94 protein-coding genes, 1 tRNA gene and 1 pseudogene (2 of these 96 only partly in view) are annotated in these 115,343 nt (G+C 73.4%); 34 read left to right on the top strand and 62 right to left on the bottom strand.

What is annotated here, in order from left to right; translation table 11 throughout:
- Positions 1-1,229: the 3' portion of an ATP-dependent helicase HrpB gene (hrpB, locus tag AC02VZ_RS03315; RefSeq protein WP_476474460.1), read on the top strand. The gene continues 1,324 nt to the left of window position 1, outside the view; only the last 1,229 of its 2,553 coding nucleotides appear in the window; its start codon lies off the left edge, out of view; it ends in the stop codon at positions 1,227-1,229.
- A 326-nt stretch (positions 1,230-1,555) separates the two neighbouring features.
- Here hrpB and AC02VZ_RS03310 read toward each other — a convergent pair whose 3' ends face one another.
- Positions 1,556-3,358 (bottom strand): lytic transglycosylase domain-containing protein, encoded by a 1,803-nt coding sequence (locus AC02VZ_RS03310; protein WP_476474459.1) that lies wholly within the window; start codon positions 3,356-3,358, stop codon positions 1,556-1,558.
- A gap of 340 nt (positions 3,359-3,698) precedes the next feature.
- On the opposite strand from AC02VZ_RS03310, the gene AC02VZ_RS03305 reads away from it, so the two are divergent.
- Positions 3,699-4,562, top strand: coding sequence for a DUF4184 family protein (locus tag AC02VZ_RS03305; RefSeq protein ID WP_432054022.1), 864 nt, complete (start codon positions 3,699-3,701; stop codon positions 4,560-4,562).
- On the opposite strand, the gene AC02VZ_RS03300 is transcribed toward AC02VZ_RS03305, so the two are convergent.
- Together AC02VZ_RS03300 and polA are read right to left on the bottom strand one after the other, a co-directional pair.
- The gene (locus AC02VZ_RS03300) at positions 4,477-4,905 is read right to left on the bottom strand and encodes a hypothetical protein (RefSeq protein WP_476474458.1); all 429 of its coding nucleotides are present in this window, start codon (positions 4,903-4,905) and stop codon (positions 4,477-4,479) included. The genes AC02VZ_RS03305 and AC02VZ_RS03300 overlap by 86 nt on opposite strands.
- A gap of 718 nt (positions 4,906-5,623) precedes the next feature.
- Positions 5,624-8,350 carry a DNA polymerase I gene (gene polA, locus AC02VZ_RS03295; protein ID WP_476474457.1) on the bottom strand — a complete coding sequence of 909 codons (2,727 nt, stop codon included), beginning with the start codon at positions 8,348-8,350 and terminating at the stop codon, positions 5,624-5,626.
- Between the two features lie 516 nt (positions 8,351-8,866).
- On the opposite strand from polA, the gene AC02VZ_RS03290 reads away from it, so the two are divergent.
- From AC02VZ_RS03290 to AC02VZ_RS03250, 9 genes are all read left to right on the top strand, one after another.
- Positions 8,867-11,146, top strand: a complete 2,280-nt coding sequence (locus AC02VZ_RS03290) for an FdhF/YdeP family oxidoreductase (protein ID WP_432054025.1) — start codon at positions 8,867-8,869, stop codon at positions 11,144-11,146.
- 98 nt (positions 11,147-11,244) lie between these two features.
- Positions 11,245-11,736 (top strand): PaaI family thioesterase, encoded by a 492-nt coding sequence (locus tag AC02VZ_RS03285; RefSeq protein ID WP_476474456.1) that lies wholly within the window; start codon positions 11,245-11,247, stop codon positions 11,734-11,736.
- 680 nt (positions 11,737-12,416) lie between these two features.
- The gene (locus tag AC02VZ_RS03280; protein ID WP_432054027.1) at positions 12,417-12,653 is read left to right on the top strand and encodes a hypothetical protein; all 237 of its coding nucleotides are present in this window, start codon (positions 12,417-12,419) and stop codon (positions 12,651-12,653) included.
- Positions 12,653-13,279: a Tat pathway signal sequence domain protein gene (locus tag AC02VZ_RS03275; protein WP_476474455.1), complete on the top strand. Its 627-nt coding sequence runs from the start codon at positions 12,653-12,655 to the stop codon at positions 13,277-13,279. The genes AC02VZ_RS03280 and AC02VZ_RS03275 overlap by 1 nt, the downstream gene beginning before the upstream one ends.
- Before the next feature lie 295 nt (positions 13,280-13,574).
- Entirely contained in the window at positions 13,575-14,807 is a 1,233-nt protein-coding gene (locus AC02VZ_RS03270) for a branched-chain amino acid ABC transporter substrate-binding protein (RefSeq protein WP_476474454.1), read from the top strand.
- A 109-nt stretch (positions 14,808-14,916) separates the two neighbouring features.
- Positions 14,917-15,849, top strand: a complete 933-nt coding sequence (locus tag AC02VZ_RS03265; protein ID WP_432054030.1) for a branched-chain amino acid ABC transporter permease — start codon at positions 14,917-14,919, stop codon at positions 15,847-15,849.
- A 5-nt stretch (positions 15,850-15,854) separates the two neighbouring features.
- Positions 15,855-17,681, top strand: coding sequence for a branched-chain amino acid ABC transporter permease (locus AC02VZ_RS03260; RefSeq protein ID WP_432054031.1), 1,827 nt, complete (start codon positions 15,855-15,857; stop codon positions 17,679-17,681).
- 5 nt (positions 17,682-17,686) lie between these two features.
- Positions 17,687-18,595 carry an ABC transporter ATP-binding protein gene (locus AC02VZ_RS03255; protein ID WP_432054032.1) on the top strand — a complete coding sequence of 303 codons (909 nt, stop codon included), beginning with the start codon at positions 17,687-17,689 and terminating at the stop codon, positions 18,593-18,595.
- On the top strand, positions 18,592-19,308 hold the full coding sequence (locus AC02VZ_RS03250) for an ABC transporter ATP-binding protein (protein WP_432054033.1): 717 nt from the start codon (positions 18,592-18,594) through the stop codon (positions 19,306-19,308). Before AC02VZ_RS03255 ends, AC02VZ_RS03250 begins: the two co-directional genes overlap by 4 nt.
- A 78-nt stretch (positions 19,309-19,386) precedes the next feature.
- On the opposite strand, the gene AC02VZ_RS03245 is transcribed toward AC02VZ_RS03250, so the two are convergent.
- Entirely contained in the window at positions 19,387-20,043 is a 657-nt protein-coding gene (locus AC02VZ_RS03245) for an ANTAR domain-containing response regulator (RefSeq protein WP_432054034.1), read from the bottom strand.
- A gap of 105 nt (positions 20,044-20,148) precedes the next feature.
- On the opposite strand from AC02VZ_RS03245, the gene AC02VZ_RS03240 reads away from it, so the two are divergent.
- Positions 20,149-20,221 (top strand) — tRNA-Leu (locus AC02VZ_RS03240).
- 144 nt (positions 20,222-20,365) lie between these two features.
- On the opposite strand, the gene pyk is transcribed toward AC02VZ_RS03240, so the two are convergent.
- The 5 genes from pyk to AC02VZ_RS03215 form a co-directional block, all read right to left on the bottom strand.
- Positions 20,366-21,802, bottom strand: coding sequence for a pyruvate kinase (gene pyk / locus AC02VZ_RS03235; protein WP_432054035.1), 1,437 nt, complete (start codon positions 21,800-21,802; stop codon positions 20,366-20,368).
- A gap of 175 nt (positions 21,803-21,977) precedes the next feature.
- Complete coding sequence (locus AC02VZ_RS03230) at positions 21,978-22,697, bottom strand: SIMPL domain-containing protein (RefSeq protein ID WP_432054036.1); 720 nt, start codon at positions 22,695-22,697, stop codon at positions 21,978-21,980.
- Between the two features lie 138 nt (positions 22,698-22,835).
- Entirely contained in the window at positions 22,836-25,340 is a 2,505-nt protein-coding gene (gene pepN, locus AC02VZ_RS03225; protein WP_432054079.1) for an aminopeptidase N, read from the bottom strand.
- A gap of 47 nt (positions 25,341-25,387) precedes the next feature.
- On the bottom strand, positions 25,388-25,933 hold the full coding sequence (locus tag AC02VZ_RS03220; RefSeq protein ID WP_476474453.1) for a response regulator: 546 nt from the start codon (positions 25,931-25,933) through the stop codon (positions 25,388-25,390).
- Positions 25,934-26,158: 225 nt separating this feature from the next.
- Entirely contained in the window at positions 26,159-26,509 is a 351-nt protein-coding gene (locus tag AC02VZ_RS03215) for a chorismate mutase (protein ID WP_432054038.1), read from the bottom strand.
- A gap of 170 nt (positions 26,510-26,679) precedes the next feature.
- Between AC02VZ_RS03215 and AC02VZ_RS03210 the strand changes: the two genes are divergently transcribed.
- Positions 26,680-27,579 carry a hypothetical protein gene (locus tag AC02VZ_RS03210; RefSeq protein ID WP_432054039.1) on the top strand — a complete coding sequence of 300 codons (900 nt, stop codon included), beginning with the start codon at positions 26,680-26,682 and terminating at the stop codon, positions 27,577-27,579.
- A gap of 72 nt (positions 27,580-27,651) precedes the next feature.
- Positions 27,652-28,455 carry a chitosanase gene (locus tag AC02VZ_RS03205; protein WP_432054040.1) on the top strand — a complete coding sequence of 268 codons (804 nt, stop codon included), beginning with the start codon at positions 27,652-27,654 and terminating at the stop codon, positions 28,453-28,455.
- Between the two features lie 133 nt (positions 28,456-28,588).
- On the opposite strand, the gene AC02VZ_RS03200 is transcribed toward AC02VZ_RS03205, so the two are convergent.
- The 14 genes from AC02VZ_RS03200 to hisI all read right to left on the bottom strand — a co-directional run bounded on the left by AC02VZ_RS03200 (position 28,589) and on the right by hisI (position 45,270).
- Positions 28,589-30,052 carry a glutamate synthase subunit beta gene (locus AC02VZ_RS03200; RefSeq protein ID WP_432054041.1) on the bottom strand — a complete coding sequence of 488 codons (1,464 nt, stop codon included), beginning with the start codon at positions 30,050-30,052 and terminating at the stop codon, positions 28,589-28,591.
- Positions 30,045-34,649: a glutamate synthase large subunit gene (gene gltB, locus AC02VZ_RS03195; RefSeq protein WP_432054042.1), complete on the bottom strand. Its 4,605-nt coding sequence runs from the start codon at positions 34,647-34,649 to the stop codon at positions 30,045-30,047. Before gltB ends, AC02VZ_RS03200 begins: the two co-directional genes overlap by 8 nt.
- A 447-nt stretch (positions 34,650-35,096) precedes the next feature.
- Positions 35,097-35,828 carry a VIT1/CCC1 transporter family protein gene (locus AC02VZ_RS03190; RefSeq protein ID WP_432054043.1) on the bottom strand — a complete coding sequence of 244 codons (732 nt, stop codon included), beginning with the start codon at positions 35,826-35,828 and terminating at the stop codon, positions 35,097-35,099.
- A gap of 353 nt (positions 35,829-36,181) precedes the next feature.
- On the bottom strand, positions 36,182-37,267 hold the full coding sequence (gene lgt, locus AC02VZ_RS03185; protein WP_476474452.1) for a prolipoprotein diacylglyceryl transferase: 1,086 nt from the start codon (positions 37,265-37,267) through the stop codon (positions 36,182-36,184).
- 109 nt (positions 37,268-37,376) lie between these two features.
- The gene (locus AC02VZ_RS03180) at positions 37,377-38,156 is read right to left on the bottom strand and encodes a thioredoxin domain-containing protein (protein WP_432054045.1); all 780 of its coding nucleotides are present in this window, start codon (positions 38,154-38,156) and stop codon (positions 37,377-37,379) included.
- A 115-nt stretch (positions 38,157-38,271) separates the two neighbouring features.
- Positions 38,272-39,087, bottom strand: coding sequence for a tryptophan synthase subunit alpha (gene trpA, locus AC02VZ_RS03175; RefSeq protein ID WP_432054046.1), 816 nt, complete (start codon positions 39,085-39,087; stop codon positions 38,272-38,274).
- Positions 39,084-40,370 carry a tryptophan synthase subunit beta gene (gene trpB, locus AC02VZ_RS03170; RefSeq protein WP_476474451.1) on the bottom strand — a complete coding sequence of 429 codons (1,287 nt, stop codon included), beginning with the start codon at positions 40,368-40,370 and terminating at the stop codon, positions 39,084-39,086. Before trpB ends, trpA begins: the two co-directional genes overlap by 4 nt.
- Before the next feature lie 95 nt (positions 40,371-40,465).
- Positions 40,466-40,663, bottom strand: coding sequence for a tryptophan biosynthesis modulator TrpM (gene trpM / locus AC02VZ_RS03165; protein WP_432054048.1), 198 nt, complete (start codon positions 40,661-40,663; stop codon positions 40,466-40,468).
- A 19-nt stretch (positions 40,664-40,682) separates the two neighbouring features.
- Entirely contained in the window at positions 40,683-41,492 is an 810-nt protein-coding gene (gene trpC, locus AC02VZ_RS03160; RefSeq protein ID WP_362088999.1) for an indole-3-glycerol phosphate synthase TrpC, read from the bottom strand.
- A 179-nt stretch (positions 41,493-41,671) separates the two neighbouring features.
- On the bottom strand, positions 41,672-42,097 hold the full coding sequence (locus AC02VZ_RS03155; protein ID WP_432054050.1) for a DUF2752 domain-containing protein: 426 nt from the start codon (positions 42,095-42,097) through the stop codon (positions 41,672-41,674).
- Between the two features lie 97 nt (positions 42,098-42,194).
- Positions 42,195-42,446, bottom strand: a complete 252-nt coding sequence (locus tag AC02VZ_RS03150; protein WP_432054051.1) for an HGxxPAAW family protein — start codon at positions 42,444-42,446, stop codon at positions 42,195-42,197.
- A gap of 186 nt (positions 42,447-42,632) precedes the next feature.
- Entirely contained in the window at positions 42,633-43,274 is a 642-nt protein-coding gene (locus tag AC02VZ_RS03145) for a TIGR02234 family membrane protein (protein WP_476474450.1), read from the bottom strand.
- Positions 43,275-43,315: 41 nt separating this feature from the next.
- Positions 43,316-44,818, bottom strand: coding sequence for an anthranilate synthase component I (locus tag AC02VZ_RS03140; RefSeq protein WP_476474449.1), 1,503 nt, complete (start codon positions 44,816-44,818; stop codon positions 43,316-43,318).
- Between the two features lie 11 nt (positions 44,819-44,829).
- Complete coding sequence (gene hisI / locus AC02VZ_RS03135) at positions 44,830-45,270, bottom strand: phosphoribosyl-AMP cyclohydrolase (protein WP_432054054.1); 441 nt, start codon at positions 45,268-45,270, stop codon at positions 44,830-44,832.
- Positions 45,271-45,430: 160 nt separating this feature from the next.
- Between hisI and AC02VZ_RS03130 the strand changes: the two genes are divergently transcribed.
- A complete protein-coding gene (locus tag AC02VZ_RS03130) occupies positions 45,431-46,066 on the top strand; it encodes a TIGR03085 family metal-binding protein (RefSeq protein ID WP_432054055.1) in 636 nt (211 codons plus the stop codon).
- A gap of 173 nt (positions 46,067-46,239) precedes the next feature.
- Here the strand turns inward: AC02VZ_RS03130 and hisF are convergent, their stop codons facing one another.
- The 8 genes from hisF to hisD are packed head-to-tail and all read right to left on the bottom strand — an operon-like array spanning position 46,240 to position 52,011.
- Positions 46,240-47,007, bottom strand: coding sequence for an imidazole glycerol phosphate synthase subunit HisF (gene hisF / locus AC02VZ_RS03125; RefSeq protein ID WP_476474448.1), 768 nt, complete (start codon positions 47,005-47,007; stop codon positions 46,240-46,242).
- Positions 47,004-47,408, bottom strand: coding sequence for a Rid family hydrolase (locus AC02VZ_RS03120; protein ID WP_476474447.1), 405 nt, complete (start codon positions 47,406-47,408; stop codon positions 47,004-47,006). Before AC02VZ_RS03120 ends, hisF begins: the two co-directional genes overlap by 4 nt.
- Positions 47,405-48,139 (bottom strand): bifunctional 1-(5-phosphoribosyl)-5-((5-phosphoribosylamino)methylideneamino)imidazole-4-carboxamide isomerase/phosphoribosylanthranilate isomerase PriA, encoded by a 735-nt coding sequence (gene priA, locus AC02VZ_RS03115; RefSeq protein ID WP_432054058.1) that lies wholly within the window; start codon positions 48,137-48,139, stop codon positions 47,405-47,407. The genes AC02VZ_RS03120 and priA overlap by 4 nt, the downstream gene beginning before the upstream one ends.
- 4 nt (positions 48,140-48,143) lie before the next feature.
- A complete protein-coding gene (gene hisH, locus AC02VZ_RS03110; RefSeq protein WP_432054059.1) occupies positions 48,144-48,785 on the bottom strand; it encodes an imidazole glycerol phosphate synthase subunit HisH in 642 nt (213 codons plus the stop codon).
- A gap of 1 nt (position 48,786) precedes the next feature.
- Positions 48,787-48,945 (bottom strand): hypothetical protein, encoded by a 159-nt coding sequence (locus AC02VZ_RS03105; protein WP_432054060.1) that lies wholly within the window; start codon positions 48,943-48,945, stop codon positions 48,787-48,789.
- Positions 48,942-49,535 carry an imidazoleglycerol-phosphate dehydratase HisB gene (hisB, locus tag AC02VZ_RS03100; protein ID WP_362089011.1) on the bottom strand — a complete coding sequence of 198 codons (594 nt, stop codon included), beginning with the start codon at positions 49,533-49,535 and terminating at the stop codon, positions 48,942-48,944. The genes AC02VZ_RS03105 and hisB overlap by 4 nt, the downstream gene beginning before the upstream one ends.
- Entirely contained in the window at positions 49,532-50,674 is a 1,143-nt protein-coding gene (locus AC02VZ_RS03095) for a histidinol-phosphate transaminase (protein WP_432054061.1), read from the bottom strand. The genes hisB and AC02VZ_RS03095 overlap by 4 nt, the downstream gene beginning before the upstream one ends.
- A complete protein-coding gene (gene hisD / locus AC02VZ_RS03090) occupies positions 50,671-52,011 on the bottom strand; it encodes a histidinol dehydrogenase (RefSeq protein ID WP_476474446.1) in 1,341 nt (446 codons plus the stop codon). Before hisD ends, AC02VZ_RS03095 begins: the two co-directional genes overlap by 4 nt.
- 193 nt (positions 52,012-52,204) lie before the next feature.
- On the opposite strand from hisD, the gene AC02VZ_RS03085 reads away from it, so the two are divergent.
- The 4 genes from AC02VZ_RS03085 to ybaK all read left to right on the top strand — a co-directional run bounded on the left by AC02VZ_RS03085 (position 52,205) and on the right by ybaK (position 56,590).
- Positions 52,205-53,782, top strand: a complete 1,578-nt coding sequence (locus AC02VZ_RS03085) for an oxidoreductase (protein ID WP_476474445.1) — start codon at positions 52,205-52,207, stop codon at positions 53,780-53,782.
- A gap of 310 nt (positions 53,783-54,092) precedes the next feature.
- A complete protein-coding gene (locus tag AC02VZ_RS03080; RefSeq protein WP_476474444.1) occupies positions 54,093-55,190 on the top strand; it encodes a hypothetical protein in 1,098 nt (365 codons plus the stop codon).
- A gap of 11 nt (positions 55,191-55,201) precedes the next feature.
- The gene (locus AC02VZ_RS03075; protein WP_432054065.1) at positions 55,202-55,942 is read left to right on the top strand and encodes an LON peptidase substrate-binding domain-containing protein; all 741 of its coding nucleotides are present in this window, start codon (positions 55,202-55,204) and stop codon (positions 55,940-55,942) included.
- Positions 55,943-56,089: 147 nt separating this feature from the next.
- The gene (gene ybaK / locus AC02VZ_RS03070; RefSeq protein WP_476474443.1) at positions 56,090-56,590 is read left to right on the top strand and encodes a Cys-tRNA(Pro) deacylase; all 501 of its coding nucleotides are present in this window, start codon (positions 56,090-56,092) and stop codon (positions 56,588-56,590) included.
- 495 nt (positions 56,591-57,085) lie between these two features.
- On the opposite strand, the gene AC02VZ_RS03065 is transcribed toward ybaK, so the two are convergent.
- The 4 genes from AC02VZ_RS03065 to AC02VZ_RS03050 form a co-directional block, all read right to left on the bottom strand.
- Positions 57,086-57,805: an AAA family ATPase gene (locus tag AC02VZ_RS03065; RefSeq protein ID WP_476474442.1), complete on the bottom strand. Its 720-nt coding sequence runs from the start codon at positions 57,803-57,805 to the stop codon at positions 57,086-57,088.
- 34 nt (positions 57,806-57,839) lie between these two features.
- Positions 57,840-58,661 carry an ABC transporter permease gene (locus tag AC02VZ_RS03060; RefSeq protein ID WP_362089019.1) on the bottom strand — a complete coding sequence of 274 codons (822 nt, stop codon included), beginning with the start codon at positions 58,659-58,661 and terminating at the stop codon, positions 57,840-57,842.
- A gap of 86 nt (positions 58,662-58,747) precedes the next feature.
- Positions 58,748-59,722, bottom strand: coding sequence for an ABC transporter ATP-binding protein (locus AC02VZ_RS03055; RefSeq protein WP_432054080.1), 975 nt, complete (start codon positions 59,720-59,722; stop codon positions 58,748-58,750).
- Positions 59,723-59,942: 220 nt separating this feature from the next.
- Entirely contained in the window at positions 59,943-61,166 is a 1,224-nt protein-coding gene (locus AC02VZ_RS03050; protein ID WP_432054068.1) for an NYN domain-containing protein, read from the bottom strand.
- 226 nt (positions 61,167-61,392) lie between these two features.
- Here AC02VZ_RS03050 and AC02VZ_RS03045 point away from each other — a divergent pair, with 226 nt between their 5' ends.
- On the top strand, positions 61,393-61,560 hold the full coding sequence (locus AC02VZ_RS03045) for a hypothetical protein (RefSeq protein WP_362089021.1): 168 nt from the start codon (positions 61,393-61,395) through the stop codon (positions 61,558-61,560).
- 247 nt (positions 61,561-61,807) lie between these two features.
- Here the strand turns inward: AC02VZ_RS03045 and dnaE are convergent, their stop codons facing one another.
- Positions 61,808-65,347 carry a DNA polymerase III subunit alpha gene (gene dnaE, locus AC02VZ_RS03040; protein WP_476474441.1) on the bottom strand — a complete coding sequence of 1,180 codons (3,540 nt, stop codon included), beginning with the start codon at positions 65,345-65,347 and terminating at the stop codon, positions 61,808-61,810.
- 206 nt (positions 65,348-65,553) lie between these two features.
- Between dnaE and AC02VZ_RS03035 the strand changes: the two genes are divergently transcribed.
- The 4 genes from AC02VZ_RS03035 to AC02VZ_RS03020 all read left to right on the top strand — a co-directional run bounded on the left by AC02VZ_RS03035 (position 65,554) and on the right by AC02VZ_RS03020 (position 70,455).
- Positions 65,554-66,903, top strand: coding sequence for a DUF2252 domain-containing protein (locus AC02VZ_RS03035; protein ID WP_476474440.1), 1,350 nt, complete (start codon positions 65,554-65,556; stop codon positions 66,901-66,903).
- Between the two features lie 66 nt (positions 66,904-66,969).
- On the top strand, positions 66,970-67,677 hold the full coding sequence (locus tag AC02VZ_RS03030; RefSeq protein WP_476474539.1) for a hypothetical protein: 708 nt from the start codon (positions 66,970-66,972) through the stop codon (positions 67,675-67,677).
- Positions 67,678-67,774: 97 nt separating this feature from the next.
- The gene (locus AC02VZ_RS03025; protein WP_432054072.1) at positions 67,775-68,623 is read left to right on the top strand and encodes a thioredoxin domain-containing protein; all 849 of its coding nucleotides are present in this window, start codon (positions 67,775-67,777) and stop codon (positions 68,621-68,623) included.
- A gap of 146 nt (positions 68,624-68,769) precedes the next feature.
- Positions 68,770-70,455 (top strand): alkaline phosphatase D family protein, encoded by a 1,686-nt coding sequence (locus tag AC02VZ_RS03020; RefSeq protein WP_432055197.1) that lies wholly within the window; start codon positions 68,770-68,772, stop codon positions 70,453-70,455.
- Positions 70,456-70,485: 30 nt separating this feature from the next.
- Here AC02VZ_RS03020 and AC02VZ_RS03015 read toward each other — a convergent pair whose 3' ends face one another.
- On the bottom strand, positions 70,486-71,070 hold the full coding sequence (locus AC02VZ_RS03015) for a dienelactone hydrolase family protein (protein WP_432055198.1): 585 nt from the start codon (positions 71,068-71,070) through the stop codon (positions 70,486-70,488).
- A 97-nt stretch (positions 71,071-71,167) separates the two neighbouring features.
- Between AC02VZ_RS03015 and AC02VZ_RS03010 the strand changes: the two genes are divergently transcribed.
- Positions 71,168-72,289, top strand: coding sequence for a mechanosensitive ion channel family protein (locus AC02VZ_RS03010; RefSeq protein WP_476474439.1), 1,122 nt, complete (start codon positions 71,168-71,170; stop codon positions 72,287-72,289).
- 42 nt (positions 72,290-72,331) lie between these two features.
- Here AC02VZ_RS03010 and AC02VZ_RS03005 read toward each other — a convergent pair whose 3' ends face one another.
- The 6 genes from AC02VZ_RS03005 to AC02VZ_RS02980 all read right to left on the bottom strand — a co-directional run bounded on the left by AC02VZ_RS03005 (position 72,332) and on the right by AC02VZ_RS02980 (position 78,612).
- Complete coding sequence (locus tag AC02VZ_RS03005) at positions 72,332-73,072, bottom strand: SDR family NAD(P)-dependent oxidoreductase (protein ID WP_476474438.1); 741 nt, start codon at positions 73,070-73,072, stop codon at positions 72,332-72,334.
- A 71-nt stretch (positions 73,073-73,143) separates the two neighbouring features.
- Positions 73,144-74,730 (bottom strand): Na+/H+ antiporter, encoded by a 1,587-nt coding sequence (locus AC02VZ_RS03000; RefSeq protein WP_476474437.1) that lies wholly within the window; start codon positions 74,728-74,730, stop codon positions 73,144-73,146.
- Positions 74,731-74,837: 107 nt separating this feature from the next.
- Positions 74,838-75,314: a GNAT family N-acetyltransferase gene (locus AC02VZ_RS02995; RefSeq protein ID WP_476474436.1), complete on the bottom strand. Its 477-nt coding sequence runs from the start codon at positions 75,312-75,314 to the stop codon at positions 74,838-74,840.
- Positions 75,311-76,255, bottom strand: a complete 945-nt coding sequence (locus tag AC02VZ_RS02990; protein ID WP_432055203.1) for an RluA family pseudouridine synthase — start codon at positions 76,253-76,255, stop codon at positions 75,311-75,313. The genes AC02VZ_RS02995 and AC02VZ_RS02990 overlap by 4 nt, the downstream gene beginning before the upstream one ends.
- 43 nt (positions 76,256-76,298) lie before the next feature.
- Positions 76,299-76,955: a signal peptidase II gene (lspA, locus tag AC02VZ_RS02985; protein ID WP_432055204.1), complete on the bottom strand. Its 657-nt coding sequence runs from the start codon at positions 76,953-76,955 to the stop codon at positions 76,299-76,301.
- 166 nt (positions 76,956-77,121) lie between these two features.
- Entirely contained in the window at positions 77,122-78,612 is a 1,491-nt protein-coding gene (locus tag AC02VZ_RS02980) for a TraR/DksA family transcriptional regulator (RefSeq protein WP_476474435.1), read from the bottom strand.
- A 584-nt stretch (positions 78,613-79,196) separates the two neighbouring features.
- On the opposite strand from AC02VZ_RS02980, the gene ileS reads away from it, so the two are divergent.
- Positions 79,197-82,373, top strand: a complete 3,177-nt coding sequence (ileS, locus tag AC02VZ_RS02975) for an isoleucine--tRNA ligase (protein ID WP_476474434.1) — start codon at positions 79,197-79,199, stop codon at positions 82,371-82,373.
- A 388-nt stretch (positions 82,374-82,761) separates the two neighbouring features.
- Here the strand turns inward: ileS and AC02VZ_RS02970 are convergent, their stop codons facing one another.
- The 16 genes from AC02VZ_RS02970 to rsmH form a co-directional block, all read right to left on the bottom strand.
- Positions 82,762-83,901 (bottom strand): DivIVA domain-containing protein, encoded by a 1,140-nt coding sequence (locus AC02VZ_RS02970; protein WP_476474433.1) that lies wholly within the window; start codon positions 83,899-83,901, stop codon positions 82,762-82,764.
- A gap of 52 nt (positions 83,902-83,953) precedes the next feature.
- Positions 83,954-84,244: a YggT family protein gene (locus tag AC02VZ_RS02965; protein ID WP_362089036.1), complete on the bottom strand. Its 291-nt coding sequence runs from the start codon at positions 84,242-84,244 to the stop codon at positions 83,954-83,956.
- A gap of 49 nt (positions 84,245-84,293) precedes the next feature.
- Positions 84,294-84,935, bottom strand: coding sequence for a cell division protein SepF (locus AC02VZ_RS02960; protein WP_362089037.1), 642 nt, complete (start codon positions 84,933-84,935; stop codon positions 84,294-84,296).
- Between the two features lie 130 nt (positions 84,936-85,065).
- Positions 85,066-85,785, bottom strand: a complete 720-nt coding sequence (locus tag AC02VZ_RS02955; RefSeq protein ID WP_432055208.1) for a YggS family pyridoxal phosphate-dependent enzyme — start codon at positions 85,783-85,785, stop codon at positions 85,066-85,068.
- 6 nt (positions 85,786-85,791) lie between these two features.
- The gene (gene pgeF / locus AC02VZ_RS02950; protein ID WP_476474432.1) at positions 85,792-86,520 is read right to left on the bottom strand and encodes a peptidoglycan editing factor PgeF; all 729 of its coding nucleotides are present in this window, start codon (positions 86,518-86,520) and stop codon (positions 85,792-85,794) included.
- Positions 86,517-87,713: a cell division protein FtsZ gene (ftsZ, locus tag AC02VZ_RS02945; protein WP_432055210.1), complete on the bottom strand. Its 1,197-nt coding sequence runs from the start codon at positions 87,711-87,713 to the stop codon at positions 86,517-86,519. The genes pgeF and ftsZ overlap by 4 nt, the downstream gene beginning before the upstream one ends.
- A gap of 280 nt (positions 87,714-87,993) precedes the next feature.
- The gene (locus AC02VZ_RS02940; protein ID WP_432055211.1) at positions 87,994-88,788 is read right to left on the bottom strand and encodes a cell division protein FtsQ/DivIB; all 795 of its coding nucleotides are present in this window, start codon (positions 88,786-88,788) and stop codon (positions 87,994-87,996) included.
- A gap of 25 nt (positions 88,789-88,813) precedes the next feature.
- The gene (gene murG / locus AC02VZ_RS02935; RefSeq protein ID WP_432055212.1) at positions 88,814-89,908 is read right to left on the bottom strand and encodes an undecaprenyldiphospho-muramoylpentapeptide beta-N-acetylglucosaminyltransferase; all 1,095 of its coding nucleotides are present in this window, start codon (positions 89,906-89,908) and stop codon (positions 88,814-88,816) included.
- Positions 89,909-89,914: 6 nt separating this feature from the next.
- The gene (gene ftsW / locus AC02VZ_RS02930) at positions 89,915-91,267 is read right to left on the bottom strand and encodes a putative lipid II flippase FtsW (RefSeq protein WP_432055213.1); all 1,353 of its coding nucleotides are present in this window, start codon (positions 91,265-91,267) and stop codon (positions 89,915-89,917) included.
- Between the two features lie 185 nt (positions 91,268-91,452).
- Complete coding sequence (gene murD / locus AC02VZ_RS02925) at positions 91,453-92,895, bottom strand: UDP-N-acetylmuramoyl-L-alanine--D-glutamate ligase (RefSeq protein WP_432055214.1); 1,443 nt, start codon at positions 92,893-92,895, stop codon at positions 91,453-91,455.
- A complete protein-coding gene (gene mraY, locus AC02VZ_RS02920) occupies positions 92,877-93,968 on the bottom strand; it encodes a phospho-N-acetylmuramoyl-pentapeptide-transferase (RefSeq protein WP_432055301.1) in 1,092 nt (363 codons plus the stop codon). Before mraY ends, murD begins: the two co-directional genes overlap by 19 nt.
- Positions 93,968-95,389, bottom strand: coding sequence for a UDP-N-acetylmuramoyl-tripeptide--D-alanyl-D-alanine ligase (locus AC02VZ_RS02915; protein WP_432055215.1), 1,422 nt, complete (start codon positions 95,387-95,389; stop codon positions 93,968-93,970). Before AC02VZ_RS02915 ends, mraY begins: the two co-directional genes overlap by 1 nt.
- Before the next feature lie 4 nt (positions 95,390-95,393).
- A complete protein-coding gene (locus AC02VZ_RS02910) occupies positions 95,394-96,914 on the bottom strand; it encodes a UDP-N-acetylmuramoyl-L-alanyl-D-glutamate--2,6-diaminopimelate ligase (RefSeq protein ID WP_432055216.1) in 1,521 nt (506 codons plus the stop codon).
- 325 nt (positions 96,915-97,239) lie between these two features.
- On the bottom strand, positions 97,240-99,198 hold the full coding sequence (locus AC02VZ_RS02905; RefSeq protein WP_432055217.1) for a peptidoglycan D,D-transpeptidase FtsI family protein: 1,959 nt from the start codon (positions 99,196-99,198) through the stop codon (positions 97,240-97,242).
- 5 nt (positions 99,199-99,203) lie between these two features.
- Entirely contained in the window at positions 99,204-99,707 is a 504-nt protein-coding gene (gene ftsL, locus AC02VZ_RS02900; protein WP_476474431.1) for a cell division protein FtsL, read from the bottom strand.
- Between the two features lie 58 nt (positions 99,708-99,765).
- Entirely contained in the window at positions 99,766-100,770 is a 1,005-nt protein-coding gene (rsmH, locus tag AC02VZ_RS02895) for a 16S rRNA (cytosine(1402)-N(4))-methyltransferase RsmH (RefSeq protein WP_432055219.1), read from the bottom strand.
- A gap of 425 nt (positions 100,771-101,195) precedes the next feature.
- Here rsmH and AC02VZ_RS02890 point away from each other — a divergent pair, with 425 nt between their 5' ends.
- The 4 genes from AC02VZ_RS02890 (at position 101,196) to AC02VZ_RS02875 (ending at position 106,807) form a co-directional block, all read left to right on the top strand.
- Positions 101,196-101,744: a beta-class carbonic anhydrase gene (locus tag AC02VZ_RS02890; protein WP_432055220.1), complete on the top strand. Its 549-nt coding sequence runs from the start codon at positions 101,196-101,198 to the stop codon at positions 101,742-101,744.
- 259 nt (positions 101,745-102,003) lie between these two features.
- On the top strand, positions 102,004-103,041 hold the full coding sequence (locus tag AC02VZ_RS02885) for an AAA family ATPase (RefSeq protein WP_432055221.1): 1,038 nt from the start codon (positions 102,004-102,006) through the stop codon (positions 103,039-103,041).
- Entirely contained in the window at positions 103,041-104,405 is a 1,365-nt protein-coding gene (locus tag AC02VZ_RS02880; protein ID WP_476474430.1) for a DUF58 domain-containing protein, read from the top strand. Before AC02VZ_RS02885 ends, AC02VZ_RS02880 begins: the two co-directional genes overlap by 1 nt.
- A complete protein-coding gene (locus AC02VZ_RS02875; RefSeq protein WP_476474429.1) occupies positions 104,405-106,807 on the top strand; it encodes a transglutaminase TgpA family protein in 2,403 nt (800 codons plus the stop codon). Before AC02VZ_RS02880 ends, AC02VZ_RS02875 begins: the two co-directional genes overlap by 1 nt.
- A gap of 877 nt (positions 106,808-107,684) precedes the next feature.
- Here AC02VZ_RS02875 and AC02VZ_RS02870 read toward each other — a convergent pair.
- The 3 genes from AC02VZ_RS02870 to AC02VZ_RS02860 form a co-directional block, all read right to left on the bottom strand.
- Positions 107,685-108,089 carry a DUF3040 domain-containing protein gene (locus AC02VZ_RS02870; protein WP_432055224.1) on the bottom strand — a complete coding sequence of 135 codons (405 nt, stop codon included), beginning with the start codon at positions 108,087-108,089 and terminating at the stop codon, positions 107,685-107,687.
- A gap of 291 nt (positions 108,090-108,380) precedes the next feature.
- Positions 108,381-109,298 (bottom strand): methyltransferase, encoded by a 918-nt coding sequence (locus AC02VZ_RS02865; RefSeq protein WP_432055225.1) that lies wholly within the window; start codon positions 109,296-109,298, stop codon positions 108,381-108,383.
- Between the two features lie 459 nt (positions 109,299-109,757).
- Positions 109,758-110,363: an SAV_6107 family HEPN domain-containing protein gene (locus AC02VZ_RS02860; RefSeq protein ID WP_432055226.1), complete on the bottom strand. Its 606-nt coding sequence runs from the start codon at positions 110,361-110,363 to the stop codon at positions 109,758-109,760.
- Positions 110,364-110,530: 167 nt separating this feature from the next.
- Between AC02VZ_RS02860 and AC02VZ_RS02855 the strand changes: the two are divergent.
- The 4 genes and pseudogenes from AC02VZ_RS02855 to AC02VZ_RS02840 form a co-directional block, all read left to right on the top strand.
- Positions 110,531-111,212, top strand: a pseudogene (locus tag AC02VZ_RS02855) (ATP-binding cassette domain-containing protein); the annotation flags it as partial.
- Positions 111,213-111,674: 462 nt separating this feature from the next.
- A complete protein-coding gene (locus AC02VZ_RS02850) occupies positions 111,675-113,759 on the top strand; it encodes a YhgE/Pip family protein (RefSeq protein ID WP_476474428.1) in 2,085 nt (694 codons plus the stop codon).
- Positions 113,760-113,794: 35 nt separating this feature from the next.
- On the top strand, positions 113,795-114,424 hold the full coding sequence (locus AC02VZ_RS02845) for a TetR/AcrR family transcriptional regulator (protein WP_432055228.1): 630 nt from the start codon (positions 113,795-113,797) through the stop codon (positions 114,422-114,424).
- A gap of 487 nt (positions 114,425-114,911) precedes the next feature.
- Positions 114,912-115,343, top strand: partial view of a phytoene desaturase family protein gene (locus AC02VZ_RS02840; protein ID WP_432055229.1) — the 5' end (the start) only. It continues 1,086 nt past the right edge of the window; 432 of the gene's 1,518 nt are visible here — the first part of the coding sequence; it begins with the start codon at positions 114,912-114,914; its stop codon lies off the right edge, out of view.

The following is a 115,343-nucleotide window of genomic DNA, read 5'->3' as shown; positions in this document are numbered from 1 at the left end:
CGGCACCCGTGGTGGGCGCCGAGCCGGCCGCCGAGGTGGTGGCCCTGCTGAGCGAGGAGGCGCCGCGCGAGTACGGCGACGACCTGGCCGCCGCCCTGCGGACCGCCCGGCGCGACGGCGACGGCTACGCGGCGCGCTGGCGGGCCGAGGTGCGGCGGCTGCGGTCGTCCGCCGGGGAGGTGGGCGAGGTGCCCGGCGGGGACGCGCCCGCGGTCCGGGGCGACGGGCGGGACCCCGGTGCGGGGCTGTTGACGGGGCCGGACGCCCACGCCGGGCTCGTGGCCGCGCTGGCCTTCCCGGAACGGGTCGCCCGGGCGGACGGCGGTTCGTATCTGATGGTGTCCGGGACGCGTGCCGAGGCGGGGGACGGCAGCGCGCTGCGCGGCGCTCCCTGGATCGCGGTCGCGGTGGCCGACCGGCCGGCGGGCCGCGGGCACGCGCGCGTGCGGCTGGGCGCGGCCGTCGACGAGGCCGTGGCACGGTACGCGGCGGGCGCGTTCGCGGAGTCGGCCGAGGAGGTCCGCTGGGCCCACGGGGATGTCGTCGCCCGGCGGGTCGAGCGGCTGGGAGCGGTCGAGCTGTCGGTGCGCCCGCTGCGGGACGCGGACCCCGGGCTGGTCCGGGCCGCGCTGCTGGACGGACTGCGGCGGGAGGGGACGGCGCTGCTGCGGTGGCCGCCGGGGGCGGTGACGCTGCGGCAGCGGCTGGCCTTCCTGCGTCGGCAGTGCGGTGAGCCCTGGCCCGACGTGGCCGAAGAGGCGCTGATCGCGCGGGCGGACGAGTGGCTGGAGCCGGAGCTGGGGCGGGCCCGGCGGCGGGCCGACCTGGCGCGGATCGACGCGGGACAGGCGCTCGGCCGGCTGCTGCCGTGGGCGTCCGGGGAGGCCGCCCGGCTGGACGAGCTGGCCCCCGAGCGGATCACCGTGCCGAGCGGGTCCGCGATCCGCGTCGACTACGCCGACCCCGGCCGGCCGGTGCTCGCCGTGAAGCTGCAGGAGATGTTCGGGCTGCGCGAGACGCCCCGGGTGGCCGGGGTTCCCCTGCTGGTGCACCTGCTGTCCCCGGCCGGGCGTCCGGCCGCCGTCACCGCCGACCTGGCCTCCTTCTGGCAGGACGGCTACCGGGGCGTGCGGGCGGAGCTGCGGGGCCGGTATCCGAAGCACCCGTGGCCGGAGGACCCCGCCACGGCGGAGCCGACCCGGCACACCAACGCCCGGCTCCGGCGGTGAACACGGCCAGGACGGCGATCCGGACGGCGGCCAGGGGGCCGGAGCCCTGGTCGGCGGCACTGGCCGGCGCGCGGGGCGGTGGCCGTACGGAACGGTGCCCGGGCGGCCGAGCGGTGTCCGACGGGACCGGAGCCGGACGCACGAGCGGTGGCCGATGAGCCGGCACCGGACGCACGGCCATGGACGACCCGCCAGGTTGTCGTCGTGGCCCCCGCCAACTGACGCGCCGGGCGCAGGACTTCACACACACACCCACACGAGCAGGGCGCCCCTGGACGACTCCCAGGGGCGCCCTGCTCGCGTTCGCGCCGGGGTGTGGCCCGGGCTCAGTCGTCCGCGGGCTCGGAGGGCGCCGGTGACGCCTCCGTCTCCTCCTCGCCGTCCGCGTCCTGCGCCACGGTCAGTTCGACGGTGAGCGTGGCACCGCCCGCGGTGGTGATGCGGAGCAGGAAGGTGCCGGTGGTGTCGTCCGCGAACAGGGGCGGCAGCTCCAGGAGGCCGTCGGGGCCGGTCTCCAGGCCGGTGAGGGTGCGCACCGGCTGGTCGTCGGCGCCCTTGAAGTACGGTCCCCGGTCGTTCTCGTCGGGTGCGTCGGCCGAGGTGACGAGCGTGGCGGTGGCGGCGACCCGGTCGGCGGCGGAGCCGTCGTGAGTGGCCTTCACCGTGACCCGGTGCTCGAACGCGCCGCCCGGTGTACAGGTCAGGGCCTCGTCGCCGACGCGGACGAGCCGGTCGGCGGTGCGTTCGGTGACGGTGGCCCGGAACGCGAGGGCCGGGACGGAACGGCCGACGACCGTGGCGCGGACCGTGAACGATCCGGCCTTCTCGCCTGCCTTCAGCCGGGGTGCCACGGCGACACCGGAGCCGTCGGTGACGACGGTGGCGACCTTCTCCCCGCCGTGGAACGTGGCGTCGGTGTCACCGGTCACGGTGAACCTGATCCGCACCTTGGCCACGGGCTTCCCCGCCTCGGTCTCCGCACGGGCGCTGACCCGCTGGGCGAACGCGTCGCCCGCCCGGGCGGTGAGTTCGGGGGTGCCGGCGTCCTTGAGGCGGTGCACCGTGTCGGTGGGCGTCTGCGGGGTGCCGGGCGGAGTGGTGGGCGGGGTGGTGGGCTCCCCGGTCGTGGGCGGCGGGGAGGGCCGGGTGGGCGGCTCGGTGGCGCCTCCACCGGGCTTGCCCGGTCCGGGGCTCGGCCGGCCGTCGGAGGGCCGTTCGGTCCGGGGCGGCTTCGGGGAGGTGGTGCCGGGCGCCGCGGTGCCGGGCGTGCGGGAGCCGGGGCGCGGGGTGCGGTCGTCGCTGCGGCCCTCGGGCAGGGGGCCGGTGCCGTCGGGGATCTCGTGGGTGCCCTTGCGGTAGAACTCCAGCCACGACAGGACGGTGTTCAGGTAGTCCGTCGACCGGTTGTAGCTGAGGATCGCCCGCTTGAGGTCCTTGCTGTCGGACAGGTCCCAGCCGAAGCGGCACAGGTAGTGGCCGGCCGCCAGCGCGGCGTCGTAGATGTTGTTGGGGTCCTCGACGCCGTCGCCGTTGCCGTCCCGGCCCGCCCACGCCCAGGTGGAGGGGATGAACTGCATGGGGCCGACGGCCTGGTCGTAGGTGCTGTTGCCGTCGTAGGCACCGCTGTCGGTGTCCCTGATGAGGGCGAAGCCGTTGCCGTCGAGTTGGGGGCCGAGGATCGGGGAGAGCGTGGTGCCGTCGGCGGTGACCTTGCCTCCGCGGGCCTGTCCGGACTCCACCTTGCCGATGGCGGCGAGCAGTTGCCAGGGCAGGTTGCAGCCGGGCTTCTTCTCGCGCAGCGCCGCCTCGGCCTTCTTGTAGGCGCCGAGGACGGTCGCCGGGATCCCGGCCTCACCGCCGCCCGCGCTCGGGCCGTCGCCGCCCGCGGAGGGGGACGGGTTGGGGCTGTTGAGCGGCGGCAGGTCCGTGTAGTAGGGCGAGTTGCCGGTCGCGCTGTCGGCTCCGTCGGCGGCGTCGGGGGTGGGCACGGCGTCCGAGGTGGCCTGCCGGCCGTGCTGGTCGACCGTCACCCCCGGCGCCTGGGACGCGGACAGAGCCGCCACCGCGACCGCGGCCACGGCCGTGGTGGTCGCTCCCTTGCGCAGCCTCCTGCCGAAATGCGCCGCCATACAGTGAACCCCTCCCCTGGACGCCGGGGCGTCCGTCGACCCGTGTCTCGTGCCCGTCCGGTGAGGGACGGCCGGCCCGCCCCACCGGTTGCGTGACGGGAGGGGAGGTGCCCCGGTCGTTCGCCGTCCACACCCGCCCGCCCCGCTCCGGCACGGCGACGTTCGCGACCCTACGGCAACTTCCTTGGACCGGACACCCGTTCCCGACCGACATTCACCGCTTCACCATGTTCACCGGCGGCGGACCGGCGTCCGGGCCGTACCGCATACTGAGTCGCGCCGGCACGGACGATCACCGGCCCGGCTCCCCGCCGGTCAAGGACCCACCCGAGGAGCCGAGTTGCCGTTCACGCTGAGCCACGCGGCGGCGGTCCTGCCCGCTCTCCGGGCGGACGGACGGGGTCGCGGCCCGCTGGTGCCGTCGGTGCTCGTCGCGGGCACCTTCGCGCCCGATCTGACCTACTACGCGGCGAGCGCGGTGTCCGGGGCCATGGAGTTCGGGGACGTGACGCACTCGTTCGCGGGGGTGTTCACCGTCGACGTGCTCCTCGCCTGGGCCCTGGTGGGGCTGTGGCTGCTGGTCCGCGAACCGCTGGTGGGCCTGCTGCCGAGGTCCCGGCAGGACCGGCCGGCCACCCTGCTGCGGTGCGGGGCGCCGCGCACGGCGGTGCGGCCGTCGACGGCGGCGCAGTGGTACCTGTCGGCCGTGCTGGGCGCGCTGACGCACGTGGTGTGGGACGCGTTCACGCATCTCGACCGGTGGGGGATGCGGGTCTTCCCGGTGCTCGGCGAGGAGATCGCGGGGTCGCCGGTGTACTGGTACCTCCAGTACGGGGGTTCGGCCGTGGCCGCGGTGGTGATCGTCTGGTTCGTGCTGCGGGCCCTGCGCCGCACGCCGTCCGGCGGCGGGGCGGCCGGAGTGCCACTGCTGTCCGCCCCCGACCGGTGGGCCGCCGCCGGTCTGATCGGCGGCTGCGTACTGGTGGGGGCGGTGCACCGGGCGGCACGGTGGTGGGCCCACTGGGGGCCGTCCGCGAAGCCCTGGGAGATCGTTCCGACGGTGTGCTTCGGGACGGGCGCGGGTCTGGCCGTGGCCCTGCCGCTGTTCGCGGTGGCGGTCAGGGTGTGGCGCCGCCCGGCTCCGGCCGTCCGGGCCCCTGGAACCCTCGGTACGGAGCCCCCGAGCCGTACCGCCGCACGCTGACGGGGTCGGCCGCGGCGACGAACACGGTGATGGTGCGGACGGGACGGGGCCGGGGCAGCAGGGTCAGGGCGAGGGTGAGGTAGCCGCGGGCCACCTCGGCCCACAGCCGCCACGGAAGCGGCCGCTCGGGCAGTACGGCGGTGACCGGCGCGGCGGCCCGGGAGATGCGCCGGCCGAGGCCGGTGGAGGCGCGCCGCAGCGCGGTGGCGAGGGTGACGGGGATGCGTGCGGTACTCGCGGAGGACGCGAACACGGGGACCGCCGGTCGCGCCTCGGGTCCGGGGCCGTCGGCGCCGGCCCGGGGCGGGGGTCCCGCTGTGCGGTGAAGCATGCGTATACCCATGCCCCGCATCCTGGCCGCAGCGTCCGTGCCGGGCCGTTCCGCGGGGGCCACGCGAGTGACACCCCGTACGGGGCCCTTGCGGGGGAACGGGCGGCGTGTACGGCAGGAGCGGGACGGGCGACCTGCCGGGGCGGGAGAGGGCCGTCCGCGACAGCAGCGGGAACGCGCGGCTCACCGCAGCTGCACGGACCGCCCGCGGCAGGCAGCAGGACGGGCCACAGGCGACTCACGACAGCCACACCGACCGCCCACGGAAGCGGGACAGGCACCTCACCACGGCACGCGCACCACCCGCGGCAGCAGGACGGGCGACCCGCCGGGCCGGGAGCGGGCCGCCCGCGGGTGGTGTCCGCCGCCTGGGCCGCAGGCGACCTGGATCCGACGCCGGGGGACGACACGGGCGCGGCCACGGCCGGGCCGAGCGCGACGTCCGGCGGATGCCGGAGGCCACGCGACGTCCGGCGGATGCCGGAGGCCGGATGCGGATGCCCGGCCCCGTCGCCCGGCGCACCGAACCGCCGCACCGGGCGTACCGGGCGTACCGGGCGCATGGCAACAGGCGAGTGCGGGCCGGCCCGGATCAGCAGGCCCGCAGCCTCGTCCCGGTCCGCGACAGGGACGCGGCCCCGACGTGCCCCCGTCCCGGCCCCGACGACCCCGTCCCCACCCGGCGTGGCCCCGTCCCGGCCCCGGACGGCGGGGGCTCGCACGCCCGCGGTCAGTGGGCCGCCGACTCCCAGTCCGGGCCGGCGCCGACGGAGACGCCCAGGGGGACCCGGAGCTGGACCGCGGCGCCCATCTCGCGGCGGACCAGTTCCTCGACCCGGTCCCGCTCCCCCGGCGCGATCTCCAGGACGATCTCGTCGTGGACCTGGAGCAGCATGCGGGACGTGAGGCGGTCCTCGCGCAGGGCGCGGTCCAGGTTCAGCATGGCGATCTTGACGATGTCCGCGGCCGTCCCCTGGATGGGGGCGTTGAGCGCCATGCGCTCGGCGGCCTCCCGCCGCTGGCGGTTGTCGCTGTTGAGGTCGGGCAGGTAGCGGCGGCGGCCGAAGAGCGTCGCCGTGTAGCCGGTGGCCCGGGCCTCGTCGACCACCCGGCGCAGATAGTCGCGGACCCCGCCGAAGCGCTCGAAGTAGGCGTCCATCAGGGCGCGGGCCTCGGCCGCCTCGATGTTCAGCTGCTGGGAGAGGCCGAAGGCCGACAGGCCGTACGCCAGGCCGTAGGACATGGCCTTGATCTTGCGGCGCATCTCCGCGTCGACCGCGGCCGGCTCGACGGAGAAGACCTGTGCGGCGGCGGTGGTGTGCAGGTCCTCGCCGGAGGTGAACGCCTCGATCAGGCCCGCGTCCTCGGAGAGGTGGGCCATCACGCGCAGTTCGATCTGGCTGTAGTCGGCCGTCATCAGCGACTCGTACCCCTCGCCGACGACGAAGCCGCGGCGGATGGCGCGCCCTTCGTCGGTGCGGACGGGGATGTTCTGCAGGTTCGGGTCGGTGGACGAGAGCCGGCCGGTGGCGGCGACGGTCTGGTTGAAGGTGGTGTGGATGCGGCCGTCGGCGGCGATCGTCTTGATCAGCCCCTCGACCGTCACCCGCAGCTTGGCCTGCTCACGGTGGCGGAGCATGATCACCGGCAGCTCGTTGTCCGTCTGGGTGGCGAGCCAGGCGAGGGCGTCGGCGTCGGTGGTGTAGCCGGTCTTGGTCCTCTTGGTCTTGGGCAGGGCCAGTTCGCCGAAGAGGACTTCCTGGAGCTGCTTGGGCGAGCCCAGGTTGAACTCGTGCCCGGCCGCCGCGTGCGCCTCCTTCACGGCCTGCTGCACGGCGCCCGCGAACATCTGCTCCATGGCCTCCAGGTGGGCGCGGTCGGCGGCGATGCCGTGCCGTTCCATCCGGGCGAGCAGGGCCGACGTGGGCAGTTCCATGTCCCGGAGCAGGTCGGCCGCGCCCACCTCGTCCAGGCGGGTGCGGAACGCCTCGCCGAGGTCCACCACCGCGCGGGCCTGCACCATGAGCGCCTCGGCCTCGGCGGCGTCGTCGGCGCCGAACGCCAGCTGGCCGTCGGCCGCCGCGGCCGGGGCCAGCTCGCGGTGGAGGTACTCCAGGGACAGCGCGTCCAGGTCGAAGGAGCGGCGGCCGGGCTTGACCAGGTAGGCGGCGAGCGCGGTGTCCATGGTGACGCCCTCGATGGTCCAGCCGTGCTCGGCGAAGACCCGCATGGCGCCCTTGGCGTTGTGGAACACCTTGGGCCGGTCCGCGTCGGCCAGCCAGGCGGCGAAGGCGCGCTCGTCGCCCTCGTCCAGCTCGGCCGGGTCGAACCAGGCGGCCGGTCCGTCGGCCGAGGCCAGCGCGACCTCCGCGACGGAGCCGGTGCCCAGCGCCCAAGTGTCGACGGTGGCGACGCCGAGCGGCGCGGTGCCGTGCTCGGTGAGCCAGCCGGCCAGCTCGCCGACGCCCAGCACGCTGCCGTCCAGCTCCACGCCCTCCGCGACGACCGGGGTGGCCTCGGCCTCCTCGGCGCCCGGGTCGACGGCGAACAGGCGCTCGCGCAGCGAGGGGTTGCGGATCTCCAGGGTGTCCAGGAGCATCGCGACGGCCTTGCGGTCGTACGGGATCCGCGCCAGGTCGGCGACGCCCTTGGGCAGCTCGACCTGCCGCTCCAGCTCGGTCAGGCGGCGGTTGAGCTTGACCGCCTCCAGGTGGTCGCGCAGGTTCTGCCCGGCCTTGCCCTTGACCTCGTCGACCCGCTCGACGAGCTGCGCGAAGGAACCGAACTGGTTGATCCACTTCGCGGCCGTCTTCTCCCCGACCCCGGGGATGCCGGGCAGGTTGTCGGAGGGGTCGCCGCGCAGCGCGGCGAAGTCCGGGTACTGGGCGGGCGTCAGCCCGTACTTCTCGACGACCTTCTCCGGGGTGAACCGGGTCAGCTCGGAGACGCCCTTGGTGGGGTACAGCACCGTGGTGTGCTCGGACACCAGCTGGAAGGAGTCCCGGTCGCCGGTGACGATCAGGACCTCGAAGCCCTCGGCCTCGGCCTGGGTGGCGAGCGTGGCGATGACGTCGTCGGCCTCGTAGCCCTCGACGGCGAAACGCTGGGCGTGCATCGCGTCGAGCAGCTCGCCGATCAGCTCGACCTGGCCCCGGAACTCGTCGGGGGTCTTGGAGCGGTTCGCCTTGTACTCGGTGAACTCCTCGGAGCGCCAGGTCTTGCGGGAGACGTCGAAGGCCACCGCGAAGTGCGTGGGCGCCTCGTCACGCAGGGTGTTGGCCAGCATCGAGGCGAAGCCGTAGATCGCGTTCGTCGGCTGGCCGGTCGCGGTGGTGAAGTTCTCCGCGGGCAGCGCGAAGAACGCGCGGTAGGCCAGCGAATGCCCGTCCATGAGCATCAGCCGGGGACGGTCGGCGCCGGAGGTCTGGTCGGTCTTCTTCGATGCTGTCTCTGCCACGCCCCCGATCCTGCCACGCCCCACCGACAGCCGGGCCCTCCCCGCCCCGCCACGGGCCCCGGCCCCCGTCACCACGGTCGCCGTACCCGCTCCGCACCCACTCCGCGGCCGACCACCGGATCCGGCCAGGGACCACCGCCTCCCCTCGGGCCGCCCCACCGGCCCACGGCCGGCCCGCCCACCGGTCGCCACCCGCCCGCGTCCCCCACAGAACGCACCGCACCGGCCCGCGTCACACCCGGGCGTCCCCGCCTCACCCCTCCCCCGCACGTCCCCACCCCCCGAACCGGCCCGCGACGGACCTCCCAGCGTCCTGCCGGCGTCCTGCGCCTCCCCCGGGAGCCCCGCCCGCCGCCCCGGCGCCCGACCGTCCACAGCCCACGCCGCCCCGGCGCCCGACCGTCCACAGCCCACGCCGCCCCGGGGCCCGCCCGTCCACAGCCTCCGCTGCTCCCGTCCGCGACGTGCGAGGATCGACAGTGGGACGTCTCACGTGTACGCGAAGGGGAGTGCGCGATGGCCACGAAACCGCCCACGGGCGATCCGGTTCAGGACGCGCCGCAGGTCGGCGAGCCCGAGCAAGCGGCGGCCGGGCTCCCCGCGATCGGGCACACGCTGCGCATGGCGCACCAGCAGATGGGCGTGCGGCGCACCGCCCTGACGCTGCTCAGCGTCAACCAGCAGGACGGCTTCGACTGCCCGGGCTGCGCCTGGCCCGATCCGAAGCACCCGCACCGGGCCGAGTTCTGCGAGAACGGCGCGAAGGCGGTGGCCGAGGAGGCCACGCTGCGCCGGGTCACCCCGGAGTTCTTCGCCGCGCACCCGGTGTCCGACCTGGCCGGGCGCAGCGGCTACTGGCTGGGCCAGCAGGGGCGGCTGACCCACCCCATGTACCTGCCCGAGGGCGGTGACCACTACGAGCCGGTCACCTGGGAGCGTGCCTTCGACATCGTCGCCGAGGAGATCGACGCCCTGTCCTCCCCCGACGAGGCCGTCTTCTACACCTCCGGCCGCACCAGCAACGAGGCGGCCTTCCTCTACCAGCTGTTCGCCCGCGAACTCGGCACCAACAACCTGCCCGACTGTTCCAACCTGTGCCACGAGTCGTCCGGCTCGGCCCTGTCCGAGACGATCGGCGTCGGCAAGGGCAGCGTGCTGCTGGAGGACCTGTACCGGGCCGATCTGATCATCGTGGCCGGCCAGAACCCGGGCACCAACCACCCGCGCATGCTCTCCGCCCTGGAGAAGGCCAAGGCGAACGGCGCGCGGATCATCAGCGTCAACCCGCTGCCCGAGGCCGGACTGGAGCGGTTCAAGAACCCGCAGACCGCCAAGGGCCTCACCGCCGGCACGGCCCTGAACGACCTGTTCCTGCAGATCCGGCTCGGCGGCGACCAGGCTCTCTTCCGGGTCCTGAACCAGCTGATCCTGCAGACGCCCGGCGCGGTGGACGAGGAGTTCGTGCGGGAGCACACGCACGGGTTCGAGGAGTTCGCCGAGGCCGCGCGCGCCGCCGACTGGGACGAGGCGCTGACGGCGACCGGGCTCACCCGTGAGGACATCGAGCGGTGTCTGCGGATGGTGCTGGAGTCGGAGCGGATCATCGTGTGCTGGGCGATGGGCCTGACCCAGCACAAGCACTCGGTGCCGATGATCCGGGAGATCGTCAACTTCCTGCTGCTGCGCGGCAACATCGGCCGTCCGGGCGCGGGCGTGTGCCCGGTGCGCGGCCACTCCAACGTGCAGGGCGACCGCACGATGGGCATCTTCGAGCGGCCCGCGCCGGCCTTCCTGGACGCCCTGGAGAGGGAGTTCGGCTTCGCGCCGCCCCGCGAGCACGGCTACGACGTCGTCCGGGCGATCCGCGCCCTGCGCGACGGACGGGCCAAGGTGTTCTTCGCCATGGGCGGCAACTTCGTCTCCGCCTCCCCCGACACGGACGTCACCGAGGCCGCGATGCGCCGGGCCCGGCTGACGGTGCACGTGTCGACGAAGCTGAACCGCTCGCACACCGTCACCGGCGCGCGGGCGCTGATCCTGCCGACCCTCGGCCGCACGGAGCGCGACGTCCAGGACGGCGGCGAGCAGTTCGTGACCGTCGAGGACTCCATGGGCATGGTGCACGCCTCGCGCGGGCGGCTGGAACCGGCCGGCCCGCGGCTGCTGTCGGAGCCGGCCATCGTGTGCCGGCTGGCCCGCCGGGTGCTCGGCGCGGACAGTGTGGTGCCGTGGGAGGAGTTCGAGAAGGACTACGCGACGATCCGCGACCGCATCGCCCGCGTGGTCCCCGGCTTCGAGGACTTCAACGCGCGCGTCGCCCGCCCGGGCGGTTTCGCGCTCCCGCACGCGCCGCGTGACGAGCGCCGCTTCCCGACGGCCACCGGCAAGGCCAACTTCACGGCCGCGCCGGTGGAGTACCCGAAGGTGCCCGAGGGGCGGCTGCTGCTGCAGACGCTGCGCTCGCACGATCAGTACAACACCACCATCTACGGCCTGGACGACCGCTACCGGGGCATCCGCAACGGCCGGCGCGTGGTGCTGGTCAACCCGGAGGACGCGCGCCGGCTCGGGCACGCGGACGGCTCGTACGTCGACCTGGTCGGGGAGTGGAAGGACGGGGTGGAGCGCAGGGCGCCCGGCTTCCGCGTCGTGCACTACCCGACGGCCCGGGGCTGCGCCGCCGCGTACTACCCGGAGACGAACGTCCTGGTGCCGCTGGACGCCACCGCGGACACCAGCAACACCCCGGCCAGCAAGTCCGTGGTGGTCCGTCTGGAACAATCGGCGACCGACTGAGCGTTTGCTCAGCGACCAAGCGGTGCGGTGCGGCCCGACCCGGTGCCCGGCGTGCCGTGCGGTGGCCGCAGTTGACGACGACGAACGGAGCCCGGCCCATGGGTGAGCAGCAGAACGTGACGTTCCCGAGCGAGGTCATCGACGAGTACGCCGCCCTCGGCGTGGACCTGCAGGCGCTCTTCTCGGCGGGTCACCTGGGCAACCGGATGGGCGTGCAGATCGTCGAGGCGTCGGCCGAGCGGGTCGTGGGGACGATGCCGGTGGAGGGCAACACCCAGCCGTACGGGCTGCTGCACGGCGGGGCCTCGGCGGTCCTGGCGGAGACGCTGGGGTCGGTGGGGTCCATGCTGCACGGCGGGGTCTCCAAGATCGCGGTGGGCGTGGACCTCAACTGCACGCACCACCGCGGGGTGCGCTCGGGCCTGGTGACGGGTGTGGCGACGCCGGTGCACCGCGGCCGGAGCACGGCGACCTACGAGATCGTGATCACCGACGAGGCGGACAAGCGGGTGTGTACGGCCCGCCTGACCTGCCTGCTGCGGGACGTGAACCCCAGCGACCAGGAGCGGGTCGGCGGCACGACGGGCTGACCGCCCGGCGGCCCGGCCGCCCCGCGGACACCGCACGCCCCGGGGGGTGCGGGGCACACGGCGCCCCGCACCCCCTCGCCGTCCTCCTGCGCCCCGCGCCCCCTCATCGCCCCCTCATCGCCCTCGCGCGGCCCGCGCCCCCGTCCTCGTGCGCCCCGCGCCCCTCGCCGTCCTGGCGCGCCCCGCACCCTCGCCGCCCTCGTGACGCTCCGTGTCGCGCACGCCGACCTCCCCCGTGCCGTCGCACCCGACACCGAGCCCCCGACGCCGACCCCGACCCCGAGGCACCCACGCCGTCGTCGCCCGACGGCCCCCGCCCCGCGCGCCCGCGCGCCCCGCACCCCGCTCCCCGCGCGCCCGCGCATCCCGGCCGCCGCAAGCCCCACGGCCCGCCGCACCCCACGGTCCGCGCCGCGCGGACCGCGCCCCACCGAACCGCTCCCCCGCATTGCCGCCGAGCGGCAGGCGCTCTAGCGTCGTCGGGCATGGAGGGGGGAGGCCGTGGGCGGCCCGGCACGGGGGCGGGAGCCGCCGTGCTCGCGGCGGTGCTCCTGGCGGGGGCCGCGGTGGCCGGCTGCGGTGCTCCCGGCCCGGAGCGCGAAGCTCCGCCGGCTGCCGCGTCCCCTTCTTCCCGGCCACCGTCGGCGTCACCGTCGGCGACGTCCGCCGAGGACGTGTGCGTGCGGCTCGTGGCCCACTGGTCCCGGAAGGTGCTGGACGGCACCGCGTACGGCGACTACCAGTCCATGGGCCTGTCCAACGGCCAGTACGACATCCTGCGCGCGGCGGTGGCCGCGGCGCGGCCCGTGAAACTCCGTCAGGGACGTCTCGCCGCCCATCGGTTGATCGACCGTCGGGTGCGTGAGGCGTGCGCCGACCGCCACCGGGGCGGCGGGCCGGCCGAAAGGCCCTGGTGATGAGCGGCGTCGGCCCCGTCGAACCCGGTGAGGGCACCCGGGTCCGCGACGCCGCCCCCGCCCGCCGCGACGCCCGCCGGGCGGCGGCCGTCCGGCTGACGGGGCGTCACCGCCGGGCGCTGGCGGGCGCGTGCGCCGTCTCGGCCGTCCTGGCGGGAGGTGTCCTGCTGTACGCGACGCGCCCCGTTCCGGCACCGCCGACACCGCCGCCGTTCCCCGCGCAGGTGACCACCCTCTCCTATCGGGAATCACGGCCAGGAGGCCCTTCGGGAGGGGAATCCGAAGGGAAGGAACCCCTTCGGATCTTCGCTTTCCAGGTGGAGATCAAAGTGGATTCCGACCCTCCGGTAACCGTCTCGCGCATTTCCCAGCCATACGAGGGGGTTTCGGCGACCTCCACCCCACGCGCGCCTTTCCGGACAAAAGCGGGCTCCTCGCGCAAGATCATGATCACTCTCCGCGTGAACGATTGTGGAAATGTCCCACGGAATGCCGGGCTCCCATTTCTGGACGTCACTCTACGTAATGCGCGCGCCGTGCAGGACCGCAGCTTCATCCTCGGCCCGCGCTACGCCCGGGCCCTCTCCCGGGCCCTGCAAGTCGCCTGCGGCAACGAATTCCGGTAATCACCAAAACCCCCGAGACACCTGAACCGACCCGCTCCGGTCCTGCGGTTTCTCAGGATGCGGACAGGGCAAAACGGCGAGAATTCCGCCGTTCCCCCCACTCAGTACCGCTCTGCAATACGTCGTGTCATAACAAGAGAGTCACAGCCTTGGCCAGACCCTCCTCCACGTTCCCCACACCCGCTTAGAGTCACGGCCAGTCACCGCGCCGCCCGATTGTCACTCGTCATTTCGGCCCAGCGCTCGACTCGGCCGTTTCCACCGGGAAGCGGCTGTCAGGGGAAAGGACTGGATCGTGCGTCAACGTTCGCTCATCGCCATCACCGCCGCGCTGGCAGCGGGAGCACTCACCCTCACCGCCTGCGGCTCGCGCGACGACAACGGCGGCGGCTCGGGCTCCGGGAACGGTGGCACCACCGTCGTCATCGGCGTCGACGCGCCGCTGACCGGCGACCTGTCGGCTCTGGGTCTCGGCATCAAGAACTCCGTCGACCTCGCCGCCAAGATCGCCAACAAGGAGAAGGTCGTCGAGGGCGTCACCTTCAAGATCGAGGCGCTCGACGACCAGGCGCAGCCCTCCTCGGGCCAGCAGAACGCCACCAAGCTGGTCGCCAACGACGACGTCCTCGGCGTCGTGGGCCCGCTGAACTCCTCCGTGGCCGAGTCCATGCAGAAGGTCTTCGACGACGCCAAGCTGGTCCAGGTCTCGCCGGCCAACACCAACCCGTCCCTGTCGCAGGGCCAGGACTGGCAGAAGACCCAGACCCGTCCGTACAAGTCGTACTTCCGTACGGCGACCACGGACGCCATCCAGGGCCCGTTCGCCGCGCAGTACCTCTACAACGACTCCAAGAAGCGCAAGGTCTTCGTCATCGACGACAAGAAGACCTACGGCGCGGGCCTCGCCGCCACCTTCACCGAGGAGTTCAAGAAGCTCGGCGGCAAGGTCGTCGGCACCGAGCACATCAACCCCGAGACCAAGGACTTCTCCGCGGTCGCCACCAAGGTGAAGAACTCCGGCGCCGACGTGGTCTACTACGGCGGCGAGTACCCGCAGGCCGGCCCGCTCAGCAAGCAGATCAAGGCCGCCGGGGCCAAGATCCCGCTGGTCGGCGGTGACGGCATCTACAGCGCCGACTTCATCAAGCTGGCCGGCGCCAGCGGCACCGGTGACCTCGCCACCTCGGTCGGCGCGCCGGTCGAGGAGCTGCCCTCCGCCAAGGAGTTCGTGGCCAACTACAAGGCCGAGGGCTACAAGGAGGACTTCGAGGCCTACGGCGGCTACTCCTACGACTCGGCCTGGGCGATCATCGAGGCCGTCAAGAAGGTCGTCGAGGACAACGACGGCAAGCTGCCCGACGACGCCCGCGAGAAGGTCACCGCGGCCATGCAGACCGTCTCCTTCGACGGAGTCACCGGCAAGGTCTCCTTCGACGAGTTCGGCGACGCCACCAACAAGCAGCTGACCGTCTACGCCGTCGAGAACGGCGACTGGAAGGACGTCAAGTCCGGCACCTACACCGGCTGACCCAGCCCAGCACCCATGAGCCGCGCGGGGCGCCGCACCACTGGCGCCCCGCGCGGACTCGCATCCGGCCCCATCCGTCGAACTTTCCGAACGTCTCGGAGGACATGCGGTGAACGAACTGCCGCAGCAGCTGGTCAACGGCCTGCTACTGGGATCCATGTACGGGCTGGTCGCCCTCGGCTACACAATGGTCTACGGCATTGTCCAGCTCATCAACTTCGCCCACGGCGAGATCTTCATGACCGGCGCCTTCGGCGCGCTCACGGTCTACGTGTACATCCTGCCCGACGGCACCTCCATGCTGATCGCCCTGCCCCTCATGCTCCTCGGAGCGATGATCGTGGCCACCACCGTGGCCGTCGGGGCGGAACGGTTCGCCTACCGTCCCCTGCGGGGCGCGCCCCGTCTCGCACCCCTCATCACGGCCATCGGTCTGTCGCTGGCCCTCCAGCAGGCCGTCTGGGCCTGGTACCCCGAGGCGAAGTCCGCCCGGACCTTCCCCGGCATCCCCGGCGGGCCCTTCGAGTTCGGCTCGGTCACCATCCAGACCGGTGACGTCTTCGTGCTCTGCGCCGCCCCGCTGAGCATGGCCATCCTCGGCTACTTCGTGATGCGCACCCGGACCGGACGTGGCATGCAGGCCACCGCCCAGGACCCGGACACCGCCAAGCTGATGGGTGTCAACACCGACCGCATCATCGTCATCGCGTTCGCCCTCGGCGCCGTCTTCGCCGCCGTGGGAGGAGTCGCCTACGGCCTGAAGTACGGCCAGATCGACTTCCGCATGGGCTTCATCCTCGGTCTGAAGGCCTTCACCGCGGCCGTCCTCGGGGGCATCGGCAACATCTACGGCGCCATGCTCGGCGGCCTGGTCCTCGGCGTCGCCGAGGCGCTGTCCACCGCCTACATCTCCGACATCCCCGGCATGCAGCAGTTCGGCAGCCAGTCCTGGGCCGACGTCTGGGCCTTCGTACTCCTCATCCTCGTGCTCCTCTTCAGGCCGCAGGGTCTGCTCGGTGAGCGCGTGGCGGACAGGGCGTGACACCGATGACGACACAGACCACCACAGCACAGACCCCCGACACCCCCGCCGTCGAGACGCCCAGGGGCCTCATCGGCCTCCCGGAGCACGTCGGCCGCGCCCTCGCCACCGGCGGCGGCGTCCTCACCGTCCTGTCGACCTTCCTCGCCTGGACGTGGACCTCCGAGTTCCCCGGCGACCTCACGGTCTACGGCTACCCGGGCGGCCTGCAGGTCCTGGTCCTCATCGGCGGCGCCCTCACCACGCTGTTCGGCCTCGCCTCCTACGGCGTCAAGGGCCTGCAGTGGCTGACGCCGGCCGGCGCGGACAGCGCCATCAAGCTGTCGTCCCTCGCCGCCCTCGGCACGACCTGGTACACCGTGCTCGCCATGGCCGCGACGCTCGGCGGACTGGTCAACCTGGAGCCCGGCGCCTGGGTGGCCGCGGTCGCCACCGTCGTCGCCGTCGTGGGCGCGCTCTCCCTGCCGTTCGAGCGGCCGGAGCCGGACCCGCACGACCCCGACGACACCGGCTGGGAAAAGTTCCGGCACGACGCCCGGCACGGCTTCGGCGTCGTGCGCGCCTCCATCGCCACCGGCCGCACCCGCGCCCCGCGCCCGCTGCCCTCCTACGCCGAGATCCTCATCATCGTCGCCACCCTCGCCGTGGGCCTGCTGGTCTTCACCTACGGCATCGGCACCGAGTACGACGAGCTGTTCATCGGCTTCCTGATCACGGCCGGGTTCGGCTTCGCCGCCCTCCTCAAGGCCGGCCTGATCAACCGGGTCTCCGCGATCACCGCCAAGCACCGCAACGTCACCATGATCGGTGCGTTCGTCGCGGCGGCGGCCTTCCCCTTCACCCAGTCCGACGACCAGTACGCCACCATCGGCGTCTACATCCTGATCTTCGCCACCGTCGCCCTGGGCCTGAACATCGTCGTCGGCCTGGCCGGCCTCCTGGACCTCGGTTACGTCGCCTTCCTCGGCGTCGGCGCGTACACCGCCGCCATGGTCTCCGGCAGCCCGTCCAGCCCGTTCGACATCCAGCTGCCGTTCTGGGCCAGCGCCCTCCTCGGCGCCTTCGTCGCCATGATCTTCGGTGTCCTCATCGGTGCCCCGACCCTGCGGCTGCGCGGCGACTACCTCGCCATCGTGACCCTCGGCTTCGGTGAGATCTTCCGCATCGCCGTCCTCAACACCGACGGCACCTCCGGACCCGACGTCACCAACGGCTCCAACGGCATCTCCTCGATCCCCAACCTCAACATCCTGGGCTTCGACTTCGGCCAGGAGCACACCGTCTTCGGGTTCACCATCGCCCGGTTCGCCAACTACTTCCTGCTGATGCTGCTCATCACGCTGATCGTCGTGGTGGTCTTCCGGCGCAGCAGCGACTCCCGCATCGGGCGGGCCTGGGTCGCCATCCGCGAGGACGAGACGGCCGCCCGCGCCATGGGCATCAACGGCTTCCGGGTCAAGCTGATCGCCTTCGCCCTGGGCGCCACCCTGGCCGGTCTGGCCGGCACGGTGCAGGCGCACGTCACCTACACCGTGACGCCCGAGCAGTACATGTTCGCCCACGTGGTGCCGCCCAACAGCGCCTTCCTGCTGGCGGCCGTCGTCCTCGGCGGCATGGGCACCATCAGCGGACCGCTGGTCGGCGCGGCGCTGCTCTACCTCATCCCCGCCAAGCTCCAGTTCCTCGGCGACTACCAGCTCCTCGCCTTCGGCCTCGCGCTCGTCCTGCTCATGCGCTTCCGGCCCGAGGGCCTCATCCCCAACCGGCGCCGTCAGCTCGAGTTCCACGAGGATGCCGAAGCGCCGACAGTCCTCAGCAAGGCAGGGGCCTGACCACCATGACAACCGACACCACCACCCAAAGCGCGTCCGCCGGCGCCGCCAAGGGCGAGACGATCCTCGACGCCCGCGGCGTGACCATGCGCTTCGGCGGCCTCACCGCCGTCCGTGACGTCGACCTCACCGTCAACAGCGGGGAGATCGTCGGACTCATCGGGCCCAACGGCGCGGGGAAGACCACCTTCTTCAACTGCCTGACCGGTCTGTACATCCCCACCGAGGGCGAAGTCCGCTACAAGGACAAGGTCCTGCCGCCCAAGTCCTTCAAGGTGACCGCCGCCGGCATCGCCCGGACGTTCCAGAACATCCGGCTGTTCGGCAACATGACGGTCCTGGAGAACGTCCTGGTCGGCCGCCACACCCGCACCAAGGAAGGGCTCTGGTCCGCCCTGCTGCGCGGCCCGGGCTTCCACCGCGCCGAGGCCGCCTCCCGCGAACGGGCCATGGAGCTGCTGGAGTTCGTCGGCCTCGCCGACAAGGCCGACCACCTCGCCCGCAACCTCCCCTACGGCGAGCAGCGGCGGCTGGAGATCTCCCGCGCGCTCGCCAGCGAGCCGGGTCTGCTCCTCCTGGACGAGCCCACCGCGGGCATGAACCCCCAGGAGACCCGCGAGACCGAGGAACTCGTGTTCGCCATCCGGGACAAGGGCATCGCGGTCCTGGTCATCGAGCACGACATGCGGTTCATCTTCAACCTCTGCGACCGCGTCGCCGTCCTGGTCCAGGGCCAGAAGCTGGTCGAGGGCGACGCGGCCACCGTCCAGGGCGACGAACGCGTCATCGCCGCCTACATCGGAGAACCCATCGCGGACGACCCCGGCGCCGAGGAGGCCGCCGAGGTCGAGGCGGCGGAAGCAGCCGCCGAGGGCACCACCGACGCAGCGCCCGGCAAGGAGACCGACCGATGACCGCACTCCTCGAAGTCGAAGACCTCAAGGTCGCCTACGGCAAGATCCAGGCCGTCAAGGGCATCTCCTTCACGGTCGAGGCCGGCCAGGTGGTCACGCTCATCGGCACCAACGGCGCCGGCAAGACCACCACCCTGCGCACGCTGTCCGGTCTGCTGAAGCCGGTCGGCGGCCAGATCCGGTTCAACGGCAGGTCGCTGAAGAAGATCCCGGCGCACGAGATCGTGTCGCACGGGCTCGCCCACTCCCCCGAGGGGCGGCACATCTTCCCGCGCATGACCATCGAGGACAATCTCCGCCTCGGTGCCTTCCTGCGCAGCGACCGGGCGGGCATCGAGAAGGACATCAAGCGCGCCTACGACCTGTTCCCCATCCTCGGGGAGCGCCGCAAGCAGGCCGCGGGCACCCTCTCCGGCGGTGAGCAGCAGATGCTCGCCATGGGCCGGGCGCTGATGTCCCAGCCCAAGCTGCTGATGCTCGACGAGCCCTCCATGGGTCTGTCGCCGATCATGATGCAGAAGATCATGGCGACCATCGCGGAGCTGAAGGCGCAGGGCACCACGATCCTGCTGGTGGAGCAGAACGCCCAGGCGGCGCTCTCGCTCGCCGACCGGGGTCACGTGATGGAGGTCGGCAACATCGTCCTGTCCGGCACCGGACGCGACCTGCTGCACGACGAGTCCGTGCGCAAGGCGTACCTCGGCGAGGACTGACCCGCCGGCACCGCACCACGCGAGGCCCGCGCCCCCTCCGGGGGACGCGGGCCTCGTGCCGTGTTGCTGCCGGGGTCGTCAGCCCTTGGCCGCCTTCTTCTCCTCGGCGTCGTCGATGACCGCCTGGGCGACCTGCTGCATGGACATCCGCCGGTCCATCGAGGTCTTCTGGATCCAGCGGAACGCCGCGGGCTCGGTCAGCCCGTAGCCGGTCTGCAGAATCGACTTGGCGCGCTCCACCAGCTTGCGGGTCTCCAGCCGCTGGCTGAGGTCGGCGACCTCGCGTTCCAGCTCCTTCAGCTCGGTGAACCGGGAGACCGCCATCTCGATCGCCGGCACCACGTCGCTCTTGGAGAACGGCTTCACCAGGTACGCCATCGCCCCGGCGTCCCGGGCCCGCTCCACCAGCTCGCGCTGGGAGAAGGCGGTCAGCATCAGCACCGGCGCGATGCGCTCCTCGGCGATCTTCTCGGCCGCCGAGATGCCGTCCAGCTTGGGCATCTTGACGTCGAGGATCACCAGGTCGGGCCGGTGCTCCCGGGCCAGTTCGACGGCCCGTTCGCCGTCCCCGGCCTCGCCGACGACCGTGTAGCCCTCCTCCTCCAGCATCTCCTTGAGGTCGAGCCGGATCAGCGCCTCGTCCTCGGCGATGACGACGCGCGTCGTCATCGGGGGCACGTGCGACTGGTCGTCTTCGGGCACGTCGACGGGCTGGGGCGACTCGGGGGCGCTCACGTGGGCTCCTTGGTGCGGGGCAGGCTGGTACTGCTGACAAGAGCGTACCGAGCTGCGGTAAGGTGGGTGGACGGCGGGTGACCGCCGACCTTCGTTTCGAAGGGCGCCCCGGTAGCCCAGCGGTAGAGGCAATGGTCTCAAACACCATCCAGCGTCGGTTCGAATCCGACCCGGGGTACTTTTCCTCCGATTACAAGGTCTCTTCCCGGGAGTGGGCGGACGCGCCCCCGTGACCGGGCCCCCGAATCCTTCCCGCAGGCCCCCGGCGCGGTGATCCCTCGCGGGTGCCCCGCGCCACTGACCCTCCCGGGGCCCGGACGCCTCACTTCGGGCTGTCGTCCTCGCCGATGTGGTGGACACGGACCAGGTTGGTGGAGCCGGAGACCCCCGGCGGGGAGCCCGCCGTGATGACGGCCGTCTCCCCCTTCTCGCACCGGGCGTACTTCAGCAGCAGCTCGTCCACCTGGTCGACCATGGCGTCGGTGGACTCCACGTGCGGGCCCAGGAAGGTCTCCACCCCCCAGGACAGGCTGAGTTGGGACCGGGTCGCCGGGTCCGGGGTGAAGGCGAGCAGCGGGATCGGCGAGCGGTAGCGGGACAGACGGCGGGCGGTGTCGCCGGACTGGGTGAAGGCGACGAGGAAGCGGGCACCCAGGAAGTCGCCGATCTCGGCCGCCGCGCGGGCCATCGCCCCGCCCTGGGTGCGGGGCTTGTTGCGGTCGGTCAGCGGCGGCAGCCCCTTGGCGAGGATGTCCTCCTCGGCGGCCTCGATGATGCGGGCCATGGTGCGGACCGTCTCGGTGGCGTGCTTGCCGACGCTGGTCTCGCCGGAGAGCATCACGGCGTCCGTGCCGTCGATGACCGCGTTCGCCACGTCCGACGCCTCGGCGCGGGTGGGCCGGACATGGTCGATCATCGAGTCGAGCATCTGGGTGGCCACGATGACCGGTTTGGCGTTGCGCTGGGCCAGCTTGATGGCGCGCTTCTGCACGATGGGCACGAGTTCGAGGGGCATCTCGACGCCGAGGTCCCCGCGCGCCACCATGAGGGCGTCGAAGGCGGCCACGATGTCGTCGATGTTCTCGACCGCCTGGGGCTTCTCGATCTTCGCGACGACCGGAAGGCGACGGCCCTCCTCGTCCATGATCCGGTGGACCTCCTTGATGTCCCGGCCGCTGCGGACGAAGGAGAGCGCGACGATGTCGAATCCGGTCCGCAGGGCCCAGCGGAGGTCGTCCTCGTCCTTCTTGGACAGGGCCGGCACGGACACGGCGACGCCGGGCAGGTTGAGGCCCTTGTGGTCGGAGACGACCCCGCCCTCCACGACCGTCGTGCGGACCTCCGGCCCGTCCACGGCGGTGACTTCGAGGGTGACCCTGCCGTCGTCGACGAGGATGCGCTCGCCCGGGGTGACGTCGTCGGCGAGGCCCGCGTAGGTGGTGCCGCACCGGTGCCGGTCGCCCTCGGCGCCCTCCTCCACGGTGATGGTGAAGGTGTCACCGCGTTCGAGGAGGACCGGCCCCTCGGCGAACTCGCCGAGCCGGATCTTCGGGCCTTGCAGATCGGCCAGGAGTCCGACGCTGCGACCGGTCTCGTCGGCGGCCTTGCGCACCCGTCGGTAGCGCTCCTCGTGCTCGGCGTGACTGCCGTGGCTGAGGTTGAAGCGGGCCACGTCCATTCCCGCGTCGACCAGGTCCTTGATCCGGTCGTAGGCATCGGTGGCGGGGCCCAGGGTGCAGACGATTTTCGCTCGGCGCATGGTACGAGCCTATGGCTTACCGTCGAGTAGGCACGTGGCGTCCCGTGACGGTTCGACAGCGTCTCGGTGAAGCGTTGCCGACACCGTGTGACCTGTGCGCCGACCTGCTCGTCCGAGCGTTCGGCGCCGGACCGCGGCGGCGTTGCGGCGCGGTGCGGCCCGGTGCGGCGGCACGCTACCGGAGGTCCGGCGGCACCAGGGTGAAGCGGGCCGTGACCTCCGCGTGTACCCACTGCCGCTGCGGCTCCAGGTCCAGGGGCGGCGGCTCCTCGCCGGCGGCGGAGCGGGCGAAGCCGGGCGACCGCATCCCGGCGAAGGACTCCGGGTGCACCACGTCCGGTACGCCGGCGTCGGCCAGCTCCACGAGCGCGTCGAGGGCGGTGCCCAGGGCCTCGGCGTACTCACGGGCCCGCCGGACCGCGTCGTGCACCGCCTCCTGCCGGGCCCGGCGGTGGGCGGGCGAGTCGGGCCGCAGGGACCACCGGGGACCCTCGACACGGGTGAGCTCCAGGTCGGCGAGACGGGTGGCGAGGTCCCCCAGCACGGTGAAGTCGCTCAGCTCGGCGGCGAGACGGACCGTGCCGTGGTGGCTGCGGACGCGTTCGCCCCGGCCCCGGGGACCGAGTTCCGGCGTCACGGTGAGGCTGCCGGTCTCCAGGCGCTCGACGCCGTCCCCGAAGGACCTGACGAGGTCGAGGGCGGTGGCGTTGCGGCGGGTCAGGTCGTCGAGGGTGGCGCGCCGGTCGCGGCCCCGGGCGCCGACGGTGATGTCGAGGCGGGCGAGCTCGGGGCCGACGTCGAGGCGGGCCTCCCCGCGCACGGCGAGGTGGGGGGACGCGGGCGTGCCGTGCGGGGCGGACCGCGCCGCCGGGAGTCCGTCGTGGGGGGTGGCCATGCGCCCACTGTGTCAGCTCGCGCCCGTTTCCACAGCGGGTCTCCCGCCTCTCCCCGACGGGCCGGCCCGGCCCCCTGCGGCCGAGGGGGGCGTGCCGGTCCTCCTCGACGCCGCGTCCGGGCGGGCCGGCCTGCCCCGTCACGCCTCCTGGACGCGCAGGGCGCGGGCGAGGTCGTCGAGCTGGTCGGTGAGCCGGCGGCGCAGGGCGGGCACCGGGTCGCTCTCGCGCAGGCACCGCTCGCCCAGGCCCAGGTGCTCGGCGTCGACGGCGTGGGCCGGGAACGCCCAGTGGCCGGCGGCCTCGGCGATGGCGGGGCCGCGGCGGGCCGCGAGGGGCACCACGTCCTCGTAGTAGCGGGCCACGTACGGGCGCACCAGCTCGGCCTGTTCGGGCTGCCAGAAGCCCCGGGCGGTGGCGGTGAACAGGTAGTTCGACAGGTCGTCGGAGGCGAACATGGCCTGCCAGGCGCGGGCCTTGGCGTCCTCGTCGGGCAGGGCGGCGCGGCAGCGGGCGGCGCCCTCCTGCCCGGTGGCGCTCGGGTCGTGTTCCAGTTCGGCGGCGATGGCCGCCTCGTCGGTGGCGCCGAGCACGGCGAGGCGGGCCAGGACGCGCCAGCGCAGCTCCGGGTCGAGTTCGGGGCCGCCGGGGACGGTGCCGTCGTCGAGCCAGGTGGTGATGGTCTCGGGGTGGGCGGCGGCGTTGATGAAGTGCCGCACGGCGATCAGCCGCAGGCCGGGGTGGTCGCCGTCCTCGGTGCGGCGCAGGAGGTCGCGGCACAGGCCGGTGAGGGCGCCGAGCGCGGCGGGCCGCCGGTCGGGAGCGAGGTAGCGGTCGGTGACGTGGGTGGCGGCGAACGCCAGGACGCCCTGGACCAGCGCGAGGTCGGTCTCCTCGGGCAGGTGGGCGCAGGCGGTGGCGAGGTAGTCGCCGGGGGCGAGTTCGCCGTCGCGGACCATGTCGCGCAGGGCGTTCCAGACGACGGCCCGGGTGAGGGCGTCCGGGATGCCGGACAGGCCGCGCAGCACCGTCTCCAGGGAGGTGTCGTCGAGGCGGACCTTGGCGTAGGTGAGGTCCAGGTCGTTGGGCACGACGAGGGCGGGGTGGGTGCCGGGGCGGGTCACCGGGCCGGCGTCCGCGGGGACGTCGGTCTCGAAGCGCTCCCGCAGCACCAGGCCGCGTCCGCCGCCGAGGTCACGGTCGTAGACGCCGACGGTGACGCGGTGCGGCCGGTGGCCGTCGCGGTCGAGGGCGAGGGTCCACTGGCCGGGGCGGGAGTCGACGGCGGCGGTGAGCCGGTCGACGCCGGTGGTGCGCAGCCAGGCGTCGGCCCAGGCGTGGACGTCGCGGTCGGTGGCGGCGGCCAGGGAGTCGATGAAGTCGGCGAGGGTGGCGTTGGCGAAGCGGTGCCGGGAGATGTGGACGTTGATGCCGGCCAGGAAGTCCTTCTCGCCGAGCCAGGCGACGAGCTGGCGCAGGGCGGAGGCGCCCTTGGCGTAGGAGATGCCGTCGAAGTTGAGCAGCGCGGAGGCGGTGTCCTCGACGCGCTCGGGGGCGACGGGGTGGGTGGAGGGGCGCTGGTCGGCGTCGTAGCCCCAGGTCTTGCGGGCCACGCCGAAGTCGGTCCAGGTGTCGGTGAAGCGGGTCGCCTCGGCGGTGGTCTGGTAGCCCATGTACTCGGCGAAGGACTCGTTGAGCCAGATGTCGTCCCACCAGGTGAGGGTGACGAGGTCGCCGAACCACATGTGGGCCATCTCGTGGGCGATGACCATGGCGCGGGTCTGGCGCTCGGTGTCGGTGACGGCGGAGCGGTAGACGAACTCGTCGCGGAAGGTGACCAGGCCCGGGTTCTCCATGGCCCCGGCGTTGAACTCGGGGACGAACGCCTGGTCGTAGGAGTCGAAGGGGTAGGGCTCCTCGAACTTCTCGTGGTACCGGTCGAAGCAGGCGCGGGTGATGTCGAGGAGTTCGTCCGCGTCGGCGTCGAGGTGGGGGGCCAGCGAGCGGCGGCAGTGCAGGCCGAAGGGCAGGCCCCGGTGCTCGGTGCGGACGCTGTGCCAGGGGCCGGCGGCGACGGCGACGAGGTAGGTGGGGATGAGCGGGGTGGGGGCGGCCCGCCAGCGCCCGTCGCCGAGGTGTTCGGTGACGCCGTTGGCGAGGACGGTCCAGGCGGGCGGGGCGGTGACGCTCACCTCGAAGACGGCCTTGAGGTCGGGCTGGTCGAACGCGGCGAACACGCGCTGCACGTCGTCCAGGAAGAGCTGGGTGTAGACGTAGGTCTCGCCGTCGGTGGGGTCGGTGAAGCGGTGCATGCCCTCACCGGTGCGGGAGTAGCGCATGCGGGCGTCGACGCGGAGATCGTGCGTGCCGGGGGCGAGTCCCTTCAGCGGCAGGCGGTTGCCGTCCAGGATCCCGGGGTCGAGGGGGTGTCCGTCGAGGGTGACGGAGCGCAGTTCGGCGGGCTTGACCTCGACGAAGGTGTCCGTGGCGTCCCGGTCCGCGAGGACGGTGAAGGAGATCGCGGTGCGGGAGTCGAAGGTCTCCTCCCCGGCGGTCAGGTCGAGTTCGACGGTGTACCGGTGGACGTCGAGGAGCTGTGCTCGGTTCTGCGCTTCGTCGCGCGTCAGTACGGACATGCAGGCCATGCTGCCCGATGGCGTCGGCACGGCACAGAGCCGGTCCGGTACGCGGCCTATGTCCGGTCCGGAGTGAGCTCCCCGTGCGCCCCCGTGGGGTGTCCGGGGGGCAGGTGGGGGTGCGGGTGCGGCAGGGCGGCCGGGCGGACGGCCGCGGGGGCGGGCACCGGGGTGAGGCGGGCGCGCAGGTCGCGCAGTTCGCGTTCGAGGGCGAGGCGGCGCTGGTGCGCGTCGTAGAGGTGGCGGACCTTGATGCGCAGGGTCCAGGGGTCGACGGGCTTGGCGACCACGTCGGCGACGCCGAGGGCGTAGGCGGCGGCACCGAACTCACGGTCGCGGCCGTGCGCGGTGAGCAGGACGACCGGGATGTGCTGGGTCTGTTCCAGGCGCCGCATGTAGCCGACCACGTCCAGGCCGCCGGTGCCGGGGGCGCGCAGGTTGAGCAGGACCAGTCCGACGTTCCCGCGCAGCAGGTGCTTCAGGGCCGCCTCGCTGGTGGTGGCCCGGCCGAGGGGCCGGCCCAGCGGGGCGAGGGCGCTCTCCAGCGCGTAGAGGGTGTCGTCGTGACCGTCGACGATGAGGATCCTGGCATCCCGGGGCATGGCGGACGTCCCTCCTCGTAAGGGGACCGGAGTCTCGGCCGGGCGCTGACGGAAGGTGTCCGCCGGCTGACAAGGAGTGTCCCCAGGATGCCCCGCGCACGCCCTCCTGTCACTCCCCGGGGAAGGGCGTCCGCGCCTGGCTCTCGGAGGGGGCGGCGACGCCGGCGGGCGGCCGGGCGGACAGCGGCGCGGCGGCCGGTCCGGCGGGGGCAGCGGCGCCGGCGGTCAGCCCGCCGGGCGGCCGGTGGTGCCCGCGGTGTCCTCGGCGATGCGTTCGTGGTGGCGGATCACCTCGGCGACGATGAAGTTCAGGAACTTCTCCGCGAAGGCCGGGTCGAGCCGGGCGTTCTCGGCGAGGTCGCGCAGCCGGGCGATCTGGCGGGCCTCCCGGGCCGGGTCGGCGGGCGGCAGCCGGTGCTCGGCCTTGAGTCGGCCGACCTGCTGGGTGCACTTGAAGCGTTCGGCGAGCATGTGGACGACGGCGGCGTCGATGTTGTCGATGCTGTCGCGCAGCCGGGTGAGTTCCGCGCGCACGGCGGGGTCGACGTCGTCCGTGCCGGTGGAGCTGGTGGTCATGGGGCGTCAGCCTACGGGCCGGGGGCGCCCGGGGCCGGAGCCGTCCGCCGACTGGTCACGGACGGCGGGCGCCGCGTGGGCGGGGTGCCGGGGCGGGCGGCGGCGGGGGTGCGCGGGGCGGGCCGGACCGTACAGTGGAACCGGGTTCAGGACGTCCGCGGGGGTGAGGCGTGGCGAACGGCGGTCCGGTCGAGCACGGCTTTCCGCACCTGGAGACGGTGCGGGAGGCCATCACGGCGCTGTACCGGCGGCTCACCCTGGACACAGTCCGGACGTTCTCGACGAGTGTCGTCCCGGCCGACGTGGCGTTCTGCGACACGGACGACCTGCATCTGGGCGCGCAACGGGTGGCCCGGGAACTGGTGCGCCACTACCGGCTGCCCGACGCGCGGCTGATCGTCGGCTTCCGCGCGATGACGCACGCGGCGAACGTCGAACTGACGGCGGGGCCGGAGTACTTCGTGGAGCTGAACGACCGGTTCCGCACGCATCGGCGGGACATCGGGGCGGCGCTGGCGCACGAGGTGACGCACGTGTACCTGCACCGGCTGGGGCTGTCCTTCCCCACGACGCGGGAGAACGAGATCCTCACCGACACGGCGGCGACGTACCTGGGGGCGGGGTGGCTGCTGCTGGACGCGTTCCGCGAGGACGGGGCGTCCTCGCAGAAGCTGGGGTACCTCACGCCGGAGGAGTTCGGGTACGTGCTGGCGAAGCGGTCGCTGTTCTTCGGCGAGGACCCGTCGGTGTGGTTCACCAGCGCCCAGGCGTACACGGCGTACGGCAAGGGCCTGGCGCTGGCCCGGCGGGACGGGCGGCAGCCGCCGCTGACGGCGGCCGGCTGGGCGGGCCGCCGCCGGTACGCGCATGACCGCCGGCAGGCCCAGGAGCGGCGGGCCGGCCCGCCCGCCTCGCCCGACGTCCCCTACCGGTTCGCGCCGGACGGCCACGGCCCCCTGAAGGTGTCCTTCCCCTGCCCGACCTGCCGGCAGCGCATCCGGGTGCCGGTGCGGGGGCGGGTGCGGGCCCGCTGCGGTCTGTGCCGGACGGTGCTGGAGTGCGACACCTGAAGCGGCCCTCCGGGCCCCGGCGGGACGGGACACTCACGCCGTGCGAACGGGGCGGCTCCGTAGGCTGGGCGCATGAAACGTGCCCTGCTCACGGCCCTGTGCGTGGTCGTCGTCGCGGTGTCGGGATGCTCGTCGGCCGGAAGCGGCGCCTCCGTGGGAGAGCGGGACGGGGCGGGCCTGTCGAGTCCGGCGAAGAAGGAACTGGCCCAGCAGATCGTGGCGAGCGCGGAGAACGGGACGCTGGACTGGCGCAGCGCCTACGGCTACGTCGAGGACATAGGCGACGGCCAGGGGTACACGGCGGGCATCATCGGCTTCTGCACCGGCACCCACGACCTGCTGACCCTGGTCGAGACGTACACGGCGGACCATCCCGGCAACGGCCTCGCCCGGTACCTGCCGGCCCTGCGCGCGGTCGACGGCACGGACTCCCACGAGGGGCTGGACCCGGGCTTCCCCGCGGCCTGGAAGGCGGAGGCGGAGCGGCCCGCGTTCCGCGCCGCGCAGGACGCCGAGCGCGACGCCGTGTACTTCGACCCGGCGGTGCGCCGCGCCGAGCGGGACGGGCTGTCCGCGCTGGGCCAGTTCGTCTACTACGACGCGATGGTCTACCACGGACCCGGCGACGGCCCCACCAGCTTCGGCGGCATCCGCGCGGCGGCGCTGCGCCGGGCCGACCCCCCGGCCGACGGGGGCGACGAGGAGGCGTACCTGTCCGTGTTCCTGGACGTCCGCCGGAAGGCCATGAACCGGCTGCACCCCACCCACGACACCAGCCGGGTCGCCGCCCAGCGCCACTTCCTGGACGAGGGGAACCTGGACCTCGACACCCCGCTGGAGTGGGAGATGTACGGCACGTCCTACGAGGTGACCTGAGCCGGTCCGGCCCCCGGGACGTGCTACGGCGCCCGCCCCGGTGTCCGGTCGGGGACGGGGGCGGGCGCCGTCTGTGGCCGTACGCCGTTGTACGTCACGGATGTGAGGGACCGTCAGGTCCCGGTGCGGGCCGTCAGACCGCCAGCGCGCGGTCGGTCGGCCGGATCGGTGCCGGCAGGTCGCTCGCCCCCGTGAGGAGGCGGTCGCAGCCCCGCGCGGCCGAGCGGCCCTCGGCGATCGCCCACACGATGAGCGACTGTCCGCGTCCGGCGTCACCGGCCACGAACACGCCGGGCACGTTCGTCTGGAAGTCGGCGTCCCGGGCGATGTTACCCCGCGCGTCGAGTTCCAGGCCGAACTGTTCCACCAGCCCGTTGTCGCGGTCGGTCCCGGTGAAGCCCATGGCGAGGGTGACCAGCTGCGCGGGGATCTTGCGCTCGGTGCCCGGCTTGGGGACCGGCCGGCCGTCGGTGAACTCGACCTCGGTCAGGTGCAGCCACTGGACGTTGCCGTCGGCGTCGCCCTCGAAGTGGGTGGTGGAGACGGAGTAGACCCGCTCGCCGCCCTCCTCGTGCGCGGACGTCACCTTGTAGAGCAGGGGGAAGGTCGGCCAGGGCTGGGTCTCCGGGTTCCGTTCCTCGCCGGGGCGGGGCATGATCTCCAGCTGGGTGACGGAGGCGGCGCCCTGGCGGTGGGCGGTGCCCACGCAGTCCGCGCCGGTGTCACCGCCGCCGATCACGACGACGTGCTTGCCCTCGGCGGTGATCGGCGGGGTGACGTAGTCGCCCTCCTGCACCTTGTTGGCCAGCGGCAGGTACTCCATGGCCTGGTGGATGCCCTTGAGGTCGCGGCCCGGCACCGGCAGGTCGCGGGCGGTCGTGGCGCCGACCGCCAGGACGACCGCGTCGTAGCGCTTGCGCAGCGCGGTGGCCGGCATGTCGCGGCCGATCTCGATGCCGGTGCGGAACTTGGTGCCCTCCGCGCGCATCTGCTCGATGCGGCGGTTGATGTGCCGCTTCTCCATCTTGAACTCGGGGATCCCGTACCGCAGCAGGCCGCCGATGCGGTCGGCCCGCTCGTAGACGGCGACGGTGTGGCCGGCCCGGGTCAGCTGCTGGGCGGCGGCCAGACCGGCCGGTCCGGAGCCGACGACGGCGACGGTCTTGCCGGAGAGCCGTTCGGGGACCCGCGGGGCGACGTCACCGGCCGCCCACGCCTTGTCGATGATGGAGACCTCGACGTTCTTGATGGTCACCGGGGGCTGGTTGATGCCGAGCACGCACGCCGACTCGCAGGGGGCCGGGCACAGCCGGCCGGTGAACTCGGGGAAGTTGTTCGTCGCGTGCAGGCGTTCGCTCGCCGCCGCCCAGTCCTCGCGGTAGGCGTAGTCGTTCCACTCGGGGATGAGGTTCCCGAGCGGGCAGCCGTTGTGGCAGAACGGGATGCCGCAGTCCATGCACCGGCTGGCCTGCTTGCTGATGATGGGCAGCAGCGAACCGGGGACGTACACCTCGTTCCAGTCCTTGACGCGCTCGGGGACCGGACGGGTCGGGGCGAGTTCGCGGCCGTGGTGCAGAAAGCCCTTCGGATCAGCCATTGATCGCCGCCTCCATCATCTTCTCGTGGGTCTCGGACTCGGAGAGCCCGGCTCGCTCGGCGGCGTCCTTGGCGGCGAGCACTGCCTGGTACGTGCTGGGGATGATCTTGCTGAAGCGCTCCACGGCCGTGTCCCACTCGGCGAGGAGCTTCTCGGCGACGGTGGAGCCGGTCTCCTCCCGGTGCCGTCGCACCACGTCGTGCAGCCAGGTCCGGTCGGCGTCGTCGAGCGGCCGGACGGCGTCCAGGTTGCCGGCGTTGACGTGGTCGCGGTCCAGGTCGATGACGTAGGCGACGCCACCGGACATGCCGGCCGCGAAGTTGCGGCCGGTCTCGCCGAGGACGACGGCGTGGCCGCCGGTCATGTACTCGCAGCCGTGGTCGCCCACGCCCTCGGAGACCACCAGGGCCCCGGAGTTGCGGACGCAGAACCGCTCGCCGACCTTGCCGCGCAGGAACATCTCGCCGCCGGTCGCGCCGTAGGCGAGCGTGTTGCCCGCGATGACGCTGTACTCGGCGAGGTGGTCGGCGCCGCGGTCGGGGCGGACGACGATCCGGCCGCCGGACAGGCCCTTGCCGACGTAGTCGTTGGCGTCGCCCTCCAGGCGGAGGGTGACCCCGCGCGGGACGAAGGCGCCGAAGGACTGGCCCGCGGAGCCGGTGAAGGTGATGTCGATGGTGTCGTCGGGCAGGCCCGCCCCGCCGAACTTCCGGGTCACCTCGTGACCGAGCATGGTGCCGACGGTGCGGTTGATGTTGCGGATGGCGACCTGGGCGCGCACCGGGTGGGCGTCGGTGGCGTCGGACGCGGCCAGGGCGTCGGCGGCGAGCCGGATCAGCTCGTTGTCGAGCGCCTTCTCCAGGCCGTGGTCCTGCTCCGTCAGCTGGTGGCGGACAGCGCCCTCGGCCAGCGCGGGGACGTGGAACAGCGGGGCCAGGTCGAGGCCCTGGGCCTTCCAGTGGTCGACCGCGCGGGTCACGTCGAGGACCTCGGCGTGGCCGACGGCCTCCTCCACGGAGCGGAAACCGAGTTCGGCCAGCAGTTCGCGGACCTCCTGGGCGATGAACTCGAAGAAGTTGACCACGTACTCGGCCTTGCCCGCGTAGCGGTCGCGCAGCACCGGGTTCTGGGTGGCGATGCCGACCGGGCAGGTGTCGAGGTGGCAGACGCGCATCATGACGCAGCCGGACACCACCAGCGGTGCGGTGGCGAAGCCGAACTCCTCGGCGCCGAGCAGGGCGGCGATGACGACGTCGCGGCCGGTCTTGAGCTGGCCGTCGGTCTGCACGACGATCCGGTCCCGCAGGCCGTTGAGCAGCAGGGTCTGCTGCGTCTCGGCGAGCCCCAGCTCCCAGGGGCCGCCGGCGTGCTTCAGCGAGGTCAGCGGGGAGGCGCCGGTGCCGCCGTCGTGGCCGGAGATCAGCACCACGTCGGCGTGCGCCTTGGAGACGCCCGCGGCGACGGTGCCGACGCCGACCTCGGAGACCAGCTTGACGTGGATGCGCGCCCGGGGGTTGGCGTTCTTCAGGTCGTGGATGAGCTGGGCGAGGTCCTCGATGGAGTAGATGTCGTGGTGCGGCGGCGGGGAGATGAGGCCCACGCCCGGCGTGGAGTGCCGGGTCCTGGCGACCCACGGGTAGACCTTGTGGCCGGGCAGCTGGCCGCCCTCGCCGGGCTTGGCGCCCTGGGCCATCTTGATCTGGATGTCGTCGGCGTTGACCAGGTACTCGGAGGTCACCCCGAAGCGGCCGGAGGCGACCTGCTTGATGGCGGAGCGCCGGGCCGGGTCGTAGAGGCGCTCGGGGTCCTCGCCGCCCTCGCCGGTGTTGGACTTGCCGCCGAGCCGGTTCATGGCGACGGCGAGGGTCTCGTGCGCCTCCTGGGAGATGGAGCCGTAGGACATGGCGCCGGTGGAGAACCGCTTGACGATCTCGGAGACGGGCTCGACCTCGTCGACCGGGATCGGCGTCCGGTCGGACGTGAAGCCGAAGAGGCCGCGCAGCGTCATCAGCCGCTCGGACTGCTCGTTGACGCGCTCGGTGTACTGCTTGAAGACGTCGTAGCGGCCGGAGCGGGTGGAGTGCTGGAGGCGGAAGACCGTCTCGGGGTCGAACAGGTGCGGCTCGCCCTCGCGGCGCCACTGGTACTCGCCGCCGATGTCCAGCGCGCGGTGCGCCGGGGCGATGCCGGAGGCGGGGTAGGCCTTGGCGTGCCGGGCGGCGACCTCCTGGGCGACGACGTCGATGCCGACGCCGCCGATCTTGCTGGCGGTGCCGTGGAAGTACCGGTCGACGAAGCCCTGGTCGAGGCCGACGGCCTCGAAGACCTGGGCGCCGCGGTAGGAGGCGACGGTGGAGATGCCCATCTTGGACATCACCTTCAGCACGCCCTTGCCCAGGGCGTGGATCAGGTTGCGGATGGCCGTCTCGGGCCCGCCGTCGACGGCCTGCAGGAAGGTGCCGGCGCGGACCAGGTCCTCGACGGACTCCATCGCCAGGTAGGGGTTGACCGCGGCGGCGCCGTAGCCGATGAGCAGGGCCACGTGGTGGACCTCGCGGACGTCGCCGGCCTCGACCAGCAGGCCCACCTGGGTGCGCTGCTTGGTGCGGATGAGGTGGTGGTGGACCGCGGAGGTGAGCAGCAGCGACGGGATCGGCGCGTGCTCGGCGTCGGAGTGCCGGTCGGAGAGCACGATCAGGCGGGCGCCGTTGCCGATGGCGGCGTCGGCCTCGGCGCAGATCGCCTCGATGCGCGCGGCGAGCGCCTCGCCGCCGCCGGAGACCCGGTACAGGCCGGAGAGGGTCGCGGCCTTGAAGCCGGGCATGTCGCCGTCGGCGTTGACGTGGATCAGCTTGGCGAGTTCGTCGTTGTCGATGACCGGGAAGGGCAGGACGACGCTGCGGCAGGAGGCCGCGGTCGGCTCCAGCAGGTTGCCCTGCGGGCCGAGGGAGGAGCGCAGGGAGGTGACGAGTTCCTCCCGGATGGCGTCCAGCGGCGGGTTGGTGACCTGCGCGAACAGCTGGGTGAAGTAGTCGAACAGCAGCCGCGGCCGGTCGCTGAGGGCGGCGATCGGCGAGTCGGTGCCCATCGAACCGATCGGCTCGGCACCGGTCCTGGCCATCGGCGCGAGGATGACCCGCAGTTCCTCCTCGGTGTAGCCGAAGGTCTGCTGGCGGCGGGTGACCGAGGCGTGCGTGTGCACGATGTGCTCGCGCTCGGGCAGGTCGGACAGCTCGATCTCGCCGGCTTCCAGCCACTCCGCGTAGGGGTGCTCGGCGGCGAGGGCGGCCTTGATCTCGTCGTCCTCGATGATGCGGTGCTCGGCGGTGTCGACGAGGAACATGCGGCCGGGCTGGAGGCGGCCCTTGCGGACGACCCTGGCGGGGTCGATGTCCAGGACGCCGACCTCGGAGCCGAGGACGACCAGGCCGTCGTCGGTGACCCAGTAGCGGCCGGGGCGCAGCCCGTTGCGGTCGAGGACGGCGCCGACCTGGGTGCCGTCGGTGAAGGTGACGCAGGCGGGGCCGTCCCAGGGCTCCATCATCGTGGAGTGGTACTGGTAGAAGGCGCGTCGCGCGGGGTCCATGGAGGGGTGGTTCTCCCACGCCTCCGGGATCATCATCAGCACCGAGTGGGGCAGCGACCGGCCGCCCAGGTGCAGCAGTTCGAGGACCTCGTCGAAGGAGGCGGAGTCGGAGGCGTCGGGGGTGCAGACCGGGAACACGCGCTCCAGGTCCCTGCCGGTGCCGAACAGGTCGGACATCAGCTGCGACTCGCGGGCGCGCATCCAGTTGCGGTTGCCCTTGACGGTGTTGATCTCACCGTTGTGCGCGACGAACCGGTAGGGGTGGGCGAGCGGCCACGACGGGAAGGTGTTGGTGGAGAACCGGGAGTGCACCAGCGCGATCGCGGAGCCGAAGCGGCGGTCGGACAGGTCCGGGAAGAAGGGCTCCAGCTGGCCGGTGGTCAGCATGCCCTTGTAGACGATGGTCCGCGCGGACAGCGACGGGAAGTAGACGCCGGCCTCGCGCTCGGCGCGCTTGCGCAACGCGAAGGCCCTGCGGTCCAGGGCGATGCCGGTGGAGGCGCCGTCGGTGACGAAGATCTGGCGGAAGACCGGCATGGTGGACCGGGCGGTGGTGCCGAGCAGCTGGGGCGCGACCGGCACCTCCCGCCAGCCGAGGACGGTCAGGCCCTCGTCGGCGGCGATCCGCTCGATGTGGTCGACGGCGTCCCGGGTGCCGTCCTCCGGCAGGAAGGCGGTGCCGACGGCGTAGCCACCGGCCTCCGGCAGCTCGAACCCGGCGACCTCGCGGAAGAAGCCGTCGGGGACCTGGGAGAGGATGCCGGCGCCGTCGCCCGAGTCGGGCTCGGAGCCGGTGGCACCCCGGTGTTCGAGGTTGCGCAGGACGGTCAGGGCCTGCTCGACCAGAGTGTGGGACGCCTCGCCGGTGAGGGTGGCGACGAAGCCCACGCCGCAGGCGTCGTGCTCGTCGCGGGGGTCGTACAGGCCCTGTGGGGCAGGGCGGGCATCCATGAAGGACCAGGTGGACCGGTCGTTCTCGGAATGCTGGGACGGCTGGCGCGGCCTGCGCATCGGCTCTCCCGTCGTCGTCTGTTGGCATGTGTCAGGTGCCGAGGGACGACGTTGGCCCTCTGCGTGAGGTGGGAAATGTCAGGCAGATTACATGATGGAGCGATTCTCGCCTACCGGGATTTCCGGTTCCAGCATGCGGACACCGGCGGGGTCCCGAAAGGGTCGCGCGATCGACGGCGGGGGTCCCGCGACCGGCGGTGGGGCTGTGGGAGGGGGCGGGTCGGACGGGACAGATCCATGTCCGCGTCGGCCCGGGGAGGGGGCGGGCGTCGTCACCCGCCCCGCAGAGACGCCGCGGGCCTCGTTGCCCGCAACGCTTACGGCTCATGCCCAGCGGTCACATCGCCGAAACCAGCGAGTAATGACAGATGCGGCCCGCGCATAATACGACTTCTGCTGCCACGATCAACCTCAGGTGTGCGGATGACCGCACACCTGAGAGCCGGATCATCCTAGGGCCGTACCGATCAGCGTGCCCAGGGCGTACGTCACACCGGCCGCCGCGCCGCCCAGCGCGAGCTGCCGCAGACCGCTGAACCACCAGGTGCGGGCCGTCACCTTGGCCACCACCGCGCCGCACAGGAACAGGCCCAGCAGGGCGAGGGCGACGGCGGGCCAGAGGCTGCTCGCGCCCAGCAGGTAGGGCAGCACCGGGAGCAGGGCGCCCAGCGCGAAGGAACCGAAGCTGGAGACCGCCGCGACGGTCGGGGAGGGCAGGTCGCCGGGGTCGACGCCCAGCTCCTCGCGGGCATGGATCTCCAGGGCCTGCTCGGGGTCCTTCGACAGCTGCCGGGCCACCTCCCGGGCCAGCTCCGCCTCCACGCCGCGGGCCTCGTAGAGGGCGGCCAGTTCGGCCTCCTCGTCCTGGGGGTGCTTGCGCAGTTCGCGGCGCTCGACGTCGAGTTCGGCCTCGACCAGCTCCCGCTGGGAGGCCACGGAGGTGTACTCGCCGGCCGCCATGGAGAAGGCCCCGGCGGCGAGCCCCGCGAGACCACTGAGCACGATCGTCTGCTGGCCGGCCGCGCCGCCCGCGACACCGGTCATCAGCGCCAGGTTGGAGACGAGACCGTCCATCGCCCCGAACACGGCGGGCCGCAGCCAGCCGCCGTTCACGTCCCGGTGCGTGTGGTTGTCACGGTGCGCCTCGTGCAGCGCCGCCTCGGTCTCGATGATCGCCATGCCGGCCCCCAAGGGTTCCACTCACGTCTTGTTTAGACGGATTCCAATCTTTTACACAACCCAATGTACGCCGCCGTCGAGGCTCCTGCCAGCAAGGAAAGGCTGCGCTAACCTGCGACGATGCCGATTCCGGCGGGGGTACGGGCGGCCCGGCGCGGGGGTCCGTGAGCGCGGCGACGGCGGCGGGCAGCACGGCCGGGGACGGAACGGCCGCCGACGGAACGCCCCACCACGCTGACCCGAGCCCCACCGCCCGCTCTCCCGACCCCGGACACACGCCGAGGGCGCCCGGAATCGCTCCGGGCGCCCTCGGCGCATGCGGTACGGCTCATGGGGGGGCGGTCGCCCCTCCGTCAGCCCTTCTTGGCCGAACCGGCTCCGTTCCTGGCAGCGTCGTCGTCCTGGCCGTCGGCCCTGTCCTCCGTCGTGGCGTCGGCGGCCTCGGCCTCGGTCACGTCACCGGCCGCGTCGGCGGGCTCCCCGGCGGTCGTCGCGCCGGCCTTCTTCGGTGCCTTCCCGCCGGCCGCGTCGGCCTTCGCGCCGGTGCCCGCCCCGGCCTTCCCGTCGGCCGCGTCGGCCGTCCCGGACGCCTCGCCCGGGGTCCCGTCGCCGGTGTCCGGCTCCGCCCGCGGCTCGACCACGTCCTCGCGGCCCGGGCGCCCCCGCGCCGACAGGACGATGTACAGGACCGCGAGCAGGAACACCGCGATCGACGTCCAGTTGTTCAGCCGCAGCCCCAGGATCTCGTGGGCCTCGTCGACCCGCATGTACTCGATCCAGAACCGGCCCGCGCAGTAGGCGGCGACGTACAGGGCGAAGGCCCGTCCGTGGCCCAGCCGGAAGCGGCGGTCGGCCCAGATGACCAGCAGCGCCACGCCCACGCACCACAGCGACTCGTACAGGAACGTCGGGTGGTACGTGCCGGGCAGGCGCCCGTCGGCCGAGGAGGTGATCTCCACCGCCCAGGGCAGGTCCGTCGGGCGGCCGTACAGCTCCTGGTTGAACCAGTTGCCCCAGCGGCCGATCGCCTGGGCGAGGGCGATGCCCGGGGCGACGGCGTCGGCGTAGGCGGGCAGCGGGATGCCCCGGCGCCGACAGCCGATCCACGCGCCCAGCGCGCCGAACGCGATGGCGCCCCAGATGCCGAGGCCGCCCTCCCAGATCTTGAAGGCGTCCACCCAGTCACGGCCCTCGCTGAAGTACAGCTGGTAGTCCGTGACGACGTGGTAGATCCTGCCGCCGACCAGGCCGAACGGGACGGCCCAGACGGCGATGTCCGCGACCGTCCCGGGCCGCCCGCCCCGGGCGATCCAGCGCCTGTTGCCGAGCCAGACGGCGACGAAGACGCCGACGATGATGCAGAACGCGTAGCCGCGCAGCGGAACGGGGCCGAGGTACAGCACACCGCTCGACGGGCTGGGAATGTAGGCAAGTTCCATGGCAGGGTCGACGCTACCCTGCCCGGCCGACCGCGCGCCGGGTGGCCCGGCTACGTCTCCATAACAGGGACCGCCCGGAGGGCGCCGCCGGCCGGGGCGCGCGCCGCCGTCACCCCTGGTTGGCCTGCTGCACCAGCTGCTTGAGCTTGGCCGGGGTCATCGACTGGTCCTGGTAGATGTTCTCCCCGTCCAGCAGGACGGTCGGCGTGCCCGAGAAATCGCCCTTCTGGAACGCCTCGTTGGACTTCGCGACCCAGCTGTTGTGGGTGCCGTCCTCCACGCAGTCGCGGAACGCGGGCGTGTCCAGGCCGTCGACCTGGCCGGCCAGCTCGATCAGCTTGGACTCGTCGGCGAAGGCGTCGTCGGGCTCCGGCGGCTGGTTGGCGAACAGCACGTCGTGGTAGGCGGCGAACTTCCCGGCGTCCTGGGCGCAGGCCGCGGCGTTGGCGGACGCGCGGGAGCCGGTGCCGCCCATGTTGCCGTCGATGAGGGTGACCAGGTGGTACTCCGCCTTCAGCTGACCGGCGTCGGTCAGCTCCCGGATGGTGGGGCCGTAGGCGGTCTCGAAGGACTTGCAGGCCGGGCAGCGGAAGTCCTCCCACACCGTGAGCGTGGACCTGGCGCTCTCCTTGCCGACCGGGATGGCGAGGCCGTCCTTGCCCAGCGCGCCGGAGGGCGCGACGACCGGGCCCGCCGACTCGCTGCCGTCGTCCTTGCCGGCGTTCGCGGCGACGACGCCGATCACCGCCGCCAGCCCCAGGACACAGACCACGCTCGCGGCCACGATCAGGGTGCGGCGCCGCTTCTCGGCGGCCTTCTGCTTCTCGCGCTCGGCCGCCAGGCGTTCCCGGGCGGTGCGCTTCCTCGCGTCACGGTTCTTCTCGCTCACACCCCGCAGAACGAACCGGGGAGGCGCACCGCGCCTCCCCGGCCCCATGTCCACCCGTACGAGGGATCCGTATGACCGGCGGTCCCGCCGGTCACCGGGCCCGCCGTGCGGCCGGTCAGACCTGCCGGCGCACGCCCCGGGCCAGGTCGCCGGCGAGGTCACGGACGGCCTCCACGCCGGCGGCGGCGTCGGGGGCGTCCAGCATCCGCTTGACGAAGGCCGAGCCCACGATCACACCGTCGGCGAAGGCGGCCACCTCGGCGGCCTGCGCCGCGTCGGAGACGCCGAGCCCGACGCACACCGGGAGGTCGGTGGTGGCGCGGGTGCGCCGCACCAGGTCCTCGGCCTGCGCGCCGACCGACTCCCGGGTGCCGGTGACCCCCATCAGGGAGGCGGCGTAGACGAAGCCGCTGCCGACCGCGGTGATCTCGGCCAGGCGCGTGTCCCGGCTGCTGGGGGCGACGACGAAGACGGTGGCCAGGCCGTGCTTGTCGGCGTGCTCCCGCCACAGCGCCGACTCCTGGACGGGCAGGTCGGGCAGGATGCACCCGGCGCCGCCCGCCTCGGCGAGTTCGGCGGTGAACCGCTCGACGCCGTAGCGGTCAATGGGGTTCCAGTAGGTCATGACGAGGATCGGCTTGCCGGTGGCGGCGTGCGCCTCGCGGACGGTGCGCATCACGTCGGCGATCCGCACCCCGCCGCGCAGGGCGATGTCGTCGGCGGTCTGGATGACCGGGCCGTCGAGCACCGGGTCGCTGTGGGGCAGGCCCACCTCCACCACGTCCGCGCCGCCGTCGAGGGCGGCCCGGGCCGCGTCGATGCCGCCGTCCACGGTCGGGAAGCCGGCCGGGAGGTAGGCGATCAGGGCGGCACGGCCCTCGGCCTTCGCCGCGGCCAGGGTCTCGTCCAGCAGCCGCACGTTCCCGCTCACTTGGCGTCCCCCTCGATCTCGGCGGTGCCGCCCGCCGCGTCGGCGGCGACCTCGGCGTCGGTGTCGTACAGGCCGAAGTAGCGCGCGGCGGTGTCCATGTCCTTGTCGCCGCGGCCGGACAGGTTGACCACGATCAGCCCCTCCGGGCCCAGCTCCCGGCCGACCTCCAGGGCGCCGGCGAGGGCGTGGGCGCTCTCGATGGCCGGGATGATGCCCTCGGTGCGGGACAGCAGCCGCAGGGCCTGCATGGCGGCGTCGTCGGTGACCGCCCGGTACTCGCCGCGCCCGGAGTCCTTGAGGTGGGCGTGCTCGGGGCCGATGCCCGGGTAGTCCAGGCCCGCCGAGATGGAGTACGGCTCGGTGATCTGGCCCTCGTCGTCCTGGAGGACGTAGGAGCGGGAGCCGTGCAGGATGCCGGGCTCGCCGGCGGTGAGGGTGGCCGCGTGCTCGCCGGTGTCGACGCCCTTGCCCGCGGGCTCGCAGCCGATCAGCCGGACGCCCTCGTCGGGGAGGAAGGCGTGGAACAGGCCGATGGCGTTGGAGCCGCCGCCCACGCAGGCGACGGCCGCGTCGGGAAGCCGCCCGGTGCGCTCCAGGAGCTGGCGGCGGGCCTCGACGCCGATGACGCGGTGGAAGTCGCGCACCATGGCCGGGAAGGGGTGCGGCCCGGCGACGGTGCCGAACAGGTAGTGGGTGCGGTCGACGTTGGCGACCCAGTCGCGGAACGCCTCGTTGATGGCGTCCTTCAGGGTGCGGCTGCCGGACTTCACGGCGATGACCTCGGCGCCGAGCATCCGCATCCGGGCCACGTTGAGGGCCTGGCGCCGCGTGTCGATCTCGCCCATGTAGATCATGCAGTCGAGGCCGAACAGGGCGCAGGCGGTGGCGGTGGCCACGCCGTGCTGGCCGGCGCCGGTCTCGGCGATGACCCGGGTCTTGCCCATGCGCCGGGTCAGCAGGGCCTGGCCGAGCACGTTGTTGATCTTGTGGGAGCCGGTGTGGTTCAGGTCCTCGCGCTTGAGGAAGACGCGGGCGCCGCCCGCCTCGGCGGCGAACCGGGGCACCTCGGTCAGCGCGCTCGGACGGCCGGTGTAGTGGGCCAGGAGATCGTCGAGCTCGCGGGCGAACTCGGGGTCGGACTTGGCCTTGTCGTACTCGACGGCGACCTCGTCGACCGCGGCGACCAGGGCCTCGGGGATGAACTTGCCGCCGAAGGCGCCGAAGTAGCCTTCGGCGGTGGGGACCCGGCCCTCCGGGTCGGGGACGAAGAAACTGCTGGGCATGCGGAAACCTCACGGTGGGTGTCTGACGGGCACGTTGCGCCGTGGGGGCGGGACCGTCGGCCGGACGTCCGGCCGGTCGCTCGCGCGACAGGGCCTCAGCGGGCCGTGGCCCCGCGTCCCCGGGGAGCACACCGGTGCCATCGCATGCCGTTGACCTGTCCCGGTTCGTCCCCGATGACGTAGCGGACCCGGCGGCCGTGCACCCGGCGGGCGGGCGCCCGGCAGCCGCGGGGCCGGCAGCCGCGCGCGAGGCGGGCGTACGGGTCCCGGGCGGGGATCGGCGCGAGGGTCATCGGGGGCCGCCTGGTGGGGTCAGCCCCGGCCGTGGCGCAGCGCGGGGTGCTCCCCCGCGGCCACCAGGTCGGAGACGGCCGTCTTGGGGTCCTTGCCGGTGACCAGCGACTCGCCGACCAGGACGGCGTCGGCGCCGGCGTTGGCGTAGGCGATCAGGTCGTGCGGGCCACGGACGCCCGACTCGGCCACCTTCACCAGGTGGGCCGGGATCTCGGGGGCGACCCGCTCGAAGGTGCCGCGGTCGACCTCGAGGGTCTTGAGGTTGCGGGCGTTGACGCCGATGACCTTGGCGCCGGCGTCGACCGCGCGCTCCACCTCGTCCTCGTCGTGCACCTCGACGAGCGGGGTGAGCCCGATGGACTCGGCGCGCTCGATGAGGGACTCCAGGGCCGCCTGGTCGAGGGCGGCGACGATCAGCAGCGCGAGGTCGGCGCCGTGCGCCCGGGCCTCCCAGAGCTGGTACGAGGTGACGATGAAGTCCTTGCGCAGGACCGGGATGTCCACCCGGGCGCGGACCGCCTCCAGGTCGGCCAGCGAGCCGCCGAACCGGCGCTCCTCGGTGAGCACGGAGATCACGGACGCGCCGCCCGCCTCGTAGTCGGCGGCGAGGCCGGCGGGGTCGGCGATCGCGGCGAGCGCTCCCTTGGACGGGCTGGAGCGCTTGACCTCGCAGATCACCTTGACGCCGTCGCCGCGCAGGGCGGCGGCGCCGTCCTTGGCGGCGGGGGCCTTCGCGGCGCGCTCCTTGAGCTCGTCGAGGCTGACGCGCGCCTGCCGCTCCGCGAGGTCGGCCCGCACTCCGTCGATGATCTCGTCGAGCACACTCACGCGAGCGGCCCCCTTCCTGACGGGTGGTCTTCGGTGCGTTCGTTGCCGTCACGGGGTGCCCGCCTCGCAGGGTCGGGCCGCCGGACGGAACCGGTGGTCACTGCGATGGTATCCGCAGCCGGGCGCAGGCCCCGCATCCGGTTGACGCCGGTCCCACTAGCTGGACATCCGCCGGTCGATCAAGGGTGCAGCCAGCCACCGAACGGCAGGTTCCGGACAACCGTGAAGACCAGCAGCAACGCCCCCACGGACCACAGCAGTACCGGCCCGGGGTCGAGCCGCAGCCGCTTCCCGCGGGCCGCGTGGACCACCCAGACGGTCCACAGCACGGCGAAGGCGGCGTAGCCGAGGACGGCGGGCGCGTTGGCCTGCAGGGCCGCCGGCAGGTCGCCGTGCACGACGGCGTGCGCGCTGCGCAGCCCGCCGCAGCCGGGGCAGTACAGGCCGGTGAGACGCAGCAGGGGGCAGGCCGGGTAGTGGCCGGGTTCGTTGGGGTCCACGGCGCCGACGTAGGCGAAGGCCGCCACGACGGCGGCCAGCACTCCGGCGGGGACGGCCAGGCGGGCGGCGGTGCCCCGGGACAGGGGCGGGCTGTCGGCGTTCATCCCGAGCATTGTGCCCCGCGCACGCGCGAAGGGCGGGTCGGCACGCGTGTGCCCACCCGCCCCCGGGCGGTGCGGCTCTCCGTACGGCTCCGGCGGATCAGCTCTGGGCGCGGGCCGGCGTGCCCTCGCCGGTGACCTTGTGCACGGGGTGCACGTGCTTCGGCTGGCCCATGCCCATCATGCTCATGACCCCGCCGACCACGGCACCGAGGAACACGATGCCCATACCGGCCCAGAAGCCCACCGGCTGGCTCATCACCATGAACGTTCCCGCGACGCAGAAACCGATGAAGGCGATGGTGACACCGGTCCAGGCGGCCGGGGTGTGTCCGTGGCTGCTGCCCGCCATTGCTTGCTCCTCGTTGCTGTGTACGTGTCTGAGCAGGACGCTCGGCACCATTGTCCCGCATGCGCGCGTCCGGCGTGAGCGGGGGTCTTCTCAGGGGGTGCTGTCGGGGGGTGCTGTCGGGGCGGCGGGTCCGGGGGGTCGTCCGCGCGCCGGGCGCCCGCCGGGATCGCGCCCGGGGCCGGGCCGTCAGGTGCCGGTGGGGTCCTCGCCCCGGTCGAGCGCCTTCCACAGGTCCTCGGGCCGGTCGGGGTCGACCGTGGCGGGCCGGCGGCGCGGACGCGGCGTGCCGTCGCGTTCGTAGCGGCCGGACATGGCGGGCCACAGCCTGCCGTAGCGCAGGGCCAGCACGCCGGCCAGCAGGAGCAGCAGCCCGCCGACAGCGGCGACGTACGGCCAGGCCGTGTGGCTGAGGGCCGCCACGGTGGCGGAGGTGTCGCCGGACGCCTCGGCGGCCTTGGCCTCCAGCGCGGCCCGGTCGGAGGCGCCGAGCAGGGCGGCCGTGACGGTGCCCGCGCCGGACAGGGCGAGCAGCGCGGCCACCGCGAGGCGGCCGGCGCGGCGGACCGCGAAGACGGCGACCAGGGCGGCCAGCCCGACCACCGCGAGGGCGGCGGGGACGCCGGTGACGTCGCTGCCCCGGGCGGTCAGGGGAAAGGCGCCGCCGGCCACCGTCGCGGTGCCCTCCGACCACTGCTGCCGGGTGGCGAGCAGGGCCACGGCCGCGCCCGCGGCGCCGCTCAGCAGGGCGAGGGCGAGGCTGCGGCGGCCGGCCCGGGAGGGGCCGGCGGCTTCGGAACGGGGGTGAGGAACAGCAGTCACGCCCTCCACTATCGCGCGGACCCCGGGTGCCGCGTCACCCGGGGGTTCGCTCAGGCCGTGCCCAGCCGGTTCGCGGTGTGCACGGCCCGGAGCACCGCCGCCGCCTTGTTGCGGCACTCGGTGTCCTCGGCGACCGGGTCGGAGTCGGCGACGATCCCCGCGCCCGCCTGCACGTACGCGGTGCCCTCGCGGAGCAGGGCGGTGCGGATCGCGATGGCCGTGTCGGAGTCCCCGGCGAAGTCGAGGTAGCCGACGCAGCCCCCGTACAGACCGCGCCGGGACGGCTCCAGTTCGTCGATGATCTGCAGGGCCCGGGGCTTGGGCGCGCCCGAGAGGGTGCCCGCCGGGAAGCAGGCGGTGAGCACGTCGAAGGCGGTGCGGCCGGACGCGACCTGCCCGGTCACCGTGGAGACGATGTGCATGACGTGGGAGTACCGCTCGACCGACATGAAGTCGACCACCTCGACCGAGCCGGGCTCGCAGACCCGTCCGAGGTCGTTGCGGCCCAGGTCGACCAGCATCAGGTGCTCGGCGCGCTCCTTGGGGTCGGCGAGCAGTTCGTCGGCGAGGGCCTGGTCCTCCTGCGGGGTGGCCCCCCGCCAGCGGGTGCCGGCGATCGGGTGGACCAGGGCCCGGCCGTCCTCGACCTTCACCAGCGCCTCGGGGGAGGAGCCGACGACGTCGAAGCCGTCGAAGCGGAACAGGTACATGTAGGGCGAGGGGTTGGTGGCCCGCAGGACCCGGTAGACGTCCAGGGCGCTCGCGGTGCACGGCGTCTCGAAGCGCTGCGAGGGCACCACCTGGAAGGCCTCTCCGGCCCGGATGCGCTCCTTGATGTCCTCGACGGCCGCCTGGAACGCCTCGCCGCCCCAGCGGGCGGTGTGCTCGGGCAGTTCGGAGGGCGGCAGGACCGCCGGGGGCTGGGCGACGGCCCGGGCGAGGTCGGCCTCCATCGCGTCCAGGCGCGCCACGGCGTCGGCGTACGCCTCGTCGACGCCGGTCTCCAGGTCGTTGTGGTTGATCGCGTTGGCGATCAGCCAGACGGCGCCCTCCCAGTGGTCCATGACGGCGAGGTCGCTGGTGAGAAGCATGGTCAGCTCCGGCACGCTGGTCGGGTCGGTGTCGTCGCGCTCACCGGGGCCGAGCTTCTCCAGGCGGCGCACGACGTCGTAGCCGAGGTAGCCGACCATGCCGCCGGTGAAGGGCGGCAGGCCCAGGTCGTGGGCGAGGTCGCGCGGGGTGTGCAGGGCGTCCAGGGTGGCGCGCAGGGCAGCAAGCGGGTCGCCCTCGACGGGGACGCCGACCGGCGGGGTGCCCTCCCAGTGGGCGCGGCCGTCGCGTTCGGTGAGGGTGGCGGCGCTGCGGACGCCGACGAAGGAGTAGCGGGACCAGGACCGGCCGTTCTCCGCGGACTCCAGCAGGAAGGTGCCGGGCCGCTCGGCGGCCAGCTTGCGGTAGAGGGCGACCGGGGTGTCGCCGTCGGCGAGCAGCTTGCGGGTGACCGGGATGACGCGGCGGTCGCCGGCCAGCTTGCGGAAGGTCTCGAGGTCCATGGCGGCCGACCCTACTGACCGGAGCCGGACACGCCGGAACCGGCGCCGTCGGCGGGTGCGTCCGGGGAGCCGCCGGCGGAGCCGTCCGCGAGGAGCACGTCGGCGTCGAAGCAGGTGCGGGCGCCGGTGTGGCAGGCGGCGCCGACCTGGTCGACCTTGACCAGCACGGTGTCGGCGTCGCAGTCCAGGGCGACGGACTTCACCCACTGGACGTGGCCGGAGGTGTCCCCCTTGACCCAGTACTCCCCGCGGCTGCGGGACCAGTAGGTGCAGCGGCCGGTGGTGAGCGTGCGGTGCAGCGCCTCGTCGTCCATCCAGCCCAGCATCAGCACCTGACCGGTGTCGTACTGCTGGGCGATGGCGGGCAGGAGACCGTCGGGGGTCCGCTTGAGGCGCGCGGCGATCTCGGGGGCGAGCGGGCTGGGCCGGGACGTGCTGGTCATACGGGCCATTGTGCCGCGCCCGGCGGGCCGGCCCGGTCGTCGTCCGACTGGTGGGCGGCCCCCGGGCGGGCCGCGCGCGGTGCCCGGGCCGCGGGCGACCGGTGGGCGCGGCGCCCGGGCCGCGGGCGACCGGTGGGCGCGGCGCCCGTGCGGCCGTAGGCTGGCCGGCATGTCGACCCATGCCAAGCGTGAACGACTTCTCCTGGCCGACCTGCTGGAGACCGCGGGGCCGGACGCGCCCACCCTCTGCGAGGGCTGGCGGACCCGGGACCTGGCCGCCCATGTGGTGGTGCGCGAGCGCCGCCCCGACGCCGCGGGCGGGATGCTGGTCAAACAGCTCGCGCCCCGCCTGGAGCGGGTGACGGCGGAGTTCACCGCCAAGCCGTACGAGGAGCTGATCCAGCTCATCCGCAGCGGCCCGCCCCGCTTCTCGCCCTTCAACCTCAAGCAGGTCGACGAGCTGTCGAACACCGTCGAGTTCTACGTGCACACCGAGGACGTCCGGCGGGCCCAGCCGGACTGGACGCCGCGGGAGCTGGACCCGGTGTTCCAGAACGCCCTGTGGTCGCGGCTGGAGCGCACCGCCCGGCTGATGGGCCGCTCGGTCCCGACGGGACTGGTGCTGCGCCGCCCGGACGGCCAGACGGTGGTCGCGCACCGGGGCACGCCGGTGGTCACGGTGACCGGGGAGCCGTCGGAGCTGGTGCTGTTCGCCTACGGCCGGCAGGACGCCGCCCGGGTGGACCTGGCCGGTGACGAGGAGGCCGTCACCAAGCTGCGGGAGAGCAAGCAGCTCGGCATCTGAGCCCCGGGGCCGGGGCAGCCGGAGCGTGGCCGCTGCCGGTCCCGCGAGGACGCCCGGGGGTCTCCTCCGCGGGAGGCCCCGGGCGGGCCGGTGGCCGCGAGGCGCGGGCGGGCGTCGCGCCGGTCGCGCACCGCCCGCGTCCCCGGTGGCGCCGGGCGGCCGGGGGCGTGGTCTCAGCGGACCGGGTGGCCCGCCTCGCGCAGGGTGTCCTTGACCTGGCCGATGCGCAGGTCGCCGAAGTGGAAGACGGAGGCGGCCAGGACCGCGTCCGCCCCGGCCTCGACGGCGGGCGCGAAGTCGGCGAGCCGGCCCGCGCCGCCGGAGGCGATCACCGGCACCGTGACGTGCTTGCGGACCGCGGTGATCATCTCCAGGTCGTAGCCGTCCTTGGTGCCGTCGGCGTCCATGGAGTTGAGCAGGATCTCGCCGGCGCCCAGGTCCGCCGCCCGGTGGGCCCACTCGACGGCGTCGATGCCGGTGCCGCGGCGGCCCCCGTGGGTGGTCACCTCGTAAGCGGGCCCGTCCGTGCCCTCCGGGGTGCGCCGGGCGTCCACGGACAGCACCAGGACCTGGCGGCCGAACCGTTCGGCGATCTCCCGGATCAGCTCGGGGCGGGCGATCGCGGCGGTGTTCACCCCGACCTTGTCGGCGCCCGCCCGCAGCAGCCGGTCCACGTCCTCGGCGGTGCGGACGCCGCCGCCCACCGTGAGCGGGATGAACACCTGCTCGGCGGTGCGGCGGACCACGTCGTAGGTGGTCTCGCGGTTGCCCGACGAGGCGGTGATGTCCAGGAAGGTCAGCTCGTCGGCGCCCTCGGCGTCGTACACCTTGGCCATCTCGACGGGGTCGCCCGCGTCGCGCAGGTTCTGGAAGTTCACGCCCTTGACGACCCGGCCGTTGTCCACGTCCAGGCAGGGGATGACTCGGACCGCCAGGGTCATGAATCCACGGCTCCTCTGCATGCTTCGATCTCCACCGACACCAGCACGCGCAGGTCCACGAACCCCTCCACCACGAGGAAGGTCGTGACCGGGCGCACCGTGTCGAACAGCTCCTTGTGGGCCCGGCCCACGGCGTCGATGTCCCGGGAGTGTGCGAGATGCACACGGGTACGGATCACCGACTCCGGGCCGAGCCCGAACTCCCCGATCGCCTCCAGGGCGGCGCCGAAGGCCGCCCGGGCCTGTGCGTAGGGGTCGCCCTCGCCGTGCAGCACGCCGCCCCGGAAGGCCGTGGTGCCCCCGACGAGCACGCGGTCCCCCGCCGCGACGGCGCGGGCGGAGCCGAAGGACTCCTCCCAGGGGCTCCCGCTCCGCACGCGCCGCACGGCGTCGGACGTCATCGGGCCGCGGCCTCCACGGCCTGGAGGGCCTCCTCCAGGGTGAACGCCTTGGCGTACAGGGCCTTGCCGACGATGGCGCCCTCCACCCCCAGCGGGACGAGGTCCGCGATGGCCCGCAGGTCGTCCAGGGAGGAGACGCCGCCGGAGGCGACGACCGGGCGGTCGGTGGCCGCGCAGACGTTCTTCAGCAGCTCCAGGTTGGGGCCCTGGAGGGTGCCGTCCTTGGCGATGTCGGTGACGACGTAGCGGGCGCAGCCCTCCTTGTCGAGGCGCTCCAGCGTCTCGTACAGGTCGCCCCCGTCGCGGGTCCAGCCGCGCCCGCGCAGGGTGGTGCCGCGCACGTCCAGGCCGACGGCGATCCGCTCGCCGTGCTCGGCGATGACCCCGGCGACCCACTCGGGGGTCTCCAGGGCGGCGGTGCCGAGGTTGACGCGGGTGCAGCCGGTGGCGAGCGCGGCGGCCAGGGTGGCGTCGTCGCGGATGCCGCCGGACAGCTCCACCTTGATGTCCATGGCGCCGGTGACCTCGGCGATCAGCTCCCGGTTGTCCCCGGTGCCGAACGCGGCGTCCAGGTCGACCAGGTGCAGCCACTCGGCGCCGGCCCGCTGCCAGGCGAGGGCGGCGTCGAGCGGGGAGCCGTAGGAGGTCTCGGTGCCGGACTCGCCGTGCACGAGACGGACGGCCTGGCCGTCACGGACGTCGACGGCGGGGAGGAGTTCGAGCTTGGCCATGTCGCTACAGGGTTCCGATCCAGTTGGTGAGGAGCTGGGCACCGGCGTCGCCGGACTTCTCGGGGTGGAACTGGGTGGCCCACAGGGCGCCGTTCTCCACGGCCGCCACGAAGGGCTTGCCGTGGGTGGCCCAGGTGACCGCGGGCGGGCGCATCGCCGGGTTCTGCGCCGTGAACGACCAGTCGTGCACGGCGTAGGAATGCACGAAGTAGAACCGGGCGTCCGCGTCGAGGCCGGCGAACAGCCGCGAGTCCTCGGGCGGCCGGACGGTGTTCCAGCCCATGTGGGGCACGACGTCGGCCTGGAGCGGCTCGACCGAACCGGGCCACTCGTCGAGGCCCTCGGTCTCCACGCCGTGTTCGATGCCGCGGGCGAAGAGGATCTGCATGCCGACGCAGATGCCCATCACGGGGCGTCCGCCGGCCAGGCGGCGGTCGACGATCCAGTCGCCGCGGGCCTCCTTGAGGCCCTTCATGCAGGCGGCGAAGGCGCCGACGCCGGGGACCAGCAGGCCGTCGGCGTTCATCGCGCGGTCGTAGTCGCGGGTGATCTCGACCTCGGCCCCGGCGCGGGCCAGGGCCCGCTCGGCGGAGCGCACGTTGCCGAAGCCGTAGTCGAAGACCACCACCTTCTTGGTGGTGCTCACGTCACACCTCCAGGCGCAGGACGCCCGCGAGCAGACACAGTCCGGCCCCGAAGCCGAGCACCGCGATCAGCCCTTTGGGCATCCCCTGCTTGACGAAGGAGATGATGCCGCCGACGAAGAACAGGCCGACGACGATCAGCAGGGTGGACAGGCCGTTCACAGGGCGCCCTTCGTGGAGGGCACGATGCCCGCCGAGCGCGGGTCCCGCTCGCTGGCGTAGCGCAGGGCCCGGGCGAGGGCCTTGAACTGGCACTCCACGATGTGGTGCGCGTTGCGCCCGTAGGGCACGTGGACGTGCAGGGCGACCTGGGCCTGGGCCACGAAGGACTCCAGGATGTGCCGGGTCATCGTGGTGTCGTACTCGCCGATCATCGGCGCCATCTTCTCCGGCTCGGTGTGCACCAGGTAGGGGCGGCCGGAGAGGTCGACGGTGACCTGGGCGAGGGACTCGTCGAGGGGCACCGTGCAGTTGCCGAAGCGGTAGATGCCCTTCTTGTCGCCGAGTGCCTGCTTGAAGGCGGCACCGAGGGCGAGGGCGGTGTCCTCGATGGTGTGGTGCGAGTCGATGTGCAGGTCGCCCTCGGTCTTCACGGTGAGGTCGAACAGCCCGTGCCGGCCGATCTGGTCGAGCATGTGGTCGTAGAAGCCGACCCCCGTGGAGATCTCGGTCTTCCCGGTGCCGTCGAGGTCGATCTCGACGAGGACGGACGTTTCCTTGGTGGTGCGTTCCACGCGTCCTACGCGGGTCATGCGCTCTGCTCCTTCGGGGAGGACGTGGGGGTGTCCCCCGTCAACAACTGCTTGTCACGGACCGCGTCGAGGAACGCGTCGTTCTCCGCCGGGGTGCCCGCGGTGACCCGCAGCCAGCCCGGTACTCCGTTGTCCCGGACCAGGACGCCCCGGTCGAGGATCCGCTGCCATGCGGCGTGGGCGTCGGCGAACCGGCCGAACTGGACGAAGTTCGCGTCCGAGGCGGTCACCTCGTAGCCGAGGGTACGCAGCTCGGCGACCAGCCGGTCCCGCTCCGCCTTCAGCTGCTCCACGTACTTCAGCAGCAGGTCGGTGTGGTCCAGGGCGGCCAGCGCGGTCGCCTGGGTGACGGCCGACAGGTGGTAGGGCAGCCGGACGAGCTGGACGGCGTCCACGACCGCGGGGTGCGCGGCGAGGTAGCCGAGGCGCAGTCCGGCCGCGCCGAACGCCTTGGACATGGTGCGGGAGACCACGAGGTGCGGCCGGCCGTCGAGCAGCGGCAGCAGCGAGTCGCCGTGGCTGAACTCGACGTACGCCTCGTCCACGATCACCATCGACGGCTTGGCGGCCTGCGCGGCGTCGTAGAGGGCGCGGACGGTGTCGGCGGGGACGGCGTTGCCGGTGGGGTTGTTGGGGGTGGTGACGAAGACGACGTCCGGCCGGTGCTCGGCGATCGCCCGCTCGGCCGCGGTGACGCCGATCGAGAAGTCGGCCTCGCGCGGCCCGGAGATCCAGCCGGTGCCGGTGCCCCGGGCGATCAGGGCGTGCATGGAGTACGACGGCTCGAAGCCGAGCGCGGTGCGGCCGGGCCCGCCGAAGGTCTGCAGCAGCTGCTGGATGACCTCGTTGGAGCCGTTGGCCGCCCAGACCTCGCCCACGCCGACGGGGTACCCGGAGGTCTCCGTGAGGTAGGCGGCGAGCCGGGTGCGCAGCTCGACGGCGTCCCGGTCCGGGTAGCGGTTGAGGTCGCGGGCGGCCTCGCGGACCCGCTCGGCGATGGACTCGACGAGCGGTTCGGGCAGCGGGTAGGGGTTCTCGTTGGTGTTCAGCCGTACGGGCACGTCGAGCTGGGGCGCGCCGTAGGGGGACTTGCCCCGCAGTTCGTCGCGTACGGGGAGTGCGTCGATCGAAGTGGTCACTTGCTCGTCGGTACCTTCCAGCCGAACCTCGCCTTGATCGCCGCGCCGTGCGCGGGCAGGTCCTCCGCCTCCGCCAGGGTCACCACGTGGTGGGCGACGTCGGCGAGCGCGTCCCGGCCGTAGTCGACGATGTGGATGCCGCGCAGGAACGACTGCACGGACAGGCCCGAGGAGTGGCAGGCGCAGCCGCCGGTGGGCAGGACGTGGTTGGAGCCGGCCGCGTAGTCGCCGAGGGAGACGGGAGCCCAGGGGCCGACGAAGATGGCGCCCGCGTTGCGCACCCGGTCGGCGACCGCGGCGGCGTCGGCGGTCTGGATCTCCAGGTGCTCGGCGCCGTAGGCGTCGACCACGCGCAGGCCCTCCTCGACGCCGTCGACGAGGACGGTGGCGGACTGCTTGCCGGACAGGGCCGGCACGATCCGGTCGTCGATGTGCTTGGTGGCCGCGACCTGCCGGGCCAGCTCCGCGTCGACCGCGTCGGCCAGCTCCGGCGAGTCGGTGACCAGGACGGCGGCGGCCAGCGGGTCGTGCTCGGCCTGGCTGATCAGGTCGGCGGCGACGTGCACCGGGTCGGCGGTGGCGTCGGCGAGGATGGCGATCTCGGTGGGGCCGGCCTCGGCGTCGATGCCGATCTTCCCGGTGAAATAGCGCTTGGCGGCGGCCACCCAGATGTTGCCGGGGCCGGTGACCATCGCGGCGGGCGGGCAGGACTCGGTGCCGTGCGCGAACATCGCGACGGCGGTGGCGCCGCCCGCGGCGTAGACCTCGTCGACGCCGAGCAGGGCGCAGGCGGCGAGGATCGTCGGGTGCGGCAGCCCGCCGAAGTCGGCCTGGGCCGGGGAGGCGAGGGCGATCGACGGGACGCCCGCCTCCTGCGCCGGGACCACGTTCATGATCACGGAGGAGGGGTAGACGGACCGGCCGCCGGGCGCGTAGAGCCCCACGCGGTCGACCGGGACCCACTTCTCGGTGACCGTGCCGCCCGGCACCACCTGGGTGGTGCGGGTGCTGCGGCGCTGCTCGCGGTGGACGACGCGGGCGCGGCGGATGGACTCCTCCAGGGCCGCGCGCACGGCGGGATCGAGCCCTTCCAGGGCGTCGTCGAGGGCACGGGCCGGGACCCGGACCGACTCCAGGCGCACCCCGTCGAACTTCTCGGCGAAGTCGATCAGCGCCGCGTCGCCGCGATGATGCACGGCCTCGGCGATCGGCCGCACCTTCTCCAGGGCGGTCGCCACGTCGAAGTCGGCGCGCGGCAGCAGGTCGCGCAGCGCGGGGCCCTCGGGGAGGGCGTCGCCGCGCAGATCGATTCGGGCCAGGAAGGAATGTTGCAGCACGGGACCAATTCTCTCAGACCCGCGACGGAGCCCGTGCGCCCGTTCCAATGGCTGATACGCGCCACCTTCGGTGACCGTCCGCGCACACGGGCCTCACTGTTTTCACTTTCCGTGTTCAACCGGTCACCGGATCGGGCATCACCGTTGGTACGAAGGTCCGAACCGGCGAGTATCCGGGAGGGAGGGGAAGGCCGTGACCGACGGGACGGGACCGGGCTCGGGAGAGCCGCCGCAGGATCTGACGCCGGTGGAGGCGGGCATGTGGCAGGCGTTCCGCGACGGCAGCGTGTACGACCTCAGCAGCGGCGACCCCGACGTCGACGACCCCCACGGGCCGCACCCCTGGGGGCCGGAGCGGACCGTCCGCGCCCGGGTCGTGTGCTGGCTGCTGCTGGACGGTCCGCCCGCGCTGACCGGCCGGGTCTCCTCGCTGAAGCTGGTGGGCATGCGGATCAGCGGCACGCTCGACCTGGCGGGCGGCACGGTGGTGCCGTACGTGCAGATGCGGGGCTGCCGCTTCGAGCGGGACGTGCTGCTGCCGGAGGCCCGCTTCACCACGGTACGGCTGGTGGACTGCTCGATCCCGCGGCTGGAGGCGGCCCGCCTGCACACCGAGGGCGACCTGCACCTGCCGCGCTGCCGGTTCCTGGGCGGCATACGGCTGACGGACGCCCGGATCGGCACCGACCTGCTGCTCAACCAGGCCGTGGTGCACCGGGACCGCAGCGGCCGCTCGCTGGCCGGGGACGGCATGACGGTGGGCCAGGACCTGACGGCGGAGATGCTGGAGTCGCACGGCGAACTGAGCCTGCGCAGCGCGCAGATAGGCGTCTCGCTGAGCCTGCGCGGCGCCCGGCTGAACAACCCGCACGCGCGGCTCGCGCTCAACGCGCCCCAGCTGACGGTGGAGCGGTCGCTGTACCTGACCCCGGCGGGGCTCGGTTCCCAGGCGCGCAGCGGCATGACACCGGCGCGCGGGACGCGGATACAGCGCTTCGACTGCCGGGGCGGGATACGCCTGGACGACGGGCGGTTCGGGGACGCGGTCGACTTCGAGCGGGCGCGTTTCGTCCTCACCGACGACCAGGAGCTGTCCCTGCGCCGGGTGCAGACGTCCGAACTGCGCTTCCTCGGGGAGCGGCCGGCGCGCGGCCGGGTGGTGCTGTCCGGGGCCCGGGTGGTGAACCTGATGGACCGCGCGGACAGCTGGCCCGGGCCCGGCCGCCTGCACATGGGGGGCTTCACCTACGAGAACCTGGTGCCGCGCGGCCCGTTCCCGCTGGAGATGCGGCTGCGGTGGGTGGCCGCGGCGAGCGCCGAGTACAACCCGGAGCCGTACGAGCGGCTGGCCGCCGTCCTGCGGGAGAGCGGCGAGGACGAGGACGCCCGCGAGGTGCTGCTGGCCAAGCAGCGCCGCCGCCGCGAGAGCCTCCCGGTCGCGGCGAAGCTCTGGGGGTACGCCCAGGACTGGACGGTGGCCTACGGGTACCGGCCCGGCCGGGCCGCCGTGTGGATGGCGGTGCTGTGGGCGGGCGGGTCCCTGGCGTTCGCCCGCGCGCACCACCCGCCGATCAAGAGCGGCGAGCACCCCGCCTGGAACCCGTCCCTGTTCGCCCTGGACCTGCTGCTGCCGGTCATCGACCTCGGCCAGGTGGGCTTCTGGCAGCTGCGGGGCGGCTGGCAGTGGCTGGCGGCGGCGTTCGTCCTGCTGGGCTGGACTCTGGCCACCACGGTCGCGGCCGGCGCGACCCGGACCCTGCGGCGCCACTGAGGACCCGGACCCTGCGGCGCCACTGAGGGCGGCGGGTGGGGCAGCCGGGGCCGCCGGGCAGCCGTCGGCGGGCGGCGACGACCGGCGACGACCGGCGGTAACCCTCGGGCTTCCGGCCGCCTCCTGTACGGGCCCCGTGGCTTCCGGGCGCCCCGGTCCGAGTCCTGTGGCTTCCGGGCGCCTTGCTGCGGGTCCGTGCGGAGCCCCTGGGGTTCCGGGGACACCATTTTGCCGTCCCTTGACCGAGCGGCGTACAACCTTCCGCGACTTCCATGCCAGGGGTGGCGCCGCTGTGACCTGCGGTCTTTCAATGGTCGACACCATGACCCCGCCGCACTCCTCCACCCGTTCGTCCCGGATCCGCGGGCTCAGGGGGTTCCGGCGCCCCGCGCCCGCCCCGGCCTCCTCCCCTGGTGCCATCACCCTGCCGGCCGACGACGACGTCCTGCTCGACGCACCCGACGACGTGCTGGGCCCCGCCCTGGTGGGTGCCGCCGCCGGAGACCACCGGCCCGCCGCCGACCTGCTCGAGGCGACCCGGCGCACCCGTGCCTGGGAGCGCCGGGACCGCTACGTGCGCCGCCTGGCGGGCTTCGCGCGTTCCCGCCCGGACTGGCTGGACGCCTGGCGGGCGCTCGACCCCGGGAACCCGGACCTGCTGCTGGTGGAGGCCCAGTCGGCGGTGGACCGCGCCTGGGACTCCCCCGCCCGCGCCGAACTGCTGCGCGAGCTGAACCACCTGATCACCGCAGCCGCCCGGGCGGACCACCGGGACCCGGTGCCCTGGCGCCTGGCCCTGGACCACGCGCGCGGCGCCCGCGCCGGGCACCGGTACGTCGAGGAGGTGTGGGCTGCCGCCGTCCGCCGCGCCCCGCACCACTACGGCAGCCATGTGGCCGCCCTGCGCTACCTGGCGTCCGCCTGGCACGGCGCGCACCGCGAGTGCTTCGACTTCGCCGACCGGGCGGCGCAGGACGCCCCGGAGGACTCGCTCACCCGGACGCTGCCCCTGCTGGCGGCGTACGGCTACCTGACGGACGGCTGCGGCCCCGAGGTGCCGCGCGCCCGGCTCGACGCGGCGGCCGACCGCGCCGTCGCCCTGTCCGCGCGCCTTCCGGCGGGCCGGTCCTGGCCCGCCGGACCGCGCAACCTGCTGATCCACGTCCTGGTCCGCCTGGAGCGCTGGACGGACGCCCTGGAGGAGCTGCGCCGCACCGGCCCGTACGCCACCTCCTTCCCCTGGGACCGGGACGCCGAGGACCCGCTGGGCCGGTTCCTGGAGGTCCGCCGCGCCGTGTGCGAGGCGGCGGCGTCCGGCGCTCCGGCCCCCGCGCACGCGCCCCTGCGCGGCGGCCCCGGCCATCCTCGGAGTGAGCGGGGCGGCCGGCCCGGCCCCGGCGACCATTAGGCTTTTGCGTCGTGACCACCGTCCGGCTCCCGCTCTTCCCCCTGAACACCGTGCTGTTCCCGGGGCTCGTGCTCCCGCTCAACGTCTTCGAGGAGCGGTATCGCGCCATGATGCGCGAGCTGCTGAAGACCCCGGAGGACGAGCCGCGCCGGTTCGCCGTCGTGGCGATCCGGGACGGCCACGAGGTGGCGCCCAGCGCCCCCGGCATGCCGGACCCGACGGCCGTGCCGGAGCGCGGACCGGCCGCCGGGTTCGGCGCCGACCCGGCGCGCGCCCTGCACAAGGTCGGGTGCGTGGCCGACGCGGCGACCGTCCGGGAACGGCCCGACGGCACCTTCGAGGTGCTGGCGACCGGCACCACCCGCGTGCGGCTGCTGTCGGTCGACGCCTCGGGGCCCTACCTGGAGGCCGAGCTGGAGACGATCCCCGAGGAACCGGGCGACGAGGCCGGGGCGCTGGCGGAGGGCGTCCTGCGGTCGTTCCAGCAGTACCAGAAGCGGCTCGCCGGGGCGCGGGAGCGTTCCCTGACCACGGGCTCGGAGCTGCCGGACGAGCCGGGCGTGGTGTCCTACCTGGTCGCCGCCGCGATGATGCTGGACGTCCCGACCAAGCAGCGGCTGCTCCAGGCCCCGGACACCGCGTCGCGGCTGCGGGACGAGCTCACCCTGCTGCGCACGGAGACGGCCATCATCCGCAACCTGCCCTCGCTGCCCGCGGCGGACCTGACCCGGGGGCCGACGAGCCTCAACTGACACCCCGCGCCGGGCGACCGGGCCGGCCACGCGTCCCGGCGGGGACGGACGGCCGGCGGGTCGGCGCTCGACGCGCTCCGCCCGCGCCGTGCGGCATCCGGCGGACCCACGACGGCAGACCACGAGGACCGGGAGGTACCCGCCGCGATGGCGAAGAAGTCCAGGAAGCAGCAGCCGGGGGGCACCCCCGCGACGGTGGCGCTCACGGCGGCCGGGGTGCCGTTCACGGTGCACGGCTACGAGCACGACCCCGCGCACCCGTCCTACGGGGAGGAGGCGGGCGAGGCGATGGGTGTGGCGCCGGACCGGGTGTTCAAGACGCTGGTGGCGGACGTCGACGGCACGCTGACGGTGGCGGTGGTCCCGGTGGCCGGGCAGCTGGACCTCAAGGCCCTGGCCTCGGCGGTCGGCGGCAAGCGGGCCGCGATGGCCGACCCGGCCCTGGCGGAGCGCACCACGGGCTACGTCCGGGGTGGCATCTCTCCGCTCGGCCAGCGCAAACGGCTCCGCACGGTGCTGGACGCGTCGGCGGCCCGTCATCGGACCGTCTGCGTCTCGGCCGGCCGCCGCGGTCTGGAAGTCGAACTCTCCCCGGACGACCTGGCGGCGCTGACGGACGCGGTCGTCGCGCCGATCGGGCGCGGGTAGGCGGTCGGCCGAGTCGGACGGGACGGCCGGACGGACGGCCGGAGCACGCGGGTGCCGGACCGGGGTGAGCGGACCGTCCGGTTCGTCGACGGGCTGGGCCTGCCGTGGTGCCGGTCCGGGCGGGGACGGGAGTGCCCAGGTGCCGACCCGCGGGGACAGGCCCGGATGCCGATCCGGGCCGGGCGCAGAGACGCGAAGGCTGGGAGGCCCCCCGTACCCGCCCGATTCGGACGCGCAGGCACACCCACGGGGTCGGGTCGCGCACCCTCGGAACGCACTGGCCCCGACGTACGGGATCGTCCGCGCGCTCCCCGGGGCGGACGGTCGGGCGGGAGCGGCGGGCCGGCGTGAGCCGTCACGCAGGAGGAGCGCACGCGCGCGGGCCGCGCCCGCCCCGCACGGCGCCCCCGGACGACGGGTCAGCGTCGGCCGGTCACCGTCGGCCGGTCACCGTGGAGGGAGCCGCCCCGAGGTGCGGGTCGGCCGAGGTGCGGGTCAGGCTCCGGCCGCTCCGTACGGGCCCTGCGGCAGGTGCGGGTCGGCCGGGAGCTGGGGTTCCGGGTCGCGGGGGCCGAACAGCGCGGTGAGCCCGAGGTGCAGGACGAGGGCCGCCAGCGGCCAGGCCAGCAGCGCGCCCTTGGCTCCCAGCTTCATCGGGGCGTCGAAGGTGGCGCCCTCGCCCACCCGGCGCGCCTCGGCGATCACGTCCTGGGCGGGGCCCAGCCACACCCCGAGCCGCCAGGCCAGCACCGAGCCGAGCAGGCCCCCGACGGCCAGCGCCACCACCAGCGGCACCCCGCCGTGCCGGCGGATCAGGAACACCGCGAGCGCGCTCACCGCGCCGAGCGCCAGCGCGAGCAGCGTGAACGTTCCGTCGACGCCGACGGCCTGCTCGCCCTCGGTCTCCTTGACGTAGACGACCCAGTTGCCGTCCACCGCGTCACCGACCAGCGGTACGCGCGGCGCGAGCCACCACCACAGCACCCCGAGCAGCACGCCGCCGAGGGCCACCGCCACCGCGGTCACGGCGGCTTCCCGCAGTTCCGTCTTCATCCCGGGGCCGTCCTGTCCGTACCCGCCGTCCCCGGCGGACCCGGCGGGCCCGGTGTGCGCCGCGTCCTCCGCCGGGGCGGTCGTGCTGCCGGTGAAGGGCCGGCCCGCGGTGGAGGCGGAGTGCTCGTGCGGAGGCGGTGGTGGTGTCAGAGGTGCGCTCACCCTGACATCGTGCCAGGCGTCGCTGTGCGGCGCGTCATCGGACGGCGGCCCTGCGGTAGGCCCAGGTCGCCACGGCCAGGGACAGCACGCCGACCACTCCGCAGACGGCGAGGTCCCCGAGGACGAAGGCCCAGTCGGGGTCCGGCGCGAAGGTGCGCGCGTACGCCTCGACGCCGTAGGTGGACGGCAGCAGGTCGCGCGCCAGCCGTACCGCCTCCGGCATCCGCTCGGCGGGCAGCACGCCCAGCAGCAGCGCCGCCGACATGCCGAGCTGGCCGAGGAGGGTGGCCAGCTCGGGCCGGGGGGCGAGCAGGCCCAGGGCCGCGCCGAGCCCGGCGAGGGCGGCGCCCGCCAGCGGGATCACCGCGGCCAGCACCCACAGGTGGGTGAGCGGCAGTCCGAACAGCAGGCAGCCGAACACGGCGGTCACGACCGTCCCCGGCACCGTGAACGAGGCGTAGGCGCCGGCGGCGCCGAGCACCACGGCGGCCGGGGGGACGGGCAGGGTGGCGTAGTGGTCGAGGCCGCCGCTGGAGCGCAGCTGGCCGAAGTACTGGGCGAGCAGGTTCAGCGCGACGAAGGCGACGACCAGGACCGACGATCCGGCGACCACGGCCCGCGCCTCGCCGCCGCCGTCGACCACGCCACGCATCAGGATCATGATCCCGACGGACTGGAAGGTCGCGACGAACAGCAGGGGGATCCGCGCCACCCGCGCCCGGGAGAGCTGGGCCCGGTACACCGCCGCCAGGGAGGGCCACAGCCGGGCCCGGGGTCCGAGCTCGGCGGCGGCCGGCGCGGTCTCCTCGGTGGCCAGGGCACCGCCCGGCAGGACATCGGCGGGAACGACACTCACGTCGCGCTGCTCTCCTTCGCTGGGACGTTCGCCCGGTCCGGCGGGGGCGGTCGCCCTGTTCCGTACGGATGCCGCGGCCCTCGTGCTCACGCCTTCACCAGTCCTTGCCGTACGGCGCCGCCCAGCGCCAGGTACACGTCCTCCAGGCTGGGCGTGGCCAGCGTGAAGTCGTCCAGCGCGGCGAAGGCGGCACCGCCGGTGACGGTGGCGACGACCGTCCGGGCCTCCTCGGGCGCGAGCCGCAGGGTCCAGCGGCGGCCCGACTCCACGGCGCGGTCGCGCAGGGCGGCCACCTCGGGCACCTGCAGCGGGGCCTTCTCGCGCCAGACCAGGTCGACCCGGACCTCGCCGGCCACCTGTTCCTTCAGTCCGGCCGGGGAGTCGCAGGCGATGACGCGGCCGCGGTCCAGGACGGCGACGCGGTCGAGGACGGTCTCGGCCTCGATGACGTTGTGGGTGACCAGCAGCACGGTGGTGCCGTGCTCGGCGCGGCGCCGGTCGACGGCGGACCACACCGCGCGGCGGGCCACCGGGTCCATGCCGGTGGTCGGCTCGTCCAGCACGAGCAGCGGGCGCTCCCCCACCAGCGCGGCGGCGAAGCAGGCCAGCCGGCGCTGCCCGCCGGACAGCTTGCGCAGCGGGCGCCCGGCCAGCGGGGTGAGCCCCAGCTCCTCCAGGACGGCGTCGCGTTCGGCGCGGGCGCGCCGGGCCTCCAGGCCGCGCAGCCGGCCCGTGGTCTCGGCGGCGAGGGACACGGTGAGGTCGTCGAGGGCGGTGGACTCCTGGCCGAGGTAGGCGAGGATGCGGGAGGCCCGCTCGGGGTGGCGCACGATGTCGTGGCCGAGGATCTCCACGCTGCCGCGGTCGGGGCGCATCAGTCCGGTGAGCTGGCGCACCAGGGTGGACTTGCCGGCGCCGTTGGGTCCGAGCAGTCCGAAGATCTCCCCGCGGCGGATGTCGAGCCGGACGTCGTCGGTGGCCGTGACCTCGGGGGTGGCCGGCGCGCCGCGTCGTCCGCGCACCGCCGGGTAGGTCTTGGTCAGCCCGCGCACCGCACACACCACCTCGCCGTGGTGCCGGGTTCCCTGTGCCGCGCGCGTACTCACAAGGGACGAGACTACGGGGTCGGGCACGCCGGCCGGCCCTCGGGTCGCTCCCGGGCCCGCGTTTCCCCCGCCGGGCGCCGAACCGGCCGCAACCCCGGCCAACCGGGCACCGGCCGGCGGATCGCGGGGCCGGCGGCGGCGCCGGCCGGGGAGAACGTGCGCGGGGACCGGCCGGTCACTCCCCGGAGGGGGCCGTCCGTTCGGTGCCCGTCCGCAGGTCGAGCTCGCGCCAGAAGCCCGCCCGGATGGCGTAGCGGTCGCGTTCGTCGATCTGGTCGTCCTTGTGGGCGAGCAGGCCGAAGCGGGCGGCGTAGCGCAGCAGCTCGCCGTCGACGCGGTGCGGGATGCGCGGGTACATGGCGGACAGCTTCTGGATGTGGCTCTGGTCGCCCAGGCGTTCCACCCAGCGCCGGGCGAACACCTGTCCGACCTCGTAGGGGTCGCCGCCGACGGTGGTGATGTCCTCCTCGCGGTCGGCCCAGCGCTGCTCGGCCGTGGTGAGCTGGGCGAGGGTCGGCATGGAGGCGGCCTCGGCGGACTCGGTGGCCGGGCGGTCGACCCAGCCCTTGTCGGAGGACCAGCGCAGGGTGGCGGAGGCGGGCGGCTGGGGATGGGCGGCGGCGGGCCCGCGCAGGGCCGCCAGGTCCTTCGGGGTGGGCACGCCCTTGGTGCCGGACGCGGCGGGCCGCTCCGTCGTCCCGTTCTGCCCGGCGGGGGCCTGCTCACCCTGCCGGGGTTCCCGCGCGGTGCGCTCGGCGGCCGCGGCGAGCGCGGACTCCGGCAGCGGCGCGGACAGGATGGCGGCGATCTCGGGCCGGGGGGCGGGCGGCGGGGCGCACGTCCCGGGATGTTCCTTGGGCCGCACCGCCTGGGTGATCCAGGCCCGGTCCAGCACCCGGCGCTCGTCGGCCTCGGCGACGAGGTCCTCCGACTGGTTGTAGTCGCCGTCGGCGGCCTGCACGGCCCACAGGTGGACGGCGACGCCGTGTTCCTTGGCCGCCATCATGCCCGGCAGCAGGTCGCCGTCGCCGGTGACGAGGACGATGTCGGAGCAGGCGCGGTTGCGGGCCAGCTCGGTCAGCTCGGCGTGCATCGCGGCGTCCACGCCCTTCTGCGCCCAGCGGCCGTCGCTGCGGGTCAGCGCGCCGAGCCGGACGGTGACACGTGGCATCACGCGCAAGCGGCGGTGCTCGGGCTGGGGGACGCGGTCGGGGGCGCCGTCGAACCAGTAGATGCGCAGCAGGGGCTGGCGCGTGTCGGCCTCGGCACGCTCGCGCAGGCCCTGGATGAGGGCGGTGTGGTCGACGGTGATGCGGGAACGCGAGGGCTCCCCGGCGAGGAGACTGGCGGCCGCCCCCAGCAGATACCCGGCGTCCACCAGGACGATGCAGCGGTCCACGCGATCCACCCTCTTTCCGGGAGGCTTGCTTCGGGCTGGGCTGGGTTCGAGTCTGCCCGACCCCGCCGGGGTTGACGGCCCGAACTCGATCTTCGGCGTGGCGTTTCCACACTTCCTCCCCCGACTGTCCCTGTCACGCAGGGTAATTGTCCAACATGCGCTTGTTATCAGGGTATGTGAATCTGATCCCGGCCCTGGCCCCTAGATACCCACAGGAGGCACCACCATGGCCAAGAACAAGAACCGTGACCGTAAGCAGCCGCAGGCCGAGCGCGCCCAGCGTGGGGCGCAGCCCACCGCGATGGAGACGCCCGACGAGCAGCGCACCACGGAGGTGACCCCCGGCGACGTCGGCCGGGGCAAGGGCCGGCAGAAGCGCTTCGGCCACAACTGACCCTTCGCCCCGGGACGTTGACGCCCGGGACGGGGCAGGAAGAGGGGCACACCCGCCGGCGGGTGTGCCCCTCCTGTCGTCCCTGTACGGCTCCCGTGCACACGGCCCCACCCCGCGTCCTGCGGCGCGACGAGGCCGGCGCGCCCCGCCGTGCGGATGCCGTCCCGGCCGTGAACGGGCCCGTCGGGCACGGCGGGCGCAGCGGCCTCGGGAGGGCAGCGGGGGCGGGTGCCCGCGGCCCGGCGGTTCAGCCCGCCAGGCAGGACGGGCCCAGCAGCACCTTCAGGTCGCCGAACAGCGCCGGGTCCGGCTTCACCCGGTGGCGGTCCAGCCGCAGCACCGTGGTCTTCGTCGGCCCCTGGAGCTTGATCCGGACCTCGCTGTCGCCCTTGTGGTGCGTGAGGATCTCGCCGAGCCGGCTGACCATCGGCGGGGTCACGCGCGTCGCCGGGATGGTGAGGACGACGGGTGCGTTGGTGCCCGCGTTGGACAGGTCGGGGACCTGGAGCTCCATCGCGACCAGGCGCGGCACGTCCTCGCGCTTGTCCAGCCGGCCCTTGACGAACACCACGGCGTCCTCGACCAGTTGCGTCGAGACGAGCTGGTAGGTCGCGGGGAAGAACATGCACTCGATGGACCCGGCGAGGTCCTCCACCGTGGCGATCGCCCAGGCGTTGCCCTGCTTGGTCATCTTGCGCTGGAGACCGGAGATGATGCCGCCGATGGTGACGACCGCGCCGTCGCCGAAGTCACCGCCGGTGAGCTGGGAGATGCCCGCGTCCGCCTTGTCGGACAGCACGTGCTCCAGGCCGAACAGCGGGTGGTCGGAGACGTAGAGACCGAGCATCTCGCGCTCCTGCGCGAGGAGGTAGGTCTTGTCCCACTCGTCGTCGGTGAAGGTGACGTCGAGACCGAAGCCGGGCTCGCTGGTGTCGGCCTCGCCCATGCCGCCGAACAGGTCGAACTGGCCCTCGGCCTCCTTGCGCTTGACCGCTACCACGTTGTCGATCATCGGCTCGTACTGGGCGGTGAGCCCCTTGCGGGTGTGCCCCATGGAGTCGAAGGCCCCGGCCTTGATCAGGGACTCGGTGGTGCGCTTGTTGCAGACCACCGCGTCGACCTTGTCCAGGTAGTCCGGGAAGGAGGCGTACTTCCCCTTGGCCTTGCGGCACTTGATGATCGACTCGACCACGTTGGTGCCGACGTTGCGCACCGCCGAGAGGCCGAAGAGGATCACGTCGTCGCCCTGGGCGGCGAAGTTGGACTCGGACTCGTTGACGTTGGGCGGGAGCACCTTGATGCCCATGCGGCGGCACTCGTTGAGGTAGACCGCCGACTTGTCCTTGTCGTCCTTCACCGAGGTGAGCAGCGCGGCCATGTACTCGGCGGGGTGGTTCGCCTTGAGGTAGGCGGTCCAGTAGGAGACCAGGCCGTACGCGGCGGAGTGCGCCTTGTTGAAGGCGTAGCCGGCGAAGGGCACCAGCACGTCCCAGAGCGCCTGGATGGCCTCGTCGCTGTAGCCGTTCTTGCGGGCGCCGGCCTGGAAGATGGTGAAGTTCTTCGCCAGTTCCTCGGGCTTCTTCTTGCCCATCACGCGGCGGAGGATGTCGGCCTCGCCGAGCGAGTACCCGGCGATGATCTGGGCGGCCTTCTGCACCTGCTCCTGGTACACGATCAGGCCGTAGGTGACGTCCAGGACCTCCGTGAGCGGTGCCTCCAGCTCCGGGTGGATCGGGGTGATCTCCTGCTGGCCGTTCTTGCGCAGCGCGTAGTTGGTGTGCGAGTTCATGCCCATCGGGCCCGGCCGGTAGAGGGCCGAGACGGCGGAGATGTCCTCGAAGTTGTCCGGCTTCATCAGCCGGAGCAGGGAGCGCATCGGCCCGCCGTCGAACTGGAACACGCCGAGGGTGTCGCCGCGCTGGAGGAGGTCGAAGGTCGTCGGGTCGTCCAGGGGCAGCGACAGCAGGTCGATGTCGACGCCCTTGTTGGCCTTCACCATCTTGACGGCGTCGTCCATGATGGTCAGGTTGCGCAGGCCCAGGAAGTCCATCTTCAGCAGGCCGAGCGACTCGCAGCTCGGGTAGTCCCACTGCGTGATGGTCACGCCGTCGGTGTGCCTCACCCAGACCGGGACGTGGTCGGTGATCGTCTCGCTGGACATGATCACGCCGGCGGCGTGCACGCCCATCTGCCGCACCAGGCCCTCGACGCCCTTGGCGGTGTCGATGACCTTCTTCACGTCGGGCTCGTTCTCGTACATCGCCCGGACCTCGCCCGCCTCCGAGTACCGGGGGTGCTCGGGGTCGGTGATGCCGGACAGCGGGATGCCCTTGCCGAGGACGTCCGCGGGCATGGCCTTGGTGATGCGGTCGCCCATCGCGTACGGGTAGCCCAGCACGCGCGCGGAGTCCTTGATCGCGTTCTTGGCCTTGATGGTGCCGTAGGTGCCGATCATGGCGACCTTGTCGGCCCCGTACTTCTCCGTCACGTAGCGGATCACCTCCACGCGCCGGCGCTCGTCGAAGTCGATGTCGACGTCGGGCATGGAGATGCGCTCGGGGTTGAGGAACCGCTCGAAGATCAGGCCGTGCGGGATCGGGTCGAGGTCGGTGATGCCGAGGGCGTAGGCGACGATCGAGCCGGCCGCGGAGCCGCGGCCGGGGCCGACCGCGATGCCCTGCTTCTTGGCCCACATGATGAAGTCGGCGACCACGAGGAAGTAGCCCGGGAACCCCATCGAGATGATGGTGTCCATCTCGTACTCGACCTGCTTCATGCGGTCGTCCGGGATGCCGTCCGGGAAGCGGCGGTGCATGCCGCGCAGGGTCTCCTCGCGGAACCAGGTGACCTCGGTGTACCCCTCCGGGATGTCGAACTTCGGCATCAGGTCGCGCTTGACGAACATGCCCGTGGTGTCGACCATCTCGGCGATCAGCCGGGTGTTGGCGCAGCCCTGCTGCCAGGCGTCCGAGGAGTCGATGGCGTACATCTCGTCCGTGGACTTCAGGTAGTAGCCGGTGCCGTCGAACTTGAAGCGGTCCGGGTCGGAGAGGTTCTTGCCGGTCTGGATGCACAGCAGCGCGTCGTGCGCGGTCGCCTCGTGCGCGTAGGTGTAGTGCGAGTCGTTGGTGACCAGGGGCGGGATGCCGAGCTTCCTGCCGATCTCCAGCAGTCCGTCGCGGACCCGGCGCTCGATCTCGATGCCGTGGTCCATCAGCTCCAGGAAGTAGCGGTCCTTGCCGAAGATGTCCTGGTAGTCGGAGGCCGCCTTGAGGGCCTCGTCGAAGTGGCCGAGGCGCAGCCGGGTCTGCACCTCGCCGGAGGGGCAGCCGGTGGAGGCCACGATCCCCTCGGACCACTGGGCGATGGTCTCCTTGTCCATCCGGGGCCACTTCTGCAGCCAGCCCTCGGCGTACGCGTCGGAGGACAGCCGGAAGAGGTTGTGCAGACCGGTGCTGTCGACCGCCCACATCGTCTTGTGGGTGTAACCGCCGGAGCCGGAGACGTCGTCGCGCTTCTGGTGCGGCTGGCCCCACTGGATCTTGCGCTTGTTGCGCCGGGACTCGGGGGCGACGTACGCCTCGATCCCGATGATCGGGGTGACCCCGGCCTTCTGCGCGGAGTGGAAGAAGTCGTACGCGCCGTGCAGGTTGCCGTGGTCGGACATGGCGATGTGCGTCATGCCCATCTCGTTGCAGGCGTCGAACATGTCCTTGAGCCGCGCGGCACCGTCCAGCAGCGAGTACTGGGTGTGGACGTGCAGGTGCGTGAACGGCGGCTTCGACACGGTGCGGCCTCCTGGGGGGACGTGCGGTGACGGACAGGCGGACGGTGGGGTGGTCAGCGTCGAAGTCTATGCCTCGGCACTGACACTCCGGCGCCTCACCCGCGTACCGTCGGGCAGGGGTTCCGGGCACTCCGGTGACCCGTCACACGTTAGGCAGGGGATGGACCAGCCGTCCCCCACCGTCCCGTACCAGGAGGCACCCAGCGATGTCGGTCCCGCAGCTCGACGACGAGCACCGCGGCGAGGAGATCCTCGCCGTCCTCGACACCGCCTTCGGCGAGCTCCTGGCCGCCGACCCGGCCGCGTTCCGCGTGAAGTTCCGCAAGATGGCGGCCTCTGCCTTCGCCTTCTACCGGGGCACGGCGTGCCTCTTCTACCACGACCTGGCCGGCGAGAACGCGGGGCGGGGCGCCGGGAGGGGCTACAGCGGCCCGTACCTGGACGACCGCACCTCCCGCGTGTGGATCCACGGCGACCTGCACGCGGAGAACTTCGGCACGTACATGGACTCCAACGGCCGCCTGGTCTTCAACGTCAACGACTTCGACGAGGCGTACGTCGGCCCCTTCACCTGGGACCTGAAGCGCTTCGCCGCCTCCATGGCGCTGATCGGCTACGCGAAGGCGCTCAGCGACGAGCAGATCACCGAGCTGGTGGAGATATACGCCGCCGCCTACCGCGAGCGGATCCACGCGCTGGCGACCGGCGCCAAGAGCGACGAGGTGCCGCCCTTCACCCTGGACACGGCCCAGGGCCCGCTGCTGGACGCGCTGCGCGACGCGCGCTCGCTGACCCGGTTCGGGCTGCTGGACTCGATGACCGAGATCCGCGACTTCGAGCGCCGCTTCGCCCCCGGCGGCGGCGCGGTCGAGCTGGACGCGGCCACCCGGTACAAGGTGCTCGCGGCCTTCGACGGATACCTGGAGACGCTGCCCGACTCCTCCCTGGCCCGCCCGGACTCCTACCGCGTCAAGGACGTCGTCGGCCGCCGCGGCATCGGCATCGGCTCGGCCGGGCTGCCGTCGTACAACATCCTGCTGGAGGGGCACAGCGACGCCCTGGAGAACGACGTCGTGATCTACATCAAGCAGGCCCAGACCCCGGCGGTTTCCCGCCACGTCACGGACGCGGCGATCCGGGACTACTTCCGGCACGAGGGCCACCGCACCGTGATCTCCCAGCGCGCGCTCCAGGCGCACGCCGACCCGTGGCTGGGCTGGACCGAGCTGGACGGCTCGGGACAGCTGGTCGCCGAGGTCTCGCCCTACGCCGTGGACCTGGACTGGGGCGACATCGACGACCCGGAGGAGATGGCGCAGGTCGTCGCCGACCTCGGCCGGGCCACCGCGACCATGCACGCGGCGGCGGACGACACCTCCGGCGAGTCCCTGGTGCCGTTCTCCACCGAGCGGGCCATCGACGCGGCGATCGCCGCCGACGAGGACGGCCTCGCGCCCCTGCTGGTCGACTTCGCGCACACCTACGGGGCCCGCGTCCGGAGCGACCACCAGACCTTCCTGGACCTGTTCCGCAACGGCAGGATCCCGGGGCTGTAACGTCCCGGCCGCACCGGAACCCTTCAGGAACCCCTCACAGGGACGCATGACAGACTCGTGACCGCCATGGACCTCACCGGAACCCCGCTCAAAGCCGTACGCGCGGCGCTGTTCACGGCCGTCGCCGTGACCCTCAGCACCGCGTCGCACGTGCTGCTGTCCGGGGCCCCGCTGCCGCTGAACACGGTGACCGCGATCGCGGCCGCCGTGTTCGTCCTGGCGTACGCGCTGGCCGGCCGGGAACGGTCCTTCGGGCGGATCGCCGCCCTGCTGATCCCGCTGGAGCTGGCCGCGGACACGGTCTTCACCACCGGCCAGCACGTCTGCTACGGCCGGATGGGCGGCCCCGTCACCGGTCCGCTGCGCTCCGTCGGCTTCGACCTGCTGTGCGGTGACGGCACCAGCGTGGGCGCGCCGCTCGCCCGGGTCACCGGCACCGCCACCGGCGGCGACCGGCTCGCGGTGCTGCTCTCCCACGCCGACCAGGGCACCGCCTGGCTCCTGCTCGGGGCGCACGTCGGGGTCGGCCTGTTCGCGGCCGCCTGGCTGCGGCGCGGCGAGCGGGCGCTGGCCCAGGTGCTGCGCGCGGTGGCCGCCACCACCTTCCGGCCGCTGCTGCTGGCCGTCGCGGCGGTGTCGGCGCACCGCGCCCCGGACACCGTCCGCCCGGCCCGTCCGGCGGCCCCCGCGGCCCCGGCCCGCCACCTGATCCTCGTGCACTCCCTGGGACGGCGCGGACCGCCGTGCTCCACCGCCGCCGTCACCCTCGCCTGAGGACGACGGCCGACGGCCCACCGGGCACCAGCAGTCCCCCTACTCACCCACCCGCACGCGCGTGGCGTGTGCGAGACCCCCCATGGAGAACACCAGCATGAGCAAGCGGAACAGCCAGGCGGCGAAGACGGCGGCCCGGGAGCGGCTGCGCGCCGAGCGCGAGCGCGAGGCGAAGCGGGCGAAGGTCAAGCGGCAGATCGTCGTCGCCTGCTCCATCGTCGGCGTCCTGGCGATAGCCGGCGGCGTGGGCTACGCCATCGTCCAGGCCAACAAGCCGAGCGCGTGGGAGGCGGCGGCCGAGGAGAAGGTCGTCGCCCCGGCCAACACCTCGGGCAAGAACGGCACCACCGTGGTGATCGGCAAGGACAGCGCGAAGAAGACCCTGAAGCTGTACGAGGACCCGCGCTGCCCGGTCTGCGCCACGTTCGAGCAGTCGGTCGGCCCGAGCATCCTCGAGGACTACGAAGCCGGCAAGTACAAGATCCAGTTCATCGGCGGGACCTTCCTCGACGGCGACAGCCGGGACGGCGACCGCATGCAGGTCGGTGCCCACGGCGAGGGCTCCAAGAACGCGATGAGCGCGCTGGGCGCGGCCCTGAACGTCAGCCCGGAGGCGTTCCTGGAGTTCAAGGAGGCCATGTACTCCGCGGAGTGGCACCCCCAGGAGTCCCAGGACAAGTTCAAGGACGACGACTACCTGATCGAGATCGCCGACTCGACCGACGCCCTGAAGAACAACAAGAAGTTCCAGGACGCCGTCAAGAACGGCACGTTCGACGCCTGGGCGCTGGCGATGTCGTACACCTTCAACACCAACGAGGACGACGTGCAGGGCACGCCCAGCCTGGTCATGGACGGCAAGAAGCTCACCGGCGCGGACGGGCAGAACACGCCCATGACCCCCGAGGACTTCAAGACGGCCGTCGACAAGGCCCTGAAGGGCTGACGGCACCCCGCGCCCTTGCCCGGCTCGGGCGGTGGGTGACCCCCGGTCACCCACCGCCCGACCGGCGCCCGCCTCTCGCTGAACACCCGGCGAACTTTGGCCAATTCACCCACTCGGGCGTGTACCTGTCAGTAACCTGATCGGCTGTGACCAGTCGATTCAGATCATCCGACAACGGCGTCCGGGCCACCGCCGGCGCCCCCTCCCTCTCCCCGCGCAGACGTACGGTGGTGAAGGCTGCCGCCGCCACCGCGGTGCTCGCCGCGCCGCTCGCCGGGGCCCTGCCGGCGCGGGCCGCGACCACCGGGGCGCCCGCGTTCCTGCACGGCGTGGCCTCCGGTGACCCCTTGCCGGACGGCGTGCTGCTGTGGACGCGGGTGACCCCGACGCCGGAGGCGATACCCGGCTCCGGTGCCGGGCCGGACACCGAGGTCAGCTGGACCGTCGCCCGGGACCGGGCGTTCACCGACGTCGTCGCGCGCGGAACCACCCTCGCCACCGCCGCCTCCGACCACACCGTGAAGGCGGACATCCGCGGCCTCTCCCCCGCCACCGACTACTGGTTCCGCTTCTCCGCCGGCGGGACCGACTCCCCCGTCGCCCGCACCCGCACCGCGCCCGCCGCCGACGCCGCCGTGGGCGGGCTGCGCTTCGGCGTGGTCTCCTGCTCCAACTACGAGGCCGGCCACTTCGCCGCCTACCGCCACCTCGCGGCCCGCGGCGACCTCGACGCCTGGCTGCACCTCGGCGACTACATCTACGAGTACGGCGCCGGCGAGTACGGTTCACGCGGCCGGAGCGTCCGTACGCAGGCCCCCGCCCACGAGATCGTCACCCTCGCCGACTACCGCGTACGGCACGCCCACTACAAGACCGACCCGGACCTCCAGGCGCTGCACGCGGCGGCTCCGGTGGTGGCGATCTGGGACGACCACGAGTTCGCCAACGACACCTGGTCCGGCGGCGCCGAGAACCACACCGAGGGGCCCGAGGGCACCTGGGCCGCGCGTCAGGCCGCCGCCAAGCAGGCGTACTTCGAGTGGATGCCGGTGCGTCCCGCGCTGGCCGGCACCACCTACCGGCGGCTGCGCTTCGGCAAGCTCGCCGACCTGTCGCTGCTGGACCTGCGCTCGTTCCGGGACCAGAAGGTCTCCGTCGGCAAGGGCGAGGTCGACGACCCCGACCGCACCCTCACCGGCCGGGCCCAACTGGACTGGCTGAAGGCGGGCCTGAGCGCGTCGGACACCGCCTGGCGGCTGGTCGGCACCTCGGTCATGATCTCGCCGTTCGCCGTCGGGGCGCTGCCCGCGAGCCTGCTGAAGCCGCTCGCCAAGCTGCTGGGCCTGCCGCAGGAGGGCATCGCCCTCAACACCGACCAGTGGGACGGCTACACCGACGACCGCCGCGAACTCCTCGCCCACCTGCGGACGAACGGCATCCGCAACACCGTGTTCCTCACCGGCGACATCCACATGGCGTGGGCCAACGACGTGCCGGTGAACGCGGGCACCTACCCCGCCTCCGAGTCCGCCGCCACGGAGTTCGTGGTCACCTCGGTCACCTCCGACAACCTCGACGACATCGTCAGGGTCCCCGAGGGCACCGTCTCCGCCGTCGCCTCCCCGCTGATCCGCGCCGCCAACCGGCACGTGCGCTGGGTCGACACCGACCGCCACGGCTACGGCGTGCTGGACCTCACGGCCCAGCGCGCGCAGATGGACTACTACGTGCTGGCCGACCGCGCCGACCGGAACACCACCGCGACGTGGGTCCGCTCGTACCGCACGCTCACCGGCACGCAGAAGGTGGAACGCGCCCACACCCCGGTCTGACCGGCCCCGGCCCGCGGACCCGGGCCGGGTTCAGTCCCCCAGCGAGTCGAGGAAGCCGAGCGCCACCCGCCAGGTGGCCTCGGCGGCCTCCGCGTCGTAGTCCGGCAGGTCCGGGTCGGTGTAGAGGTGGCCCGCGCCGGGATAGCGGTACACCTCGATGTCGGCGCCGGTCCGGCCCAGCTGGAGGTACCAGGCGCTGAGCCAGTCGTCGGTCTCGAACGGGTCGGGCTCGGCGACGTGCAGCTGCACCGGCAGCTCGTCCACCGAGGCGTTCGCGGCGATGTCCGAGGTGCCGTGCAGGAGCAGCAGCCCGCGAGCCTTGTCGTCGCCCAGGGCGAGGGTCTGCGCCACGGAGGCGCCGAAGGAGAACCCGGCGTAGACCAGGCCGCGCTCGGAGTAGGGCGCGGCGGCCAGGACCGCCCGCTTGAGCAGCTCGTCCTTGCCGACCTCCTCCTTGTGGGCCATGCCCTCCTCGACCGTCTCGAACGTGCGGCCCTCGAAGAGGTCCGGCGTCCACACCTCGTGTCCCGCCGCGCGCAGCCGGTCCGCGGCCTGCCGCACGGCGGGCCTCAGGCCGTAGGTCGAGTGAAAGAGCATGATGTTCATGAGGCCCATGGTGCCAGCCGGTCCGACCGCGGCGGCGCCCGGCGGGACGCGGAACCGGACGTATGTCACAGGTTCACGCGGGCCCGGGCCGGTTAGGTTCGCAGACATGGATGACGTGCTCCGCCCGCTGATCGTGGTCGGCGGTTCGGTCCTGCTGACGCTGCTGCTCGGCTGGGCGACCGACCGTCTGCTGCGCAAGGCCGACGAACGCCACCACGACACTCCGTTGTGGGGGCTGCTGCGCCGTGCCCGCGTTCCCTGGCAACTGGTGCTGTGTGCCGCCCTGCTCAGAGCGTCCTACGTCGAGGCGCGGGTGTTCCCCGACCACCGGGAGAGCGTCGGCAGGATCCTGACCCTGGTGCTCATCGGATCGACCGCCTATCTGGTGATCAGGATCGCGGCGGCGGTCGTGGAGACGACCTACACCCGCTACGCCAACGCGCAGTACCACCGCGATCCGGCGCGGGTGCGCCGGGTGCGCACCCAGGTGACGCTGATCCGGCGGGTGGTGTCGGCGGTGGTCGGGGTGGTGGCGGTGGCCGCGATGCTGCTGACCTTCCCCGCGATGCGCGCCGCCGGCGCCTCGCTGCTGGCCTCGGCCGGAATCCTCGGCATCGTCGCCGGTGTCGCCGCGCAGTCCACGCTGGGCAACCTGTTCGCCGGGCTGCAGATCGCGTTCGGCGACATGGTGCGCATCGGCGACACGGTGGTGGTCGACGGCGAGTGGGGCACGGTGGAGGAGATCACCCTCACCTTCCTGACCGTGCGCACCTGGGACGAGCGCCGGATCACCATGCCGGTGTCCTACTTCACGTCGAAGCCGTTCGAGAACTGGTCCCGCGGCACACCGCAGATGACCGGCACCGTCTACTGGCACTTCGACCACCGGGCCCCGCTGGAGGCGATGCGCGAGCAGCTGCGCGACATCCTGCGGGAGTGCCCGGCCTGGGACGGCCGGGCCTACAACCTGACCGTGACGGACACCACGCCCACCACCATGGAGGTGCGGGCCCTGGTCACCGCCAAGGACGCCGACGACATCTGGACGGTCCGCGTCACGGTCCGCGAGCAGATGATCCGCTGGCTGGCCGCCGAGCACCCCTACGCCCTGCCGCGGGTGACCACGGCGGGCGCGCCGGAGGTCCCGGCGACCGGCGCGGACGGCCACCGCGGCACGGCCCGGGTGCCGGCCGCACGCGGCCCGCGCCTGTCCAAGAAGGAAGGGTGAGCAGGACGGGTAGGGGCGCGGACCACGAGGTGACGGCCCCGCTCAGTGGCCGCGTTCGGCACCTCCGTTGACCTGGATGATCTGCGAGGTGATGTGCCCGGCGCCCGGGGAGGCGAGCCAGTGCAGGGTCGCGGCGACGTCCCCGGGCGTGCCGACCCGCCCGGTGGACGTCTCGGCCGCCAGCCGGGCCCGGTGCTCCTCGTCGATGCCGTCGCCGAAGAAGGCGGTGTCCTCGACATAGCCGGGCGCGACCACGTTCACGGTGATGCCGTGCGGTCCGAGCCGCCGGGCCAGGTCGTGCGCGTAGGGGTGCAGTCCCGCCTTGGCCGCCGCGTAGGCGACCTGGCCGGAACCGCGGTAGGCGGCGATGGAGCTGAGGAACAGCACCCGCCCGCCGGGCTCGGCGAGCCGGTCCCGCAGCGCCTCGGTGAGCAGGACGGCGGTGAGCAGGTTGAGGCGGAAGTTGACCGTCCAGTGGCGGGCGGCGGCGTCCAGTGGGTCGTCGACACCGGCCTGCGGTTCGAGCAGCCCGTTCCCGCCGGCGCTGTGGATCAGGACGTCCACCGCGCCGAACTCCCGGCGGACGAGGGCCGCCACGCCCCGCACCGCCTCCGGGTCGGCCAGATCGGCCGCGTGGGTCAGGGCGCCCGGCACCCCCGCCCGCTCCAGCACCTCACCGCGCCGCCCGAGCAGCAGCACCCGGTCCCCGTCCGCGGCGAACGTCCGTGCCGCCGCCAGCCCGATCCCCGTACCGCCCCCGCTGATCACCACGTTTCGCGTCATGCCCCGACCCTACGAACGGAACGGGCCCCGGCCTCGGCGCGCCGCACCGGACACGCCCGCCGGTACGCGGCTCACCGCAGGCTGCGCACGTCCAGGTGGCGCAGGACCCGGTCGACGACCTCCGGGTGGGCGCCCGCCTCGCTGCGCGCGGCCAGCACCTCGTGGCGGGCCGCGCTGAGCAGTTCCTGCTGGATGCGCCGGACCCGCCCCGCCCGGTGGGCGCGCTGCCGGTGCGCCTCGCGCCGTTCCTCGTCGGCCAGGTCGGGACTGATGCGCACCCCGATGTCGAAGGCGGTGCGCTGCATCTGCTCGGAGAGTTCCTCGGTCAGCTCCTCGGTCTCCCGCAGCTCCCGCAACCGCTGCCTGGCCGCGTCGGCGGCCCGTACCGCGAGTTCGCGCTCGTAGGCCTGCTCCCGCGCGGTGTCGGCCCTGACGTCGAGCCGGCGCACCAGCCAGGGCAGGGTCACCCCCTGGAGCAGCAGCGTCGCCATGATCACGCCGAACGCGATGAAGATGATCTCGCCGCGTCCGGGGAACGGCTCCCCGGACTCCGTCTCCAGCGGGACGGCGAGCGCCAGGGCGACGGAGGCCACCCCGCGCATCCCCGACCACCACATGACCACGGTCTCGCGCCAGCCCAGCGGGATCTCCTCGGCGGCGTCCCGGGCGGCGTGCAGCCGTTTCGTCAGCCAGGTCGCCGGCAGCAGCCAGGCGAGGCGGACCAGGACGACCACGGCCACCACCGCCCCGGCCCAGCCGAGCAGTTCGCCCCAGTGGCCGTCCGCGGTGTCGACGGCGTTGTGGAGTTCGAGGCCCACCAGGCCGAAGGCGATGCCGGTGACGAGGGTGTCGACGACGTTCCAGAAGGCGTGCCCGGCGAGCCGGGTCATCACGGCGTCGGCGTCGGTGGCGTACTCCACCAGGAACAGGGCGGCGGTGAGCACCGCCAGCACCCCGGACCCGTGCATCTCCTCGGCGAGGACGTACGCGGCGAAGGGCACCAGCAGGCTCAGGGCGATCTGCAGGGTGGCGTCGCCGAGCCGGTCCATCAGCCGGTTGGCGGCCCAGCCCAGCGCCAGTCCGACCGCGACCGCCACCACCGCGGACAGGACGAGGTCCAGACCGGCCTCCCAGACGGAGAAGGAACCGGTGACGGCGGCGGCGACCGCCACGTGGTAGAGCACGATGGCGGTCACGTCGTTGAACAGGCCCTCGCCCTCCAGGATCGACACCAGCCGGCGGGGCAGGCCGAGCTTGCCCGCGACGGCGGTCGCCGCGATGGGGTCGGGCGGTGCCACCAGCGCGCCGAGCGCGACCGCGGCGGCGATCGGCAGGCCCGGCACGATCGTGTGCGCCACGGCGGCCACGCAGAAGGTGGTGACGAAGACGAGCGCCACCGCGAGCAGCAGGATGGGCCGGACGTTGGCCGCGAACTGCCGCCAGGAGGTGCGGCGCACGGCCGCGTACAGCAGGGGCGGCAGCAGCAGCGGCAGGATCAGGTCGGGCGGGACGTCCACGTTCGGGACGAAGGGCAGCAGGGCCAGGACGATGCCGAAGACCGTCATCAGCACCGGCGACGGCAGCCCCAGCCGGTCCGCCACCGGGACGCTCACCACGGCCGCGAGCAACAGGGCGAACAACAGGGCCAGCTGATCCACGGTCACTGCTCCGGGGCGGGTCGACGGTCTGGGCGGTCCGGCACGATCGCGAGCAGGTCACCAGCCTGCCACGCCGCCGCCCCCGGGCCCCGGACGCGCCGGGCTCCCTACAGGGCGCGCCGCATGGCCCGGTGCGGCATCCCCGCGTCCGCGAACCGCGGTCCGTACGCCTCGTACCCCAGTCGCTCGTAGAAACGCAGGGCGTGCGTCTGGGCGTGCAGGTCGACGGCGGTCAGCCCGCGGGCGCGGGCCGCCTCCTCCAGGGCGCGCACCAGGGCGGCCCCGACGCCCAGGCCGCGCGCCTCGCGGAGCACCGCCAGCCGGCCCAGCGAGCCGACCCCCGGGTCGCCGCCGGTGCGCTCCGCGGCGGCGGCGCCGGTGAGCAGCCGGCCGGTGCCCAGCGGGCGGCCGTCCGCGCCGACCGCCAGCACGTGCACGGCACCGGCGTCGTGGGCGTCGTACTCGATGTCCTCAGGGACGCCCTGCTCGGCGACAAAGACCTCCTTGCGCACGGCGAAGCACGCCTCCCGGTCGGCGGCGTCCACGGCCTCGCGGACCGTGGGGCCGGCGGGCGCGCCCGTCATGCGTAGGTCTCCTCCCGGACCTTGTCCAGCGCCCGCTGGAGGTCGTCCGGGTAGTCGCTGGCGTACTCCACCCACTGCCCGTCGCCGGGGTGCTCGAAGCCGAGCCGCACCGCGTGCAGCCACTGGCGGGTCAGGCCGAGCCGCTTGGCGAGGGTGGGGTCGGCTCCGTACGTCAGGTCGCCGACGCAGGGGTGGCGGTGGGCCGCCATGTGCACGCGGATCTGGTGGGTGCGCCCGGTCTCCAGCTTCACGTCGAGCAGGGAGGCGGCGCGGAACGCCTCGATCAGGTCGTAGTGCGTGACGGACGCCTTGCCCTCGGCGGTGACCGCCCACTTGTAGTCGTGGTGCGGGTGCCGGCCGATGGGGGCGTCGATGGTGCCGCTGGTCGGGTCCGGGTGGCCCTGGACGAGCGTGTGGTAGCGCTTGTCGACCGTGCGCTCCTTGAACTGGCGCTTCAGCGACGTGTAGGCGTACTCCGACTTGGCGACCACCATGAGGCCGGAGGTGCCGACGTCCAGGCGGTGGACGATGCCCTGGCGCTCGGCGGCGCCGGACGTCGAGATGCGGTACCCGGCGGCGGCGAGACCGCCGATCACCGTCGGCCCCGTCCACCCCGGCGAGGGATGCGCGGCGACCCCGACGGGCTTGGCGATCACCACGACGTCGTCGTCGTCGTGCACGATCACCATGCCCTCGACGGGCTCGGCGACCACCTGCACCGGCGCGGGGGCCCCGGGCATCTCGACCTCGAGCCAGGCGCCGCCGCTGACCCGCTCCGACTTGCCGACCACCGATCCGTCGACCGTGACCTTCCCCGCGGCGGCGAGTTCGGCCGCCTTGGTCCGGGAGAAGCCGAACATGCGGGAGATGGCGGCGTCGACGCGCTCGCCCTCCAGGCCGTCGGGCACGGGCAGGGTACGGATCTCGGGAAGCGTGCTCACGCGTCGAGTATGCCGGACCCGGGCGCCCGTCCCGTACGCGCGTTCAGTCCTTGTGGACGGTGCCGTCCGGGTCGAGGCCCCGGAACGACAGCAGCACGATCAGGATGCCGCCGCACACGATCGCCGAGTCGGCCAGGTTGAACACGGCGAAGTGCTTCGGCGCGATGAAGTCGACGACCGCGCCCTGGAAGACCCCCGGGGAGCGGAAGATCCGGTCCGTGAGGTTGCCGAGGGCACCGCCGAGCAGCAGGCCGAGCGCGATCGCCCAGGGGAGGCTGTACAGCTTCCGGGCCAGCCGGATGATCACCACGATCACCACGGCGGCGATCGCCGTGAAGATCACGGTGAAGGCCTCGCCGAAGCCGAAGGCGGCGCCCGCGTTGCGGATCGCCTCGAACCTCAGCCAGTCCCCGATGATCTCGATCGGCTCGTGGTGCTCCAGCTTCGCGACCACGATCATCTTGCTGATCAGGTCGAGGGCGTAGGCGAAGGCGGCGACGGCGAACAGCACCAGCACCCGCCGCCTGCCCCGGGGACGCCCGGTCTCCTCCGGCGCCCCGGCGTCCTGGGCATCGGCCCGCTCCGGTCCGGTGTGGGCCTCCTCCGGCGCCTCGGCGTCCCGGGCGTCGGCCCGCTCCTGCCCGTCCCGGCCGGCGTCCGGGGATTCCGGCGTACCGATGATGCGCTCCGCCTCTGCCACGTGAGTCCCTCAACCTAGGTACCTGACTGAGGACGAGGGTACGACACGCCGTGCGCGGCCCACCTGCTCAGTCGGCATCCGGGGCCCGGCCGGTCTCCGCCCGCTCCCCGGCCGCTCCCCGGCCGCTCTCCGCCTGCTCTCAGGCCGGCCGCCGCCCGGGCTCCGGTCAGAAGCGCCGCTCCTGCTTCTGCTTGCACTCCACGCACAGGGTGGCCCGCGGGAACGCCTGCATGCGCGCCTTGCCGATGGGGTTGCCGCAGTTCTCGCACAGGCCGTAGGTGCCGGTGTCCAGCCGCTGCAGGGCGTGCTCGGACTGGGTCAGCATCTCGCGCGCGTTGGCCGCCAGCGCCAGCTCGTGCTCGCGCGTGATGTTCTTGGTGCCGGTGTCGGCCTGGTCGTCGCCCGCGCCGTCCCCGGAGTCCCGCATCAGGCCGGCCAGGGACCGCTCCGAGGAGGAGATCTCCTCGCGCAGCCGCACCACCTCGGACATCAGCCCGGCCCGGGCCTCCTCGACCTCCTCCGGCGTCCAGGGCTCCTCGCCCGGGCGCACCGCGAGATCGCCGGGCTCCGCCGCGCCGATCCGTGCCTTCGGTACGGCGGTCGTGGCCGCCGTGGCCGTGCCAGGAGTCTTCTTAGCGCCCACCGTCGTCGCTCCCGTCTGCGGTGCGGTTCCGTCCGCGTCCGCGTCAGTGGCCGTGCCAGGCCCGGCCGTGTCGTGTGTGCCCCCGCCGTCCCCGGTGGCGCCCTTGCCCTTGCTCGTGCTCTTGCTCGTGCCCGTCGCGCCCGCTCCCCCGGTGCCGTCCCGTCCCCCGCCGCGGGCCTTCCCGGCCGCTCCCGCGGCCCCGGCGCCCTTCCCGGCGGTGGAGCGCTTCCCCGGCTTCCCGGGGGCCGGTGCCCCGGCGGCGGTGCCGTCCCCGGCGTCCGCCGGTGCCCCGGTGGCGTCCGGCCCGGCCTGCGGTTCCTGTCCCGGGGCGCCCTGAGCGGCGCCCGCGGCCTTCCCGGCGGAGGCCCCCCGCCGGCCCGTGGCCGCCCGCTTCCCGGCCGGCTTCCCGGCGGACTTCCCGGCCGCTTCCGTCGCGGTGTCCGCGCCGGCCTTCCCGGTGCCCGCCGCCGCCTTCATGCCCGTGCCCGCCTTCCCGTCCGCGGTCCTCCCTCCACCCGCCGCCGATGTGCCGTCCGCGCCCGCCCCTCCCGCGGGTGCCCCGGATCCGGGGGCCGCCTTCGTGCCCGCGGTCGCCTTCTTCCCGGCGGTCGCCTTCGCGCCCGCGGCGGTCCGCGCCCCACCGGCCGCCTTCCGCCCCGCCGACCCCGTCCCCCCGGCCTTCACCGGGGCCTTCGCCTTCTCCCGGTCCTTCGCGGCGCCGGTGCCCTTCGCCCTCCCCCGGCCCTCCGCCGCTCCGGTGTCCTCCGCCGTCCCGGCGTCCGCGTCCTTCCCCGTCCCCCGGTCCGGGTCCGGCGCACGGGCCTCGCCCTTCCCGGCCCCGGCGCCCCTCCCCGCCGCCCGGCCCGCCGCCGGCCCGCGGGCCGCCCCCGCCGCCGTCCTCCGCGCCGGGTCCGTCGCCCGTGCCGCCGCCCGCTTCCGCCCGGCTCCACCGTCGGCAGCGTGCCCGGCGTCGCCGGACGCCGACTGCTGTACGGCGGTCTTCTTCGCCACCATGGCCGCGGCCCCTTCACATTTTGTGATCTTGCGCGCAAATCGTGCTGGGACGATAAATCGACCCGCCTCCCGCGGCAACGGGGCGCACCGCCCGATTCCCCCGCCCCGCCGACACCGCACGGCGAGCCTGCATGCGTTGTGCCCAGCTCCCCGCCGGGTATGCCGCCCGGACCCGCCTCCCGGGATCCGGAACGGCCCGGGTCGCCATTCGGGGCATGCCGGGCGTCACGGTCGCGGGAAAACCGGTCGGCCGCCGTCCGCCGCGCGCCGTACACTGGGCCCAGCGAGAAGCGTGGATGGGGACGAGTAGCGGCGTAGGCAGCCCAGAGCGACCCGGGGACGGTGTGAGCCCGGGGGCGAGCGCGACGCGAAGATCACCCCGGAGCCGCCGGAAGAAAGCCGCAGCGAGCAGCCGCGGCGAGTAGACCCGGCATCGCGACCCCAATGAGGGGGCTCACCGGCGCACACGACGCACCGGGGGGCCAAGGAGGGTGGTACCGCGGGAGCGCGCCGACGGCGGCGTACAAACACAGCTCTCGTCCCTCCGGACGGAAGGCAGCAAGTCCGCCGGAGGAAGCCCGCTGATGACAACGCCGACGTACCGCCCGGTACCCGCCCAGGTCGACCTGCCCGCGCTCGAACACGCGGTGCTCGACTTCTGGCGCGAGCAGAAGATCTTCGCCAAGAGCCTGGAGCAGTCCCAGGGCCGCCCCGAGTGGGTGTTCTACGAGGGCCCGCCCACCGCCAACGGCATGCCCGGCGCCCACCACATCGAGGCCCGCGTCTTCAAGGACGTCTTCCCGCGCTTCCGCACCATGCGCGGCTACCACGTCGGCCGCAAGGCCGGCTGGGACTGCCACGGGCTGCCGGTCGAGCTGGCGGTGGAGAAGGAGCTGGGCTTCTCCGGCAAGCAGGACATCGAGGCGTTCGGCATCGCCGAGTTCAACGCGAAGTGCCGCGAGTCGGTGACCCGGCACACGGACGCCTTCAGCGAGCTGACCCACCGCATGGGCTACTGGGTCGACCTGGACGACGCCTACCGCACCATGGACCCCGAGTACGTCGAGTCCGTCTGGTGGTCGCTCAAGGAGATCTTCACCAAGGGCCTGCTGGTCCAGGACCACCGGGTGGCCCCCTGGTGCCCGCGCTGCGGCACCGGCCTGTCCGACCACGAACTGGCGCAGGGCTACGAGACGGTCGTCGACCCGTCCGTCTACGTCCGCTTCCCGCTCACCTCCGGCCCGCTGGCCGGCGAGGCCGCGCTGCTGGTGTGGACGACCACGCCCTGGACGCTGGTGTCGAACACCGCCGTCGCCGCGCACCCCGAGGTGACCTACGTCGTCGCGACGAACGGCGAGGAGAAGCTGGTCGTCGCCGAGCCGCTGGTCGCCAAGGCCCTCGGCGAGGGCTGGGAGCCCACCGGCGAGAGCTTCACCGGCGCCGACATGGAGCGCTGGACCTACCGGCGCCCCTTCGAGCTGGTGGAGTTCCCGGGCGGCGGCGAGGGAACCGACGGGCAGGGCCCCGTGCCCGCGCACTACGTGGTGAACGCCGAGTACGTCACCACCGAGGACGGCACCGGCCTGGTGCACCAGTCCCCCGCCTTCGGTGAGGACGACCTCCGGGTGTGCCGCTCCTACGGCCTGCCCGTGGTGAACCCGGTCCGCCCCGACGGCACCTTCGAGGAGGATCTGCCGCTGGTCGGCGGCGTCTTCTTCAAGAAGGCCGACGAGAAGCTGACCGAGGACCTGGACGCCCGTGGCCTGCTCTTCCGGCACACCCCGTACGAGCACAGCTACCCGCACTGCTGGCGCTGCCACACCGCGCTGCTCTACTACGCGCAGCCGTCCTGGTACATCCGCACCACGGCGATCAAGGACCGGCTGCTGGAGGAGAACGAGAAGACCAACTGGTTCCCCGACTCCGTCAAGCACGGCCGGTACGGCGACTGGCTCACCAACAACATCGACTGGGCGCTGTCCCGCAACCGCTACTGGGGCACCCCGCTGCCCATCTGGCGCTGCGCCGAGGACCACCTCACGTGTGTCGGCTCGCTCGCCGAGCTGACCGAGCTGACCGGGACCGACCAGTCGGGCCTCGACCCGCACCGCCCGTACATCGACGAGGTCACCTTCGCCTGCCCCGAGGACGGCTGCGGCGGCACGGCCACCCGCGTGCCGGAGGTCATCGACGCCTGGTACGACTCGGGCTCCATGCCGTTCGCGCAGTGGGGCTACCCGTACAAGAACAAGGAACTCTTCGAGTCCCGCTACCCGGCGCAGTTCATCTGCGAGGCCATCGACCAGACCCGCGGCTGGTTCTACACGCTGATGGCGGTCGGCACGCTGGTCTTCGACAAGTCCTCCTACGAGAACGTCGTCTGCCTCGGGCACATCCTCGCCGAGGACGGCCGCAAGATGTCCAAGCACCTGGGCAACATCCTGCAGCCGATCCCGCTGATGGACCAGCACGGCGCGGACGCCGTCCGCTGGTTCATGGCGGCCGGCGGCTCCCCCTGGGCGGCCCGCCGGGTGGGCCACGGCACCATCCAGGAGGTCGTCCGCAAGACGCTGCTCACGTACTGGAACACGGTCGCCTTCCAGGCCCTGTACGCCCGTACGTCCGGCTGGGCGCCGTCCGAGGCGGACCCGGCCCCGGCCGACCGCCCGGTGCTGGACCGCTGGCTGCTCTCCGAACTCCACGCGCTCACCGGCCAGGTGACCGAGGCGCTGGAGGGGTACGACACCCAGCGGGCCGGCAAGCTGCTGTCGGCGTTCGTCGACGACCTGTCCAACTGGTACGTGCGCCGCTCGCGCCGCCGCTTCTGGCAGGGCGACAAGGCCGCGCTCCGCACGCTGCACGAGGTCGTGAGGACGGTCACCCAGCTGATGGCCCCGCTCACGCCGTTCATCACCGAGCGGGTCTGGCAGGACCTGGTGGTCCCGGTCACCCCGGGCGCCCCGGAGTCGGTGCACCTGTCGTCCTGGCCAGAGGCGGACCCGGCCGCGGTCGACCCCGAGCTGTCGCGGCAGATGGTGCTGGTGCGCCGCCTGGTGGAGCTGGGGCGGGCGACGCGTGCCGAGTCGGGGGTGAAGACGCGTCAGCCGCTCGGCCGCGCCCTGGTGGCCGCGTCCGGCTTCGCCTCGCTCTCGCCCGAGCTGCACGCGCAGATCACCGAGGAGCTGAACGTCCAGTCGCTGGCGTCGCTGTCCGAGGTGGGCGGCTCGCTGGTGGACACCACGGCCAAGGCCAACTTCCGCGCGCTCGGCAAGCGGTTCGGCAAGCGCGTCCAGGACGTGGCCAGGGCGATCGCGGCCACGGACGCCGCCGCGCTGTCCCGGGCGCTGCGCGAGGGCACCGCCTCGGTGGAGGTGGACGGGGAGACGGTCACCCTCGCGCCCGACGAGGTGATCATCACCGAGACCCCGCGCGAGGGCTGGTCGGTGGCCTCCGACGCCGGTGCCACCGTCGCCCTGGACCTGGAGATCACCGAGGAGCTGCGCCGGGCGGGTCTGGCCCGGGACGCGATCCGGCTGATCCAGGAGGCCCGCAAGAACAGCGGCCTGGACGTCGCCGACCGCATCGCGCTCCGCTGGACGGCCGAGGACCCCTCGACCGTCGCCGCGCTCGAGGAGCACGCGGGCCTCATCTCCGACGAGGTCCTGGCGACGGACTTCGCGCGCGGTGAGGCGGACGACACGTTCGGCGCGCCGTTCACCGACGAGGGCCTGGCCCTGACGTTCCGCCTGCGCCGGGTGTGACGCACCGGACGCGTCCCGCGCCGAGGTGCGGGACGCGTCCCCGTGGGCGGGCCGGACCGGCCGGCGGCCGGTGCGGGGCGCGCCCCACCGGACCGCCGGGTGCGCGCCGACCGACGGGCACCTCGCGCACCCCGGCCGCCCCGGCACGGACGATCCGGCACGGACGATCCGGCACCGCGGCACACGCACGCCGAAGGGCGGGGCCCCGGAATCACCCGGGGTCCCGCCCTTCGGCGTTGCGTACGTCGGACAGGCAGCCCGCACCCGAACACACGTCGCGCGCACCCGTGGACCGCGCAGCACGAGGGCGGGGCCCCGGTCGGTGAAGACCGGGGCCCCGCCCTGAACGCTGCCGAGCGCTACGCCGTACTCATGGCCACAGGGGCCGTCAGTTGTCGTCCTCGTCGATGAGGAAGCCGCGCATCGGCGAGGGGGCCTGGCCCATCGGGCCCGGTCCCTGCGGACGCACCGGCGCCATCGGCTGGGTCATCGCCGGCTGCATCTGCTGCTGGCCGCCGCCGTAGGACGGGCCGCCGGACTGGCCGGGACCGCCCATGGGCTGGTTGCCGCCGTAGGACGGCGCACCGGCACCGGCCGGGGCCATCGAGGGCGCCGGGGACGGCGGCAGCGACGGAGCGGCGCTCGCGGGCTGACGCGGCGGGGCGAGCGAGTCGTCCGCCTGGGTCTCCAACTGGCGCAGCTGCGACTCCAGGTAGGACTTCAGCCGGGTGCGGTACTCGCGCTCGAAGCCGCGCAGGTCCTCGACCTTGCGCTCCAGCGTGGCGCGGGCGGACTCCAGGGAGCCCATCGCGACGCGGTGCTTCTCCTGCGCGTCCCGCTCCAGGGCGTCGGCCTTGGCGCGGGCGTCCCGCTCCAGGCCCTCGGCACGCGAACGCGCCTCGCCCACGATCTTGTTGGCCTCACTGCGGGCCTCCGCGATCGCCTGGTCGGCGGTCTGCTGCGCCAGCGACAGCACGCGCGCGGCGCTGTCGCCGCCGGGGCCGCCCTGCTGCGGGAGACCGGGAGGACCGCCCATGGGGCCGCCGTGGCCCATCTGCCCCTGCATCGGGCCACCCTGGCCCATCGGTCCGGGACCCTGACCCATCGGGCCGGGACCCTGCGGACCGCCCTGACCGCCGGGGCCGGCGGGCAGCTGCGGAGCGCCGCTGGGCAGCTGCGGCGGGCCCCCCATGGGGCCGCCCATCTGCTGCTGCGGCGGGCCCGATATGCCGGCGGGCACCGGTGCGCCGGGACCTCGCATGCCCTGCTGGGGCATGCCCTGGGGCGGACCCTGGGGTGGCCCCTGCTGGTCCTGCTCCGGTGGTTTGCGCATGTTCTGCTGGTTCTGCGCGGCGGCGCGCGTGGCCGCGGCCAGCTTGGCGCGCAGGTCCTCGTTCTCGCGCAGCAGGCGCGTCAGTTCGGCTTCGACCTCATCGAGGAAGGCATCGACCTCGTCCTCGTCATAGCCTTCTCGGAGGCGGACGGTCGTGAACTGCTTGTTCCGCACGTCCTCGGGGGTCAACGGCATCTCTTCACCTCAGCGTAGTCATCGGCAGTCGGCAGGCCCATGTCGTCCACAGTCACCTCAGTGCATTGCCCACGATGGTGATCAGGATGTAGACGATGATCATCAATACGAAGAAGGACAGGTCGAGCGCCACGCCCCCGAGACGCAGCGGCGGGATGAACCGCCGCAACAGCTTCAGCGGTGGATCGGTGACAGTGTAGGTGGCCTCCAGGACGACCACCATCGCCTTGCCGGGTTGCCATGAGCGGGCGAACTGGAAGACGTAGTCCATGACCAGACGGAAGATGAGGACGATCAGGAACACCATCAGCGCGATGTAGATCACCTGCAAGAACACGCTCATGGCCTGTCTGTTCCCTCTCCCCTGTGTCCCGCTTGTCCGGTCTCACGTCTCAGCTCTGGTTGAAGAACCCGCCCTCTGCGATGCGGGCCTTGTCCTCCGCCGTGACATCGACGTTAGCAGGCGACAACAGGAACACCTTCTGCGTCACCCGCTCGATGCTGCCGTGAAGACCAAACACCAAACCGGCCGCAAAGTCGACAAGTCGCTTCGCGTCTGTGTCATCCATCTCAGTGAGATTCATGATCACCGGAGTGCCCTCACGGAAGTGTTCCCCGATGGTACGGGCCTCGTTGTAGGTCCGGGGGTGAAGTGTGGTGATCCGGTAAGGCTCTCGTTCCGACACGACCTTGGGCATGATCACCGGTGCGTTCTTCTCCAGGCTTGCGCGTTCTTGTGTGATGGATGCCACGGGCGCGATGCGCGCCGGGCGTGCCGATTCCGCGGGCAGCGAAGCGGCACGGGCGACCGGTTCACGGGGGGCGGGCGGCTGCACGACTCGTACCTCTTCGTCCCTTTGGGGCTGAAGTGAGCCGTGTGACGCGTGCGACGGCTCGTGCCGCCGACGGTCGCGCTCGGGTTCCGGGTCGAGTTCGGGTTCAAAGTCGTCGTCTGGGTCGAATCCGCGGCCGTCGTACCCATCGTCCTCCACGAGGCCGAGGTAGACCGCCATCTTGCGCATCGCGCCGGCCATGCTTCGAGTCCTCCGCTCTGTGGTGGATCCGCTGACGACCGCCAAGTGCCCGCGATCCACGAGGTCCTTTACCCCCGCTGTCCGGCGGTATTGACCATATTTTCTGCTGTGGTCCGACTTCTTGGCGACGTTACCCGAGCGCGGGGCGGACTCCGAGTACCGCACTGCCGACGCGTACATGTGTCGCCCCGGCGGCCACGGCCTGTTCGAGGTCCGAGCTCATCCCCGCGGACACCATGTTCGCAGCCGGATGGGCCGTGCGCAGGTCGGTCGACAAATCCACCAACCGCTCGAACGCCGCCTGTTGACGCCCGGCGTACTCGCCGGTGAGCGGGGCGACGGTCATCAGGCCGTCCAGCCGCAGCCCTTCGGCCCCGGCGACCAGGTCGGCCAGCTCCGCGACCCCGCCGGGGGCGACCCCGCCGCGCTCGCCCCGGGCGGCCTCGCCCGCGTCCAGCGCGACCTGGATCAGGCACCCGACCTCGCGCCCGGAGCGGACCGCCTCCTTGGAGAGGGCGGTCACCAGCCGGGCCCGGTCGACGGACTGCACCATCTGCGCGTAACCGACCACGGAGCGCACCTTGTTGGTCTGCAACTGACCGACGAAGTGCCAGGTCAGCGGCAGGTCCGCACACGCGGCGGCCTTGGGGGCGGCGTCCTGGTCCCGGTTCTCGGCCACGTGACGCACACCGAGTTCCGACAGGATCCGCACATCGCTCGCGGGGAAGGTCTTGGTGACGACGATGAGGGTGACCTCGTCGCGCGCACGTCCGACGGCGGCGCACGCGGCAGCGATCCGTTTCTCCACATCCGCCAGGTTCGCGGCGATTTCCTGCTTACGGTCCGTCATGCCCCATCAGTCCAGCCACACATAGCCCGCGAGCCGACCCGTGGTGCGGTCGCGGCGGTACGAGAAGTGATCATCCGACTCCAGCGTGCACACCGGGGACTGCTCCCGCTCGCGCACCCCGAGCCGTTCGAGCTGCGCGTGCACGCCCGCGCCCACGTCGACCGCCGGCGTGCCCCAGCTCGTCTCGGCGTACGCCGAGGGCTCGACCGCGGCGACCTCGTCCCGCATCGGCGCGGGCACCTCGTAGCAACGGCCGCACACGGCCGGGCCGGTGCGGGCGACGATCCGCGCCGGGTCGGCGCCGAGCCGGGTCATGGCCCGTACGGCCTCCGGGACCACCCCGGCGACCAGACCGGGCCGCCCCGCGTGGGCCGCCGCGACGACACCGGCCACCGGGTCAGCGAGCAGCACCGGCACGCAGTCGGCGGTGAGCACGGCGAGGGCGAGACCCCGCCGTGCGGTGACGACCGCGTCGACCTCGGGGACCGGACGGTCGCCCCAGGGCTCGTCGACGACGGCCGTGTCGGCCCCGTGCACCTGGTTCATCCAGACCACCCGGGCCGGGTCCACGTCCAGCCGCTTCGCGGTCGCCTCCCGGTTGGCGCGCACGGCACCGGGGTCGTCGCCGACCGCTCCGCCGAGGTTGAGCTCCTCATACGGAGCGGCGCTCACCCCGCCCCACCGGTCGGTGAAGGCGAAGTGCGCGCCGCTCACGCTCTCGCGCAGACCTATCACTTCAGGAAGTCCGGTACGTCCAGCTCCTCGGCCGCGCTGTCGGCGTAGGTCCGGGACGGGGGCACCGGCGGCTGGGCGATCGGCAGGTCGGTGACCGGTTCCGGAGCGACCGGCTCCGGGTCCTCCTTCGGCGTGACGCTGCCGAGAGAGCCGAAGGACGGGCGGCTCTCGGGCCGCGCGGCCGGGGCGGGCTCCTCACGCTTGGCCGAGGTCGAGCCGAGGACGTTGTCCCGCTTGGCCGGCGGCTGGCCGCCGTCGAAGCCCGCCGCGATCACGGTCACCCGGACCTCGTCGCCGAGCGCGTCGTCGATGACCGCGCCGAAGATGATGTTGGCCTCGGGGTGGGCGGCCTCGCTGACCAGCTGGGCGGCCTCGTTGATCTCGAACAGACCGAGGTCCGACCCGCCGGAGATCGACAGCAGCACGCCCCGGGCGCCGTCGATGGACGCCTCCAGCAGCGGGGAGGAGATCGCCATCTCGGCCGCGGCCACCGCGCGGTCGTCGCCGCGGGCCGAGCCGATGCCCATGAGGGCCGAACCGGCCTCCGACATGACCGACTTGACGTCGGCGAAGTCGAGGTTGATCAGGCCGGGGGTGGTGATGAGGTCGGTGATGCCCTGGACACCGGAGAGCAGGACCTGGTCCGCCGACTTGAACGCGTCGAGCACCGAGACCTGGCGGTCCGAGATGGACAGCAGCCGGTCGTTGGGGATGACGATGAGGGTGTCGACCTCTTCGCGGAGTTCGGCGATGCCGTCCTCCGCCTGGTTCGCGCGCCGCCGTCCCTCGAAGGTGAACGGGCGCGTGACCACGCCGATGGTGAGGGCGCCGAGCGAGCGGGCGATGTTGGCGACGACGGGTGCGCCGCCGGTGCCGGTGCCGCCGCCCTCGCCGGCTGTCACGAAGACCATGTCGGCCCCCTTGAGGACCTCCTCGATCTCCTCGCGGTGGTCCTCGGCGGCCTTGCGGCCGACGGCCGGGTTGGCTCCGGCGCCGAGTCCGCGGGTGAGTTCGCGGCCGACGTCAAGCTTGACGTCGGCGTCGCTCATCAACAGAGCTTGCGCGTCGGTGTTGATGGCGATGAACTCGACGCCCTTGAGACCGACCTCGATCATCCGGTTGATGGCATTGACACCACCGCCGCCGACACCGATGACTTTGATGACTGCGAGGTAGTTCTGCGGTGCTGCCACGTCGAAGGCCTCTCGCCTCGAGTTACGTGTCGCCGCCTCACGGCCTTGCCGCGATCCGACGACTGATGCCGATGTGGGACGGTCCGTATCGCCGACCCGAACCCTAACGTTGAAGTTTAGGGTTACCAGTGTGTCTGTTCCCTGGAGTCTTCTGAACAGGACACTAAGTCGACAAGTGGCGCACGTTCAACGAACACGCCGAACCTCCCGTTTTTCTTTTCACCCTATGTGATCAGGCGTAGCGCTGCCCAACCAGGGTGCTGGCCTGCACGGATACCCGTCAACTCCCTGATGACGCCGGAGCGGTGGGGACACTGACGTCGAAGTGCCGTGCGTCCGGCACGGCTTTCATGAGAGCGGTGAGCGTGCGGGCCTTGTCCGGCCCCTTCTCGCTGCTCCCCCAGGCGACCGTCCGCCCGTCCTTCAGCTCCAGCGAGACGGCGTCGTAGGAACGGACCTTGACGGTCCGGGTGCTGCCGGCCACGGACGCGGGGAGGTCGCGGGCCACCCGGACCGCCTCCCGCACCAGCCGGTCCTCGCCGAAGCGGCGCAGGCTCGCCGCCGCGTTGCCGCGCCGGGGGAGGTCCAGGTCGAGCTCCGGGACACCGCGCGGGGCCTTGCTCACCGTGGCGAACCGGACGCCCTCGTCGTCCACTTCGACGAACTTCCCGCCCTGGTGCACCAGCAGGACGGCGGTGCGTTCGGTCACCTTCAGCTCCAGGCCGTGCGGCCAGGAGCGCATCACGTCGACGGTGCCGATGCGGGGCAGTTCGCGGGCCAGACGGGTCTCGATCGCCCTGGTGTCCACGGAGACCAGCGGTCCGCCGAGGGGGACGTCGGCCGCCTCGCGCACCTGTTCCGGCGTCAGGACCCGGGTGCCGGTGACGGACACCTTCTCCAGCCGCGCCAGGTCGGATCCGTACAGCAGCCAGAAGCTGCCGCTGCCGAGGAACGCGAGGGCGATGCCGAGCAGGACGAGCAGGCGCAGACGGCGCCGGCCCAGGCGCCGTACGGGCGGCGGGCCGGACGACTCCCGCTGGCGTTCACCGCGCTCGGCGGTCGTCGATCCGGCCACGCTCCCTGCCTTCCGTCATCCGCGTCTAACGGGGCGCACGGGCGGCGATCGCCTCGTACACCATGCCGACGAGCAGGTCGTCGGCGTCCCGGCGGCCGAACTCGGCGGCGGCGCGGGACATCTCGTACAGCCGGTGCGGGTCGGCCAGCACGGGCAGCACGTTCTGCTGCACCCACTCGGGGGTCAGCTCCGCGTCGTCGACCAGCAGTCCGCCGCCCGCCTTGACCACCGGCTGGGCGTTCAGCCGCTGTTCGCCGTTGCCGATGGGCAGCGGGACGTAGGCGGCCGGGAGCCCGACGGCGGAGAGTTCGGCGACGGTCATCGCGCCGGCGCGGCAGAGCATCATGTCGGCCGCGGCGTACGCGAGGTCCATCCGGTCCAGGTAACTTACCGGGATGTACGGGGGCATCCCCGGCATCTGCTGCACCTGCGGCAGTTCGTTCTTCGGGCCGACCGCGTGCAGGATCTGGATCCCGGCCTGCTGGAGCCAGGGGGCGACCTGCTGCACCACCTCGTTGAGCCGGCGGGCGCCCTGCGAGCCGCCGGAGACCAGCAGCGTGGGCAGGTTGGGGTCCAGCCCGAAGGCCGCCCGCGCCTCGGGGCGCACGGCGGCGCGGTCCAGGGTGGCGACGGCCCGGCGCAGCGGGATGCCGATGTAGCGGGCGTTGCGCAGCTTGCTGTCGGGCGTGGACACCGCGACCTGGGCCGCGTACCGCGAGCCGATCTTGTTGGCCAGGCCCGGGCGCGCGTTGGCCTCGTGGACGACGATCGGCACGCCGAGCCGCTTGGCCGCGAGGTAACCGGGCAGGGCGACGTAGCCGCCGAAGCCGACCACGGCGTCGGCCTTGGTGCGCTCCAGGATCTGCTCGGTCGCCTTGATGGTGCCGCGCAGCCGTCCCGGCACGGTGATCAGCTCGGGCGTGGGCTTGCGCGGCAGCGGAACGGCGGGGATCAACGCCAGTTCGTACCCGCGCTCGGGTACCAGGCGGGTCTCCAGGCCGCGTTCCGTGCCCAGGGCCGTGATGCCCACGGTCGGATCCTGCCTGCGCAGGGCGTCCGCGAGGGCGAGCGCGGGCTCGATGTGGCCCGCGGTTCCTCCGCCGGCGAGTACGACATGCACCGAAATTCACCGCTCTCCGGACGGACGCGCCCCGGGGGCACGCCGTCGCATCGTGTTCCATCTCCGGGGGCTCTGAGAACCCCCGGCCCGCTTTCTACCAAAGCGGGGTTGCCGCATCGCAAGCGCCGCCCGCGCAGCGGGCTCGTCGCGCGCGAAGGCGATCAGCAACCCGATGGCGAACATGGTCGGCAGCAGGGCGGATCCCCCGTAGGAGAACAGCGGGAGCGGGACGCCGGCGATCGGCAGCAGTCCGAGGACCGCACCGAGGTTGATCACGGCCTGGGCCGTGATCCAGGTGGTCACGCCTCCCGCGGCATACCTCACGAAGGGGTCCTCCGTGCGTCCGGCCACGCGGATACCCGCATAGCCTAGAGCGGCGAAGAGGGCGAGCACCGACAGCGTCCCCGCCAGGCCCAGTTCCTCACCGGTGACGGCGAAGATGAAGTCGGTGTGGGCTTCTGGCAGTTGTCCCCATTTCTCCACACTCGCGCCCAGCCCGGATCCGAAGATCCCGCCGGAGGCGAGGGCGTAGATCCCGTGCACCGCCTGCCAGCAGTCCACCGGTCCCTCCTGGGGCTCGGTGGCGCCGAGGCAGGCGAGGCGGGCCATGCGGTTCGGGCTGGTCCGGATGAGGATCGCGCCGATCAGCGCGGCGACCGACAGGACGCCGACGAACAGCCGGGTGGGGGCGCCCGCCAGCCACAGCAGGCCGAACAGGATGGCGGTGAGGATGATCGCGGTGCCCATGTCGCCGCCGATCATGATCAGCCCGAGCAGCACGAACGCGGCCGGCACGAGCGGCACCAGCATGTGCTTCCACTGGGTCAGCAGCCGCTTGTCGTGCTTGCGGGCGAGCAGGTCCGCGCCCCACAGCACCAGGGCGAGCTTGCCGAACTCGCTGGGCTGGATCTGGAAGGAGCCGCCGAGGGCGATCCAGTTCTGGTTGCCCTTGACCGCGACCCCTATCCCGGGCACCTGGACCAGCACCATCAGGAAGACCGCGCCCGCGAGGATCGGGTAGGCCAGCGCGCGGTGCAGCCGTACCGGCATCCGGGACGCCGCGAGCAGCAGCACCGTCCCGATCGCGGCGGCGAGCAGCTGCTTGCGGAAGAAGTAGGAGCCGGGCAGCGACATCTGCAGCGCGGTGATCTGGGAGGCCGAGTAGACCATCACCAGACCGAGCACGGTGATCAGCGAGCTGCCGCCGAGGATGAGGTAGTAGGCGGTCAGCGGGCGGTCCCAGGCCCGGTGCGCGCGCCGGTAGAAGGCGAGGACGGCGTTCTCGCGCCGGGGGCGGGTGCCCGTGGCCGGACGGGAGACGCGGGCCACCGGCGGCCGGCCGGTGCGGCTACCGGGCATCGCGGCGTCCTCCGCGGTACGCCGGGCGGCGGGCGCCGGGCGCCCGTTCGCCCCGCGGGCGCACCCGGCCCGCGCCGCCCGGCCCGGTGGCGGGGCGGCGCCGGACGGAGCCGGCCGGATCGGCAAGACGGGCCCTCGACGGTCCCACGCGTCCCTCCCAAGGTCGCCCGGCGCAGGCGGCCGGGTCAGGCGCCGAGTTCGCGCACCGCCTGGGCGAACGCCTCACCGCGCCGGATGTAGTTGGCGAACATGTCCATCGAGGCGCAGGCCGGGGCCAGCAGCACCGTGTCGCCGGGCCGTGCGAGCCGCCGCGCCTCCTGGACGGCCTGGAGCATGGCCCCAGTGTCGGTCCGGTCGAGGTCGACCACGGGTACCTCGGGGGCGTGTCGCGCCAGGGCTTCCCGGATCAGGGCGCGGTCCCGGCCGATCAGGACGACCCCGCGCAGCCGCCGGGCGGCGCCCGCGACCAGTTCGTCGAAGGTGGCGCCCTTCGCGAGGCCGCCGGCGATCCACACGATCGGGTCGTAGGACGCCAACGAGGCTTCGGTGGCGTGCGTGTTGGTGGCCTTGGAGTCGTCGACGTAGGCGACGCCGTCCACGTCGGCCACGTGCGCGATGCGGTGGGCGTCCGGTGTGAAGGCCCGCAGCCCGTCGCGCACCGCGCTGGCCGGGACGCCGTAGGCGCGGGCGAGGGCCGCCGCCGCGAGGGCGTTGGCGATGTTGTGCGGGGCGGGCGGGCGGACGTCGGAGACCTCGGCGAGTTCCTGGGCGCTGCGGTGCCGGTCCTCGACGAAGGCGCGGTCGACCAGGATGCCTTCGACGACGCCGAGTTGGGAGGGCGCGGGCGTGCCGAGGGTGAAGCCCACGGCGCGGCAGCCCTCCTCGACGTCGGCCTCGCGGACCAGGTCCTCGGTGGACGGCTTGCCGGTGGCGTCCGCGTTGTACACGCAGGCGACCCGGTTGCCCTCGTAGACGCGGCCCTTGTCGGCGGCGTAGGCCTCCATGGAGCCGTGCCAGTCGAGGTGGTCGGGCGCGAGGTTGAGCACGGCGGCGGAGTGGGCGCGCAGCGAGGGCGCCCAGTGCAGCTGGTAGCTGGACAGTTCCACGGCCAGGACGTCGTACGTCTCCTCGCCGGTGACCGCGTCCAGCAGCGAGACGCCGATGTTGCCGACGGCGGCCGTGCGCAGGCCCGCCGCCCGGAGGATGGCGGCGAGCATGCGCACGGTGGTGGTCTTGCCGTTGGTGCCGGTGACCGCGAGCCAGGGCGCGGCGTCCGGGCCGCGCAGCCGCCAGGCCAGTTCGACGTCGCCCCAGACGGGGACGCCGGCCCGCTCGGCGGCGGCGAACAGCGGCTTGTCCGGCCGCCAGCCGGGCGCGGTGACGACGAGGTCGGTGCCCTCGGGCAGGGTGTCGCCGTCGCCGAGGCGGACGGTGACGCCGAGCTGCTCCAGTTCGGCCGCCTGGGCCCGGGCGCGCTCGTCGTCGCCGTCGTTGACGACGGCGACGTGGGCGCCCAGGCCGTGCAGCACCTTCGCCGCCGGGACGCCGGAGACGCCGAGCCCGGCGACGGTGATCCGGCGTCCGGTGAAGTCCGTGGGACCGGAGAAGGTCACTTGTCCGCTGCCCATCCCGCGTAGAAGAGGCCGAGTCCGACGATCACACAGATGCCCTGGATGATCCAGAAGCGGACCACCACGAGGACCTCGGACCAGCCTTTGAGTTCGAAGTGATGCTGCAGTGGCGCCATGCGGAAGACCCGCTTGCCGGTGAGCTTGAACGAACCGACCTGGATGACCACCGACATGGTGATGAGGACGAACAGGCCGCCGAGGATGGCGAGCAGCAGCTCGGTACGGGAGCAGATCGCGAGACCCGCGAGCACGCCGCCGAGCGCCAGCGAACCGGTGTCGCCCATGAAGATCTTGGCCGGCGAGGTGTTCCACCACAGGAAGCCCAGGCAGGCGCCCATCAGGGCGGCGGAGACGACCGCCAGGTCGAGGGGGTCGCGCACCTCGTAGCAGGCGCCCGGGTTGGTGAGGGTCTGCGCGTTGGCGCAGGACTCCTGGAACTGCCAGACGCCGATGAAGGTGTAGGCGCCGAAGACCAGGACGGAGGCGCCGGTGGCGAGGCCGTCCAGACCGTCGGTGAGGTTCACGCCGTTGGACATGGCGAGGATCATGAACAGCGCCCACACCACGAACAGCACCGGGCCGATGCTCCAGCCGAAGTCGGTGATGAACGACAGCTTGGTGGACGCCGGGGTGTTGCCGCGGTTGTCGGCGAACTGCAGCGCCAGGACGGCGAAGGCGATGCCGACGATCAGCTGGCCGGCCATCTTCGCCTTGGCCCGCAGACCGAGCGAGCGCCGTTTGACGATCTTGATGTAGTCGTCGAGGAAGCCGACCAGGCCCATGCCGACCATCAGGCCCAGCACCAGCAGGCCGGAGAACGTCGGCCCGGCGTCGACGTCCTCGTCCAGGTAGCCGGTGATCATCTTGGCCAGGAAGTACGCGACGACCGTCGCCAGGATGAAGGCGATGCCGCCCATGGTGGGCGTACCGCGCTTGCTGGCGTGCTCGCGCGGGCCGTCGTCGCGGATGTACTGGCCGTAGCCCTTGCGGGCCAGGAGCTTGATCAGCAGCGGGGTGCCGACCAGCGTCAGGAAGAGGCCAATGACTCCCGCGAACAGGATCTGCTTCATCATCGGGCGGCAACCTCACCCTCGGCACCGGTCCCGACGAGCGCCTGCGCCACGCTCTCGAGCCCGACCGAACGGGACGCCTTCACGAGTACGACGTCTCCCGGGCGCAATTGACTGCGCAACAGGTCGACCGCCGCCTGTGCGTCGGACACGTGCACCGACTCCTCACCCCACGAACCCTCGTTATATGCGCCCAGTTGCAGCCAGGCGGCTTCCCTGCCCCCGACCGCGACGAGCTTGTTGACGTTGAGCCGGACGGCGAGCCGTCCGACCGCGTCGTGCTCGGCGAGCGCCTCGTCCCCGAGCTCGGCCATCTTGCCGAGCACCGCCCACGTGCGTCCCCCTGCGGCCCGGGAGGCCCTGCCCATCGCTGCCAGGGCGCGCAGGGCGGCCCGCATGGACTCGGGGTTCGCGTTGTAGGCGTCGTTGACGACCGTCACGCCGTCCGGTCGCTCGGTGACCTCCATGCGCCAGCGGGAGAGGGAGCCCGCCTCGGAGAGCGCACGGGCGATCTCGTCTGCGGACATGCCCAACTCGTGGGCGACGGCGGCCGCGGCGAGCGCGTTCGACACGTGGTGCTCACCGTACAGGCGCATGGTCACATCACTTGCACCGGAGGGTGTGTGAAGCCTGAAGGAGGGCTGCCCGCTGTCCGTGAGTCGCACGTTCTCGGCGCGTACGTCCGCTTCGCCGGACTCTCCGAAAAGGAGCACCTTCGCCTTCGTCCGGGAGGCCATGGCGCGCACCAGGGGGTCGTCCGCGTTGAGGATCGCGGTGCCGTCCTCCGGGAGGGACTCCACGAGTTCGCCCTTGGCCTGCGCGATCTGCTCGCGCCCGCCGAACTCCCCGATGTGCGCGGAGCCGACGTTCAGGACGAGTCCGATCCGCGGGGGCGTCAGGCCGGTGAGGTAGCGGATGTGGCCGATGCCACGGGCGCCCATCTCCAGAACGAGGAACCGGGTCTCCTCGGTGGCGGTGAGCGCGGTCAGGGGCAGCCCGATCTCGTTGTTGAGCGAGCCGGGGGTGAAGACGGTCGGCGCCTTCTGCCGGAGCACCTGGGCGATGAGGTCCTTGGTGCTGGTCTTGCCGGCGGAGCCGGTGAGGGCGACGAGGGTGGCGCCGAGGCGCCGTACGACGTGCCGGGCGAGGGCGCCGAGGGCGGCCTGGACGTCGTCGACGACGATCGCCGGCACGCCGACCGGGCGGGAGGCGAGCACGGCCGCCGCCCCCGCCTCGACGACCGCCGCGGCGAAGTCGTGGCCGTCGACGCGTTCCCCGACGAAGGCGACGAAGAGGCTGCCGGGGCCCGCCTCCCGTGAGTCCCGGACGACCGGTCCGGTGACCTGGACGGACGGATCCGGTATGTCGTGCGTCTGCCCGCCGACGACGTCTGCGATCTCGGCGAGGGAGAGGGCGATCACAAGTTCATCCCTGGGTCTTCTTGATGGCTTCGCGCAGCACCTGGCGGTCGTCGAAGGGACGCACCACCCCGGCGATGTCCTGGCCCTGCTCGTGGCCCTTGCCGGCGACCAGCACGGTGTCGCCGGGCTCCGCGCGGGCGACGGCGGCGGCGATCGCGGCGGCCCGGTCCTCGAAGACCTGCACCTCGCCGCGCTCGTGCGCGGGCACCGAGGCGGCGCCCTGGAGCATGGTCGCGAGGATCGCCAGGGGGTCCTCGGAGCGGGGGTTGTCGGAGGTCAGCACGGCGGTGTCGGCGAGCCGGGCGGCGGCGGCACCCATCGGCTCGCGTTTGCTGCGGTCGCGGTCGCCGCCGCAGCCGAGGACGACGTGCACCTTGCCCTCGGTGATGCGGCGCAGGGCGCGCAGCACGGACTCCACCGCGTCGGTCTTGTGGGCGTAGTCCACCACCGCGAGGTACGGCTGCCCCTCGTCCACCCGCTCCAGGCGGCCCGGCACGCCCGGCACGGCGGCGATGCCGTCGGCGGCGGCCTGCGGGTCGAGCCCGGCGGCGGCCAGGGCGACGATCGCGGCGAGGGTGTTGGCCACGTTGAACGGGCCGGGCAGCGGCGAGGTCGCCGAGATCCGCTCGTCCTTCGGGCCGACCACGGTGAACGTGGAGTCCAGCGGGCCGACCTGGACGTCCTCGGCCCGCCAGTCGGCGTCGGGGTGGCCCTCGGCGGAGTAGGTGACGACGGGGACGCCGGATTCCTTGGCGAGCCGGCGGCCGTACTCGTCGTCGACGTTGACCACGCCGAAGCGGCTGCGGGCCGGGGTGAACAGCTGCGCCTTGGCCTGGAAGTAGTCCTCCATACCGGAGTGGAACTCCATGTGCTCCGGGCTGAGGTTGGTGAAGACCGCGATGTCGAAGACGCAGCCGTCGACCCGGCCGAGCACCAGGGCGTGGCTGGAGACCTCCATGGCGACCGCCTCGGTGCCCCGTTCGCGCATCACGGCGAACAGCGCCTGCAGGTCGGTGGCCTCAGGCGTGGTGCGCTCGGACTTGATGCGCTCGTCACCGATGCGCATCTCGACGGTCCCGATGAGCCCGGTGCTGCGGACGGTGCGCAGGCCGCCCTCGACGAGGTAGGCGGTGGTGGTCTTGCCGGAGGTGCCGGTGATGCCGATCTGCAGCAGGTCGCGGCCCGGGTGGCCGTAGAGGGTGGCGGCCAGTTCACCCATCCGCGCCCGCGGGTCGTCGACGACCAGCGCCGGGAGCCCGGTCGCGGCGACGCGCTCGGCCCCGGCGGGGTCGGTGAGCACGGCGACCGCGCCGAGGCTCGCGGCCTGGGTCACGAAGTCGGCGCCGTGCGCCCGGGCGCCTGGGAGAGCGGCGTACAGGTCACCGGGCCGGACGGCACGCGAGTCGTGGGTGATGCCCGTGACCTCGACGGTGCTGTCCGGGGCGGGGGCACCCAGCTGATCGGCGAGCTCCGCCAGGGGTGTGGCGGACAGCTGCACCGGCCGGGGCGGTCCCGGATATGTCACGGGGTGGCCCTTCTGGGTGGTTCGGGACTGATCAGGGTGTGGCACGGCGGTGAGCGTACCGGGCCCGGCCGCGTCGGAGCCAAAGCGGGGCCCCGGCTCACCTCCGTCGCGGGTGGGCGGGGGTGCCGGGGGGCCTGCCGGGGTGGACGGGCGGTGCGGGGTCCCGGAGTCCGGGTGGTTCGTGGTCACGGGGTGGTTCCTGGTGGCTCGGTGTGCGGGGCGCGGGGGCTCGGGACGGGCGGGGGACGCCCGGCCGTACGCGGGTGTACGGCCGGGGGGGGTGCCCGGCCCGGGACGGGGGCCGGGCGGGAGGGCTCGGCGGCGGTCAGGGGGTGAAGGTGACCGGCAGTCTGGCGGGTTCGGCCCCGGTCGGCGGGACCTGGAGCGACTTCAGGGCGAACTCCATGACCTGCTTGTAGACCGGGCCGCAGATCTGGCCGCCGAAGTAGCTGCCGCGGGTGGCGTTCTGGATGACGCAGGAGACGGTGACCCGGGGCTTGTCGGCGGGCGCGAAGCCGGCGAAGGAGGAGGTGTAGCCGTGGTACTTGCCGGTGGCCGGATCCACGCGGTTGGCCGTGCCGGTCTTGCCCGCGACGCGGTAGCCGGGGATGCGGGCCTTGGTGCCGGTGCCCTCCTCGTCGTCGACCACCGACTCCAGCATCCGGGCCAGTGTGGTGGCGGTCTTCTTGCTGACCACGCGCCGCTTGTCGGGCTTCGGCGCGGGGGTGAACCGGCCGTCGGGGCCCCGGCTGCCGCGCACCAGCGTGGGTTCGACGCGTACGCCGCCGTTGGCGATCGTGGAGTAGACCGAGGCCGCCTGCATGGCGTTGACGGAGACGCCCTGGCCGAAAGGAATCGTGTACTGCTGCGAGGTCGACCACTGGTCGGGCGGCGCGAGGATGCCCTTGGTCTCGCCGGGGAAGCCGAGTCCGGTGTGGCTGCCGAGTCCGAACTTCCGCAGGTAGTCGTAGAGCACCCGGTTGGCGGCGGGCTGGCTCTTGCCGAGCTGTCCGGTGGCCAGGATGGTCCCGATGTTGCTGGACTTGGCGAGGACGCCGTTGAGCGTCAGGTACCAGGTGGGGTGGTCGACGTCGTCCTTGAACAGCCGGTCGCCGCGGTGCAGCCGGTTGGGGACCACGACGTGGGTGTCCGGGGTGGCGGCGTTCTCCTCCAGGACGGCCGCCATCGACATCACCTTGGCGGTGGAGCCGGGCTCGAAGGCGTCCTGGAGCGCGGCGTTGCCGAGCGTGGCGGGGTCGGCGTCGGAGAGGTCGTTGGGGTCGAACCCGGGGGCGTTGGCCATCGCCAGGACCTCACCGGTGCGGGTGTCCTGGACGATGACGTACCCCCGGTCGGCCCGGGACTTCTCCACCTGCTTGCTGATCGCGTCCTGCGCGGCCCACTGGATGTCCCGGTCGATGGTCAGCTCGATGTCGCTGCCGGGCACCGCCGGGGTCTCGGTGGACCCGGCCGTGGGGACCAGGCGCCCGCCGGACTGGGCGTAGCGGATCTTGCCGTCCTTGCCGGCCAGCTGCTCGTTCAGCTGGAGCTCGATGCCGCCGCCGCCCTTGCCGGAGGCGTTGACCCAGCCCAGTATCCCGGCGGCCAGCTCGTTGTTGGGGTACACCCGCTTGCTGGTGGGCACGGAGAAGACCCCGGCGAGGACGTTGACCGCCGATGTGTCGGTCTCCGTCTTCTTCGCCAGCGTGGACTTCAGGTCCTTGATCTGCTTCCACACCTGCGGGGTCTGGCGGCCGGCCAGCTTGACGTAGCGCAGCTTCTCGTTCTCCGGCCGCAGCTTGCCGACCAGCTTCTCCTGGCTCTGGCCGAGGATCGGCGCGAGGAGGGCCGCCGCCTGTTCGGGTCCGTCGGCGATCTCCAGCTCGTCGGGCGCGAACATCGTCGGGTCGGCGGTGATGTCGTAGGCGTCCTCGCTGGTGGCGAGGGCGACTCCGTGGCGGTCGGTGATCTCGCCGCGCTCGGCGGCGAGGACCTGGCCGACGTAGCGGTTCTGTTCGGCCTTGGAGGCGTAGGTGCTCGCGTCGACGGCCTGCACCTGCACCAGGCGCACGACGAAGGCCAGGAGGACCAGGGTCAGCGCCAGGCCGACCAGGCGCAGCCGGGGCCGCGGGCTGCCCAGCCGGATGGCCTTGGGGGCCGGGCGGGCGGGTCCCGGGCGGCGGGCGGGCCGGGCGCCCGGCGCGGGCCGGCGGCGCGCGTCCGGCCGGCCGGCGGACCTGGCGGGGCCGGGGACCCGGCGGCGCGGCGGTTGCCTGTCGGACACTTCCGTCACCTGCCGGGGTTCGTCGAGGGGGCGGGCGTGGGGGCGGGAGCCGGGGCGCCGGTGGGGACCGACGCGGCGGCGCTGGGCAGCGGGACGGTCGCGGTGGCCATCGCCTCGGGCGCCGGGACGCGGGGGGCGCCGGAGGAGGCGGCGGGTCCGGGGACGCCCTTGACGCTGCCGTCGGGCGCCAGGAAAACGGGGTCGCCGCCGGGGACCATGCCGAGGTCGCGGGCGCGGCGCTGGAGGGCGTCGGGCGCGGAGTGGGCGTCGATGTCCCGTTGGAGGGCCTGTTCCTCGTCGGTGAGGTTCTTGGTGTCCCGTTTGAGGTCGTCGAGCTCGAAGGCGCCCTCGCTGAGGGCTGAGTTCAGCACCAGCAGGCCGATCAGTCCGCCGCCGAGGAGGAGGACGACGAGGAGGACGAAGGGTGTGCGGGCCGCGCGGGCCCGTCCGGCGGGGAGGAGCCGCGCGAGTCGGGCCGCCCTCCCCTTCAGTTCGGGTTTCCTGCTCACTCACGCTCCCCTGGGTTCGTTCTTCCTGCCCGTGTGCACGTCCCCTCGCGGGGCGCCGTTACTCCAGGTGCTCCCTGATGCGCTGGGCGCCGCGCAGCCGTGCGGGGGCCGCGCGCCGGTTCTCGGCGATCTCCTCCTCGGTGGGGAGTTCGGCACCTCGGGTGAGCAGCTTGAGCCGGGGCTGGTAGCGCTCGGGGACGACGGGGAGTCCGGGCGGCGCGGTGGTGGCGGCTCCGGCCGCGAACACCTGCTTGACCAGCCGGTCCTCCAGGGAGTGGTAGGACAGCACGGCGATGCGTCCGCCCACGTCGAGCGCCCGCACCGCGGCGGGGATCGCCCGTTCCAGTACGGCCAGCTCGCCGTTGACCTCGATGCGCAGGGCCTGGAAGGTGCGTTTGGCCGGGTTGCCGCCGGTGCGCTTGGCGGCCTGCGGCAGGGCGTCCCGGATCAGCTCCACCAGGCGTGCGCTGCGGGTGAACGGCTCCTTCTCGCGCTCCCGGACGACGGCGGCGACGATCCGCTTGGCCTGCTTCTCCTCGCCGTAGGTCCGCAGGATGCGCACCAGGTCGCCGGGCGGGTAGGTGTTGAGGACCTCGGCGGCGCTCACGCCGGTCGTCTGGTCCATGCGCATGTCGAGCGGGGCGTCCTGGGCGTAGGCGAAGCCGCGGTCGGCCTCGTCGAGCTGCATGGAGGACACGCCGAGGTCGAACAGCACGCCCTGCACGCGCGGCAGCCCGAGCCGGTCGAGGACGTCGGGCAGCTCGTCGTAGACGGCGTGCACCAGGGTGGCCCGCTCGCCGAAGGGGGCGAGCCGTTCGCCGGACAGGCGCAGGGCCTCCTTGTCGCGGTCCAGGGCGACGAGCCGGGCCTCGGGGAAGCGCCGCAGCAGGGCCTCGCTGTGGCCGCCGAGGCCGAGGGTGCAGTCGACGACCACCGCTTGGGGCCGCTCCAGGGCGGGGGCGAGCAGGTCGAGGCAGCGGTCGAGCATGACCGGGACGTGCCGGGCCTCCCCCGCCCCTCGCTCGCCGTCACCGGTGTTCTCAAGCGCTTCGCGCCCTGTCACTCTGGGCCCTCTCACATCCGGCCCGGCCGTGACGCACCGCCGGGTCCCCACCCCTGACCCGGTGAGGGGGCGGCCTGTCGGCGCCGGAAGCGGGAGGAGGCCGGGAGCGGGAGGAGGCCGAGCCGTGCGTACGCGCCGCGCACGCGAGGAGATCTCCGGGCGGGCCCGGGTCTCCCTGGAAAAACAGTCCGGCGGGAGGGTCTCGCCTCCCGCTTCGCGTCACTTTAGTCCACGGTGTCGCCCGGTCAATCAACCGGCCTGCGCGTCGCCCGTCCGGGCGCGGGACAAGCCCCGGCGGGGGACAATTCACCCTTAGGAGGCAGATCACATCGCCCCTGTGGATTACCTCACAACAAAACCCGATGCGGTTCTTTGTCCCGTCTCATGACGCGCCCCGGCGGGTCGTGAGCATTACCGTCATGAGTATGACGACTTCTGCATCGGTCCCCGCAGGCTCAGGTGGCGCGGCACTCGGCGAGGAGACGGTCACCGACCGCCTGGTCGACGCCAACCACCAGTACGCGGCCGCCTTCACCGACCCCGGCATGGACGCCCGCCCCGTGCTGCGCGTCGCGGTCGTGGCCTGCATGGACGCCCGCCTCGACCTGCACGCGGCGCTCGGCCTCGAACTGGGCGACTGCCACACCATCCGCAACGCCGGCGGCGTCGTCACCGACGACGTGATCCGCTCGCTGACCATCAGCCAGCGCGCCCTGGGCACGCGCAGCGTGGTGCTGATCCACCACACCAACTGCGGCCTGGAGTCGATCACCGAGGAGTTCCGGCACGACCTGGAGATGGAGGTCGGCCAGCGCCCGGCCTGGGCCGTGGAGGCCTTCCGTGACGTCGACCAGGACGTGCGGCAGTCGATGCAGCGGGTGCGGACCTCGCCGTTCCTGCTGCACACCGAGGACGTGCGCGGCTTCGTCTTCGACGTCAAGAGCGGCCTGCTGCGGGAGATCGACCCCGCCTGACCTGCCGCCCGCCCGTTCGCGCCCCGGAGGTCCCAGGACGTACAAAGGTCGTACGACCTGACATATCGCCGCCGGTTATCCACAGGCGAGTGACACGAATCGGTAACGGCGGCAAGAATGCGGGAGAGGTGTCACGCGGAACTTCTCCCGCGTGACGTCCGTGATTCGGGGTGGGCCGGTCCGCACAGCAAGGCGTCGGCCCGGAAACATGCGCCCCCCGCTCCCGCCGGGAGCGCGGGGAAAGGCCGAGGAGGGCCGGGTGACGACCTATGACGATCGAGCGAGCCTCACTGATTTGACCGCCGTGGTGGAACGCGTGCGGGGTTCGGTGGAGGGCGTGATCGAGGGCAAGCCCGAGGTCGTACGGCTCTCGCTGACCGTCCTGCTCGCCGAGGGACACCTGCTCATCGAGGACGTCCCGGGAGTCGGCAAGACGATGCTGGCCAAGGCGCTGGCGCGGTCCATCGACTGCTCGGTGCGGCGGATCCAGTTCACGCCGGACCTGCTGCCGTCGGACATCACGGGTGTGTCCATCTGGGACCAGCAGCGCCGCGACTTCGAGTTCAAGCCGGGAGCCATCTTCGCGCAGGTGGTGATCGGCGACGAGATCAACCGCGCCTCGCCCAAGACGCAGTCCGCGCTCCTGGAGTCGATGGAGGAGCGCCAGGTCACCATCGACGGCAAGACCTACGAGCTGCCCAGCCCCTTCATGGTGGTGGCGACGCAGAACCCGGTCGAGATGGAGGGCACCTATCCGCTGCCGGAGGCCCAGCGCGACCGCTTCATGGCCCGCGTCTCGGTCGGCTACCCGAGCGCGGAGGCCGAACTGCAGATGCTGGACGTGCACGGCGGCGTCTCCCCGCTGGAGGACCTCCAGCCGGTGGCGCACGCGCACGAGATCCTGAAGCTGATCGAGGCGGTGCGCGGCGTGCACGTCGCCGAGCCGGTCCGCCGGTACGCGGTCGACCTGGTCGGGGCCACCCGTACGCACCCGGACCTCAGGCTCGGCGCGTCGCCGCGCGCCACGCTGCACCTGCTGCGTGCGGCCAAGGCGGCGGCGGCCCTGAACGGCCGGGAGTACGCGCTGCCGGACGACGTGCAGGCCCTCGCGGTGGCGGTGCTCGCCCACCGCCTGCTGCCCACCGCCCAGGCCCAGCTCAACCGCCGCACCGCCGAGCAGGTCGTGCAGGAGATCCTGCAGAGCACACCGGTGCCGTCGGCCACGCCCCAGCAGTCCGGGTTCGGCCCGGTCCACAGCGTCCCGGGTTACGGCCAGCACCCGCCGCGGAGGCTGTGATGTCCGCCGCGGGGGCGGTCCGGGCGGAGGGCGACAGCGGCGAGAAGGGCGGTGTGCGCACCGCCCTGGCCGGGCTCACCACCCGCGGGCGCTCCTTCCTGGCCGCCGGGGTGGCCGCCGCGATCTGCGCGTACGTGCTCGGCCAGAGCGACCTGCTGCGGGTCGGGCTGCTGCTGTCGGTGCTGCCCCTGGTGTGCGCGGCCGTGCTGTACCGCACCCGGTACCGGGTCGCCGCCAGCCGGCGGCTCTCCCCCTCGCGCGTGCCGGCCGGGTCGGAGGCCCGGGTCCACCTGCGGATGGACAACGTCTCCCGGCTGCCCACCGGCCTGCTGATGCTGCAAGACCGGGTGCCCTACGTCCTCGGTCCGCGCCCGCGCTTCGTCCTGGACCGGGTGGAGGCGGGCGGGCGCCGCGAGGTGTCCTACCGGGTCCGCTCCGACCTGCGCGGCCGGTACCCGCTGGGGCCCCTCCAGCTGCGCCTGTCGGACCCGTTCGGCATGTGCGAGCTGACCCGGTCGTTCTCCACGTACGACACGCTCACCGTCGTCCCCCGGGTGGAGCCGCTGCCGCCGGTGCGGCTCGGCGGCGAGGCCCGGGGCTACGGCGACGGGCGGCTGCGGGCCCTGGCCCTGGCGGGCGAGGACGACGTGATCCCGCGCGGCTACCGCTACGGCGACGACCTGCGCCGGGTGCACTGGCGCTCCACGGCCCGCTACGGCGAGCTGATGGTGCGCCGCGAGGAGCAGCCGCAGCGGGCCCGCTGCACCGTCCTGCTGGACACCCGGGCCGTCGCCTTCGAGGGCGCGGGACCCGACTCGGCGTTCGAGTGGGCGGTGTCGGGCGCCGCCTCCGTGCTGGTGCACATGCTGGAGCGGAGCTTCTCGGTGCGGCTGCTGACCGACACGGGCACCGTGGTGCCGGGCGAGGCCGGGTCCGACGGGTTCGCCGGGGCCGGCCAGGAGTCGGCGGACGCGGCCGGTCTGATGATGGACACCCTCGCCGTGGTCGACCACTCCGACGGCGCGGGCCTGTCCCGCGCGTACGACGTGCTGCGCGGCGGGAACGAGGGGCTGCTGGTGGCCTTCCTCGGTGATCTGGACGAGGAGCAGGCGGCCGTGTGCGCCCGGATGCGGCAGCGCAGCGGCGGCGCCCTGGCCTTCGTGCTGGACCGGGAGAGCTGGCGGCGGGAACCGGCCGCCGGGTCCGGTTCGTTGAGCGGGAGCGGGGACACCCTGCGGATGCTGCGCGAGGCGGGCTGGACGGCGGTCGGCGTACCCCGCGGTGCCGCGCTGGAAGGGCTGTGGCGGCTGGCGGAGCGGGAGCGTTCCGGCCTGGCCACGGCGAACGGCGGGGAGGGACCGTGATGAGCGGGCGGATACGGCTGACGCTGGCCGCGTGGGGGGCCACGCTGCTCGCGGCGAGCGCCCTGCTGCCCCTGGTCAGGCCGGCGACCTGGCTGATGCAGGCGGCGTTCCTGCTCGCCGTGCAGGCGGGCGTGGGGGCGGCGGCCCGGAGGGTACCGCTCGCCCGGCCGGTCACGGTGGCGGCCCAGCTGCTCGTCACCCTGTTCCTGCTGACCCTGGTCTTCGCCCGGGAGCACGCCTTCGCCGGTTTCATTCCGGGGCCGGAGGCGATCCGGTTCTTCGCCGAGCTGCTGGAGAGCGGCGGCAACGACGTCAACCGGTACGCGATACCGGCTCCCCTGTCCGACGGCATCCGGCTGATGCTGGTCGGCGGGGTCCTGATCATCGGTCTGCTGGTGGACGCGCTGGCGGTGACGTTCCGCAGCGCGGCCCCGGCCGGGCTCCCGCTGCTCGCGCTGTACTCGGTGGCGGCGGGGCTGGCCGACGGCGGCAGCGACTGGCTGTGGTTCCTGCTGGCCGCGGCGGGCTATCTGACGCTGCTGCTCGCGGAGGGCCGCGACCGGCTCTCGCAGTGGGGGCGGGTCTTCGGCGGCGCCCCACGGGGCATGGACGGCGAGTCGTCCGGCGCGTCCACCCCTGTGCGCACGGGACGGCGGATCGGCGTGGTGGCGCTCGGCATCGCCCTGGTGGTGCCGCTGGCGCTGCCCGCGATGGACGGCGGCCTGCTGGACCCGGCCGGTGCGGGCGTCGGACGCGGCAGCGGGGGCGGCGGCACGATCTCGGCGGTGAACCCGCTGGTGTCGCTGCGCGACTCGCTGAACGTGAACGAGGACCGCCAGGTGATGTCGGTGCGCACCGAACTGGAGGACACCTCCGACCTGTACCTGCGGATCGTCTCCCTGGACGACTTCGACGGCACGACCTGGAAGCCGTCCAAGCGGTCCATCACCACGGTGCCCGACGGCGCCTTCCCGACCCCGGCGGGCCTGAGCCCGGAGATCGACCGCACCGAGGTCGGCACGACCATCTCCGCCGCCGACTGGTACGGCCAGGACTGGCTGCCGATGCCGTACCCGCCGAGCGGGGTGAGCATCCGGGGCGACTGGCGCTACGAACCGGTCGGGATGACCCTGGTGGGCGACCACGGCCAGAGCACCCGGGGCATGACCTACGAGGTGCGCAGCCTCGACGTCCGGCCCACGGCGGAGCAGCTGGCCGACGCACCGGAAGCGCCGGCCGTCCTCAAGCGGGAGTTCACGCAGCTGCCGGATTCACTGCCGGAGGTGGTGCACCGGACGGCCCGTGAGGTCACCGAGGGCGCGTCGACCGACTACGACCGCGCGGTGCTGCTGCAGGACTACTTCGCCGTGAGCGGCGGCTTCGAGTACGACACCCAGGTGGACGTCGGCAGCGGCTCCCGGGGGATCGCCCGCTTCCTGCGCGACAAGCAGGGCTTCTGCGTGCACTACTCGTTCGCGATGGCCTCGATGGCCCGCTCGCTCGGGATACCGGCCCGGGTCGCGGTGGGGTTCGCCCCCGGCACGCCGCAGGCGAACGGCACGGTCTCGGTGGGCCTGCGGGACGCACACGCCTGGCCCGAGCTGTACTTCGAGGGCGTCGGCTGGACGCGCTTCGAGCCGACGCCCACGCGGGGCTCGATCCCGTCCTACAGCCAGCCCGACACCACCGAGGACGCGATCCCGGACCCGGCCGCGCCGTCGGAGGAGACCTCGTCGGCGCCGTCGGCGGCACCGTCGGCGACCGACGGCTGCACGCTGGAGCGGATCCGGCTGGACGGCGCCTGCCCGAGCGAATCGGCCGACGCCGTGTTGGCCGCCGGTGACGACGGCCCCCGGTGGTACGCGATGCTGCTGTGGGCCCTGGGCGGGCTCGCGGTACTGCTGGTGCCGCTGTCCCCGATGCTGTGGCGGCTGCGGACCCGTGCGGCGCGGCTGGGCGGCCACGGCCGCTCGGAGGCCGACGCGGCCCCGCACGTCCTGGCCGTCTGGGACGAGCTGACGGACTCGGCGTGGGATCACGGGGTCTCCCCCGACGACTCCCTGACACCCCGCAAGGCGGCCGCCCGGATCGTCCGGCTGGGCCGGCTCGACGACGAGGCCGCGGCCTCGGTGCACCGGGTGGCGGACGCGGTGGAGCAGGTGCTCTACGCACCGCGTCCCCGTCCCGCGGCCGGTCTGGCGGACGACGTCCGGCGCGTGATCGCCGGTCTGCGGGCCGCGTCGGGACGCGGTACCCGCCTGCGCGCGCGGTTCGCCCCGCGTTCGACCGTACGGGTGGTGTGGCGGGCGTCGGCGTGGTGGGCCGGGGTCCGCGACCGCGCCGCGGCCCTGCGGCCGACGTGGCGGCCTTCGTGGCGCCGGGCCTCGCGCCAGCAGGGCTGAGGCGGGACGGGACCGCAGTACGGGAGGGCCGGCTTTCCCCGGGTTCGGGTGGGGGCGGGTGCGGCTTCGGGCCGGGCCCGCCCCTTTCGGTGTCGGGGGGCGGGGTGTTGGGGGACGGGGTGTCGGGGGGCGGGGTGTTGGGGGACGGGGTGTCGGGGGGCGGGGTGTCGGGGGGCGGGGTGTCGGGTCGCTCGGCGTGACGGGGCAGGTGCCGGGGGGCGGGTCGCTCGGCGTGACGGGGCGGGGGTCGGGCGGCCGGGGCGCACCTTCTGCAGCAGGCTCGCGGTGGTCGCCAGGCGGCGTGGCTCGGGCCCGCCGTCCCGGCGTACTGCGGACACCACGCAGCCCAAGCCGCCGCACAGCCACCTCACGCAGTGTGCTCCCCCACGGTCGGCCCACCTTGATCCGACGGTGTGGTCCGGTCAGCCGGACCGCTGGCCGGCCGAACCCCGCCGCACCGGCTGCAACGGCCACACCGGCCCGCCCGAGGCGAGGGGCCGCGCCGCCGGAGACCCGCCCGAGACCTCGCCGTCGAGCCCTCCCGGCCCGGACGTCCGACTCCGACGACAGCCCAGGAGCGCACGTGCACGGGGGTGGTGGGCGGTGAGCAGGCCTGGGCCGGCCGGGCCGCTGAGTCGCCTGCGGATCGCGGGACGACAGGGCATGGCGGGGCCTGGCCCGGGGCACGCCAGGGCGAGGATGGGACAGGGTGGCCCGGGCGTCGGAAGACCCCACGGGCTCGCTCGGGGAGGGCGCCGGCGGGGTCAGGGCGTGCGGCAGGGGGTGGCCGCCGTCCGGGCGGTCACCCCCTGTTGCCTGTCTTCAGCTGTTCCGGCCGGCGGCTGCACGCTGCCGGTGGGACGTCGGGCGGCCGGGACTAATGGCCACCCTGCTCGTCACGGCGGCGCTGCCAGCGCTCCTCGATCCGGTTCATCACCGAGCGTCGCTGCCGGCCCTGTCGGCCCGACTGCGGGGCGCCCGGCGCACCGGCGGTCTGTTGCTCGCCGGGCTTGGGCGCCTTGCGCCAGCCGGTCACGGCGAGAACCGCGCAGCCCAGCATGACGAGGAACCCCACCACGCTGAGCCAGACCTGCTGGGCGACCATACCGGCCATGAGGAGCGCAATACCCACGAGGAAGCCCACGACCGCCTGGTAGACCCGCCGCCGGGTGTACGTACGCAGCCCGCTTCCCTCGAGCGCCGACGCGAACTTGGGATCTTCGGCGTACAGCGCTCGCTCCATTTGCTCGAGCATGCGCTGCTCGTGCTCCGAGAGCGGCACGGAGTCCTCCTCATCGTGCAGTCGCCGGGGGCGACCCGGGGGGTCCCTACAGGATAGGCAGGGAATCGCCCCCGTGAAACCCGCCCCTCTACGCCAATGGGCCAACCGGAACCCGCCATGAACGTCCCGGCTCGCTGAGGCTCCTATTCCCCGGCGGCCGTCCCGTCATGCCGGGGCGGTCTCCCTCGATCATACGGCGCCCAGCCGCCATTCGGGGGGCCTGTGGCGCACTCCATGCGCGCGCGGGGTTTCGCGCGAGCCCCTGATCAGCGGCTCGTCACGCCGGACGACTCAGTCCCCGGTGGCCTCGGTGGCCGCACGGGCCTCCGTGGCCCCCTCGGCTCCCGCGCCCTCCACAGCCCCGGTGGTCTCGGTGGCCCCCTCCGTCCCGGCGCCCCCGTCCGCCTCGCCCAGCACGTGGAGCTGCGTGGCAACGGCGTGGAAGGCGGCCAGTTCCGCCGCCGCGGCCTCCAGCCGGAGCAGCGCGTCCAGCGCGCCGGGTTCGGTGTCCACGAGCGCGCCGGGGACGAGGTCGGCGAAGACCCGCACGCCGTGCACGGCGGCGATCCGCAGCCCGGCGCCCTCGGCGAGCGCGGTGAGCTGGTCGGCGGTGAAGCGGCGTGGCATGGGGTCGCCGTCGCCCCACCGGCCGTCGGGGTCGCCGAGGGCCTGGTGGGCCTCCGAGAAGTGGCCGGCCAGGGCGCGGGCGATGACGGCGCCGCCGAGGCCCGCGGCGAGCAGGCTGAGCACGCCCCCGGGGCGCAGTGCGGCCACCGCGTTGCGCAGACCGTGGGCGGGGTCGTCGACGTACTCCAGGACCCCGTGACAGAGCACGACGTCGTAGCCGCCGCGCTCGGCCACGTCGAAGAGGCCGTGGGCGTCGCCCTGGCGGCCCTGGACCCGGTCGGCGACGTCGGCCTCGGCGGCGCGGCGTTCCAGGGCGAACAGCGCGTTGGGGCTGGGGTCGACGACGGTCACCCGGTGGCCGAGCCGGGCCAGGGGGACGGCGAAGTTGCCGCTGCCGCCACCGGCGTCGAGGACGTCCAGGACCGGCCGGCCGGTCGCCTTCACCCGGGCCTGCAGGGCCTCCTGGAGGACCTCCCAGACCACGGCGGTCCGCAGGGCGGCCCGGGACCGGGAGGGTTCCGGGCGCGGCGACGCCGTCTGCGGGTGGGAGTGGGGGGCGGACGGGCGCATCGGGTCCGGCACGGCAGTTGCTCCTCGGCGCGGCACCGCCTTCATCCTCGGGCGGGGCGGATCGGACGGCCGCCCGGCCCGGGGCATCGGGACGGGCGGGGTTCAGGCGCCTTCCACCCTATTGCCTCGACGGCTGGATCCGGTCACCTGCCAGCGCCGTCACGGTCCGGTCCGAGCGGGACCCTGACGGCGGGCGGGGCGGAGCGGAGTCGCGGGGCAGGACGGGCGACGGAACGGGAACCACTGCGGGACGGCAGGGCGGCGGGGCGGGCAGGACTCGGTGCGGTCCCGGTGGCGGTCCGCCCCGATCGTGGTGAGCCGGCCCGGTGGCGGCCGGTCGTCGCCGTGGCGGGGACGGGGTGCGGTCCCCGCCGGGGCAGTCGGTCCCGCTGGAGATCGGCCGCCACGGTGGCGGACCGGCCGACCCCGTGGCGGTCAGCCGCCCCGGAGGCGGTCGCGACCCTATGGCGGTCAGCCGGCGTCGGGCAGGTCCCGGTCGGTGTCGCCACCCGGGTCCGGGCCCTGCGGGCGGCCGGCGCGCTGCCCCTCCGTTTCGGTTCGGTCGGTGTCGGGGCGGGGCTGCGGAAGGACCGGCTGCAGGACGAGCATCCGCTCCACCAGGCGCAGGAACACCGCCACGTCCCGTATGAGGTCGTCGGCGTCCCGGTCGGTCGCCGCGCCCCGGATGCCCGCCTCGGCCCGGGCGCGGCGCCGGGCCCCGGACGCGAACAGCGCGCTCCACTCGGTGAGTTCCGGCGCTATCTCGGGGAGCACTTCCCAGGCGCTCCTGATCTTCGCCCGCGCCCGGGGCGAGGTCTCCGGCCGGCCCCGGGCGGCGAGCACGGCGGCGGCGGTGCGCAGGGCGGCGAGGTGGGCCGTCGCGTAGCGCTCGTTGGGGGTCTCCAGGACGGTGGCCTCGTCGAGTCCGGCACGGGCCTGGGCGAGCAGATCGAGGGCGGCGGGCGGGGCCGCGGCGCGGCGCAGCACGGGGTGGACGTCGCTCGCCGGGCCGGTCAGTGAGGGTGCAGGGCCGGCTGCGCGGCGCCGACGGGCGGCTGCTGCGGACGAGTGGGCCATGACGAACCTCCTGTCGTCTTCATGACGGCACGCCCCGAGACGGGACGCCGTATGACACATCGTGAGGTATGGCACTGACAATCCGTTCTGACCTGCGACTTTGCTTCGAGCGGGCGTTCGGGCTAGTTTTTGCACTGACCAGTCAGTTTAAAAACATGGGGGCATGAGTGGACGGTCAGGGCGGAGCCGCCGTGGCGGCCCGCGACTTCGGCCTGAAGGGACCGCGGGGCTGGGCGTTCCGCGGGGTCTCGGTCGACGCGGAACCGGGTGCGCTGATCGCGGTGGAGGGACCGTCCGGTTCGGGGCGCACCTGCCTGCTGCTGGCGCTCACCGGGCGGATGCGGCCTTCGGCGGGCGGGGCGACCGTCGGCGGGTTCGACCTGCCGAAGCGGATGGCCGCGGTGCGCCGGATCAGCGCGCTCGCGCACGTCACGGGGGTGACGGACCTCGACCCGGCGCTGACCGTCGGGGAGCACCTGCGGGAACGGGCCCTGCTCCAGCGCCGCTTCGGCGACGCACTGTCGGCGTGGCTGCGTCCGCGCGGCGCACGGGCCGGGGAGGAGAAGCGGCGGGTCGCCGCCGCGCTGGAGTCGGCCGGGCTGGACACGGACGCCCTCCCCAAAGGCCTCCGGACGGCCGTACGGGACCTGGAGCGGGTGGAGGCGCTGCGCCTGTCCGTGGCCCTGGCACTGCTCGGCGGGCCGGCGCTGCTCGCCGTGGACGACGTCGACCTGAAGCTGTCGTCCGCCGAACGGGCGGAGGTCTGGGACCTGTTCAGGTCGCTCACCGCCGCCGGGACCACGGTCGTGGCGGTGTGCAGCGAGTCCCCCGACGACGCGGTCCGCATCCGGACGGACGCCGGCGCCGGCGCCGACAGCGGGTCCGCCACCGCTGTGGACGACGTTCCGTCCGGCGCCGCCGTCCCGGAGGTCGAACCCGCAACCGGGACCGAGGCCGGGACCGAGACCGAGAGCGAGGCCACGTCGGCGTCCGAGGCCGATTCCGGAGCCGCATCCGAGAAGGGTTCCCCGGCCGACGCCCGTCCCGGCCCCACCGCCACCCCCACCGCTGCCCCCGTGAGGACCGGCGACGACAGGTCCGTACCCGAGGCGCCCGCAGGCCGCACGGCCGGTACGGCCCGCACGGCCCGCACGGTCGCCACGGGCCGCGCGGAGGCGCTGCCGGACCGCGGGCGGGACGCGGGGCGGACGGGCCGCCGGGCCGGGGCGCGGAACGGACGCGCCGCTGACCGCGCGCGGACGGCGGGGGACACGCCCGCCGCGCACCACGACACGAAGGAGGAGGCGGCCGATGCGTTCGCCGAAACTGGCCGCTCTTGAGCTCCGGCGGTTCGGCCGGGGCAAGCTGCCGCGGGCCGCGCTGGTCGCGCTGATGGTGCTGCCGTTGCTCTACGGCGCCCTGTACCTGTGGTCGTTCTGGGACCCGTACGACCGTCTGGACCGCATCCCGGTGGCGCTGGTCAACGACGACGAGGGGGCGACGGCGGACGGGAAGCGGATCACCGCGGGCGACGACATCGCGGACGGGCTGCGGGACAGCGGCACCTTCGACTGGCGCGAGGTGAGCGCCGAGGAGGCGCGCCGCGGGGTCGAGGACGGCACGTACTACCTGTCGCTGACCATGCCCGCGGACTTCAGCCGCCGCATCGCCTCCAGTTCGGGGGACACGCCGGAGACCGGCGCCCTCCAGGTGCGCACCAACGACGCCAACAACTACATCGTCGGGCAGATCTCCCGGACGGTGTTCGGCGAGGTCCGCCAGGCCGCGTCGACGAAGACCTCCCGCTCCTTCCTGGACAAGATCTTCGTCTCGTTCTCCGACATCCACGGCCGTACGGAGAAGGCGGCCAAGGGTGCCGACGAGCTGAAGGGCGGCATCGGCAAGGCGGAGAAGGGCTCCAAGGACCTCGCCGACGGCCTCACCGACGCCAAGGGGGTCAGCGGCAAGCTGTCCAAGGGCCTGGAGGACCTCGACAAGGCCGCGGGCCGCCTCAAGGACGGCTCGCGCAAGGTCGCCGACGGCACGGGGGCCCTGTCCGACCGGGTGAACGCGATGGACACCACGGTGGGGCCGGTCCTGGAGAAGAACGAGAAGGCCATCGGGGCCACGGCTCGGCTGGTCGCGGAGTCGGCCGGGAAGCTCCGCGACGACCTCGACGCACTGCAGAAGCGCGCCCCGGCCGCCGCCGAGGACGCCCGCACCGCCTCCACCGACCTCGACGGCGTGCACCGCACCCGCTGCGAGGAGGCGGAGGAACCGGACGCCGCCTGCGCCGACCTGGGGAAGGCGAAGGACGCGGCGGCGGACGCGGCCGGTGTCGCCGAGGACGTGGGCGCCCTGGTCACCGGCAACCGCGAGGAACTGAGGAAGCTGGACACGAAGCTGGGCACCCTGGAGAAGCAGGCCGGGACGCTCGCCGAGCGCGCGCCGACCCTGTCCGAGGACCTGGACGACGCGGTCACCCGGGTCAACGCCCTGGACGAGGGCGCCGGGAAGGTGGCGTCCGGCCTGAAGAAGCTGCACGAGGCGCTGGGCAGGGCCGGGACGGGCGCGTCGGGGCTCGACAAGGGCATCGGCAAGCTGGGCAGCGGCGCCGACGACCTGAACGGCGGCATCTACAAGCTGGTCGACGGCTCCGGCGAGCTGGCGGGCGGGCTGCACGACGGCGCCGAACGCATCCCGGACTACGACGCGAAGGAGCGCGACCTGCGCACCGAGGTGATGGCCGACCCGGTGAAGCTGGTCTCCCGCGACCTGCACAAGGCGCCCAACTACGGCACCGGTTTCGCCCCGTACTTCATCCCGTTGTCGCTGTGGGTGGGCGCGATGGTGGCGTACATGCTGATCTCGCCGATGAACCGGCGGGCGCTGGCGGCGGGTGCCTCCGCGTGGCGGATCGCGCTGGCGGGCTGGCTGCCGGTGGTGGCCGTCGGGGTGCTCCAGACGGGGGCGCTGATGGCGGTGCTGCACTGGGCGATCGGGCTGCAGATGGTCCGGGCGGCCGGGACGGTGGCCTTCCTGTGCCTGGTGACGGCGTGCTTCGCGGCGATCGTGCAGTGGCTGAACGCCCGGTTCGGCGCGGCCGGCCGGATCCTGGTGCTGGCGCTGCTGATGCTCCAGCTGACGTCGGCGGGCGGCACGTACCCCGTGCAGACCAGTCCCGGCCTCTTCGAGGCGCTGCACCCGTTCCTGCCGATGAGCTACGTCGTGGAGGCACTGCGGCGGCTCATCACCGGCGGCGGTCTCGGGCCGGTGTGGCAGGCGTGCGCGGTACTGGCGGCGTTCACCCTCGGCGCGCTGGCGCTGACCGCCCTGTCGGCCCGGCGCCGCCAGGTGTGGACCCTGGACAAGCTGCACCCGGAGCTGAGCCTGTGACCGGGCGGGCGGGCGGTGCTGTGACAATCGGGGCCATGGAAAGCAGCAGCGCCGCGACGGGCGGCAGCGCCCGGCGCGAGGCCACCCGGCAGAGACTCTACGAGGCGGCCGTCACCCTCATCGCCGAACAGGGCTTCTCCGCCACCACCGTGGACGAGATCGCCGAGCGCGCGGGGGTGGCCAAGGGCACGGTGTACTACAACTTCGCCAGCAAGTCGGTCCTGTTCGAGGAACTGCTGCGGCACGGGGTGGGTCTCCTGACCGCCTCGCTGAGGGAGGCGGCCGAGCACACGGCCGGGGCGGGCGGCTCCGCGGTCGACGCCCTGGACGCGATGGTCCGCGCGGGGCTGGTCTTCATCGACCGCTACCCGGCCTTCACCCAGCTGTACGTGGCGGAGCTGTGGCGCACCAACCGGGCGTGGCAGTCCACGCTGATGGTGGTGCGCCAGCAGGCCGTGGCGGTCGTCGAGGGGGTGCTGCGGGAGGGCGTGGAGCGCGGTGAGCTGAGCGAGGAGATCGACGTCCCGCTGACGGCGGCGGCCCTGGTCGGGATGGTGCTGGTGGCCGCGCTGGACTGGAAGTCCTTCCAGGCCGAGCGCTCCCTGGACGACGTGCACGCCGCGTTGTCCCGGCTGCTCCAGGGCCGGGTGAGCGGCTGCCGGTGAGCGGGGGCGCCGGCACGGCGGGTGGCCGGGCGGCGAAGGCCCCGTGAACGAAGGCGCCGGTGAACGAAGGAGCCGGTTCCAGCGGTGGCCGCGTCCCCCGCGGGCCACCGCCGGAACCGGCGCCTTCCTGCTCCCCCGTGCGCTCCCCCCGTCGGAACCCCGTGCGGTGCTCCCCCGGGTTCCCCCGTGCCTCGCTCCCGCCGGCGTCCGCCGGCGGAAGGAGCGGACCGGGGGCCGCCTCCGTTCCGGCGCCCCGTGTCGCCGGTGCCGGAGCCGCGCCCCCTCTCCGTGGCCCCCACTCTGCCGTCCACGGGGGTCCGGGCCCATCCGCGCGGGTACTCATCCGGGCGCCTGAGTACGGGTACTCACCCCTGGGCCGCCGCGCCCACACCGCCCACACCGCCCGGGCCGGCCGCCGGGCGGCGGGCGGCCCGGGGGCCGGTACTCGGGCCGGGCCCGGCCGGTGCCGCCGGATACAGTCCCTGCCATGGCACGGATTGCGGTGATCGGCGCCGGGATGGGCGCGATGGGGGCTGCCGCCCGGCTGGCCGTGGCGGGCCACCGGGTGACGGTGTACGAGCGGACGGAGACCTACGGCGGCGCGCTGCGCCGCCGGGAGCGGGACGGGTTCCGCTTCGACACCGGCCCCGGGCTGCTCCCGCTGCCCGCGGTGTACCGCGACCTGTTCCTGAAGACGGGCCGGGAGCCGTTGGAGGAGTGCGTCGAGCTGGTGCAGGTCGACCCCTCGTCCCGGCACGTGTTCGCGGACGGCACGGTCGTCGCGCTGCCCAACGCCTCGCGCGCGGGGGTGGTCGCCGCTCTGGACGGCACCCTCGGCACGACCGCGAGCCGGCGCTGGGGCGACTTCCTGGTGCGGGCCCGGGAGGCGTGGGACCGGACCCGGCGCCCGCTGCTGGAG

It is taken from the genome of Streptomyces sp. 3-6, assembly GCF_056323165.1.
Note: the sequence above shows the minus strand (reverse complement) of the source record. Positions and strands in the feature narration are given on the sequence as shown.

What these genes read in the sequence shown, in the direction of transcription:
- AC02VZ_RS03310 (WP_476474459.1), bottom strand. Translation starts at nt 3,358, where the DNA reads ATGGCGGCGCATTTCGGCAGGAGGCTGCGCAAGGGAGCGACCACCACG.
- AC02VZ_RS03300 (WP_476474458.1), bottom strand. Translation starts at nt 4,905, where the DNA reads ATGGGTATACGCATGCTTCACCGCACAGCGGGACCCCCGCCCCGGGCC.
- AC02VZ_RS03290 (WP_432054025.1), top strand. Translation starts at nt 8,867, where the DNA reads ATGGCCACGAAACCGCCCACGGGCGATCCGGTTCAGGACGCGCCGCAG.
- AC02VZ_RS03285 (WP_476474456.1), top strand. Translation starts at nt 11,245, where the DNA reads ATGGGTGAGCAGCAGAACGTGACGTTCCCGAGCGAGGTCATCGACGAG.
- AC02VZ_RS03275 (WP_476474455.1), top strand. Translation starts at nt 12,653, where the DNA reads ATGAGCGGCGTCGGCCCCGTCGAACCCGGTGAGGGCACCCGGGTCCGC.
- AC02VZ_RS03260 (WP_432054031.1), top strand. Translation starts at nt 15,855, where the DNA reads ATGACGACACAGACCACCACAGCACAGACCCCCGACACCCCCGCCGTC.
- AC02VZ_RS03255 (WP_432054032.1), top strand. Translation starts at nt 17,687, where the DNA reads ATGACAACCGACACCACCACCCAAAGCGCGTCCGCCGGCGCCGCCAAG.
- AC02VZ_RS03250 (WP_432054033.1), top strand. Translation starts at nt 18,592, where the DNA reads ATGACCGCACTCCTCGAAGTCGAAGACCTCAAGGTCGCCTACGGCAAG.
- pyk (WP_432054035.1), bottom strand. Translation starts at nt 21,802, where the DNA reads ATGCGCCGAGCGAAAATCGTCTGCACCCTGGGCCCCGCCACCGATGCC.
- AC02VZ_RS03230 (WP_432054036.1), bottom strand. Translation starts at nt 22,697, where the DNA reads ATGGCCACCCCCCACGACGGACTCCCGGCGGCGCGGTCCGCCCCGCAC.
- pepN (WP_432054079.1), bottom strand. Translation starts at nt 25,340, where the DNA reads ATGGCCTGCATGTCCGTACTGACGCGCGACGAAGCGCAGAACCGAGCA.
- AC02VZ_RS03220 (WP_476474453.1), bottom strand. Translation starts at nt 25,933, where the DNA reads ATGCCCCGGGATGCCAGGATCCTCATCGTCGACGGTCACGACGACACC.
- AC02VZ_RS03215 (WP_432054038.1), bottom strand. Translation starts at nt 26,509, where the DNA reads ATGACCACCAGCTCCACCGGCACGGACGACGTCGACCCCGCCGTGCGC.
- AC02VZ_RS03205 (WP_432054040.1), top strand. Translation starts at nt 27,652, where the DNA reads ATGAAACGTGCCCTGCTCACGGCCCTGTGCGTGGTCGTCGTCGCGGTG.
- AC02VZ_RS03200 (WP_432054041.1), bottom strand. Translation starts at nt 30,052, where the DNA reads ATGGCTGATCCGAAGGGCTTTCTGCACCACGGCCGCGAACTCGCCCCG.
- gltB (WP_432054042.1), bottom strand. Translation starts at nt 34,649, where the DNA reads ATGCGCAGGCCGCGCCAGCCGTCCCAGCATTCCGAGAACGACCGGTCC.
- AC02VZ_RS03190 (WP_432054043.1), bottom strand. Translation starts at nt 35,828, where the DNA reads ATGGCGATCATCGAGACCGAGGCGGCGCTGCACGAGGCGCACCGTGAC.
- lgt (WP_476474452.1), bottom strand. Translation starts at nt 37,267, where the DNA reads ATGGAACTTGCCTACATTCCCAGCCCGTCGAGCGGTGTGCTGTACCTC.
- trpB (WP_476474451.1), bottom strand. Translation starts at nt 40,370, where the DNA reads ATGCCCAGCAGTTTCTTCGTCCCCGACCCGGAGGGCCGGGTCCCCACC.
- trpM (WP_432054048.1), bottom strand. Translation starts at nt 40,663, where the DNA reads ATGACCCTCGCGCCGATCCCCGCCCGGGACCCGTACGCCCGCCTCGCG.
- AC02VZ_RS03155 (WP_432054050.1), bottom strand. Translation starts at nt 42,097, where the DNA reads ATGAACGCCGACAGCCCGCCCCTGTCCCGGGGCACCGCCGCCCGCCTG.
- AC02VZ_RS03150 (WP_432054051.1), bottom strand. Translation starts at nt 42,446, where the DNA reads ATGGCGGGCAGCAGCCACGGACACACCCCGGCCGCCTGGACCGGTGTC.
- AC02VZ_RS03140 (WP_476474449.1), bottom strand. Translation starts at nt 44,818, where the DNA reads ATGGACCTCGAGACCTTCCGCAAGCTGGCCGGCGACCGCCGCGTCATC.
- hisI (WP_432054054.1), bottom strand. Translation starts at nt 45,270, where the DNA reads ATGGCCCGTATGACCAGCACGTCCCGGCCCAGCCCGCTCGCCCCCGAG.
- AC02VZ_RS03130 (WP_432054055.1), top strand. Translation starts at nt 45,431, where the DNA reads ATGTCGACCCATGCCAAGCGTGAACGACTTCTCCTGGCCGACCTGCTG.
- hisF (WP_476474448.1), bottom strand. Translation starts at nt 47,007, where the DNA reads ATGACCCTGGCGGTCCGAGTCATCCCCTGCCTGGACGTGGACAACGGC.
- AC02VZ_RS03120 (WP_476474447.1), bottom strand. Translation starts at nt 47,408, where the DNA reads ATGACGTCCGACGCCGTGCGGCGCGTGCGGAGCGGGAGCCCCTGGGAG.
- priA (WP_432054058.1), bottom strand. Translation starts at nt 48,139, where the DNA reads ATGGCCAAGCTCGAACTCCTCCCCGCCGTCGACGTCCGTGACGGCCAG.
- hisB (WP_362089011.1), bottom strand. Translation starts at nt 49,535, where the DNA reads ATGACCCGCGTAGGACGCGTGGAACGCACCACCAAGGAAACGTCCGTC.
- AC02VZ_RS03080 (WP_476474444.1), top strand. Translation starts at nt 54,093, where the DNA reads ATGGTCGACACCATGACCCCGCCGCACTCCTCCACCCGTTCGTCCCGG.
- ybaK (WP_476474443.1), top strand. Translation starts at nt 56,090, where the DNA reads ATGGCGAAGAAGTCCAGGAAGCAGCAGCCGGGGGGCACCCCCGCGACG.
- AC02VZ_RS03045 (WP_362089021.1), top strand. Translation starts at nt 61,393, where the DNA reads ATGGCCAAGAACAAGAACCGTGACCGTAAGCAGCCGCAGGCCGAGCGC.
- AC02VZ_RS03035 (WP_476474440.1), top strand. Translation starts at nt 65,554, where the DNA reads ATGTCGGTCCCGCAGCTCGACGACGAGCACCGCGGCGAGGAGATCCTC.
- AC02VZ_RS03030 (WP_476474539.1), top strand. Translation starts at nt 66,970, where the DNA reads ATGGACCTCACCGGAACCCCGCTCAAAGCCGTACGCGCGGCGCTGTTC.
- AC02VZ_RS03025 (WP_432054072.1), top strand. Translation starts at nt 67,775, where the DNA reads ATGAGCAAGCGGAACAGCCAGGCGGCGAAGACGGCGGCCCGGGAGCGG.
- AC02VZ_RS03015 (WP_432055198.1), bottom strand. Translation starts at nt 71,070, where the DNA reads ATGGGCCTCATGAACATCATGCTCTTTCACTCGACCTACGGCCTGAGG.
- AC02VZ_RS03010 (WP_476474439.1), top strand. Translation starts at nt 71,168, where the DNA reads ATGGATGACGTGCTCCGCCCGCTGATCGTGGTCGGCGGTTCGGTCCTG.
- AC02VZ_RS03005 (WP_476474438.1), bottom strand. Translation starts at nt 73,072, where the DNA reads ATGACGCGAAACGTGGTGATCAGCGGGGGCGGTACGGGGATCGGGCTG.
- AC02VZ_RS02995 (WP_476474436.1), bottom strand. Translation starts at nt 75,314, where the DNA reads ATGACGGGCGCGCCCGCCGGCCCCACGGTCCGCGAGGCCGTGGACGCC.
- AC02VZ_RS02980 (WP_476474435.1), bottom strand. Translation starts at nt 78,612, where the DNA reads ATGGTGGCGAAGAAGACCGCCGTACAGCAGTCGGCGTCCGGCGACGCC.
- ileS (WP_476474434.1), top strand. Translation starts at nt 79,197, where the DNA reads ATGACAACGCCGACGTACCGCCCGGTACCCGCCCAGGTCGACCTGCCC.
- AC02VZ_RS02970 (WP_476474433.1), bottom strand. Translation starts at nt 83,901, where the DNA reads ATGCCGTTGACCCCCGAGGACGTGCGGAACAAGCAGTTCACGACCGTC.
- AC02VZ_RS02965 (WP_362089036.1), bottom strand. Translation starts at nt 84,244, where the DNA reads ATGAGCGTGTTCTTGCAGGTGATCTACATCGCGCTGATGGTGTTCCTG.
- AC02VZ_RS02960 (WP_362089037.1), bottom strand. Translation starts at nt 84,935, where the DNA reads ATGGCCGGCGCGATGCGCAAGATGGCGGTCTACCTCGGCCTCGTGGAG.
- AC02VZ_RS02955 (WP_432055208.1), bottom strand. Translation starts at nt 85,785, where the DNA reads ATGACGGACCGTAAGCAGGAAATCGCCGCGAACCTGGCGGATGTGGAG.
- ftsW (WP_432055213.1), bottom strand. Translation starts at nt 91,267, where the DNA reads ATGCCCGGTAGCCGCACCGGCCGGCCGCCGGTGGCCCGCGTCTCCCGT.
- murD (WP_432055214.1), bottom strand. Translation starts at nt 92,895, where the DNA reads ATGGGCAGCGGACAAGTGACCTTCTCCGGTCCCACGGACTTCACCGGA.
- mraY (WP_432055301.1), bottom strand. Translation starts at nt 93,968, where the DNA reads ATGAAGCAGATCCTGTTCGCGGGAGTCATTGGCCTCTTCCTGACGCTG.
- AC02VZ_RS02890 (WP_432055220.1), top strand. Translation starts at nt 101,196, where the DNA reads ATGACGACTTCTGCATCGGTCCCCGCAGGCTCAGGTGGCGCGGCACTC.
- AC02VZ_RS02880 (WP_476474430.1), top strand. Translation starts at nt 103,041, where the DNA reads ATGTCCGCCGCGGGGGCGGTCCGGGCGGAGGGCGACAGCGGCGAGAAG.
- AC02VZ_RS02875 (WP_476474429.1), top strand. Translation starts at nt 104,405, where the DNA reads ATGAGCGGGCGGATACGGCTGACGCTGGCCGCGTGGGGGGCCACGCTG.
- AC02VZ_RS02860 (WP_432055226.1), bottom strand. Translation starts at nt 110,363, where the DNA reads ATGGCCCACTCGTCCGCAGCAGCCGCCCGTCGGCGCCGCGCAGCCGGC.
- AC02VZ_RS02850 (WP_476474428.1), top strand. Translation starts at nt 111,675, where the DNA reads ATGCGTTCGCCGAAACTGGCCGCTCTTGAGCTCCGGCGGTTCGGCCGG.
- AC02VZ_RS02845 (WP_432055228.1), top strand. Translation starts at nt 113,795, where the DNA reads ATGGAAAGCAGCAGCGCCGCGACGGGCGGCAGCGCCCGGCGCGAGGCC.